The 110,413-nt window shown below is 67.3% G+C and carries 112 protein-coding genes and 1 other RNA gene (1 of these 113 cut by a window edge); 56 read left to right on the top strand and 57 right to left on the bottom strand.

Annotated elements, in window-relative coordinates; genetic code table 11:
* Positions 1 to 295: 295 nt before the first annotated feature.
* The 8 genes from KB874_RS19175 (at position 296) to KB874_RS19140 (ending at position 10,337) form a co-directional block, all read left to right on the top strand.
* The gene (locus KB874_RS19175; RefSeq protein ID WP_212538169.1) at positions 296 to 793 is read left to right on the top strand and encodes an SRPBCC family protein; all 498 of its coding nucleotides are present in this window, start codon (positions 296 to 298) and stop codon (positions 791 to 793) included.
* Positions 794 to 962: 169 nt separating this feature from the next.
* On the top strand, positions 963 to 2,372 hold the full coding sequence (gene xdhA, locus KB874_RS19170) for a xanthine dehydrogenase small subunit (protein ID WP_212538168.1): 1,410 nt from the start codon (positions 963 to 965) through the stop codon (positions 2,370 to 2,372).
* Positions 2,369 to 4,708 carry a xanthine dehydrogenase molybdopterin binding subunit gene (gene xdhB / locus KB874_RS19165; protein WP_212538167.1) on the top strand — a complete coding sequence of 780 codons (2,340 nt, stop codon included), beginning with the start codon at positions 2,369 to 2,371 and terminating at the stop codon, positions 4,706 to 4,708. Before xdhA ends, xdhB begins: the two co-directional genes overlap by 4 nt.
* On the top strand, positions 4,705 to 5,649 hold the full coding sequence (xdhC, locus tag KB874_RS19160; RefSeq protein WP_212538166.1) for a xanthine dehydrogenase accessory protein XdhC: 945 nt from the start codon (positions 4,705 to 4,707) through the stop codon (positions 5,647 to 5,649). Before xdhB ends, xdhC begins: the two co-directional genes overlap by 4 nt.
* Entirely contained in the window at positions 5,616 to 7,139 is a 1,524-nt protein-coding gene (locus tag KB874_RS19155; protein ID WP_212538165.1) for an ABC transporter ATP-binding protein, read from the top strand. Before xdhC ends, KB874_RS19155 begins: the two co-directional genes overlap by 34 nt.
* Positions 7,140 to 7,217: 78 nt before the next feature.
* Positions 7,218 to 8,303, top strand: a complete 1,086-nt coding sequence (locus KB874_RS19150) for an ABC transporter permease (protein ID WP_212538164.1) — start codon at positions 7,218 to 7,220, stop codon at positions 8,301 to 8,303.
* Complete coding sequence (locus tag KB874_RS19145; protein WP_212538163.1) at positions 8,303 to 9,226, top strand: ABC transporter permease; 924 nt, start codon at positions 8,303 to 8,305, stop codon at positions 9,224 to 9,226. The genes KB874_RS19150 and KB874_RS19145 overlap by 1 nt, the downstream gene beginning before the upstream one ends.
* Positions 9,227 to 9,257: 31 nt before the next feature.
* Complete coding sequence (locus tag KB874_RS19140) at positions 9,258 to 10,337, top strand: BMP family ABC transporter substrate-binding protein (RefSeq protein WP_212538162.1); 1,080 nt, start codon at positions 9,258 to 9,260, stop codon at positions 10,335 to 10,337.
* A gap of 57 nt (positions 10,338 to 10,394) precedes the next feature.
* On the opposite strand, the gene KB874_RS19135 is transcribed toward KB874_RS19140, so the two are convergent.
* Complete coding sequence (locus KB874_RS19135) at positions 10,395 to 10,625, bottom strand: hypothetical protein (protein ID WP_212538161.1); 231 nt, start codon at positions 10,623 to 10,625, stop codon at positions 10,395 to 10,397.
* 204 nt (positions 10,626 to 10,829) lie between these two features.
* On the opposite strand from KB874_RS19135, the gene KB874_RS19130 reads away from it, so the two are divergent.
* Complete coding sequence (locus KB874_RS19130) at positions 10,830 to 11,657, top strand: helix-turn-helix domain-containing protein (protein WP_212538160.1); 828 nt, start codon at positions 10,830 to 10,832, stop codon at positions 11,655 to 11,657.
* Positions 11,658 to 11,680: 23 nt separating this feature from the next.
* Here the strand turns inward: KB874_RS19130 and KB874_RS19125 are convergent, their stop codons facing one another.
* Genes KB874_RS19125 through mnmC2 form a run of 4 tightly spaced genes read right to left on the bottom strand, consistent with a single transcriptional unit; the run spans position 11,681 to position 15,381 of the window.
* Positions 11,681 to 12,454, bottom strand: coding sequence for a 3'(2'),5'-bisphosphate nucleotidase CysQ (locus KB874_RS19125; RefSeq protein ID WP_212538159.1), 774 nt, complete (start codon positions 12,452 to 12,454; stop codon positions 11,681 to 11,683).
* Complete coding sequence (locus tag KB874_RS19120; protein WP_212538158.1) at positions 12,441 to 13,784, bottom strand: TldD/PmbA family protein; 1,344 nt, start codon at positions 13,782 to 13,784, stop codon at positions 12,441 to 12,443. The genes KB874_RS19125 and KB874_RS19120 overlap by 14 nt, the downstream gene beginning before the upstream one ends.
* A 60-nt stretch (positions 13,785 to 13,844) precedes the next feature.
* Positions 13,845 to 14,711 (bottom strand): DMT family transporter, encoded by an 867-nt coding sequence (locus KB874_RS19115; RefSeq protein WP_212538157.1) that lies wholly within the window; start codon positions 14,709 to 14,711, stop codon positions 13,845 to 13,847.
* A gap of 1 nt (position 14,712) precedes the next feature.
* A complete protein-coding gene (gene mnmC2, locus KB874_RS19110) occupies positions 14,713 to 15,381 on the bottom strand; it encodes a tRNA (5-methylaminomethyl-2-thiouridine)(34)-methyltransferase MnmC2 (protein ID WP_212538156.1) in 669 nt (222 codons plus the stop codon).
* Positions 15,382 to 15,428: 47 nt separating this feature from the next.
* Here mnmC2 and KB874_RS19105 point away from each other — a divergent pair, with 47 nt between their 5' ends.
* Both KB874_RS19105 and KB874_RS19100 read left to right on the top strand, forming a co-directional pair.
* Positions 15,429 to 16,469 carry an NAD(P)/FAD-dependent oxidoreductase gene (locus KB874_RS19105; protein ID WP_212538155.1) on the top strand — a complete coding sequence of 347 codons (1,041 nt, stop codon included), beginning with the start codon at positions 15,429 to 15,431 and terminating at the stop codon, positions 16,467 to 16,469.
* Positions 16,470 to 16,585: 116 nt separating this feature from the next.
* Positions 16,586 to 17,476 carry a dihydrodipicolinate synthase family protein gene (locus tag KB874_RS19100; protein ID WP_212538154.1) on the top strand — a complete coding sequence of 297 codons (891 nt, stop codon included), beginning with the start codon at positions 16,586 to 16,588 and terminating at the stop codon, positions 17,474 to 17,476.
* A gap of 91 nt (positions 17,477 to 17,567) precedes the next feature.
* Here the strand turns inward: KB874_RS19100 and KB874_RS19095 are convergent, their stop codons facing one another.
* The 6 genes from KB874_RS19095 to KB874_RS19070 form a co-directional block, all read right to left on the bottom strand.
* The gene (locus KB874_RS19095) at positions 17,568 to 18,011 is read right to left on the bottom strand and encodes a MaoC family dehydratase (RefSeq protein WP_212538153.1); all 444 of its coding nucleotides are present in this window, start codon (positions 18,009 to 18,011) and stop codon (positions 17,568 to 17,570) included.
* 103 nt (positions 18,012 to 18,114) lie between these two features.
* Positions 18,115 to 18,987 carry a TIGR01459 family HAD-type hydrolase gene (locus tag KB874_RS19090; RefSeq protein WP_212538152.1) on the bottom strand — a complete coding sequence of 291 codons (873 nt, stop codon included), beginning with the start codon at positions 18,985 to 18,987 and terminating at the stop codon, positions 18,115 to 18,117.
* Between the two features lie 133 nt (positions 18,988 to 19,120).
* Complete coding sequence (locus tag KB874_RS19085) at positions 19,121 to 20,041, bottom strand: manganese-dependent inorganic pyrophosphatase (RefSeq protein ID WP_212538151.1); 921 nt, start codon at positions 20,039 to 20,041, stop codon at positions 19,121 to 19,123.
* A gap of 142 nt (positions 20,042 to 20,183) precedes the next feature.
* Positions 20,184 to 21,308: a CaiB/BaiF CoA transferase family protein gene (locus KB874_RS19080; RefSeq protein ID WP_212538150.1), complete on the bottom strand. Its 1,125-nt coding sequence runs from the start codon at positions 21,306 to 21,308 to the stop codon at positions 20,184 to 20,186.
* Entirely contained in the window at positions 21,305 to 21,976 is a 672-nt protein-coding gene (locus KB874_RS19075) for a DsbA family protein (protein WP_212538149.1), read from the bottom strand. Before KB874_RS19075 ends, KB874_RS19080 begins: the two co-directional genes overlap by 4 nt.
* A gap of 45 nt (positions 21,977 to 22,021) precedes the next feature.
* Positions 22,022 to 22,531, bottom strand: a complete 510-nt coding sequence (locus KB874_RS19070; protein ID WP_212538148.1) for a DUF721 domain-containing protein — start codon at positions 22,529 to 22,531, stop codon at positions 22,022 to 22,024.
* 95 nt (positions 22,532 to 22,626) lie between these two features.
* On the opposite strand from KB874_RS19070, the gene mutY reads away from it, so the two are divergent.
* Both mutY and KB874_RS19060 read left to right on the top strand, forming a co-directional pair.
* Positions 22,627 to 23,694: an A/G-specific adenine glycosylase gene (mutY, locus tag KB874_RS19065; protein WP_212538147.1), complete on the top strand. Its 1,068-nt coding sequence runs from the start codon at positions 22,627 to 22,629 to the stop codon at positions 23,692 to 23,694.
* Positions 23,695 to 23,725: 31 nt separating this feature from the next.
* The gene (locus KB874_RS19060) at positions 23,726 to 24,871 is read left to right on the top strand and encodes an alkane 1-monooxygenase (protein ID WP_212538146.1); all 1,146 of its coding nucleotides are present in this window, start codon (positions 23,726 to 23,728) and stop codon (positions 24,869 to 24,871) included.
* 165 nt (positions 24,872 to 25,036) lie between these two features.
* On the opposite strand, the gene KB874_RS19055 is transcribed toward KB874_RS19060, so the two are convergent.
* Entirely contained in the window at positions 25,037 to 25,690 is a 654-nt protein-coding gene (locus tag KB874_RS19055) for a peroxiredoxin (RefSeq protein ID WP_212538145.1), read from the bottom strand.
* A 193-nt stretch (positions 25,691 to 25,883) separates the two neighbouring features.
* Here KB874_RS19055 and KB874_RS19050 point away from each other — a divergent pair, with 193 nt between their 5' ends.
* The gene (locus KB874_RS19050) at positions 25,884 to 27,320 is read left to right on the top strand and encodes an aldehyde dehydrogenase family protein (protein ID WP_212538144.1); all 1,437 of its coding nucleotides are present in this window, start codon (positions 25,884 to 25,886) and stop codon (positions 27,318 to 27,320) included.
* 64 nt (positions 27,321 to 27,384) lie between these two features.
* On the opposite strand, the gene KB874_RS19045 is transcribed toward KB874_RS19050, so the two are convergent.
* From KB874_RS19045 to KB874_RS18980, 14 genes are all read right to left on the bottom strand, one after another.
* Positions 27,385 to 31,629, bottom strand: coding sequence for a translocation/assembly module TamB domain-containing protein (locus tag KB874_RS19045; protein WP_212538143.1), 4,245 nt, complete (start codon positions 31,627 to 31,629; stop codon positions 27,385 to 27,387).
* Entirely contained in the window at positions 31,629 to 33,437 is a 1,809-nt protein-coding gene (locus KB874_RS19040; protein WP_212538142.1) for an autotransporter assembly complex protein TamA, read from the bottom strand. Before KB874_RS19040 ends, KB874_RS19045 begins: the two co-directional genes overlap by 1 nt.
* A gap of 243 nt (positions 33,438 to 33,680) precedes the next feature.
* The gene (locus KB874_RS19035) at positions 33,681 to 33,887 is read right to left on the bottom strand and encodes a cold-shock protein (protein ID WP_212538141.1); all 207 of its coding nucleotides are present in this window, start codon (positions 33,885 to 33,887) and stop codon (positions 33,681 to 33,683) included.
* 187 nt (positions 33,888 to 34,074) lie between these two features.
* Positions 34,075 to 36,420, bottom strand: coding sequence for a putative bifunctional diguanylate cyclase/phosphodiesterase (locus tag KB874_RS19030; RefSeq protein WP_212538140.1), 2,346 nt, complete (start codon positions 36,418 to 36,420; stop codon positions 34,075 to 34,077).
* Positions 36,421 to 36,480: 60 nt separating this feature from the next.
* Positions 36,481 to 36,921, bottom strand: a complete 441-nt coding sequence (locus KB874_RS19025) for a MarR family winged helix-turn-helix transcriptional regulator (protein WP_212538139.1) — start codon at positions 36,919 to 36,921, stop codon at positions 36,481 to 36,483.
* Positions 36,922 to 37,126: 205 nt separating this feature from the next.
* Complete coding sequence (locus tag KB874_RS19020) at positions 37,127 to 39,328, bottom strand: 3-hydroxyacyl-CoA dehydrogenase NAD-binding domain-containing protein (protein ID WP_212538138.1); 2,202 nt, start codon at positions 39,326 to 39,328, stop codon at positions 37,127 to 37,129.
* 60 nt (positions 39,329 to 39,388) lie between these two features.
* Entirely contained in the window at positions 39,389 to 40,600 is a 1,212-nt protein-coding gene (locus KB874_RS19015) for an acetyl-CoA C-acetyltransferase (RefSeq protein WP_212538137.1), read from the bottom strand.
* Between the two features lie 102 nt (positions 40,601 to 40,702).
* Positions 40,703 to 41,341 (bottom strand): glutathione S-transferase family protein, encoded by a 639-nt coding sequence (locus tag KB874_RS19010; protein WP_212538136.1) that lies wholly within the window; start codon positions 41,339 to 41,341, stop codon positions 40,703 to 40,705.
* A gap of 336 nt (positions 41,342 to 41,677) precedes the next feature.
* A complete protein-coding gene (locus KB874_RS19005) occupies positions 41,678 to 42,811 on the bottom strand; it encodes an acyl-CoA dehydrogenase family protein (RefSeq protein ID WP_212538135.1) in 1,134 nt (377 codons plus the stop codon).
* Between the two features lie 12 nt (positions 42,812 to 42,823).
* On the bottom strand, positions 42,824 to 43,036 hold the full coding sequence (locus KB874_RS19000; RefSeq protein ID WP_212538134.1) for a hypothetical protein: 213 nt from the start codon (positions 43,034 to 43,036) through the stop codon (positions 42,824 to 42,826).
* 202 nt (positions 43,037 to 43,238) lie between these two features.
* Positions 43,239 to 43,874: a Hint domain-containing protein gene (locus tag KB874_RS18995; protein ID WP_212538133.1), complete on the bottom strand. Its 636-nt coding sequence runs from the start codon at positions 43,872 to 43,874 to the stop codon at positions 43,239 to 43,241.
* 115 nt (positions 43,875 to 43,989) lie between these two features.
* Positions 43,990 to 45,768 (bottom strand): acyl-CoA dehydrogenase C-terminal domain-containing protein, encoded by a 1,779-nt coding sequence (locus KB874_RS18990; protein ID WP_212538132.1) that lies wholly within the window; start codon positions 45,766 to 45,768, stop codon positions 43,990 to 43,992.
* Positions 45,769 to 45,799: 31 nt separating this feature from the next.
* Positions 45,800 to 46,204, bottom strand: coding sequence for a MerR family transcriptional regulator (locus tag KB874_RS18985; RefSeq protein WP_212538131.1), 405 nt, complete (start codon positions 46,202 to 46,204; stop codon positions 45,800 to 45,802).
* 213 nt (positions 46,205 to 46,417) lie between these two features.
* The gene (locus KB874_RS18980) at positions 46,418 to 46,789 is read right to left on the bottom strand and encodes a MerR family transcriptional regulator (RefSeq protein WP_212538130.1); all 372 of its coding nucleotides are present in this window, start codon (positions 46,787 to 46,789) and stop codon (positions 46,418 to 46,420) included.
* A gap of 130 nt (positions 46,790 to 46,919) precedes the next feature.
* Here KB874_RS18980 and KB874_RS18975 point away from each other — a divergent pair, with 130 nt between their 5' ends.
* From KB874_RS18975 to KB874_RS18965, 3 genes are all read left to right on the top strand, one after another.
* Entirely contained in the window at positions 46,920 to 47,342 is a 423-nt protein-coding gene (locus tag KB874_RS18975; protein WP_212538239.1) for a PaaI family thioesterase, read from the top strand.
* Complete coding sequence (locus KB874_RS18970) at positions 47,339 to 47,854, top strand: PaaI family thioesterase (protein WP_212538129.1); 516 nt, start codon at positions 47,339 to 47,341, stop codon at positions 47,852 to 47,854. The genes KB874_RS18975 and KB874_RS18970 overlap by 4 nt, the downstream gene beginning before the upstream one ends.
* A 97-nt stretch (positions 47,855 to 47,951) precedes the next feature.
* Positions 47,952 to 49,271, top strand: coding sequence for an MATE family efflux transporter (locus KB874_RS18965; RefSeq protein WP_212538128.1), 1,320 nt, complete (start codon positions 47,952 to 47,954; stop codon positions 49,269 to 49,271).
* Here KB874_RS18965 and KB874_RS18960 read toward each other — a convergent pair.
* Complete coding sequence (locus KB874_RS18960; RefSeq protein WP_212538127.1) at positions 49,235 to 49,591, bottom strand: lipid-A-disaccharide synthase N-terminal domain-containing protein; 357 nt, start codon at positions 49,589 to 49,591, stop codon at positions 49,235 to 49,237. The genes KB874_RS18965 and KB874_RS18960 overlap by 37 nt on opposite strands.
* A 4-nt stretch (positions 49,592 to 49,595) precedes the next feature.
* On the bottom strand, positions 49,596 to 50,393 hold the full coding sequence (locus tag KB874_RS18955; protein WP_212538126.1) for a glycosyltransferase family 2 protein: 798 nt from the start codon (positions 50,391 to 50,393) through the stop codon (positions 49,596 to 49,598).
* Between the two features lie 155 nt (positions 50,394 to 50,548).
* Here KB874_RS18955 and KB874_RS18950 point away from each other — a divergent pair, with 155 nt between their 5' ends.
* The 6 genes from KB874_RS18950 to KB874_RS18925 all read left to right on the top strand — a co-directional run bounded on the left by KB874_RS18950 (position 50,549) and on the right by KB874_RS18925 (position 56,262).
* A complete protein-coding gene (locus KB874_RS18950) occupies positions 50,549 to 52,213 on the top strand; it encodes an ArnT family glycosyltransferase (RefSeq protein ID WP_212538125.1) in 1,665 nt (554 codons plus the stop codon).
* 367 nt (positions 52,214 to 52,580) lie between these two features.
* The gene (trpB, locus tag KB874_RS18945) at positions 52,581 to 53,828 is read left to right on the top strand and encodes a tryptophan synthase subunit beta (RefSeq protein WP_212538238.1); all 1,248 of its coding nucleotides are present in this window, start codon (positions 52,581 to 52,583) and stop codon (positions 53,826 to 53,828) included.
* 140 nt (positions 53,829 to 53,968) lie between these two features.
* A complete protein-coding gene (locus tag KB874_RS18940; protein WP_212538124.1) occupies positions 53,969 to 54,418 on the top strand; it encodes a hypothetical protein in 450 nt (149 codons plus the stop codon).
* 224 nt (positions 54,419 to 54,642) lie between these two features.
* Positions 54,643 to 55,176 (top strand): PepSY domain-containing protein, encoded by a 534-nt coding sequence (locus KB874_RS18935; RefSeq protein WP_249200630.1) that lies wholly within the window; start codon positions 54,643 to 54,645, stop codon positions 55,174 to 55,176.
* A gap of 66 nt (positions 55,177 to 55,242) precedes the next feature.
* Positions 55,243 to 55,671 carry a hypothetical protein gene (locus KB874_RS18930; protein WP_212538123.1) on the top strand — a complete coding sequence of 143 codons (429 nt, stop codon included), beginning with the start codon at positions 55,243 to 55,245 and terminating at the stop codon, positions 55,669 to 55,671.
* 12 nt (positions 55,672 to 55,683) lie between these two features.
* Positions 55,684 to 56,262 (top strand): helix-turn-helix transcriptional regulator, encoded by a 579-nt coding sequence (locus tag KB874_RS18925; RefSeq protein WP_346346574.1) that lies wholly within the window; start codon positions 55,684 to 55,686, stop codon positions 56,260 to 56,262.
* Here KB874_RS18925 and KB874_RS18920 read toward each other — a convergent pair.
* The 4 genes from KB874_RS18920 to pth are packed head-to-tail and all read right to left on the bottom strand — an operon-like array spanning position 56,190 to position 59,501.
* On the bottom strand, positions 56,190 to 56,579 hold the full coding sequence (locus KB874_RS18920; protein ID WP_212538122.1) for a DUF2237 family protein: 390 nt from the start codon (positions 56,577 to 56,579) through the stop codon (positions 56,190 to 56,192). The genes KB874_RS18925 and KB874_RS18920 overlap by 73 nt on opposite strands.
* Positions 56,576 to 57,742: a serine hydrolase domain-containing protein gene (locus KB874_RS18915; protein WP_212538121.1), complete on the bottom strand. Its 1,167-nt coding sequence runs from the start codon at positions 57,740 to 57,742 to the stop codon at positions 56,576 to 56,578. Before KB874_RS18915 ends, KB874_RS18920 begins: the two co-directional genes overlap by 4 nt.
* 35 nt (positions 57,743 to 57,777) lie before the next feature.
* Positions 57,778 to 58,818: a DUF2332 domain-containing protein gene (locus KB874_RS18910; RefSeq protein ID WP_212538120.1), complete on the bottom strand. Its 1,041-nt coding sequence runs from the start codon at positions 58,816 to 58,818 to the stop codon at positions 57,778 to 57,780.
* Entirely contained in the window at positions 58,815 to 59,501 is a 687-nt protein-coding gene (pth, locus tag KB874_RS18905; RefSeq protein ID WP_212538119.1) for an aminoacyl-tRNA hydrolase, read from the bottom strand. The genes KB874_RS18910 and pth overlap by 4 nt, the downstream gene beginning before the upstream one ends.
* Before the next feature lie 71 nt (positions 59,502 to 59,572).
* Here pth and hmuQ point away from each other — a divergent pair, with 71 nt between their 5' ends.
* From hmuQ to KB874_RS18890, 3 genes are all read left to right on the top strand, one after another.
* Positions 59,573 to 59,887 carry a heme-degrading protein HmuQ gene (hmuQ, locus tag KB874_RS18900; protein ID WP_212538118.1) on the top strand — a complete coding sequence of 105 codons (315 nt, stop codon included), beginning with the start codon at positions 59,573 to 59,575 and terminating at the stop codon, positions 59,885 to 59,887.
* Positions 59,888 to 60,437: 550 nt separating this feature from the next.
* Positions 60,438 to 60,746, top strand: a complete 309-nt coding sequence (locus KB874_RS18895; protein WP_212538117.1) for a hypothetical protein — start codon at positions 60,438 to 60,440, stop codon at positions 60,744 to 60,746.
* Positions 60,747 to 60,810: 64 nt separating this feature from the next.
* Entirely contained in the window at positions 60,811 to 61,968 is a 1,158-nt protein-coding gene (locus KB874_RS18890) for a Gfo/Idh/MocA family protein (RefSeq protein ID WP_212538116.1), read from the top strand.
* Between the two features lie 3 nt (positions 61,969 to 61,971).
* On the opposite strand, the gene KB874_RS18885 is transcribed toward KB874_RS18890, so the two are convergent.
* From KB874_RS18885 to KB874_RS18865, 5 genes are all read right to left on the bottom strand, one after another.
* Positions 61,972 to 62,709 (bottom strand): proteasome-type protease, encoded by a 738-nt coding sequence (locus KB874_RS18885; protein ID WP_212538115.1) that lies wholly within the window; start codon positions 62,707 to 62,709, stop codon positions 61,972 to 61,974.
* A gap of 15 nt (positions 62,710 to 62,724) precedes the next feature.
* A complete protein-coding gene (locus KB874_RS18880; protein WP_249200628.1) occupies positions 62,725 to 63,534 on the bottom strand; it encodes a transglutaminase family protein in 810 nt (269 codons plus the stop codon).
* Positions 63,527 to 64,468: an alpha-E domain-containing protein gene (locus KB874_RS18875; protein ID WP_212538114.1), complete on the bottom strand. Its 942-nt coding sequence runs from the start codon at positions 64,466 to 64,468 to the stop codon at positions 63,527 to 63,529. Before KB874_RS18875 ends, KB874_RS18880 begins: the two co-directional genes overlap by 8 nt.
* Positions 64,469 to 64,472: 4 nt before the next feature.
* Positions 64,473 to 65,897, bottom strand: coding sequence for a circularly permuted type 2 ATP-grasp protein (locus KB874_RS18870; RefSeq protein ID WP_212538113.1), 1,425 nt, complete (start codon positions 65,895 to 65,897; stop codon positions 64,473 to 64,475).
* Between the two features lie 128 nt (positions 65,898 to 66,025).
* Positions 66,026 to 67,279, bottom strand: a complete 1,254-nt coding sequence (locus KB874_RS18865; RefSeq protein ID WP_212538112.1) for an NAD(P)/FAD-dependent oxidoreductase — start codon at positions 67,277 to 67,279, stop codon at positions 66,026 to 66,028.
* A gap of 130 nt (positions 67,280 to 67,409) precedes the next feature.
* Between KB874_RS18865 and rpiA the strand changes: the two genes are divergently transcribed.
* Positions 67,410 to 68,192, top strand: coding sequence for a ribose-5-phosphate isomerase RpiA (rpiA, locus tag KB874_RS18860; RefSeq protein WP_212538111.1), 783 nt, complete (start codon positions 67,410 to 67,412; stop codon positions 68,190 to 68,192).
* Between the two features lie 276 nt (positions 68,193 to 68,468).
* Positions 68,469 to 69,335: an FkbM family methyltransferase gene (locus KB874_RS18855; protein ID WP_212538110.1), complete on the top strand. Its 867-nt coding sequence runs from the start codon at positions 68,469 to 68,471 to the stop codon at positions 69,333 to 69,335.
* A 13-nt stretch (positions 69,336 to 69,348) separates the two neighbouring features.
* Here the strand turns inward: KB874_RS18855 and KB874_RS18850 are convergent, their stop codons facing one another.
* Positions 69,349 to 69,963 carry a DUF2238 domain-containing protein gene (locus tag KB874_RS18850; RefSeq protein WP_212538109.1) on the bottom strand — a complete coding sequence of 205 codons (615 nt, stop codon included), beginning with the start codon at positions 69,961 to 69,963 and terminating at the stop codon, positions 69,349 to 69,351.
* A gap of 129 nt (positions 69,964 to 70,092) precedes the next feature.
* Here KB874_RS18850 and KB874_RS18845 point away from each other — a divergent pair, with 129 nt between their 5' ends.
* The 5 genes from KB874_RS18845 to KB874_RS18825 all read left to right on the top strand — a co-directional run bounded on the left by KB874_RS18845 (position 70,093) and on the right by KB874_RS18825 (position 75,553).
* Positions 70,093 to 71,529: an FAD-dependent oxidoreductase gene (locus tag KB874_RS18845; RefSeq protein ID WP_212538108.1), complete on the top strand. Its 1,437-nt coding sequence runs from the start codon at positions 70,093 to 70,095 to the stop codon at positions 71,527 to 71,529.
* Between the two features lie 62 nt (positions 71,530 to 71,591).
* Positions 71,592 to 72,737 carry an FtsH protease activity modulator HflK gene (hflK, locus tag KB874_RS18840; protein WP_212538107.1) on the top strand — a complete coding sequence of 382 codons (1,146 nt, stop codon included), beginning with the start codon at positions 71,592 to 71,594 and terminating at the stop codon, positions 72,735 to 72,737.
* Positions 72,738 to 72,739: 2 nt separating this feature from the next.
* On the top strand, positions 72,740 to 73,762 hold the full coding sequence (hflC, locus tag KB874_RS18835; RefSeq protein WP_212538234.1) for a protease modulator HflC: 1,023 nt from the start codon (positions 72,740 to 72,742) through the stop codon (positions 73,760 to 73,762).
* Complete coding sequence (locus tag KB874_RS18830; RefSeq protein ID WP_212538106.1) at positions 73,759 to 73,950, top strand: DUF2065 domain-containing protein; 192 nt, start codon at positions 73,759 to 73,761, stop codon at positions 73,948 to 73,950. The genes hflC and KB874_RS18830 overlap by 4 nt, the downstream gene beginning before the upstream one ends.
* A gap of 208 nt (positions 73,951 to 74,158) precedes the next feature.
* The gene (locus KB874_RS18825; RefSeq protein WP_249200649.1) at positions 74,159 to 75,553 is read left to right on the top strand and encodes a DegQ family serine endoprotease; all 1,395 of its coding nucleotides are present in this window, start codon (positions 74,159 to 74,161) and stop codon (positions 75,551 to 75,553) included.
* A gap of 81 nt (positions 75,554 to 75,634) precedes the next feature.
* On the opposite strand, the gene KB874_RS18820 is transcribed toward KB874_RS18825, so the two are convergent.
* Both KB874_RS18820 and KB874_RS18815 read right to left on the bottom strand, forming a co-directional pair.
* A complete protein-coding gene (locus KB874_RS18820; protein ID WP_212538104.1) occupies positions 75,635 to 76,180 on the bottom strand; it encodes a peptidoglycan-binding domain-containing protein in 546 nt (181 codons plus the stop codon).
* 38 nt (positions 76,181 to 76,218) lie between these two features.
* Positions 76,219 to 76,578: an OB-fold nucleic acid binding domain-containing protein gene (locus tag KB874_RS18815; RefSeq protein ID WP_212538103.1), complete on the bottom strand. Its 360-nt coding sequence runs from the start codon at positions 76,576 to 76,578 to the stop codon at positions 76,219 to 76,221.
* 123 nt (positions 76,579 to 76,701) lie between these two features.
* Here KB874_RS18815 and KB874_RS18810 point away from each other — a divergent pair, with 123 nt between their 5' ends.
* The 6 genes from KB874_RS18810 to KB874_RS18785 all read left to right on the top strand — a co-directional run bounded on the left by KB874_RS18810 (position 76,702) and on the right by KB874_RS18785 (position 82,876).
* Positions 76,702 to 77,025, top strand: a complete 324-nt coding sequence (locus KB874_RS18810) for a 2Fe-2S iron-sulfur cluster-binding protein (protein WP_212538102.1) — start codon at positions 76,702 to 76,704, stop codon at positions 77,023 to 77,025.
* Entirely contained in the window at positions 77,025 to 77,771 is a 747-nt protein-coding gene (locus tag KB874_RS18805) for an FG-GAP repeat domain-containing protein (RefSeq protein WP_249200627.1), read from the top strand. Before KB874_RS18810 ends, KB874_RS18805 begins: the two co-directional genes overlap by 1 nt.
* A gap of 303 nt (positions 77,772 to 78,074) precedes the next feature.
* A complete protein-coding gene (locus tag KB874_RS18800; protein WP_212538101.1) occupies positions 78,075 to 78,881 on the top strand; it encodes a TIGR00282 family metallophosphoesterase in 807 nt (268 codons plus the stop codon).
* Entirely contained in the window at positions 78,878 to 79,798 is a 921-nt protein-coding gene (locus KB874_RS18795) for a DMT family transporter (RefSeq protein WP_212538100.1), read from the top strand. Before KB874_RS18800 ends, KB874_RS18795 begins: the two co-directional genes overlap by 4 nt.
* A gap of 20 nt (positions 79,799 to 79,818) precedes the next feature.
* Positions 79,819 to 81,600: an SLC13 family permease gene (locus tag KB874_RS18790; protein ID WP_212538099.1), complete on the top strand. Its 1,782-nt coding sequence runs from the start codon at positions 79,819 to 79,821 to the stop codon at positions 81,598 to 81,600.
* 163 nt (positions 81,601 to 81,763) lie between these two features.
* Positions 81,764 to 82,876, top strand: coding sequence for a Gfo/Idh/MocA family protein (locus KB874_RS18785; protein WP_212538098.1), 1,113 nt, complete (start codon positions 81,764 to 81,766; stop codon positions 82,874 to 82,876).
* Here the strand turns inward: KB874_RS18785 and thpR are convergent.
* The 5 genes from thpR to bhcA all read right to left on the bottom strand — a co-directional run bounded on the left by thpR (position 82,855) and on the right by bhcA (position 88,083).
* Positions 82,855 to 83,391 (bottom strand): RNA 2',3'-cyclic phosphodiesterase, encoded by a 537-nt coding sequence (gene thpR / locus KB874_RS18780; protein WP_212538097.1) that lies wholly within the window; start codon positions 83,389 to 83,391, stop codon positions 82,855 to 82,857. The genes KB874_RS18785 and thpR overlap by 22 nt on opposite strands.
* A 74-nt stretch (positions 83,392 to 83,465) precedes the next feature.
* The gene (gene bhcD, locus KB874_RS18775; RefSeq protein WP_212538096.1) at positions 83,466 to 84,470 is read right to left on the bottom strand and encodes an iminosuccinate reductase BhcD; all 1,005 of its coding nucleotides are present in this window, start codon (positions 84,468 to 84,470) and stop codon (positions 83,466 to 83,468) included.
* Between the two features lie 155 nt (positions 84,471 to 84,625).
* Positions 84,626 to 85,789, bottom strand: coding sequence for a 3-hydroxy-D-aspartate aldolase BhcC (gene bhcC / locus KB874_RS18770; RefSeq protein WP_212538095.1), 1,164 nt, complete (start codon positions 85,787 to 85,789; stop codon positions 84,626 to 84,628).
* 138 nt (positions 85,790 to 85,927) lie between these two features.
* Entirely contained in the window at positions 85,928 to 86,896 is a 969-nt protein-coding gene (gene bhcB, locus KB874_RS18765; protein ID WP_212538094.1) for a beta-hydroxyaspartate dehydratase BhcB, read from the bottom strand.
* Positions 86,893 to 88,083, bottom strand: a complete 1,191-nt coding sequence (gene bhcA, locus KB874_RS18760) for an L-aspartate--glyoxylate aminotransferase BhcA (RefSeq protein WP_212538093.1) — start codon at positions 88,081 to 88,083, stop codon at positions 86,893 to 86,895. Before bhcA ends, bhcB begins: the two co-directional genes overlap by 4 nt.
* Positions 88,084 to 88,243: 160 nt before the next feature.
* Here bhcA and bhcR point away from each other — a divergent pair, with 160 nt between their 5' ends.
* Positions 88,244 to 89,080 carry an HTH-type transcriptional regulator BhcR gene (bhcR, locus tag KB874_RS18755; RefSeq protein ID WP_212538092.1) on the top strand — a complete coding sequence of 279 codons (837 nt, stop codon included), beginning with the start codon at positions 88,244 to 88,246 and terminating at the stop codon, positions 89,078 to 89,080.
* A 30-nt stretch (positions 89,081 to 89,110) separates the two neighbouring features.
* Here the strand turns inward: bhcR and metF are convergent, their stop codons facing one another.
* The gene (metF, locus tag KB874_RS18750; protein ID WP_212538091.1) at positions 89,111 to 89,977 is read right to left on the bottom strand and encodes a methylenetetrahydrofolate reductase [NAD(P)H]; all 867 of its coding nucleotides are present in this window, start codon (positions 89,975 to 89,977) and stop codon (positions 89,111 to 89,113) included.
* An 88-nt stretch (positions 89,978 to 90,065) separates the two neighbouring features.
* Here metF and KB874_RS18745 point away from each other — a divergent pair, with 88 nt between their 5' ends.
* A complete protein-coding gene (locus KB874_RS18745; RefSeq protein WP_212538090.1) occupies positions 90,066 to 90,971 on the top strand; it encodes a LysR family transcriptional regulator in 906 nt (301 codons plus the stop codon).
* A 10-nt stretch (positions 90,972 to 90,981) separates the two neighbouring features.
* Here KB874_RS18745 and KB874_RS18740 read toward each other — a convergent pair whose 3' ends face one another.
* A complete protein-coding gene (locus KB874_RS18740) occupies positions 90,982 to 91,293 on the bottom strand; it encodes a hypothetical protein (RefSeq protein WP_212538089.1) in 312 nt (103 codons plus the stop codon).
* Between the two features lie 126 nt (positions 91,294 to 91,419).
* Positions 91,420 to 91,626: a cold-shock protein gene (locus KB874_RS18735; protein WP_212538088.1), complete on the bottom strand. Its 207-nt coding sequence runs from the start codon at positions 91,624 to 91,626 to the stop codon at positions 91,420 to 91,422.
* A 220-nt stretch (positions 91,627 to 91,846) separates the two neighbouring features.
* Here KB874_RS18735 and KB874_RS18730 point away from each other — a divergent pair, with 220 nt between their 5' ends.
* Both KB874_RS18730 and KB874_RS18725 read left to right on the top strand, forming a co-directional pair.
* Positions 91,847 to 92,164: an arsenate reductase family protein gene (locus tag KB874_RS18730; protein ID WP_212538087.1), complete on the top strand. Its 318-nt coding sequence runs from the start codon at positions 91,847 to 91,849 to the stop codon at positions 92,162 to 92,164.
* Positions 92,164 to 92,532, top strand: a complete 369-nt coding sequence (locus KB874_RS18725; protein ID WP_212538086.1) for a hypothetical protein — start codon at positions 92,164 to 92,166, stop codon at positions 92,530 to 92,532. Before KB874_RS18730 ends, KB874_RS18725 begins: the two co-directional genes overlap by 1 nt.
* A 51-nt stretch (positions 92,533 to 92,583) precedes the next feature.
* Here the strand turns inward: KB874_RS18725 and KB874_RS18720 are convergent, their stop codons facing one another.
* The 5 genes from KB874_RS18720 to thrS all read right to left on the bottom strand — a co-directional run bounded on the left by KB874_RS18720 (position 92,584) and on the right by thrS (position 97,339).
* Positions 92,584 to 93,156: a DoxX family protein gene (locus KB874_RS18720; protein WP_212538085.1), complete on the bottom strand. Its 573-nt coding sequence runs from the start codon at positions 93,154 to 93,156 to the stop codon at positions 92,584 to 92,586.
* The gene (locus tag KB874_RS18715) at positions 93,131 to 93,910 is read right to left on the bottom strand and encodes an HvfC/BufC N-terminal domain-containing protein (RefSeq protein ID WP_212538084.1); all 780 of its coding nucleotides are present in this window, start codon (positions 93,908 to 93,910) and stop codon (positions 93,131 to 93,133) included. The genes KB874_RS18720 and KB874_RS18715 overlap by 26 nt, the downstream gene beginning before the upstream one ends.
* Positions 93,911 to 93,961: 51 nt before the next feature.
* Positions 93,962 to 94,813, bottom strand: coding sequence for an MNIO family bufferin maturase (bufB, locus tag KB874_RS18710; RefSeq protein ID WP_212538083.1), 852 nt, complete (start codon positions 94,811 to 94,813; stop codon positions 93,962 to 93,964).
* A 54-nt stretch (positions 94,814 to 94,867) separates the two neighbouring features.
* The gene (locus tag KB874_RS18705; protein ID WP_212538082.1) at positions 94,868 to 95,152 is read right to left on the bottom strand and encodes a BufA1 family periplasmic bufferin-type metallophore; all 285 of its coding nucleotides are present in this window, start codon (positions 95,150 to 95,152) and stop codon (positions 94,868 to 94,870) included.
* A 240-nt stretch (positions 95,153 to 95,392) separates the two neighbouring features.
* On the bottom strand, positions 95,393 to 97,339 hold the full coding sequence (gene thrS / locus KB874_RS18700; RefSeq protein ID WP_212538081.1) for a threonine--tRNA ligase: 1,947 nt from the start codon (positions 97,337 to 97,339) through the stop codon (positions 95,393 to 95,395).
* Positions 97,340 to 97,498: 159 nt separating this feature from the next.
* On the opposite strand from thrS, the gene KB874_RS18695 reads away from it, so the two are divergent.
* The 11 genes from KB874_RS18695 (at position 97,499) to KB874_RS18645 (ending at position 105,275) form a co-directional block, all read left to right on the top strand.
* Positions 97,499 to 98,746 carry an MFS transporter gene (locus tag KB874_RS18695; RefSeq protein WP_212538080.1) on the top strand — a complete coding sequence of 416 codons (1,248 nt, stop codon included), beginning with the start codon at positions 97,499 to 97,501 and terminating at the stop codon, positions 98,744 to 98,746.
* A 63-nt stretch (positions 98,747 to 98,809) separates the two neighbouring features.
* A complete protein-coding gene (locus tag KB874_RS18690) occupies positions 98,810 to 99,544 on the top strand; it encodes an alpha/beta hydrolase (RefSeq protein WP_212538079.1) in 735 nt (244 codons plus the stop codon).
* Positions 99,541 to 100,131 (top strand): histidine phosphatase family protein, encoded by a 591-nt coding sequence (locus KB874_RS18685; RefSeq protein WP_212538078.1) that lies wholly within the window; start codon positions 99,541 to 99,543, stop codon positions 100,129 to 100,131. Before KB874_RS18690 ends, KB874_RS18685 begins: the two co-directional genes overlap by 4 nt.
* Entirely contained in the window at positions 100,128 to 101,093 is a 966-nt protein-coding gene (locus KB874_RS18680) for an alpha/beta hydrolase (RefSeq protein ID WP_249200625.1), read from the top strand. The genes KB874_RS18685 and KB874_RS18680 overlap by 4 nt, the downstream gene beginning before the upstream one ends.
* Before the next feature lie 16 nt (positions 101,094 to 101,109).
* On the top strand, positions 101,110 to 101,538 hold the full coding sequence (locus tag KB874_RS18675; RefSeq protein ID WP_212538077.1) for a VOC family protein: 429 nt from the start codon (positions 101,110 to 101,112) through the stop codon (positions 101,536 to 101,538).
* A gap of 45 nt (positions 101,539 to 101,583) precedes the next feature.
* Positions 101,584 to 102,192, top strand: coding sequence for a hypothetical protein (locus KB874_RS18670; RefSeq protein ID WP_212538231.1), 609 nt, complete (start codon positions 101,584 to 101,586; stop codon positions 102,190 to 102,192).
* Positions 102,193 to 102,226: 34 nt separating this feature from the next.
* Positions 102,227 to 102,985: a hypothetical protein gene (locus KB874_RS18665; RefSeq protein WP_212538076.1), complete on the top strand. Its 759-nt coding sequence runs from the start codon at positions 102,227 to 102,229 to the stop codon at positions 102,983 to 102,985.
* A 135-nt stretch (positions 102,986 to 103,120) separates the two neighbouring features.
* Complete coding sequence (locus tag KB874_RS18660; RefSeq protein ID WP_212538075.1) at positions 103,121 to 103,831, top strand: alpha/beta fold hydrolase; 711 nt, start codon at positions 103,121 to 103,123, stop codon at positions 103,829 to 103,831.
* A 139-nt stretch (positions 103,832 to 103,970) separates the two neighbouring features.
* Positions 103,971 to 104,388: RNase P RNA component class A (rnpB, locus tag KB874_RS18655), an RNA gene on the top strand.
* Between the two features lie 109 nt (positions 104,389 to 104,497).
* Entirely contained in the window at positions 104,498 to 104,665 is a 168-nt protein-coding gene (gene rpmG / locus KB874_RS18650; RefSeq protein WP_089276079.1) for a 50S ribosomal protein L33, read from the top strand.
* Positions 104,666 to 104,768: 103 nt separating this feature from the next.
* Entirely contained in the window at positions 104,769 to 105,275 is a 507-nt protein-coding gene (locus KB874_RS18645) for a GNAT family N-acetyltransferase (protein ID WP_212538074.1), read from the top strand.
* Between the two features lie 68 nt (positions 105,276 to 105,343).
* On the opposite strand, the gene KB874_RS18640 is transcribed toward KB874_RS18645, so the two are convergent.
* Both KB874_RS18640 and KB874_RS18635 read right to left on the bottom strand, forming a co-directional pair.
* Positions 105,344 to 106,129, bottom strand: coding sequence for a Bax inhibitor-1/YccA family protein (locus KB874_RS18640; protein WP_212538073.1), 786 nt, complete (start codon positions 106,127 to 106,129; stop codon positions 105,344 to 105,346).
* 134 nt (positions 106,130 to 106,263) lie between these two features.
* A complete protein-coding gene (locus KB874_RS18635) occupies positions 106,264 to 106,470 on the bottom strand; it encodes a DUF1127 domain-containing protein (RefSeq protein WP_212538072.1) in 207 nt (68 codons plus the stop codon).
* A gap of 121 nt (positions 106,471 to 106,591) precedes the next feature.
* On the opposite strand from KB874_RS18635, the gene KB874_RS18630 reads away from it, so the two are divergent.
* A complete protein-coding gene (locus tag KB874_RS18630) occupies positions 106,592 to 107,449 on the top strand; it encodes a LysR family transcriptional regulator (RefSeq protein ID WP_212538071.1) in 858 nt (285 codons plus the stop codon).
* Between the two features lie 7 nt (positions 107,450 to 107,456).
* Here the strand turns inward: KB874_RS18630 and KB874_RS18625 are convergent, their stop codons facing one another.
* A complete protein-coding gene (locus tag KB874_RS18625; RefSeq protein ID WP_212538070.1) occupies positions 107,457 to 107,855 on the bottom strand; it encodes a hypothetical protein in 399 nt (132 codons plus the stop codon).
* 45 nt (positions 107,856 to 107,900) lie between these two features.
* On the bottom strand, positions 107,901 to 108,917 hold the full coding sequence (locus KB874_RS18620) for an alkane 1-monooxygenase (protein ID WP_212538069.1): 1,017 nt from the start codon (positions 108,915 to 108,917) through the stop codon (positions 107,901 to 107,903).
* Between the two features lie 167 nt (positions 108,918 to 109,084).
* On the opposite strand from KB874_RS18620, the gene KB874_RS18615 reads away from it, so the two are divergent.
* Positions 109,085 to 110,413: the 5' portion of an NAD(P)H-dependent oxidoreductase subunit E gene (locus tag KB874_RS18615; protein ID WP_212538068.1), read on the top strand. The gene runs 363 nt beyond the window's last position; 1,329 of the gene's 1,692 nt are visible here — the first part of the coding sequence; the start codon lies at positions 109,085 to 109,087; its stop codon lies beyond the right edge, outside the window.

Raw genomic sequence — 110,413 nt, 5'->3', positions numbered from 1 at the left:
TCTTGGTTCTCGACTGCGACGGCGACCAACCGCTGCTGGCGGTGAAAAGCTGCACGCTCGACGACGGTTTCCCGCCTTCTGAGGTCTGGACGAGCGACCGGCAGTGCAACGCGCCGGTCGTATCTGTTAACAAACCATTGATTATAATTTCAAAAACTCTGACTCAATGTTTCGCGTGCGAAACATTGAGTCACTCTTGCTGACCTTTCTCCAGGCCGTCTCTCGCCACCGAATCCTTTGACTTCTGACGCGGCGCGGCCTGTCCTGTCGGTATCGCCTGGATAGGACAGCCAGCATGCGCGCCCCCGAACCGGATTCCGACCTCGACCTCAATCTCGACCGTGTCATGACAGCCAGCGCCGCCGCGCTCTGGCGCTGCTGGACAGAGCCGGAGTTGCTGAAACGATGGTTCTGCCCGCTACCCTGGAAAGTCACCCATGCCGAGATCGATCCGCGACCGGGCGGCCGGTTCAACACCCGCATGGAGGGTCCGAACGGCGAGGCGCCGGCCAACGACGTCTGCCAGATGGACTCGAAGGGTTGTTTCCTGGACATCGATCCGGGCCGCCGGCTGGTGTTTACCGACGCACTGCGCGAGGGCTGGCGGCCGAACGCCACGCCTTTCATGACCGGCATCGTGACGTTTGCACCTGACCCCGACGGCGGCACACGCTACCGCGCTTTGGTCCTGCACCACGACCGCGAGACGCGGATCCGGCACGAAACGATGGGCTTCGAAGAGGGCTGGGGCACCGCCACCGACCAGCTCGAGGCGCTGGCCCGCAGCCTCTGAAACCGTCGATCGGGCCGTCGCCCCGGTGGCCGGGCCTTTTTTCTCTTGCCAATCCTGAAACCCCGCGCCTAGCGTTGAGACACAGGGAACCGCGCGGGCTCTACGCCGCATCGAGGACGCGCACCCGGCCAAGGGCACGGGCCAAGGCAGTAAGGCGGCAGGTTTTCACATGGAGATCACCTTTCTTCTGAACGGAGAGAGCGTGCACCTGGCCGGGGTCTCGCCCACGGTCACGCTGCTCGACTGGCTACGCGAGGACCGCGGCCTCACCGGCACCAAGGAGGGCTGCAACGAGGGCGATTGCGGCGCCTGCACCGTGATGGTGCGCGACGCCGAAGGCGCCAGGGCGCTGAACGCCTGCATCCTCTTCCTGCCGCAACTGCACGGCAAGTCCGTCACCACGGTCGAGGGGCTCGCCGCCCCGGACGGCACGCTGCATCCCGTCCAGCAGGCGATGATCGATTGTCACGGCTCGCAATGCGGCTTCTGCACGCCGGGCTTCGTCATGTCGATGGCGGTGGCGCACCTGAACGGCGATCAGCACCACGACGACGCGCTGGCGGGCAATCTCTGCCGCTGCACGGGTTACGCGCCGATCATCCGCGCCGCCCGTTCCGCGGCGAAACAGCCGGTGCCGGAACACCTCGCTCGCCCCTTCATCTTGCCCGAAAAACTCTCGGGGGGGCTCGCCGCAGGCGAGCGGGGGGCAGACAGCCCCCCTCACGACCATCACGCCCCGGAGACCGCCGACGAGCTCGCCGAACTCTACGCCCGCCACCCGAACGCCACGCTCGTTGCAGGGGCGACCGACGTGGGGCTGTGGGTGACGAAACAGCTGCGCGACCTGCCCGAGGTGATCTTCCTGAACCGCTGCCGCGACCTGCAGACCTTCGAGGAAACCGACCTGGGCCTGCGCATCGGCGCGGGCGTGACGATGGACCGGGTGCTCGACCTCTTGCGCGACAGGCACCCGAGCTATGCCGAGATGATCCGGCGCTACGGCTCTGTCCAGGTGCGGGCGGCGGCGACCATCGGCGGCAACATCGCCAATGGCTCGCCGATTGGCGACAACCCGCCCGCGCTGATCGCGCTGGGCGCGACACTGCACTTGCGCTACCGCGACACCCGGCGCGAGATGCCCATCGAGGATTTCTACCTCGACTATGGCAGGCAGGACCGCCATCCCGGCGAATTCGTCGAGGCGGTGACGATCCCCGCCCAGCCGGACCGGCTGCGGGTCTACAAGCTGTCGAAACGCTTCGACCAGGACATCTCGGCGGTCTGCGGCGCATTCAGCATCACGGTCGAGGATGGTCGCCTGGCGCGGGCCCGCATCGCCTTCGGCGGCATGGCCGGCATCCCGAAACGCGCCAGTGCCGTCGAGGCCGCGATCACCGGCAAGCCCTGGAGCGAAGAAACCCTCGTCGCCGCTTGGGACGCCTGGCAGGAAGACTTCACGCCGCTGTCCGACATGCGCGCCAGCGCGGAATACCGGCTGGAAGCCGCGCGCAACATGCTGACGCGCTGTCTGCTCGAGGATCTGGGCGCCCCGGTCAACGTCCTGGAGGTGCGGGCATGAGCGTCTCGAAATCCCTGCCACATGACGCCGCCCGCCTGCATGTCACAGGTGCGGCGCGGTATGTCGATGACATCCCCACTCCGCGCGGCACGCTGCACCTGGCCTTCGGCCTCGCACAGATCGCCTGCGGGCGGATCGCCGGGATCGACCTGGAGGCGGTGCGCGCCGCCCCCGGCGTGGTCGGCGTCTGGGAGGCAAAGGACCTGCCATCGGATTGCGACTGCTCGCCTTCGGCGCATGACGAACCGATGCTGTCAGGCCACACGGTGAATTACCTGGGACAGCCGGTCTTTCTTGTCGCAGCCGACAGTCACCTGGCAGCACGGCGCGCGGCGCGTCTGGCCAGGGTCGACTACCAGAAGCGCGACGCGATCCTGACGGTCGACGAGGCGCTGGCCGCTGAGAGCCGCTTCGAGGATGGGCCGCGCATCTGGGCGCGCGGCGACGCCGGAGAGGCGATCGACGCCGCGCCGAATGTGGTCGAGGGCGCGATCGAGATGGGCGGGCAGGAGCATTTCTACCTCGAGGGCCAGGCCGCCCTCGCCCTGCCGCAAGAGAACGGGGACATGGTGATCCATGCCTCGACCCAGCACCCGACCGAGATCCAGCACAAGGTCGCCCATGCGCTGCACCTGCCGATGCATGGCGTCCGGGTCGAGACGCGGCGGATGGGCGGCGGTTTCGGTGGCAAGGAAAGCCAGGGCAACGCGCTGGCCATCGCCTGCGCGGTGGTGGCGGCGGCCACCGGGCGGCCCGTCAAGATGCGCTACGACCGCGACGACGATTTCATGATCACCGGCAAGCGCCACGATTTCCGCATCGATTACCGCGTGGGCTTCGACGACGAGGGTCGGATTTCGGGGATCGAGTTCGTCCAGATGACCCGCTGCGGCTGGGCGCAGGACCTGTCGCTGCCGGTGGCGGACCGCGCGATGCTGCATGCGGACAACGCCTATCACCTGCCCAACGTGCGGATCGAGTCGCACCGGCTCAAGACCAACACGCAGAGCGCCACGGCCTTTCGCGGTTTCGGCGGGCCGCAGGGGATGCTGGGGATCGAGCGGGTGATGGATCACGTGGCCCATGCCCTGGGCCGCGATCCGCTGGCGGTGCGGCGGGCGAATTACTATGCGGAGATGGCGCGGGGGGGCTCTGCCCCCGCGCCTTCGGCGCCCCCCCGGAGTTTGTCGGGCAAGATGAAGGAGGATCAGGTCACGCCTTACGGCCAGCCGGTCGAGGATTTCATCCTGCATGCGCTGACCGACTCGCTGGCCGAGACTTGCGAATACGCTTCGCGGCGAAAGGCGGTGGCGGCGTGGAATGCCGCGAACGCGGTTCTGAAGAAAGGGATCGCGCTGACGTCGGTGAAGTTCGGGATTTCCTTTACGCTGACGCATCTGAACCAGGCGGGGGCCTTGGTGCACGTGTACCAGGACGGGTCCGTCCAGATGAACCACGGCGGGACGGAGATGGGACAGGGCCTGTTCCAGAAGGTCGCGCAGGTTGCGGCGAGCCGGTTCGGCCTGCCGCTGGAGGCGGTGAAGATCACGGCGACGGATACGGGGAAGGTGCCGAATACTTCGGCCACGGCGGCCTCCAGCGGGTCTGACCTGAACGGGATGGCTGTCATGGCCGCCTGCGACACGATCCGGGACCGGATGGCGGAGCATCTGGCTGCGCTGCACCAGGCCGAGGCGCGTTCGGTGCGTTTCGCGGATGGCAGGGTTTTCGTGGGCGAGGCGGAGATGTCTTTCGCGGAGGCCGCGAAGCTTTGCTACGAGGGGCGGGTGAGCCTGTCGGCGACGGGCTTCTACAAGACGCCCAAGGTTTCGTGGGACCGGATCAAGGGAGAGGGGCGGCCGTTCTTCTACTTTGCCTACGGGGCGAGTTGTTCCGAGGTCGTGGTCGACACGCTGACCGGGGAATACCGCATCCTGCGCACCGACATCCTGCACGATTGCGGGCGCTCGCTGAACCCGTCGCTGGATATCGGCCAGATCGAGGGCGGCTTTGTTCAGGGGGCCGGTTGGCTGACGACCGAGGAGCTGGTCTGGGACGGCGAGGGGCTGCTGCGGACGCATGCGCCATCGACCTACAAGATCCCGGCCTGTTCCGACCGGCCGGAGGTGTTCAATGTCGCGCTCTGGGAGGGCGAAAACCGCGAGGAGACGATCTATCGGTCGAAGGCGGTTGGCGAGCCGCCCTTCATGCACGGAATCTCGGTGCTGATGGCCTTGTCCGACGCGGTGGCGTCCTGCGGGTCGGCCTACCCGGCGCTGGACGCGCCCGCCACGCCGGAACGGGTGCTGGCGGCGGTGCGGCGCGTGCGCGGATGAGTTTCGACCTCGATACGCTGCGCGAGGCGGTTGCCTTGCACGGGCGGGTTGCCCGGGTCGTCGTGGCCGAGGTCCGGGGTAGCGCGCCGCGCGAGGTGGGCGCGGCGATGCTGGTATGGGCCGAGAAAGACGGCTTCGGGCAAATTGGGACAATCGGCGGCGGGGCGCTGGAGTTCGAGGCGGCGTCCCGTGCCTTCGAGCGCCGCGGCGCGACACGCCATGCGCTGGGGCCGGAGCTGGGCCAGTGCTGCGGCGGGGCGGTGACGCTGTGGACCGAGGTCTGGGATGCCGGGGCGCTGGCGCGGCTCTCGGGCGCCGTGGTGGCGCGCGGGCCGGGTGAGCGGCCGCTGGCGGTGCAGCGCCTGCTGGACCGGGCGCGGGCGCGGGGCGAGGCGCCGGCCCCGCAGCTGGTGCAGGGCTGGATGGTGGAACCGCTGAGCAGGCCGCGCTGGCCGCTGTGGATCTGGGGGGCGGGGCATGTGGGGCGCGCGCTGATGGATGTGCTGGTGCCGCTCGATTGCGCGATCACCTGGGTCGATACCGGGCTGGCGCGGTTTCCCAATCGCGTGCCTTGGCGGGTGACGGTTCTGCCGGCGGCAGAGCCTGCGCTTGTCATGCGCCTTGCGCCACGGGAGGCCGCACACCTGGTCCTGACCTACAGCCACGAGCTGGACTTGGCCCTGTGCCACGCGGCGCTAGGGCATGGTTTCGGCTTTTGCGGGCTGATCGGGTCGGAAACGAAATGGGCGCGATTCCGGTCACGGCTGCGCAACTTGGGCCATGCGGATGCCGAAATCGGGCGCATCTGCTGTCCGATTGGGCAGAAATCGCTGGGCAAGGCGCCCGCCGCCATTGCCATCGGCGTCGCGGCGCAGATACTGGCTTGGAAAACGGGGGACAGAAGAGAGTGGCCGAAACACTCCTCAGCATCCGGGGACTGACCAAGGCCTATCCCGGTGTCGTGGCGAACGACGACGTGTCCTTCGACATCGGTCGGGGCGAGATTCACGCGCTGTTGGGCGAGAATGGCGCGGGCAAGTCGACGCTGGTCAAGATGATCTACGGGCTGGTGCAACCGGATCGCGGGTCGATGACGATGAACGGGTCAGGGTTCGCGCCCGCCAGGCCCTCCGAGGCGCGGCGCGCGGGCGTGGCGATGGTGTTCCAGCATTTCAGCCTGTTCGACGCGCTGGACGTGGCCGAGAACGTTGCGCTGGGGATGGAGACCCCGCCGCCGATGCGTGATCTCGCCCGGCAGATCCGCGAGGTCTCCGAGACCTACGGGTTGCCACTGGACCCGGGACGCACCGTGGGGACGTTGTCGGCGGGCGAACGTCAGCGGGTCGAGATCATCCGCTGCCTGTTGCAGGACCCGCGCCTGCTGATCATGGACGAGCCGACCAGCGTGCTGACGCCACAGGAGGTGGGCATCCTTTTCGAGACGCTGCGCAAGCTGAAGGGCGAGGGCGTGTCGATCCTGTATATCAGCCACAAGCTGGAAGAGATCCGCGCGCTGTGCGACACGGCGACGATCCTGCGGCTGGGCAAGAAGGTGGCCACCTGCACCCCGGCCGAGACCACCGCGCGGCAACTGGCCGAGATGATGGTGGGTTCAAGTTTCGCGGCGCCCAGCGCCAGGGACCATGCCAAGGGCGCGGTGATGCTGAAGGTCGACGGGCTGTCGCTGCCCGCGCCGGGGGCATTCGGGACGCCGCTGCGCGGGATCGGCTTCGAGGTGCGGGCAGGCGAGGTGCTGGGCATCGGGGGCGTCGCGGGGAATGGGCAGGACGAGTTGCTGGCGGCGCTCTCGGGCGAGCGGCTGTCGCCGGCGAGTTCCGTCCTGCTGATGGGCGCGGATGTCAGCCGGCAGGGGCCTGTGGCACGGCGGGCCTCGGGGCTGCTGGCGGCACCCGAGGAACGGCTGGGCCATGCGGCCGCACCGAACATGAGCCTGATCGAGAACGGCGTGCTGACGGCGGCGCGGCGGCGGGGGCTGGTGTCGGGCGGCATGATCTCGTGGGGCCGGGCGCGCGACTTTGCCGAGGAGGTGATCAAGGCCTTCGACGTGCGCACGCCGGGGCCGCATGTGGCCGCCCGGGCGCTGTCCGGGGGAAATCTGCAGAAATTCGTCGTCGGGCGAGAGATCCTGCAGAAGCCGCAGGTGCTGGTCATCAACCAGCCCACCTGGGGAGTCGATGCGGCGGCGGCGGCGGCGATCCGGCAGGCGCTGCTGGACCTGGCGGGCGAGGGCGCGGCGATCGTCGTGATCAGCCAGGACCTCGACGAACTGATGGAGATTTCCGACCGGTTCGGCGCGCTGAACGAGGGGCGCCTGTCGGCGATCCGGCCCGTGGCCGACCTCGATATCGAGCAGATCGGCCTGATGATGGGTGGCGCGCATGACATGGAGGTGGCGCATGTGGACGCGTGACGCCAACGGGGGCTCTGCCCCCGCGCCTTCGGCGCTCCCCCGGAGTTTGCAGGGCAAGATGAAGATGGGGACAGCGCGATGATCCGGCTGGAAAAGCGGCCGACGCCGTCGCGGCTCTGGACGGCGGTGACGCCGGTCTTTGCGGTGCTGGCGACGATGCTGGTGGGCGGCGCGCTGTTCGGGTTTCTTGGCGCGGATCCCTTCGAGGCGATCCGGACGATCTTCTGGGATCCGCTGTTTCATCCGCAATTCGCCGCCTACTCGCGGCCGCAACTGCTGGTCAAGGCAGGGCCGCTGATCCTGATCGCGATCGGCTTGTCGATCGGCTTTCGCGCCGGCATCTGGAACATCGGCGCCGAGGGGCAATACATCATGGGCGCGGTCGTGGGCGCCGCGGCAGGGCTGGCGCTGTATCCGTCGGACAGCGTGCTGGTCTTTCCGCTGATGATCCTGGCCGGGGCGCTCGGTGGCTGGGCCTGGGCGATGATTCCGGCGGTGCTGAAAACGCGTTTCGGGACGAACGAGATCCTCGTGTCCCTGATGCTGGTCTACGTGGCACAGACAATCCTGGCCTCGGTGTCCTCGGGGCTGTTGCGCAATCCCGAGGGCATGGGGTTTCCGGGCTCGCGCAACTTCAAGCAGTGGGACGCGGCGCATAACGCCGAGATCATTGCCGGGACGGGGATGCATTGGGGCGTGGCCGCTGCGTTGATTGCCGTGATCGCGGCCTATGTTCTGATGGCCCGCCACATCCAGGGGTTCAACATCCGCCTGACGGGCGAGGCGCCGCGGGCGGCGCGGTTCGCAGGCGTCTCGCCAACACGCATCGTCGTCCTGTGCCTTGGGATTTCGGGAGCGCTGGCGGGGCTGGCGGGCCTGTTCGAGGTGACGGGGCCGGCGGGGCAGATCACCATCGACTTCAACTCCAACTACGGGTTCACGGCGATCATCGTGGCCTTCCTGGGGAGGCTGCATCCCATCGGCATCCTGCTGGCGGGGTTGCTGATGGCGCTGACCTATATCGGCGGCGAGTTGGCGCAGCTGATGCTGGGGGTGCCGGGTGCGTCGATCCAGCTGTTCCAGGGGATGCTGCTGTTCTTCCTGCTGGCGACGGATGTGTTCACCAATTACCGCGTTCGCATCGGTGCAAAGGGGGTGGCGTGATGGACCTGAGTGCGATCAACCCGATCCTGCTGGTGGCGTCGATCATGGTCAGCGCCACTCCGATCCTGCTGGCGGCGCTGGGCGAGATGGTGGTGGAGAAATCCGGCGTGCTGAACCTGGGCGTCGAGGGGATGATGATCACCGGCGCGGTTGTGGGCTTCGTCGTGGCGGTGGCCAGCGGTTTGCCGGTCCTGGGGTTCGTGGCGGGTGCACTGGCGGCGGCGGTGCTGTCGCTGAGCTTTGGCGTGCTGACACAATACCTGCTGTCCAACCAGGTGGCGACGGGGCTGGGGCTGACCATGGTCGGACTGGGCCTGTCGGCGCTGATCGGCAAGCCCTACGAGGGCGTCAAGGCACCGACCCTGCCCAAGCTCGACCTTGGCCCGCTGAGTGACCTGCCGGTGGTGGGGCGGATGCTGTTTTCGCATGACGTCATGGTCTACCTGAGCCTGCTGCTGGTGGTGGCGGTCTGGGCTTTCCTGAAATTCACCCGCGCGGGGCTGATCCTGCGCGCCGTGGGCGAGAGCCACGACAGCGCGCATGCGCTGGGCTACAAGGTGGTGCGCGTGCGGATGGCCGCGATCTTTTTCGGCGGGGCCTGCGCGGGGCTGGGCGGCGCCTATCTGAGCCTCGTCCGCGTGCCGCAATGGACCGAGGGGCTGACGGCGGGCGCGGGCTGGATCGCGTTGGCGATCGTCGTCTTCGCCTCGTGGCGGGCGGGGCGCGTGCTGGTCGGCGCCTACCTTTTCGGCGGCATAACGGTGTTGCAGCTGAACCTGCAAGCGGCGGGCGCACAGGTGCCTGTCGCGCTCTTGTCGATGTCGCCCTATCTGATAACGATCCTCGTGCTCGTTCTGATCTCGGCCCGCGGGGTGCATGGCGCACCGGCCTCGCTGGGCCGGTCCTTCCATGCCTCGCATTGAGGCCAATCGAACCTAACAGGGAGAAACACTGATGAACCGTAGAACACTACTGGCCAGCGCGGCCCTTGCAATGTCGCTGGGCGGCGCGGCGCTGGCGCAGGACACGACGAAGGCCTGCTTCGTCTATGTCGGACCGATCGGCGATGGCGGCTGGACCTACCAGCACCACCAGGGCGCGCTGGCGGTCCAGGAAGCCTATGGCGACAAGGTCGAGATCGCGTGGCAGGAATCGGTGCCGGAGGGCGCGGATGCCGAGCGCGTGCTGACGCAGATGGCGCTGTCGGGCTGCAACATCATCTTCACCACCTCCTTCGGCTACATGGATGCGACCAATGCCGTCGCCGCCAAGTTCCCCGACATCAAGTTCGAGCATGCCACCGGCTACAAGCGCGAGCATCCGAACGTCGCGACCTATGACGCGCGTTTCTACGAAGGCCGCGCCGTGCTCGGCCACATCGCGGGCAAGATGACCAAGAGCAACAAGATCGGCTACATCGCGTCGTTCCCTATCCCCGAGGTGATCCAGGGCATCAACAGCTATTACCTGCACGCCAAGAAGGTGAACCCGGATGTCGAGTTGGTCGTGACCTGGGCCTACACCTGGTTTGACCCGTCGAAAGAGGCCGACGCCGCCCGCGCCATGATCGACCAGGGCGTCGACGTGATCGCGGCGCACACCGACTCGACCGCGCCGCTGGGCGAGGCCGCCAAGGAAAACGGCGCCGTGATCGGCTTTGGCCAGGCCTCCGACATGGCCGCGTTCAAGCCCAGCCCGCGCGTCGCCTCGATCATCGACAACTGGGCGCCCTACTACGTCAAGCGCGTCGGCGCGGTGATGGATGGCACCTGGGAGCAGGGCGCGTCCTGGGCCGGGATGCCCGAGGGCGAGGTGGTGATCGGCGAGATTACCGAGGCGGTTCCCGCGGACGTCAAGGCCGAGGCCGAGGCGATGATCGCCGCCATCACGGCGGGCGAGTATCACCCGTTCACCGGCCCGATCAACAAGGCGGACGGATCGGCCTGGCTGGCCGAGGGCGAGGTTGCCGATGACGGCACGCTGGCCGGCATGAACTTCTACGTCGAAGGCATCACGGCCGAGATCCCGAACTGACCCGAGAATGGCGAAGGGCCCCGTTTGCGGACGGGGCCCTTACCGAGTGGTGGCTTGTCAGAGGTCGTCAGTCTTTGGTATCCGGGCTGCTATCCGATTGACCGTGTGCGACGCCAGCATCAGGTGGCTGACATCGTCGCCACCGATCCGGCCTGCCAGGTCAAAGGCCGCCTCTTGCAGGATATCGGCCGCCTGTCTCAGGCGGCGGGACAAATCCGCAAGCGCAATCTCCTCTTCCGGTTCGCCTGAAAATAAGGCATTCACCGGAACCTGGCCTTCGACGGACAATCGTCATCCCCTTCGCAACCTTTGAAGGCATCATAGCGTAAGGGTTCGATTTTTCTCTGGAAAAGGCTGAACCGAAAGACTCCTTTTCCACCAATCCGGTGGGCTTTCCAAGCAATGAGTGATACGGTTTGATGGGAAATCGAGACAGGAAGCCGGTCATCTGTCTCGTATTTGACTCATGGCGACACGAATTTGAGACGATGCATGCCGACACGCAAGACCGAGACCCCGATCTCGCAACGATTCAGCGCGAATCTGCGCAAGTTGATTCAACTTACGGATGGTGTGACGGCCACGGCACGCGACCTGGAGATCAGTCGCGCGCAGTTCAACCGCTACCTCGCCGGGGAGTCCTATCCCAAGCCCGCGGTGCTGAAGCGGATCTGTGACCATTTTGGGGTGGATGCCCGTATCCTGACGACAGAGCTGCCGGATGCCTACCTGGCGATGTTGCCGCCGCCGGGCACCGCGCGGATGCCGCAACTGCTCAATTTCGGGCTTGAAAACGCCGTGCATTCTTTGCCGATCAGCCCGAACCATTACGTGACGCCCAAGGCTCTTCCTGACGGGCTTTACCTGTTCTGGCGCCATTCCATGTCGCGCGAGGGGCAGTTCGTCTGCACGCCCGTGCAGGTCCAGACGCTGCCGGGCGCGCGCATCTTCCGCTCGTTCATCCAGCGGATCCCCGAGCTGATGACGGAACAGCTGAGCAAGCAGGAACGCGAGCTGCGGGGGATCATCTTGGGGGTCAAGGACGGCTATGCCTGGCTGTTCCTGCATTCACCGGTCTGGAACAACGTGGCGCTGGTCTTTGCCTCGCATCCCACGCACGAACTGTCGGCCTTCATGCCCGGTTATTACGCGCTGGCCCGGGACGAGGCCCCGGGCCAGAACCGGTTGGCGCGTTGCGCGATGGAGCGGCTGCCGGCAAAGCGCGCGTCGATCGTGCGGGCGGCGCACATGACGCGGTTCTTCACCACGGCGGAACTTCCGCGCGGGGTGCGCCACCTGATCGATGCGCCGATGCACTAGACGCCACGTCGCCGCGCGCGGGGCTAGAGCATGCGTTTCAGCAGCGCCGCGTGCAGCGTGGGATTGGCGGCCAGAACGCCCGGCGTTTGCGGGTGGCGGTTGTTGAAGTGCAGCGACCGTCCCTGCGGGTCTGTCACCGTCGCCCCCGCCTCGGCCATGATGAGCGCGCCCGCGGCGATGTCCCATTCCCAGGCCGGCCGGAACGTCACCATCGCGTCATAGCGTCCCTCGGCCACCAGGCACAGGCGATAGGCCAGCGAGGGGCGATGGCTGCGGTGCATGTCGGGCACGCCGCCGGGCCAGTGCTGGGTGTCCAAGCTGTGCCGCGTGGCCAGCAGGCTGGCGCCGTCGGGCTCGGCGGTCTGCGCTGCGCGCAGCGGCACGCCGTTCAGGCGCGCCCCGCCGCCGCGCGTGGCGATGTACATCCGGTCCTTCATCGGCAGGTAGACCACCGCCGTGCGCGGGCGCCCGGCCTCGACCACGGCGATGGAATGCGCCCAGGTGTCCGACCCGTCGGCGTAGGACCGCGTGCCGTCGATCGGATCGAGGACAAAGACCCGCTCGGCCGACAGACGGTCGTCGGTGTCGGGGCTTTCCTCGGACAGCCAGCCATAGTCGGGCCGTGCCGCCCGCAGGAAGCTCTCCAGCGCCACGTTCACCGCCAGATCGGCCTTGGTCACGGGGCTGTTGTCATGCGCCTTCATCCGCACGTCCAGCGGCCCGCCGTGATGGGCGGTGGCGATCTCTCCGGCGCGGCGGGCGGCCTCGATCAGGAGTGTCAGGTCACTCCCCGGCAAGGGTCAGCCCCTCGACCAGCAGCGATGGCACGACGCGCGACAGCCAGAGCCGGGCATCGTTGGCGGGTGTCATGCGGCGCAGGAAATCGCGCAGGTTGCCGGCGATGGTGACACCCGAGACCGGGTAGGCGACCTGGCCGTTCTCGACCCACAGCCCCGCCGCCCCGCGCGAATAGTCGCCGGTGGTGGCGCTGATGGTGCTGCCGATCATCGAGGTCACGATCAGCCCGGTGCCCATCTGCGCGATCAGGTCGTCGCGGCTGTGCGGACCTTGGGTCAGTTCCAGGTTCCAGGCGCTGGGCGACACCCCGCCCGAGACGCTGCGCGCGGCGTTGGCGGTGCTGTCGAGCCCCAGCTTGCGCGCGCTGGCAAGGTCCAGCACCCAGCCTTGCAGCATGCCGTCCTGCATGATGGCGCGGCGGCGGGTTTCCAGCCCCTCGGCGTCGAACGGGCGCGAGCCCGAGATGCGCGGGCGCAGCGGATCCTCGACCAGGTTCATGGCTTTCGGCAGCACCTGTTCGCCCATCGCGTCGCGCAGCCATGACGCGCCGCGCGCGATGGCCGCGCCGTTGATCGCCGACACCAGGTGGCCCACCAGCGAGCTTGCGATGCGTTCGTCGAACAGCACCGGGTAGGCGCCGGTTTTCGGCTTGCGCGGGTTCAGCCGGGCGATGGCCCGTTCCGCGGCGCTGTGGCCGATCTCTTCGGGACTGCGAAGGTCGGCCTGGTAGGTGCGGCTGTCGCCGTCGTAGTCGCGCTCCATCTTCAGGCCCTCGCCGGCGATAGCGACGCAGGAGGTGTGGCGCGAGGTGCGCGCGTAACCGCCGGAAAACCCGTTGCTGGCGGCAAGATGCACCTGTTGCGCCGAATAGCCCGCGCTGGCGGATTGCACCTGCGAGACGCCCTTGACCGCCAGGGCCGCGGCCTCGGCTCGCGCGGCGTCGTCCTGGAGCGTGGCGGGAGCGGGTTCCGGCGACGGGTCGGCCAGGTCCAGCCCGGTCGCGTCGGTCAGCGCGGTGATCTGCGACGGGTCGGCCAGGCCCGCATGGGGATCCTCGGGCGCCTCGCGGGCCATGGCGACGGCACGCTCGGCCATCGCCTGCATCGTCTCGGGCCGGGTGTCGGACGAGGACACGACAGCGCTGCGCCGCCCGACAAAGACCCGCAGGCCGATATCGCTGCCCTCGGCGCGCTGCGCCTCTTCCAGCTTGCCGCCCCGCACGTCGATCGAGACCGAGGTGCCGAGGATGGCGATAGCGTCGGCGGCATCGGCGCCTGCCGCGCGGGCGGCGCCGAGCAGGGCATGGGCGAGGGTCTTGGGATCGGACATGGGGCCTCCGTCTGTCTGTCCTGACAGGTAGGCCGGGCAGCGGGCAGGTGCAAGCGCCGCTCAGCCGCGCAGGCGCGCCCGCCACAGGGTGAACAGGCCCGCCGCCACGATCAGCGTCGCGCCGAAAGCCACGTTGGGGCGGATCGTCTCGCCGAAGATCAGCACGCCCATGGCGCTGGCGAAGACCAGTTGCAGGTAGGCGAAGGGCTGGACCGCGCTGGCCTCGGCCACCTCGTAGGCGCGGATCAGCAGGTAATGCCCCAGCGCCCCGGTGACGCAGAGCGCGGCCATCCAGCCCCAGTCGGGGGTGGTCATCGGCTCCCAGAACCACATCCCGATGGCGGTGGCCACGACCGCGCCCGTGGTGCCGGTCCAGAAGAACGAGGTCGCCGCGCTGTCCTGACGCCCGACATAGCGGGTGAGCAGCCCGTAGAGGGCGAACATGAAGGCCGCCACCAGCGGGATCGCGGCGTAGGGAGAGAACACGCCGCCCGAGGGTTGCAGGATGATGATGACGCCGATGAACCCGATGCCGATCGCGCTCCAGCGCCGCCAGCCCACCTTTTCGCCCAGCACCGGGCCGGACAGCGCTGCGACCAGCAGCGGGTAACAGGCAAAGACCGCGTGGCTTTCCACCAGCCCCAGCAGGACGAAGCCCACCACCATCACGTTGATCTCGGTCGCCAGCAGAACGCCGCGGAACGTCTGGATCAGCGGCAGGCGCGTGGCGGCGGCAGCGCGCAGGCCGCCGGCCTTGCGGCTGGCCACCGCCATGACGAAGGCGGCGAAGAACCAGTAGCGGACCATCACCACCATCATCACGTTGTATTCGGATGCCAGGTGGCGCGAGATTCCGTCCTGCGTGGCAAAGACGAAGGTCGTCGCCACCATCAGGATGATTCCCGTTCGGGTGTTCTGTTCAACCATCTCAGGCCTTCCGCGCGACGGTCATTTGCCGCTTTCGCCCGTATCCCGGCGCGCGGGTCACGTCCAGCCCCGCCGACGCCAGCCCGCGCCGGACGTGACCGGCTGCCGAATAAGTGGCCACTGTCGCGCCCGGTGCCATGTGCGCGGCCACCTGCGCCAGCAGGTCGGGCGACCAGAGCTCGGGGTTCTTGGCAGGCGAAAACCCGTCGAGGAACCAGGCATCGGCCATGCCCGTCCAGGCCGGCAGCGTCTCTCGCGCGTCGCCTGCGACCATCTCGAACGCCAGGTCGTGCAGGGCAAAGACATGCGCGCCCGCCTGCCAGTGCGGGGCCAATTCCTGCGCCAGTGAAGCGACTTCGGGAAAGGCGGCCTGCGCGCGGATCATGTCGGTGGCCTCCAACGGATAGGCCTCGAAGGTGGTGAAGCGCAGTGTGCCCTGCTGCCCCGTCGCGCGCCACAGGTGGAGCAGGGCCAGCAGGTTCAGCCCGGTGCCGAAGCCCAGTTCGGCGACGTGGAACCCGTCGCGGAACCGTGCGGGCAGGCCATTGCCGTCGAGGAACACGTGCCGTGTCTCGGAGAGGCCGTCATCGAGCGAATAATACGGGTCGTCGAACCGCGTCGACACGGGAACCGTGCCGCGCCAGTCCAGCCCGCCGGACTGGTCTGCCATGAGAGAAACCGTTAGGAACAGGGCCGTTGTGGCGTCGGAGGCGGGCGATGGCAAGGGTGGATGTGACAGTGCGCGGCGCAGGGGTCTTTGGCCTGTCTGTAGCCTGGGCCTGTGTCCGGCGCGGGGCGCGGGTGCGGGTGGCCGACCCGTTCAGGCCGGGCGCGGGATCGTCGGGCGGCCTGGTCGGCGCGCTGGCGCCGCATGTGCCGGAGAATTGGAACCCCAAGAAGGCGTTCCAGCTGGACAGCCTGCTGATGGCCGAAGGCTTCTGGGCCGCGGTCGAGGCGGCGGGCGGCGTGTCTGCCGGATACGGGCGCACCGGGCGGTTGCAGCCGGTGGCGGACAACGCGGCGCTGGCGCTGGCGCGGGCGCGCGCCGACAGCGCCGCCGCATTGTGGCAGGGGCGGGCCGTTTGGGCGGTGATCCCGACGGCCCAAGCGGGGGGATTCGCGCCCGTGTCGCCGAGCGGCTGGCTGATCCGAGACACGCTGAGCGCCCGGATGCATCCCCGCCGCGCTTGCGCCGCGCTGTCCGCGGCGCTGCGCGTCTCGGGGGCCGAAATCGTGACCGAGGCCGGGGACGAAGGCGCGGTAGTCTGGGCGACGGGATGGCAGGGGTTGCAGGCGCTGTCCGAGGCGCTGGGCCGCAAGGTCGGCGACGGGGTCAAGGGGCAGGCGGCGCTGCTGCGCTTCGACGCGCGCCAGGCGCCGCAACTGTTCGTCGATGGGCTGCACATCGTGCCGCATGCGGACGGGACGGTGGCCATCGGCTCGACCTCGGAGCGAGAGTTCGACGTACCGGATACGGTGGACGCGCAATGCGACGCGCTGGTGGGCCGCGCGCAGGCGGCGCTGCCGCTGCTGCATGGCGCTTCGGTGCTGGAACGCTGGGCGGGCGTGCGGCCCCGCGCCCGGTCGCGCGCGCCGATGCTGGGGGCATGGCCGGAGCGCGCCGGGCATTTCATCGCCAATGGCGGGTTCAAGATCGGCTTCGGCATGGCGCCGAAGGTGGCCGAGGTGATGGCGGACCTGGTGCTGGAGGGGCGCGATGCCATTCCCGAGGGATTCCGGGTGGAGGATTGCCTTTAGGCCGGCAGACGGCGCTGTTCCGGCTGCGCCGAAATGCGCCCCGCCCGCCGTCCCATGCTTGACCGCGACCCCGCGGGGCTGGTTTGGTCGGCGAAGGGGTGATGGAGGAAAGACCGATGATCGACATTCGTGATTTGCACGGCGTGGTGCCCTACCTGCCCACGCCGCTGACGGCGGATGGCCATGTCGACGAGGCCGCGCTGGCGCGGCTCTGCCGCCACCTGGTTGCCGAGGGTGTGCACGGGCTGACGCCGCTGGGATCGACCGGGGAATTCGCCTATCTCGACTTCGCCGCCAAGGAGCGTGTCGTCGCCACCACGGTCGAGGCGTCGAATGGCCATGTTCCGGTGATCGCGGGCGTTGCCGCCACCACCACGCGCGACGCGGTGGCGCAGGCGAAACGCTGGGCCTCGCTGGGGGCCGACGGCATCCTGGCCGTTCTCGAGGCCTATTTCCCGATCTCCGAGCAGGGGGTGATCGACTATTTCACCGCCATCGCCGACGCGACCGCCGCGCCCGTGACGCTCTATACCAACCCGAATTTCCAGCGTTCGGACCTGTCGCTCGAGGCGATCGATGCGCTGTCGCACCACCCGAACATCTTGTTCCTCAAGGACGCCTCGACCAACACCGGCCGCCTGCTGACGATCCTGAACCGGACCGAGGGGCGGATCGGCGTCTTTGCCGCCTCGTCGCACATCACCGTGGCAGTGATGATGATCGGCGGGCGGGGTTGGCTGGCCGGGCCGTCCTGCCTGGTGCCGCGGCAGAGCGTGCGGCTGTTCGACCTGTGCAGGACCGCGCACTGGGACCAGGCGATGGCGCTTCAACGCGACCTCTGGGCGGTGAACCAGGTCTTTGCCCGCTACAACCTGGCGGGCGCGGTCAAGGCGGGGCTGAAGCTGCAAGGCTTCGCCTGCGGCGACCCGGCGCCGCCGCAGGCACGGCTGACGGATGAGCAGGTGGAGGCGGTTCGGCGGGCGCTGGAACAGGTGGGCGCGCTTTAGGGCGCCAGGAATGGAGAGCGAGTGGGCTGTCACGTTCGCTACGCGAACATGTTCTTGCCCGCCGGCGTTCGTGCGCCTTCGCGCAGAATGCTCAGTCGAACTTGCGTGAGGGAGCGAGCACCTTGGCCTCGCCGATCAGCACCTTCTTGCCGCCGACTAGACAGCGGCAATCCAGCGTCACGCGGCGCTTGGCGATGTCGATGTCGATGACCTCGACCTCGGCCCGCACCATGTCGCCCGGGCGCACCGGCGCGAGGAATTTCAGCGTCTGGCCCAGGTAGACCGTGCCATGCCCCGGCAGCTGCTCGCCGATCACCGCCGAGATCAGCCCGGCGGTCAGCATCCCGTGTGCGATCCGACCCTCGAAGATCGTGTCCTGCGCATAGTCGTCGTCCAGGTGCACCGGGTTCCTGTCGGTCGAGATCTGGGCGAACATCTCGATATCCTGGTCGGTCACAACCTTCTGTACATGGCGCACCATGCCCATCTCGATATCCTCGATGCAGATCGTGCCGCGCGGCAGGTTGTCCAGCATGTCGCCCTCCATCAGCCCCGTCCGGTAACTTTCAGGCGTCACATGGCGCCTACATTGAAATTTTATTACTTTGCGGCTGCAGAAAAATCAAGCCGGAATCGCCTTAGCGCAGGTAGCCGATGGCAAAGGCAGGCGCGACCTTTTCGCGCGTAAGGTAAGTCTCCAGCAGGGCAAGGTCGGGCTGGTCCCCGGTCCCGGTATCCTCGCGCGCCAGCCCGCCCGAGATGAAGAGCGAATCGATGTCCTCGCCCATCGCGCCCAGGATGTCGGTCTGCGGCCCGTCCCCGATGGCGAGAATGGCGCTATCAGGGACGTCAGCGCGGTGCTGCGCCAGCCGTCGCCGCGCCAGGTCGTAGATCGGCGGATGCGGCTTGCCGAAATAGAGACTTTCGCCCCCCATCTCGGTGTAAAGCCGCGCCAGAGCCCCGGCGCACCATTCGCGCTGCTCGCCGCGATCCACCACGATGTCTGGATTGGCGCAAAGCAGCTTCATCCCCTTCTGCTTGGCATAAAGGAACTGCGGCCGGTTCACCGCCGGGTCGGCATGTGGATCGAAGGGACCGCAGCAGACGATGCCCTCGGCCTGCTCCAGCGGCACCCGCTCGATTGTCACCGGGTCGGAAAGCAGCTTCATCGGCTCGAAGAAGGTCAGGTCGAAATCCAGCCCCATGAACCAGACCTTGCGCCCCACCGCGCCCTGGAACATCGCCACGCGGGCGCTGTCGCCGCTGGTGGCGATGTCGTCATACGCGTCTTCCGGCACGTCGAAGCGCAGCAACTGCTTTGCCACCTCCTGGCGCGAGCGCGGCGCATTGGTCACAAGGATCACGCAGCCGCCCCGCGCCCGATAGGCCTGCAACGCCGCCACGGCCTCGGGAAAGGCGGTGACGCCATTGTGCACGCAGCCCCAGAGATCGACGAAAAGCGCATCGTAGCGGTCGGAGATATCGGAAAGGGATTGGATGATCTGCGTCATGGGCGCCTCGCTTGTCCTGCTGTGCCCTACATGCCGCATTCCCCGCCAAAGAAAAAGGGCGGCCCGAAACGCGCCGCCCCTGTCTTCATCTTGCCCATAAACTCCGGGTCCGGGGCAGAGCCCCGGTCCGCCCTCAGAGCTTGAGGTTCGGGATGATCTGCTTCTTGCGGCTCATGATGCCGGGCAGGACCACGGTGTCGCCGGTCACGGTCGCGCCAAAGCTCTTCTCGGCCACGGTCTTGACCAGGTCGTTTGGCACCAGAAGCGTGGCTTCCTCGTTCAGGATATCCACGACGAACAGCAGCACTTGGTCCGCGCCGTCCTCCTTCGCCACGTCAACCATCGAGGCCATCAGGCTGTCCTTGCGGTCCAGCACGGTCTTGGGAGCGGTCGTTTCGAGCACGGAGACGCGGAACTCCTTGCCGTCGACGGTGTATTCCTTCGAGTCCATCCGCAACAGTTCGGCATCCGAGAAGGCCGAGACATCGGATTTCGCGGCGAACATCTGGGCCGCATAGTCGGGGATCGAGACGCCCAGCTCGGCGGCCAGCGCCTCGGCCACGGCGCGGTCATGCGGCGTCGTGGTGGGGCTGCGGAATTCCAACGTGTCGGACAGGATGCAGGTCAGCGCGGCGCCCTTGATCTCGCGCGGCATCTTCGCGGCGTCGGCGCCCATCAGGTCGACCATGATCGTCGCTGTGCAGGCCATCGGGCGCACGGTGATGTCGATCGGGCCCTTGGTTTCCAGCCCGCCCACCAACTTGTGGTGGTCGATGATGGCGCGGATGTCGGCCTTGTTGATGGAACCGGGCAGTTCGGCGGGGTTGTTCGTATCGACGATGACCACTGGCGCGCCCTCGGCCACGTCCGAGATGATCTCGGGCTTTGTCAGGCCCCAGTGGGCCAGCATGAAGGCGGCCTCGGTGTTGGGCTCGCCCAGCAGGACGGGGCGGGCGGCCTCGCCCTTCACCTCGTTCAGATACCAGGCCCAGACGATGGGGCTGCCGGTGGAATCGGTGTCGGGCGACTTGTGGCCGAAAACCTGGATGGTCATGGGAATCCTCGTTCAATGCAGGTCGATTTGCGCGGGCTTTTAGCGGCCGTCCGGGGGATTGTCACCCCGGGGTCGTGGGGTGCGTCCGAATGGGTAAGAAGGGGACGGCCCTGCGGGCGATTGCTCCACGCCCGAGTTCCGCTCAGCCCGCCCCGCCCAGCTTCGGCGCGGGACGGTCCAGCACCAGGTCGGCGTCCGAGAAACGGAACGGTGCGCGCACGCCAGGGATGCCCTCGGGGGCTATTTGCAACCCGCGCGCGACGACTTGCGGATCGGCAAAGACCGCCGCCATGTCGTTGATCGGCCCGGCGGGTATGCCGCGTTCTTCGCAGCCCGACAGCAGGTCGGCGGCGGTGCGCTTGCGCGTCTCGCCCATCAGGCGGTCGATCATCGCCTCGCGGTTCCTCACCCGGTCGGCGTTTGTCAGGTAGTCCGGATGCTCGGCCATCTCGTCCAGCCCCAGCAGCGCGCAAAGCCTGCGATACTGGCCGTCATTGCCCGTGGCGATGATGATATGCCCGTCGGCACAGTCGAAGACCTGGTAGGGCGTCAGGTTCGGGTGATAGTTCCCCGTCCGCCCCGGCGGCGTTCCGGTGGAGAGAAAGTTCAGCGCCTGGTTGGCCATCGCCGACACCGCGCAGTCGAGCAAGGCCATGTCCACATGCTGCCCTCGCCCGGTGCGCTCGCGCTGGTGCAGGGCGGCAAGGATGCCCGAGACGGAATAGAGCCCGGTGAACAGGTCCGTGACCGCGACGCCCGCGCGCTGCGGCTGGCCGTCCGGGTCGCCGGTGATCGACATGAAACCCGACATGCCCTGGATGATGTAGTCATAGCCCGCGCGGTGGGCATAGGGCCCGTCCTGCCCGAAGCCGGTGATCGAACAATAGATCAGGCGCGGATTGACCTGCGAAAGGCTGGCATAGTCCATGCCGTATTTCGCAAGGCCGCCGACCTTGAAGTTCTCGATCAGGATATCCGCCCCGCGCACGAGATCGCGCATCCGCTCCTGCCCCTCGGGTGTGGTCAGGTCAACCACGACCGATGTCTTTCCCCGATTGCAGGAGTGGAAATAGGCGGCCGAGCGATCGCCCTCGCGCTCGATGAAAGGGGGGCCCCATTGGCGCGTGTCGTCGCCTGCGGGGCTTTCGACCTTGATCACCTCGGCGCCAAGGTCGGCCAGCACCTGCCCGGCCCAGGGCCCGGCAAGGATGCGCGCCAGTTCGATGACGCGCACGCCCTCCAGCGGTCCGCGCGGGGCCGAAGTCATTGGTTCAGACGCTTGTCCAGCTCGGCCGAGAAATCGGCATAGCTCATGTTCGACACGGTCTGGCCGTCGATGACGAAGGACGGGGTCGAGCGGATGCCGTCCTTGGTCGCGTTCTCCTGGTACCACGTCACCAGCGCGCGCAGCTTGTCGCCGTCACTCAGGCACTGGTCCAGCTGTTCCGCGCCAAGGCCCGCCAGCAGGCCGATCTTGCGCAACTCATCCGCGATGGCGGCGTCGGAACCGGCGCGCGCCCAGTCTGCCTGGCCCTTGTAGATCAGGTCGGTGATGCCGAAGAACTTGCTCTCGTCGCAGCGCGCGATCAGCGAGGCCCACATGCCATACTTGTCGAAGTAGACCTCGCGGTAGGTGAAACGCACCTTGCCGGTGTCAATGTAGTTGTCCTTGATCTGCTTGAACACGTTCTGGTGGAAAGACGCGCAATGCGGGCAGGTGTAAGACGCGTATTCCACCACCTCGACCGGCGCATCCACCGCGCCCATGGTCATCTCGACGACCTGGGACATGTCGACCTCGGCCGAGCCTTCGGACGCTGCCTGCACGATCTGGTTCAGCTGAATCGTCGATGCGTCGGGCTGGGATTTCGTGAACCACCAGCCACCGCCTGCGACGATCGCCGCCAGCGCGGCTGCGGGAAGGATCATGTTCATGGAGCTGCCTCTTTTCATCTGTTCTGCTGTGTCGGGTCTGGGGGATCAGCCCCGGCGTTCGGTCTTGGATATGACGTTTGCCGCCAGACGTTCAAGCGCTGCCCGCAACCCCTCGTCCGCCACGCCGTCGGCCACGGCGCGGGCCTGCGGGGTGATGACGGGCTCGGGCGGCGGGGCGTCGGCCTTGCGATGGACGAAATCGACCCGCCCGTCGGCAAAGCCGGTGGCGGCGGTCTGGGTCACGCGGATGCGGGCGATGGCGTTGTAGCCATAGGCGCCATTGATGCGCTGTCGCAACTCCTCGCGGCGCATGGTCAGGATCGGGGCATTGGCGCCGGTGGTCAGCACCGTCAGCGTGGCACCCAGCCCCTCGCGTCCGTATTTCACGTCGACCGGCCGCGCGATGGCGGCCAGGTCGGGGCCGACGATCTCTTCCCAATGGGTCAGAACGCGCGATTCGGCAAAGCCGCGGGACCCCGACGCCTTGCGGATGCGGTCCTGCAGGAGCGAGGCGGTGCGGGTAAAGCCATAGGTCGTGGTGTTGCGGCGGGTCATGCCTTGAATCCCTGTTGCGGGGGCTATTCTAGTGTCCCCGCCGGGCCGCGTCAGCCCGGATTCGTCGCACAAGCCGCAGGAGTTCGATCACCGTCATGTCAGCGCCGCGTGAAAGGCCCCGGGCCGGAGACCTGCTGGACTGGTATGACCGCCACGCGCGCGACCTGCCGTGGCGGGTCGGGCCGCGGGCGCGGGCAGAGGGCGTGCGGCCCGATCCCTATCGCGTCTGGTTGTCCGAGGTGATGCTGCAACAGACCACCGTGGCTGCGGTGAAATCCTATTACGAGACTTTCACGACGCGCTGGCCCACGGTGCAGGCGCTGGCCGCTGCCGAGGATGGCGATGTCATGGCCGCCTGGGCAGGGCTGGGATATTACGCCCGCGCGCGCAACCTTCTGAAATGCGCCCGCGCCGTGGCCGGGGATCATGGCGGGATATTTCCCGACGATCACGCGACGTTGCTGACCCTGCCGGGGATCGGGCGCTATACCGCCGCCGCCGTGTCGGCGATCGCCTTCGACCGGCCAGAGGTGGTGGTCGATGGCAACGTGGAACGGGTCATGGCGCGCCTGCATGACGAACACACGCCCCTGCCCCAGGCCAAGCCGCTGCTGACCGACTTCGCCGCGCGCCTGACGCCCGACACCCGCCCCGGCTGCTACGCGCAGGCGGTCATGGACCTGGGCGCCACGATCTGCACGCCGCGCAACCCGGCCTGCGGGCTGTGTCCGTGGCGGCGATCCTGCGCCGCGTGGCAGGCCGGGACGGCGACGGAACTGCCGAGGAAGGCGCCCAAGAAACGCAAGCCCACGCGGCTGGGCATCGCCTATCTCGCCCGCCGCGTCGATGGCGCCTGGCTGCTGGAGAGGCGCCCCGACAGCGGCCTGCTGGGCGGGATGCTGGGCTGGCCCGGCAGCGACTGGGGCGACGACCCCCAAGAGGCGCCGCCGATCCGCGCCGAGTGGAAGACGCTGACCGAGGAGGCGCGTCACACCTTCACCCATTTCCACCTGCGCCTGACGGTCAGGACCGCCCTGTTACCGATGGACCGCCGCCCGGATCGCGGAGAATTCATCGAATTGCCCGACTTCCGCCCATCCGACCTGCCAACGGTGATGCGCAAGGCGTTTGATCTGGCGCATGCGGGTATGCGCAAGTCGTGATAGGATCATGTGAAAACCCCGGAGAGGATGCATGAGCAGCACCGATTACAGCCCCCCGGCCATCGCGCGCCTGTCGGCGGCGCTGCCCTTCTGGATGTCGCTGGGGCTGATCCCGCTGGTCTGGACGGGTGCGCTTTGGGGCGGCTGGTGGGTGCTGCTGCCGATCCTGTCGACATGGTACCTGTTCTCTGCGCTGGATGCGGCGCTGGGGCTGAACCTGGAAAACCCCGACCCGATGACCGCCGAGCAGCACCTGTTCTGGTATCGCTTCGGCGTCATGGCCTGGGTGCCGTTGCAGGTGCTCAGCCTCTACGGGTTGATCTGGTATGTCACCGGTGCCGGGCACCTGTCGGGGCTGGAGAAATTCGGCGTGTTCTTCGGCGTCGGCGTGATGACGGGAACGGTGGGGATCAACTACAGCCACGAACTCATGCACCAGAAGAACCGTCTGGAGCGTTGGCTGGGCGACCTGTTGCTGGCGATGGTGCTCTATTCGCATTTCCGCTCGGAACACCTGCTGGTGCATCACCTCTATGTCGGCACGCGGCGCGATCCGGTGACGGCGCGCTATAACGAGGGGTTCCACCGCTTCTATCCGCGCGTGCTGCGCGAGAGCCTGCAATCGAGTTTCGCCGCAGAACGCGCGATGCTGGCGCGCAAGGGCCTGCCCTGGACGCATCGCAGCAACCCGTTCTGGCGCTATTGGGCCTTGCAGGCGCTGGCGCTGGGCCTTGCGGCGCTGATCGGCGGCTGGGGTGGCCTTGCGCTGTTCCTGGTGCAGGCCGGCGTCGCGATCTGGCAGCTGGAACTGGTGAATTACGTCGAACATTACGGGCTGACGCGGAAACATCTGGGCGAGGGCAAGTATGAACACGTCAAGCCGCGCCACAGCTGGAACGCGGCCTGCAAGGCGTCGAACTGGCTGCTGATCAACCTCCAGCGCCATTCCGACCACCATTACAAGCCCGACCGCCGCTTTCCCCTGCTGCAGACCTACACCGAGGACGAGGCGCCGCAGCTGCCCTTCGGCTATCCGGTGATGACGATGGCCGCAATGGTGCCGCCACTCTGGCGCCGGGTGATGAACAAGCGGGTCAAGGCCTGGCGGCAACGCTTCTATCCCGAAATCGAGGACTGGACGCCCTATAACAAGGGCACGCTGCCCCCGCCGCGCTAGGCCGGTCAGGGCCTGACACGGGGTATCGGTGCCTTGCAGGCGCCGACCCGCTGGGGGCTTTGCCCCCGGACCCCCAGGATAACTTCAGCCAGAAGAAGGCAGGCCCGGTTTCCGGGGGCTGTGCTTGGCGAGAGGCGGGGGCAGCGCCCCCGCTCAGGCCCGGTTTCAGGCTGGCATCTTCGTCTTGCGCAGGTAGGGCAGGACCATCTCGATCTCGCCGAATTTCTCCTTCGCCTGCGCGTCGTTCAGCGACAGAGCCACGATCACGTCCTGGCCGTATTCCCAATTGGCGGGCGTCGCGATCGGCGTCTTCCAGGTGGCCTGCAGCGCGTCCAGCGCCCGCAGCACCTCGGCGAAGTTGCGGCCCACCGACATCGGGTAGGTCATCATCAGCTGCACCTTCTTGTCCGGCGAGATGATGAAAACGGACCGCACCGAGGCGCTGTCCGCCGCCGTCCGGCCATCGGGCAGGTAGGCATCTGCGGGCAGCATGTCGAGCGCCTTGGACACGTTCAGATTCTCGTCCGCGATGATCGGGAACCCGGCCTTGGCCTGCGCCGTCTTTTCGATATCGGCCTTCCACTGGACGTGTTCGGCCACGCCATCGACCGAGATGCCCATCACCTTGGTGCCGCGCTTGGCCCATTCGTCGGCCAACTGTGCCACGGCGCCGAATTCGGTGGTGCAGACGGGGGTGAAATCCTTGGGATGCGAGAACAGGATCGCCCAGCTGTCGCCGATCCAGTCATGCAGGTCATACTCGCCCAGGTCGGTCGTGACGTGAAGGTTCGGGATCGTGTCGTTGATGCGAAGGGCCATGTGGCGCTCCTTTCCATTTTCCGGGTTTCGAACTCTGTTGTGAGGGTTCACATATATTCTGAATTCAATATGTAAAGCCCCGCCTTGCACCTTCAGATAGGGGGTGACAGAGTGCCGCGAAACCCCCCGGATGCCGATAGGGACACGGTTCTTCGCAGGTCGCGGGGGATGGAATTAAGCGCGGGAGAAAGCGATGATCGAGAGACGCCAATTCTACATCAACGGCACCTGGGTGGACCCGGTTCAGGGCCGCGACTATGCCGTGATCGACCCTTCTACCGAAGAGCCTTGCGCCATCATCAGCCTGGGCGGACAGGCCGATACGGACGCCGCCGTGGCCGCGGCCAAGGCCGCCCTGCCGGGCTGGATGGCCACCCCGGTCGAACAGCGCATCGCCGCGCTGGAGCGGGTCCTGGCCGCCTACCGCGAGCGCGAGGAGGATCTCGCCCAGGCGATGAGCATGGCGATGGGAGCACCCATCGACATGTCGCGCCGCGACCAGGTTGGCGCGGGCAGCTGGCACCTGAAGAACTTCATCACCGCCGCCAAGGCGTTTCGCTGGGAACACCCGCTGGGCGATCATGCGCCCAATGACCGGATCATTCACGAGGCGGTGGGCGTCTGCGCGCTGATCACGCCGTGGAACTGGCCGATGAACCAGATCACGCTCAAGGTCGGCGCGGCGCTGGTCGCGGGCAACACGATGGTGCTGAAACCCTCCGAGGAAAGCCCGATCGACGCGATTGTCTTTGCCGAGATCATGCATGCGGCGGGCCTGCCGGCGGGCGTTTTCAACCTGGTGAACGGGGATGGTGTGGGTGTGGGCTCGCAACTCTCCAGTCACACGGACGTGGACATGGTCAGCTTCACCGGCTCTACCCGGGCCGGGCGGCTGATCTCGATCGCCGCCGCCGACACGCTCAAGCGTGTGCACCTGGAACTGGGCGGCAAGGGCGCCAACCTGATCTTCGCCGATGCGGATGAAAAGGCGGTCAAGCGCGGCGTGCTGCACATGATGGAAAACACGGGCCAATCCTGCAACGCGCCCTCGCGCATGCTGGTCGAGGCCTCGGTCTATGATCGCGTCGTCGAAGAGGCCGCAGGCATCGCGCAAAAGCTCGAGGTCGGCCCCGCCAGCAAGGCAGGCCGCCATATCGGTCCGGTGGTGAACGCCAGCCAGTGGGAGAAGATCCAGGGTCTGATCCAGAAGGGCATCGACGAGGGCGCACGGCTGGTCGCGGGCGGCCCTGGTCTGCCCGAGGGCTTCAACAAGGGGTTCTTCGTGCGCCCGACGGTCTTTGCCGATGTGACCCCCGACATGACCATCGCGCGCGAGGAGATCTTTGGCCCGGTCCTGTCTATCATGAAGTTCGAGACTGAGGACGAGGCGGTGCGCATTGCCAACGACACACCTTATGGCCTGACCAACTACGTTCAGAGCCAGGACGGCGCGCGGCGCAACCGGCTGGCGCGGGTGCTGCGCTCTGGCATGGTGCAAATGAACGGGCAGGGCCGCGGTGCCGGTTCGCCCTTTGGCGGGATGAAGATGTCGGGCAATGGCCGCGAGGGCGGCAGCTGGGGCATCCACGATTTCGTCGAGGTCAAGGCCGTGACCGGCTGGGCGCTGTAAAGCCCCGGCAGCACAGGCAAACGACGGCAAGGGCGGGGCTGGACCCCGCCCTTTTTCGTGCCGATCAGTAGTCCTTTTCGTAGAACACGCCGATGCCGGTATCGCCATCCGAACCCAACCGACCGCGCAGCGTCAGAGCCGGGGTGATGTCGAGATTGAGGTTGATCTCGCTCTCGCCATCGGCGCTCACCGTCACGTTGGTATAGACATTTTCCGAGATGTAGGCGCCGATGCGGGCCTGCGCCACGCCGTCCGCCGTGGTGCCGATATCGAGGTCGTCCAGCTTCAGACCCGAACGGATCTTGTCCAGCACGCCGCCATCGCCGCGTCCGGACAGGGTGCGCACCGCCTGCGCCAGCTGCACCGCCTGGAGCGGCGAGATCTCGGTCACCGAGCGGCCGAACAGCAGCAGCGACAGAACCTCGTCCTCGGGCAGTTGTGGCGCCGAGGCGATGGACAGGTCGGGGTCGGACGCGGCCCCGGCGATGGCGATGGTGATCGCCGTGCCATCGACATCGGTTGTCGCCGCAAGTCGGATCACCGGGTCAAAACTGCCGCGCAGGCCGATGCTGCCCTCGGTCAGTTCAAGCCGCTTGCCCAGCAGGTCCAGCCGGCCGCGGATCAGGTCGAACTGGCCCTGCGGCACGACATCGGCGGTGGTGCCGGTCAACCGCAGCGAGCCGCCCAGCTCAGCATCGAGGCCGCGGCCGCGGACAAAGATCCGGCTTGGCGCGTCGATGGTCAGGTCCAGCGGAAAGGCCGGGCCGCCGCCGCCGGCATCATCGGCCGGGGCGCCGTTCAGCGACAGGCCGGCGAATTGCAGCGTCCGCACCACGTCGGCGGGCGGGTTCACGTGACGCAGCCCGTCCAGCACCTTGTAGGAGGGGCCGACAGTGGGGATGCGCGCCTCGACCTGTTCCAGCCCGATCCGCCCGCCGATCCGGGCGCCGCCCTGCAATGGGCCGGCGACGGTGACAGTGCCGTTGGCGGTGGTCTCGAACAGGCCGGGTTCGCGCAGCTCGATGTTGCGCAGGATCGCCTGAAGGTCGGCGACGAAGGGGGCTGTCAGCGTGACGGGGCCGCGCACGGTCAGGTCGCCGCCGGTGGCCAGCCGCCCCGTCGCATCGATCGTGGCGCGGCTGGCGCCCAGTTGGACCCGCACGGCGAGGTCGGTGATCGCGTTGCGCAGCGCGGGCAGGGACAGGCGTGCGTCCTCGGTCGCCAGCGTGCCGCTGACCGAGGACAGGGCAGGCGGGCCGTCCACCGCCAGGTCAAACCGCACGAGACCGTTGATCGCGCGCGGGCGCAGCGTCTCGTTGGCCAGGGCCAGGGGCGCCACGCCGTTCAGGTCCAGCGCCATGCGGCTGGCATCCGGGGCGACGCTGCCGCGCGCCGCCAACGTGATGCCGCCCGGACCGGTGCCTGACAGGTCAACGCGCCAGTCGCCGCCGCTGCTGGCAGCGGTGCCGCTCAGCCGGGCGGGGCCGGGCAGGTCGGGCACGAGAAGGCCCAGGTCGCGCAGGCTGGCGGCGATCTGCAGCGCGCTGTCGCGTGGCGACACCTGCCCGGACAGCGTGCCATTCAGTCCGGTCGCGTCGACGGCCAGCCGCTCGATGGTCAGGACATCGCCGGTCCGCGCCGCTCGCAGGTCGACGCGCGAGGCGCCGCGGAGCAGGGTGTCGACCTGGCCGATACCGCTGCGCAGGCTGGTGCCGTCCAGCGCGGCGGTGACGTCGAATTCCTGTGTCAGCACGTCGCCGCTGCCCTGCGCGGTGAGGTTCAGCGCGCCGCCCAGCGGACGGCCGACCAGTTGCGACAGCGCCGAGAGCTGGCCGATGGCGGCGCGCAGCCGCCCGTCCAGCGCCAGCCGTTCCGTGCCGTCGCCGGTCACCGTGCCGTCATAGCTGATCGTCGCCTCACCCGGCGCGGTGCCGATGGCCGAGACCGTCCAGACCTCGCCCGCCTGGGTCGCGGTGGCATTCAGCGTGGTACGTCCGTCGAGACCGGGCAGGATGTCGCCGGTGCGGTCGAGCGCGGCGTCCAGCGTCAGGTTGCTGGCGCCGTCGACCAGGCTACCGCGCGCCTGGAGACGTGCCGTGGGGGTTTGCAGCCGCAGCGGTTCCACCCGCAGGCCGGCCGCGTCGCGCACCGCCGTTACTTCCAGCCGCGAGGCGCCGCGCAGCAGCGGATCCAGTTGGGCGATCCCAGCGGCCAAGTCGGTGCCGTCCAGCGTCGCGGTCACGTCGAAAAGCTGGCTGACAACGTCGCCGCGGCCTTCGGCTTCGAGCCGCAGCGCGCCGGACAGGGGCCGGCCGGCAAGCTCCGAATAGGCGGACAGGCGGCCCACCGAGGCACGCAGGCGCCCGTCCGGCACCAGCCGGTCGCTGCCATTGCCGGTCACCGTACCGTCGAACCCAAGCGAAGCGTTGCCCGGCGCCGTGCCGGTGGCCGAGATGGTCCAGACGTCTCCCGCCTGCCGCGCCGTCGCGGTCACGGTGGACGGCCCGTCGAGACCCGGCTGCACATCGGCGGTCTGGGTCAGCGCGGCCTCGATCCGAAGGTCGCTGGCGCCGGTGGCGAGGCTGCCGCGCGCCTCGACCCGCGCCGCCTGCGTTTCCAGCCGCAGCGGATCGACGCGGGTGCCGGTCTCGTCGCGGATCAGCGACAGGACAAGCTGCCCGGCGCCGCGCAACAGCGGGTCGACGCGGTCGATGCCGGTGCGCAGGTCGGTCGTGCCGCCCGTCAGGCGCAGATCGATCAGGCCGGTCACGGGTTCTGCGGTGCCGGTGATGGCCAGCTCTGCCGCGCCGCCCACGTCCAGCCCCGCCAGCGCGGCAAAGCGCGACAGGTCGGCGGCGGCGAGGGTCAGGTCGGGGGTCAGCACCGGGTTGAGATTGTCGGTGATGCCGTCGATGTTCAGCGCGCCTGTCACGCCGTAATCCGCCCCGCCGAGGTCCATCGCGCTGAGGCGCAGCGGCGCGTTGCGCGCCCAGTCGAAGTCGAACGCCCCGCGCATCGCGTCTCCCAGCGCCTGTGCCAGCCCGGCATCGGTGGGAGAAAGGCCGGTGCCGTCCATCCGCAGGCGGCCGGTCACGCGTTCCTCTGCGCGCAGGATCTGGCCGGTGGCGTCCAGCGCCACACGGTCGGCGGCTAGGTCGGCGCGGTCAAGACCCGTCATCAGCGCCTGCACCGTCCAGGCGTCGCCTTCGGCCGCGTCAAATCGGGCATTCAGCGTGGCGCCGTCGATCCGGGTTTGCGGCCCGCTGATCGGCAGCAGCACCGGCCCGCCCTGCGGCGCGGCGATCCGGCCCGACAGGTCGAACCGCTGTGGCCAGCCATCGGCGCCGATCCGGGCCGCGCCGTCCAGCGTCAGCGCAGCGGCGCTGAGGCGGAATATCTCGAGGTTCAGGCTGCCATCCGGGGCGCGTTGCCCCTCGGTCAGCAGGGCGATCCGCGGGCCGAGGAAGGCGCGGTAGTCCGGTGCCAGCAGCGGCGCCAGGTCGCCGCCCAGATCCATCGCGAAGGTCTGCGCACCCTCGGCATTGCTGCTGAGCGTGACCTTGCCTGCCAGCCGGTCGGTATCGTCGGTCTTGAGCTGGATGTTTGCCGTGTAGTCGGTCAGCGGCGCTTCACCCTGCACGTCGAGTTCGACCGACGGCAGGCCGTGCAGGCCCAGCTTGCGCGCGACCAGCCCGCCTGCCGGCTCCTGCAAGGCGATGTTGAGGCCCAGGACGCGGCTGACATTGTCAAAGGCGCCTTGCAGCACCAGTTCGCCACCCTTGTCGAGGCGGCGGATGTCGAGGCTGGCATCGCCCGCGCCCCCGGCCAGCGCGGCACTGCCCGAGACCGAAAGCTCCGCCGCCTCTCCCAGCAGACCCGGGCCCAGCGTCACACTGGCCACGGACAACTGGTCCAGTCGCAGCGAGACCGGCAGTTCCGGCAGGCTGAACGGGGTGCCGGATGCCTCGGGCGAGGGGCGTTCGTCCGGCGGGGCGATGGGCAGGCGGGGCAGGTCGATGCGGGCGGCGATGAGTTCGTCGATCTCGACCCGTCCGGACAGCAGTGCGGTGCGCGTCCAGATCATCGCCACGTCCTCGATCGATAGCCAGATGCCCTCGGGGTCCGAGACGGTGATGCGTTCGATCGTTGCGCGGCTGGACAGCGCCCCGGCAAAGCCCTCGACCCGCACGGTGCGGCCGGGGCCGGACAGTGCATCCTCGAGCTTGGCCTGGATGAAGCCGCGGTCGTCCTGCTGTGCCACGAGCGGCAGGGGCAGGAGCATCAGGAGGCAGACAAGAAAAACGCGCATCAGAAAGCCTGTCCGATCCCGATGTAGAGTTGCACGCCATCGCCTGTGGTGCCGGCGACGGGCCCGGCCAGATCCACGCGGATCGGCCCGATGGTGGTGTCATAGCGCAGGCCGATGCCGGCGCCCGCGTGCCAGTCGCCAGAGGCGAAGCTGCTGTCGGCGCTGATATAGCCCGCGTCGGCGAAGCCGACGACGCTGATCTTGTCGGTGATCCCGGCGCGCAGCTCCAGCGACGTGCCGGCAAAGCCGCGCCCACCCAGCCGCGTGCCGTTGTAATCGGCGTCGAGCGACTGGAAGGGCTGGCCGCGGACGGTGCCGCCGCCACCGGAATAGAACAGGTAGTCGGGCGGTGCGTCGGCGGCGTCGGGCCCGACCAGCGCGCCCAGCTGCAGCCGCCCGGCCAGCACCAGCCGGTCGCTGGAACCCAGCCCGCGATAGCCGCGTGCGTCCAGCGCCAGCCGCGCGCCGCCATTGCCGGTGCCCAGAAGATAGGCAAAGGGCTCGACCTCGGCGCGGATGTAGAATCCTTTGGTCGCGTCCAGCGTGTTGTCGCGCCGATCCCAGGTCAGCGCGGTGGGCAGCCCGAACAGCAGCAGTTCCCGGTTCGGGTAATTGCCATCCGCGTCGCGGCCGAGGTAGCGGTCGGTGATGTTGCTGTAGGCCAGCGAGATGCCGATATCGGCGCTCAGCGTGTCCGAGAATTCGCGCGTGACGCCCAGGCCGATCTTGCCGCCCTCGTCGAGGTAGTCGGGCTCGTCGGTGTAATGCGCCTCGGCCAGGGCGAAGAACAGCGTATCGGGCCCGTAGACGGCGGGTTTCTCGAACCGGGCGCCCAGCGTCAGGTCGGGCCCGCCCGAACCGCCGCCGATCTGGGTGATCTCGCCACGCAGTAAAAGCCGCTCTGCGCCGCCCAGGATGTTGCGGTGCAGCCAGTCGGCCGAAAGGGTCAGGCCCTCGAGGCTGGAAAGCTCGACACCACCCGAAATCCGGCGCGGCGGGCGGTCGACCACGGTGATTTCCATGTCGAGCGTGCCGTCCGGGGCGATCGTCTCGGCCTCGGCGATGGTAACGGAGCGGAAGGTGCCGGTCTTGCGCAGGCGTTCGGCCGCCTTGGTGACGGCCTCGGGGTCAAAGCGGTCGCCGCGCGGGATGCCGGCGATCTGGCGGACTCGGGGCTCACGCACGGCGGTCTCGCCCTGCACGCCGACCTCACCAAAGGTTGCCTGGCGGCCCGGGTCGATGGCGACATTCACGTCCAGCGTGTCGGCGTCATGGCGGGCCGTGATGGCCTGGTCGGCAATGCGCGCCTTGGCATGGCCGTATTGCCGCCAGTCGGTTACCGCGCCCTGCGCCGCGCCGCGCACGATATCGGCCCGGGCCGGTGCGCCTGGGGCGAACCCCTCAGGCAGCGTCGACCCCGGTGCCAGCGGCGCGACGCGGGTCTGGGCCAGCGCGTAGACCGGGCCCGGATCGATGCTGATGACAGCATCACGGATGGCCGAGGGCGGATTCAGCGGCGGTATCAGCGCGGCCTCGCGACCGTCCAGCTTGATGCTGATGGCCGCGCCGTAATGGCCCTCGGCATACAACACCTCGAGCAGGCGGGCGTAGTCGGCCTGGGCCGCGGCCAGAGCGTCGGCCGCATCACCATCACCGTCGTCGCGCAGGGCGCGCAGCAGCGACGCGCCCTTCAGCGCGGTGGAAAGGTCCTCGTCGTCCTGGGAAAGGCGCAGATCGACCCGATCCAGCGCCGTCGCGGGCGTGGCAAGTGCCAGAAGGAGTGCCGCCGCCCATGCGCGTTTCGTCATTCCGTTGTGTCCCCCGTCAGCAGTTGCCCCAACCATAGGGCAATGTCGCCAAAGGCTCCATCGCCGATCCGTAGAACTGGCGGAATTATGATCCCGCCGGTTCCGGGGGGCGGCGAGAGGTGTCGGGTGATGGCGAAGCAGAAAGGGGTGGCGCACCCGCGGCTGTCGCGTCGGGCCCGCCGAAGGTGCGGTGTCCGCCTGCCATGGAGAGGGGCGCGCCGCCTCGGCGCGCCCGGAGCGATCTCAGACCAGCTCGAGGTTGATGGCGCTTTCGCGGCCGTCACGGCCGGACTGGAGCTCGAAGGACACTTTCTGGTTGTCCTTCAGCCCCTTGAGGCCCGAGCGTTCGACCGCCGAGATGTGAACGAAGATGTCCTTGCCGCCGGAGTCCGGCGCAATGAAACCATAACCTTTGGTGGTATTGAACCATTTCACGGTGCCAGTGGCCATTCCGTGCGTCTCCTGTCGTCTTTCCGTTCGCGGTATTGCAACGGGTCGGCGTAGTCAGAGCAGTATCGTTGCTCTGTCGCCGAGGGCAGACAGGTAGGCGATAGTGATAACGTCAGCGCATCCTTTTATGCCAGAATCGCCGAAACCGTTCAAGGGGTGGGCAAGGTCGCGATGCCCGCGATCGGGCTCAGGCCGAGGCCCTTCGACCGCCCCGGTCAAGGCAGAACGCGCGCAGGTCTTCGAGCGGCATCGGGCGCGAGAACAGGTAGCCCTGCAACCGGTCGCACCCGCGTTCGGCGAGGATCCTGGCCTTTTCCTCGGTGTCAACGCCCTCGGCCACCACGCCCACGTTGATGGCCCGCGCCATGTCGATGATCGCCCCGACCATCTGCGCCGAGCGCGCCCCGTCGCCCAGCGACTGGATGATCCGCCGGTCGATCTTGAGCGCGTTGGGCCGGATGTCGAGCAGGCTGTTGATCGAGGCGTGATCGGAGCCGAAATCGTCAAGCTCGATCCGGAAACCGGCCTCCTTGAGGGCGTCGATGGCAAAGCGCACGACATCGTCCATTGTCTCGACCGAGACGGTCTCGAGGATCTCGAAGGCGTAGCGGTGCGACTGGCCGGGGATCAGGGCGCTGGCCTGGGTGACGAATTCGGGATCGGCGAAGCGCGCGGCGCTGACGTTGAAGGCGGCGGTGCCGACATCGATCCCGTCGGCGCGCAGCCTCTCGAGCGCGGTAACGGCCGAACGGAAGATCGCGGCATCCAGGTCTCCCTCCATCCCCAGTTGACGGGCCAGTGGCAGGAAGTCCGCGGGCGGCAGCACCCCCTCGACCGGGTGGCGCCAACGAGCCAGGATCTCGACCCCGGTGAGGGTGCGGCTGCGGGCGTCGTGCTGGGTCTGGAAGAAGGGTTCGATCTGGTTGCGCCCCAGCGCCTCGACGAAGTCGTCGGCCAGCTTGCGGTCACGATTGGCGACGCGGCGCATCTCGTCCGAGAACACCTCGATCCGGCCCCGGCCGCCGGTCTTGGCGCGGTAGAGCGCGAAATCGGCGTCGCGCAGCAGCATTGTCGCGTCGGTCTGGCCGCGCTGCGGCGCGGCGATCCCGAAACTGGCACCGTAGACGCAGCGCTTGTTGCCGAAGCGGACCGGTTTCAGGATGTCCTTGAGCAGCCGGTCCGCCATGTTTTCGGCCTGTTCCATCGTGGTGCCGCTGGCGCAGGCCACAACGAATTCGTCGCCCCCGATGCGCGCGGGCAGGTCGCCGGGTCTTGTGTGCCGGCGCAGGATGTCGGCCACGGTGCAGAGAACGAAATCCCCTGCCTCGTGCCCGAGCACGTCGTTGATCTGCTTGAACCGGTCGAGGTCGATCCGGATCAGCGGCGCGCCGCTGTGTTCGTGTCCCGAGTTCAATTCCTGGTCGAGGCGTCGGCGGTTGCCTAGGCCGGTCAGCGCGTCGGTCAGCGAGTGTCGCTCGATCTCGCGGCCGACTTCCTCGAGGTGGCGGGCGTGTTCCGCCTGGCGTTGCGTGTTGCGGACATAGTCGGTGACGTCCGTCCGGGTGATCAGCGTATCGCCCAGCGTGGTGGTGGACAGCTTTTCGACCACGTGACGGTTGCCGGTCAGTGCCAGCGGAACGCCGTTTTCCTGGCCGCGCAGGCGCGTCATGTGATCCTTGACCCGCTGGTCGCGGTTGCGGCCTGTCGTAGGGCTGTTGGGGTAGAAACCGTGGGCGAGCGCGCCGAGCATGATCTGCTCGGCGGTCAGGCCGGGCCGGATGGCGTCCGGCCGGACATGCGAGAGCTCGCGATAACGCTGGTTGCATGTCACCAGCCTGCCCCGCCCGTCGAACAGCGCGATTCCCTCTCCCGAGGCTTTGAGCGCCAGCGAGAAACGCTGCGAAAGGCGCACGAGGTCGTCCTTCTGCGCGGCCTCCAGCCGCCATGCCTGCACCAGAAGGCGCGACAGCACCAGGAAGACGATCCCGAGGCCCAGGCTGGTCAGCGTGGTCCCGACCGTGACCAGCTGCCAGGTCCGCTGCTCGATGGTGTCGATATAGGGCTGGAAGGCGCGGCTGTGGTCGCGCATCTCCTCGATCACGGGGGCAAGGCGCAGGCGCAGGGCAAAGGGTGACCCGGGCCCCATCCGCAGGCCCGGGTCGACCTGCTCGACATGATCCAGAAGCGCCAACGCGCGATTTGCCGAAAGGATATCGGCCTCGCAGATTGCCAGTGCATCGTTGGCCCCGAGGCCGCGAAAGGCCATCGACTCAAGCCAGTTGAGGTTCTCGATGCACCAGAGGGCCTGCGCACTGGCAAGATCGACGAAGTCGCGCACCTGCTCGGCATCCGCTTTCCACAGCACGGTGCGGGCCCGCACCACGTCGAGAGCGTCCTGCGTCGCTTGCAGGTGCATGAAGGTGCGATGCCTGTATTCGCTGGCCAGCGCGAGATAGCGATAGCCCAGGAAGGCGGTCGCGGTGGCGATCCCCAGCAGGAAGGCAAACAAGGACAGGATGCGCAAAAGCTGCAAGTCAGGCTCCACCCCCAGACGAGGCGGAGGATGCCGCCAATTTGTGAAGATGCGGCTAACTCACGGGCCAGAGATCAACCGGGGCACCGGTGCATCCGGATCGTCCTGAAGTTTCATGCGCATGCGACGCAGGGCGGCGCAGAGCAGCGCCGTATCCGCGGCGCCAAGGCAGTCCGTGACCGCAGAGTCGATCATGGCGACCTCGTCGCCGATCTCGTCCAGCAGTTCGCGTCCGCCGCGCGACAGGCGCAGCTGGATCCGGCGGGCATCGTCGGGATCGCGCCGGGCGCGGACAAGGTCGCGCGCCTCGAGCCCGGCAAGGATATGCGTCAGCGACGATGGCAGAAGGACGGCATGACGGGCGAGCCGGGTCGCGTCCTGCGGACCGCGACGGTTGAGCGTGTCGAGCACCCGCCATTGCGCCTCGCTGATTGCGTGGCGCGACAGGCAACCGCGATACCGTCCCTTGAGGGCGTCACGGCAGGCGACGAGCTCCAGCATCAGGGAGGGGCCGCGCAAAGGCGGCGGGCTCGGTTCGTTGAGGGCAAACGGCGAATTCATGTTGGCACGGCTTCCGGCATGCGTTCGGGGCTGCAAGAAAATCGCATGCGCCGCACCGGATGCACAACCGGGCCAGTCGTGTCAGCACGGGCCCAGCCTGTGCGAGGAGTGACGCTGATTGGCGTCACCCCGTGCAGGTCCAGTGTCAGGCAGCGGCCGGCTGGGCGCCGAACCGTCCGTAGAAGCTCTGGTCGTCGTCGGCCATCTCGCGCAACAGCGCGGGGCAGGCAAAGCGCGGCCCGTGCTTTGCCGCCAGCTCGTCGCAGCGCTCGGCGGCATAGGGTGCGCCGATCATGTCCAGCCAGGACAGCGGGCCGCCCGACCAGGGCGCAAAGCCCCAGCCCAGGATCGCGCCCACGTCGCCCTCGCGGATGTCCATCAGCACGCCATCCTCGAGCGCGCGGACCGCCTCCAGCGACTGCACGAAGAGCAGGCGGTGCTGCACCTCGATCAGGTCGGGTTGTTCGGCGGCCGCCGGATACTTGGCCTTGACAGCGGCACTGAGGCCGGTCCGCTTGCCCGCCTCGTCGTAGTCGTAGAACCCGGCCTTGGCCTTGCGGCCCAGGCGGCCTTCGCCTTCCATCCAGAAGATGACCTCGTCCACGGCGCTGTCGGGATAGGCGTCGCCCATCGCCGCCTTGGTCGCGCGGGCGATCTTGGCGCCGAGGTCGATCGAGGTCTCGTCCACCAGTTGCAGCGGGCCCAGCGGCATGCCGACCATCTTGGCGGCATTCTCGATCAGCGCGGGCTCGATGCCCTCGGCGACCATGCGGATGCCCTCGTTGATGTAGGGAATGATGCAGCGGTTGGCGTAGAAGAAGCGCGCGTCGTTGACCACGATGGGCGTCTTGCGAATCTGGCGCACGAAATCCAGCGCCTTGGCCACGGCGCGGTCGCCCGTGCCCTTGCCCCGGATGATCTCGACCAGCAGCATCTTCTCGACGGGCGAGAAGAAGTGGATGCCGATGAAGTTCGTCGCGTTCTTCGACGCCTTGGCCAGCTCGCCGATCGGCAGGGTCGAGGTGTTGGTGGCGAAGATGCAGTCCTCATCCGTCACGGCGTCGACGGCCTTCGTCACCTCGGCCTTGATGCGCGGGTCCTCGAACACCGCCTCGATGATCAGGTCGCAGCCTTTCAGATCGTCGTAGGAAGTGGTCGGCGTGATCAGCGCCAGCATGGCGTCGGCCTTGTCCTGCGTGATCTTCTTCCGCTGCACGCCCTTGGCGGCGAAATCGGCGCTATAGGCCTTGCCCTTCTCGGCAGCGGCCTGGTCGCGGTCCAGCAGGACCACCTCGATGCCCGCCTGCGCCGACACCAGCGCGATGCCCGCGCCCATCATGCCCGCGCCCAGCACGCCCAGCTTTTTCACTTTCTGGTCGGGCACATCGGCGGGCCGCACCGCGCCCTTCTCCAGCGCCTCCTTGTTGATGAAAAGCGAGCGGATCATCGCCCCGGAGGACGGGTTCATCAGCACGTTGGTGAACCAGCGCGCCTCGATCTTGAGCGCCGTGTCGAAGGGCACCAGCGCGCCTTCGTAGACCGCGGACAGAAGCGCCTTGGCGGCCGGGTAGACGCCCTTGGTCTTGCCGTTCACCATCGCGGATGCACCGACGAAGGTCATGAAGCCCGAGGGGCTATAGGGCGCGCCGCCGGGCATCTTGTAGCCCTTGGCGTCCCACGGCTTGACCATGTCGGCATCCTTTGCCGACAGCACCCATTCCTTAGCAGCAGCGAGCGGATCGTCCACCACCTCGTCGATCAGGCCGGCGGCCCTGGCCTTCTTCGGGTCGCTCAGCTTGCCTTCCAGCAGGAAGGGGCTGGCGGCCATGGCGCCCATCTTGCGGACAAGGCGGGTGGTGCCACCCATGCCCGGGAAGATGCCGACCATGATCTCGGGCAGGCCGATCTTTGCTTTGGGGTTGTCGGCGCAGAAGATGCGGTGGCAGGCCAGCGGGATTTCCAGGCCGATGCCAAGTGCCGTGCCGGGCAGGGCGCAGGCGATGGGCTTGCCGCCCTTCAGCGTCTTGGGGTCCATGCCCGCGCGCTCGATCTTGCGCAGGATGCCATGTGCGCCCATCAGCCCGTCGAACAGGCCCTGCGCCGGGTTGTCGCCGGCGCTTTTCTTCATCTTCGCGATGACGTTCAGGTCCATCCCGCCGGCAAAGCTGTCGGGCTTGCCAGAGGTGATGACGATGCCCTTGACGGCAGCGTCGGCCAGCGCGTCGTCGACCAGCGCGTCGAGTTCCGGCCACGCCTCCATCGACATGACGTTCATCGACTTGCCGGGCACGTTCCAGGTGATAACGGCGACGCCGTCGTCGCCCTTGTGCATGGTGAAATCGGTCATTTCATGACTCCCGTCGGAATTTTGTTCTGGGTGGGGCGGCCGCGCGTGGCGGCCCGGCCCTCAGACCCGTTCGATGATCGTGGCCGCGCCCATGCCCGACGCGATGCAGAGCGTGGCGAGGCCGGTGCCCTTGCCGGTGCGCTCGAGCTCGTCCAGCAAGGTGCCGATGATGATCGCGCCGGTCGCGCCCAGCGGGTGGCCCATGGCGATCGAGCCGCCGTTGACGTTGACCCGGTCCGAGTCCACGTCGAACGCCTGCATGAAGCGCAGCACGACGCTGGCGAAGGCCTCGTTCACCTCGAACAAGTCGATGTCCGAGATGCTCATGCCCGAATCCTTGAGGATCTTCTCGGTGACGGGAACCGGACCGGTCAGCATGATGGTGGGATCGGTGCCGATCTTGGCCGTGGCACGGATGCGCGCGCGCGGCTTCAGCCCGTATTTCTTGCCGAACTCGGCGTTGCCGATAAGGACACCCGCCGCGCCGTCGACGATGCCCGAGGAATTGCCGGCGTGGTGGATGTGGTTGATCCGCTCGAGGTGCGGATACTTCATCAGCGCGATGGCGTCAAAGCCCGGCATGACCTCGCCCATATCCTTGAAGCTGGGCTTGAGCGCGCCGAGGCTCTGCATGTCGGTGCCGGGGCGCATGTATTCGTCGCGATCGAGGATGGTCAGGCCGTTCTGGTCGGTCACGGGGACGACGGATTTGGCAAAGCGGTTGTCGGCCCAAGCGGCTGCCGCGCGCCGCTGGCTTTCCACCGCCAGCCCGTCGGCGTCGTCGCGGGTAAAGCCGTATTCGGTGGCGATGATGTCGGCGCTGATCCCCTGCGGCACGAAATAGCTGTTCATGGCCAGGCTCGGGTCCACGGCGATGGCGGCACCGTCGCTGCCCATCGCCACGCGGCCCATCATCTCGACCCCGCCCGCGATATAGGCGTCACCCGCGCCACCCTTGACCTGGTTGGCGGCGAGGTTGACCGCCTCCATGCCCGAGGCACAGAAGCGGTTGATGGCAAGGCCCGGGATCGACTGGTCGAGGTCCGAGGCCAGCACCGCCGAGCGCGCGAGGCAGCCGCCTTGTTCGCCGACCTGCGTGACGTTGCCCCAGATCACGTCCTCGACCGCGTGCCCGTCCAGCGCATTGCGCTCCTTCAGGCTGTTGAGGACATGTGCCGAAAGCCGCAGCGAGGTGACCTCGTGCAGGCTGCCGTCCGGGCGGCCCTTGCCGCGCGGCGTGCGGATGGCGTCGTAGATATAGGCTTCGGTCATGGTCGGGTCCTTTGTCGGAGCGTCGGGTTGGCCTAGAGGTGGGGCATCGGGTGTGCCCCTTGCAAGGGTGACGTGGCGGCGCTTTACGTAAACGTCGTGACGTCACGCCCGATCGGCCGGAGAGCCCGGCATCAGGTCGTAGGGGTGCTTCCAGCCGTCGAGTTCCTCGATGTTGCCGAGCCAGCGGTCGATATTGGACCACTCGGTGCGGTCAAAGCCAAAGGGTTCGGGGTAGAAGAGGTATCCGCAGCAGGAGAAATCCGCGTTGGTCGGCCCGTTGCCCACGACCCAGTCGCGCCCGGCAAGATGCGCATCGAGCACCTGGTAGGCGGATTTCAGGCGCCCCTGCGTAAAGGCGATGACCTCGGCCGGGCGCTTGTCCGCAGGCAGGAAGTTCATCAGGAAGCGGGTCATGCCCGCCTGGCTGGACAGCTTGTGGTTGTCCCAGAAGACCCAGCGCAGCACCTCACGCGCCTCGTCCGGCGTGGCGCCACCGAACTTGCCCGACTTCTCTGCGATGTACATCTGGATCACGCCGGATTGCGTCAGTCGCGTGTTGCCGTCGACCAGCACCGGCGCCTCGCCCATCTCGTTGACATTGGAACGGTATTCCGTGGTTCGAGTCTCGCCGCCGAAGAAGTCGACCTTCAGCGGCTCCCAGTCGAGGCCGCTCAGATGCAGGGGCAGGGCGGCCTTGTAGGCGTTTCCGCTTTCGCCGAAGCAGTAAAGTTTCATGGTCATGGCGTCGTGTCTCCCGTTGCGCTGGTGGATTGGTTGGAAAGCGGGGGCCAGCCCCCGCACCCCCGGAGTTTAGGGGCAAGATGAAGATCATGCCGGTTTTCACCGATCATTAACCGGAATCGCGCAGGGTGAAACCGCGTCGCAGACTGGAGAGTTGAACGGCGTGCAAGGTGAAGCCCCGTCCCTTTCCGGATGCCAGCAGGCCAGTGTCTGGGACGGGGTGGACCGATTGCTGCCCGCGCTGCCATTTTGGGCCCGATATGCGGACTGACCTTCATCTTGCCCTTAAACTCCATGGGGGTCCGGGGGTGTGAAACCCCCGGCCTTCGCCCGGGGTCAGAGCGACCGTGCGATCAGTTCCTTCATGATCTCGTTGGTGCCACCATAAATCCGCTGCACGCGCGCGTCGGCCCACATCTCGGCCACGGCGTATTCCTGCATGTATCCGTAGCCGCCATGCAGCTGCACGCAATCATCCAGCACTTCGCCCTGGGTGTCGGTCAGCCAGTATTTCGCCATCGCAGCCTTCTCGACCGACAGCCGCCCTTCCAGGTGCTCCTCCATGCACTCGTCGAGGAAGGCGCGGGCCACCGCGGTCTTAGTCTTGCACTCGGCCAGCTTGAAGCGGGTGTTCTGGAACTGGGTGAGCGGGCCGCCGAAGGCCTCGCGGGTCTTGCAGTACTCGATGGTGCGCTCGACCGCGCCTTCCATTGCGCCCACGGCGCCGCAAGCGATGATGAGGCGTTCCTGGGGCAGTTGCTGCATCATCTGGTAGAAGCCCTGGCCCTCCTGTTGGCCGAGGATGTTCTCGGGCGGAATTTCCACGTTGTCGAAGAACAGTTCGGACGTGTCCGCCGCGTGGCAGCCGATCTTGTCCAGATTGCGGCCGCGCTGGAAGCCCGCCGCGCCGTCGGTCTCGACCACCACGAGGCTGACGCCCCTGGCGCCCTCGGCCGGGTCGGTCTTGGCCGCGACCACGATCAGGTTGGCATGCTGGCCGTTGGTGATGAAGGTCTTCTGCCCGGACAGGCGATAGGCGTTGCCCTCGCGGATGGCCTTCGTCTTGATGCGCTGCACGTCAGACCCGGTGGAAGGTTCGGTCATCGCCAGAGCCCCCACCAACTCGCCGCTGATCATCTTCGGCAGCCAGCGCTTCTTCTGGTCCTCGGTGCCATAGGCCAGAATGTAATGAGCGACGATGCCGGAATGGATGCCATGGCCCCAACTGGCGAGATTGGCTCGCGCGGCTTCGGTCAGGATCACCGCCTCGTGGCCAAAATCGCCGCCCGCGCCGCCGTATTCCTCGGGGACCGAGGGGCAGAGCAGGCCCAACTCGCCCGCCTCGGTCCAGGTCTTGCGGTCCATCATGCCCTGCTTGCGCCACTTGTCGTAGCGCGGCTGCCATTCGGTTTCGATGAACTTGCGCGTCATCTCGCCCAGCATGGCGTGTTCGTCGGTCATCCAGCCCATCGGGCCCTCCCATCAGCGTTTGCGGTCGTCGAGCTCTGCGTTGAACAGGCGCAGTCGGTGGGCGAGCGCGTCGCCGTCGGTGACGCTGTCGAAATGTTCGAACAGGAAGGACAGCGCCTCGCCCTCGTCCAGCCCGGCCTCTTGCGCGAACCGTCTGAGGCCACGATAGCCGTCCTCGGTCATGGCGACAGGGAAACGTCGCGTCAGACGAAAGCGTTTGGGCATGGTTCACCACGCTGGCGGGTTGCAGACATGGGTCAACCATTTCAGGTCGTCGTTCAGGCGTCCAGCCCGCCGATCGCGGCAAGTGGTTGTTCAAGCTGCCGCGACGAAGGATTCAGTATGCCTGATCCGCCAGGCTGCAGGCCGTCTTGGCGCCCAGAAACGGTCGCGCAGCGCGTGCGGTGGTCGTTTCGGGAAGGTCAGGTTAGAGCTGAAAAAGTGCCCGCTGAAAGCGCGCAGGTGCATTGGCGATGGATAAGGCACTGGGATAGAAGCGTTCTGTCCAGCAGTTTTCCGCGCGGAGGACCTCGTGCCGGTCGAAGACGAGTTGCAAGTGAGTGATCTGGCGACAGCCTGCCATCACGCGGACACCGGCAAGATCGATCAATCCCTTCGCTGCGACCAGCCGCTCTGCGCCCCGGGCATCGCGCACCAGCAACCGGTGTTGCGGCGAGACGCGCAAGAGCCGGTCGGGCTGTTCCGGGGCGATACTGTGAGGTCTGATCGCGATGGGTTCGTGGCTGGACACTGTGCCGGTACGGAAATCGAGATTCCGTTTCATGACGATTCTGTCCGGTCGGGGGCAATGATCCAGCGTTTCGACCAGATCGCCCGGTCGCAGGGTTTCGACGGCCTGCCGTCCGCCCGGAACCGCGATCGCTGTTCCCGCAGCAAAGCAGGTCACGGCGACCGCCTGATTCTGGTCGCTGTCGGTGCAGCTGTCATATCGGTGAGAGAAGCCGGCGTTCTGATCTTCGACTCTGCTGTCCTGTGCGGCAACCCTGCTTCCGATTGACGGAATGAACTCAGGTTTGGTCGTCTGAAGATCCGATTGATCCACGCCTTCCGCGTCAGTGCCGCAGTGGGCGCGTTTCGTCCGGAACGAGAACGGCGAGGGCTCTCGCCCCCGCCGCCACATTCGCAACAAACCGTAGGGGGGAAACCCGCCCGCTTTATCAGAAATTCGCCGCGTCCAGCGCCATGACCGGTTCCGCGCCCGACTGGATGCGGGCCAGGTGCGTCGCGGTCATCGGCAGTTGGCGGGCCATGTAGTAGCGCCCGGTGGCGATCTTGGTCTCGTAGAAGGCGGCGTCGCCCGCGCCCTCGGCCAGTTTCGCCCGGGCGGCCTGTGCCATGCGGGCCCACATCAGGCCCAGGCAGACATGGCCGAACAGATGCATGAAGTCATACGAACCCGACAGCGCGTTGTTGGGGTTCTTCATGCCGTTCTGCATGAAATACATCCCCGCCGCCTGGAGATCCTTCGACGCCGCCTTCAGGGGTTCGAGGAACTGGGCGTCGAACTCGGCATCGCCCTTGTTCTCGGAGACGAAGCTCTTGACCATCTCGAAGAAGGCCATGACGTGCTTGCCGCCGTCCTGGCCCAGCTTGCGCCCCACGAGGTCCAGCGACTGGATGCCGTTGGTGCCCTCGTAGATCATGGTGATGCGCGCGTCGCGGACGAACTGTTCCAGTCCCCATTCGCGGGTGAAGCCCGAGCCGCCCAACGTCTGCTGCGCCAGCACGGTGGTCTCGAACCCCTTGTCGGTCAGAAAACCCTTGAGGACCGGCGTCATCAACGAGATCAGCCCCTCGGCGGCGGCGTCCTCGTTGCGATGCGCCCGGTCGATCAGCGAGGCACCCCAGAAGGTGAAGGCGCGCGCGCCTTCGACAAAGGCCTTCTGGTCCATCAGGTTGCGGCGCACGTCGGGGTGCACGATGATCGGATCGGCGGCGCCGCCGGGGTTCTTGACGCCGGTCACGTCGCGGCCCTGCAGACGGTCGCGGGCAAAGCCAAGCGCGTTCTGGTACGCGACCTCGCCTTGCGCATAACCTTGCAGACCGACGCCCAGACGCGCCTCGTTCATCATGGTGAACATGGCGCGCATGCCCTTGTGCGCCTCGCCTACCAGGAAGCCGGTGGCGCCGTCGTAGTTCATCACGCAGGTGGCGTTGCCGTGGATGCCCATCTTCTTTTCCAGCCCGCCGCAGGACAGGCTGTTGCGCGCGCCCAGGCTGCCGTCCTCGTTCACCAGGAACTTGGGCACGATGAACAGGCTGATCCCCTTCACGCCCTCGGGCGCGTCCGGCAGCTTGGCCAGCACCAGGTGGATGATGTTGTCGCACATGTCGTGCTCGCCGGCCGAGATCCAGATCTTCTGGCCGCTGATGGCATAGCTGCCGTCGCCGTTCGGCACGGCCTTTGTACGGATCAGACCCAGGTCGGTGCCGCAATGCGGCTCCGTCAGGTTCATGGTGCCGCCCCACTCGCAGGTTACCATCTTGGGCAGGTAGGTCCGCTTCTGGTCGTCAGAGCCATGGGCGTGGATGGCGTTGTAGGCGCCGTGGGTCAGGCCCTGGTACATGTTGAAGGCCATGTTGGCCGCCGAAAACATCTCGCCCACGGCGGTCGAGATCAGGTAGGGCAGGCCCTGGCCGCCGTACTCCGGATCGCAGTCCAGCGCGGTCCAGCCGCCGTCGCGCACCTGGTCGAACGCCGCCCTGAAGCCGGTCGGCGTGCGCACCACGCCGTTCTCCAGCGTGCAGCCCTCGTGATCGCCCACCGGGTTCAGCGGCGCCAGCACGTCCTGCGCCAGTTTCGCCGCCTCGCCGAGGATCGCCTCGGTCGTCTCGCGGTCCAGTTCGTCGTAACCCGGAACGTCCTGTTCCGCGATCTTCAGCACGTCATGCAGGACAAACATCTGGTCCTTGACGGGTGCGGTATAGCTGGGCATGCCCTTCTCCCTCTGTGTGGCCGCGCGGTCGTCAGCCTGCCGCGCGCTCTTGTTGCGACATCGAGGCGATCATCTTCTCGCCCCAGGTCATCTGTTCCTCGAGTTCGGCGATGGCCTCGTTCAGCTCGTCGCGCTGGCGGATCATGTCGTTCAGCCGCTGCTGGGCGATCTCGTAGGTCTGCTGCAACTGGGTCAGCTGCTGGTCGCCCACGTGATACAGGTCCAGCAGCTGGCGGATCTCCTCCAGGCTGAAGCCAAAGCGCTTGCCGCGCAGGATCAGCTTCAGCCGTGCCCGGTCGCGCCGGGTGAACAGCCGCTTCTGGCCTTCGCGGATCGGGAACAGCAGCTCCTTCTGTTCGTAGAAGCGCAGCGTGCGCGGCGTCACGTCGAACGCATCGCACATTTCCCGGATGGTCATCGTCTTTTCGTCGCTCATCTTTTTTCTCTCTCGCATTACGGCGCGTCATGCGCCGGAGATGCGGGGTTCGGCGCCTTCTTACAATGGGAATTTCCGTTGACGTAACTCATACGCCACGTCACTTTTTAGGTGACGTGGGATAAGGAAAGGTAAACGGGGATTTCAAGCCGGAAAACGCACATGACCGGGTCGGGAATACCCGACCGGGTCATCCGGTGCGAAAAAGGGGAATCAGCCGTTCAGCGAGGCGGCGGTGTCGTCGCGCAGCTTGCGCAGGGCGTCCATCGCCTCGTCCAGCTGGCGGCGTTGCTCGGCCAGTTCGCCCAGTTGGCGGTCGGCCAGCGCGATCCACGCTTTCATCTGCGCCTCGGTGCCTTCCTTCTCGTAGATCAGAAGCCACTGGCGGATATCCTCCAGCTGGAAACCGAACTTGCGGCCGCGCAGGATCAGCTTCATCCGCGCCACCTCGCGCGGGCCATAGAACCGCGAGCGCCCCTCACGGTCGGGCGTCAGAAGCTCGATATACTCGTAATAGCGCAGGGTCCGCGGCGTCACGTCGAACTTCGCACACATCTCCTTGAAGCTCAGCCGTTGGTCCGCCATCGTCGTCTCCTCTCCCCCGCGTCAGGCTAGTCCGGTCCCGCACGCTCTGCAACAGTCAGCCGCAGGGCGCTTGCAGGCGGCTGCGCCGGGTTCCATAAACATGCTGACGCGCATCACGAAAGGCATCGCCATGACCGCCGACAAGGCCCGCATCGCCCGGCAGTTCATCGAGACGATCCCGCATTCTCGGGCGCTGGGCATGGAAATCACCGAGATCGGCGACGGCGTCGCCGAGATCCGCATGCCCTATGACGACCGCTTCATCGGCGATCCCGAGACCGGGGTGATCCATGGCGGCGCGGTCTCGGCGCTGATGGATACCTGCGGCGGAGCGGCGGTGATGAGCCATCCGCGCAGCCCGGCGGGCACCGCCACCATCAACCTGCGCATCGACTACATGCGTGGCGCGACGCCCGGCCAGGCGATCACCGCGCGCGCCACCTGCTACCACGTCACCCGCTCGGTCGCCTTCGTCCGCGCCACGGCCCATGACAACGATCCCGACAACCCCGTGGCCACCGCCACCGGCGCCTTCACCGTGGAGGGCGCATGATGGCCCCGCGCAAGCCTCCCGAACCCATCCAGCTGGTCAAGCAGCGCCGTGACGCCGGCCTGCGCGCGCTGGCCGGCGGCGTGCCCTACATCCAGTATCTCGGCATCCAGTTCGACCGCCGCGGCGATGAACTCACGGCGATCCTCCCCTTCGACGACAAGCTGATCGGCAACCCGATCCTGCCGGCGATCCACGGTGGTGTGACCGCGGCCTTCCTGGAAATCACGGCGCTGATCTCGCTCAGCTGGTCCTGGCTATGGGAGGACATCGAATCGGGAGCGATCGACCTTGCTGCGCTGCAGGCGGGCAACTTGCCGCGCCTGCCCAAGACGATCGACTTCACCGTGGATTACCTGCGCTCGGGCCTGCCACGCGACGCCTATGCCCGCGCCCGCGTCAACCGCTCGGGGCGGCGCTATGCCAGCGTGCATGTCGAGGCCTGGCAGGACAACCGCGACCGGCCCTTCGCCCAGGCCAACGCCCATTTCCTGATGCCACGGGACAAGGACTGACCCGCAGCTTCATCTTGCCCGAAAAACTCCGGGGGAGGCGCCCGCAAGGGCGACGGGGGCAGAGCCCCCTCCGTTCCCGGCCAGCCAGCGGACCGGCATGACCGAAGACAGGCCCATCACCCACCGGCGCGTGCTGAAGATCGCGATTCCGATCCTGCTCGCCAACGTCACCGTGCCGATCCTCGGCACGGTCGATACCGCCGTGGTGGGCCAGATCCCCGCGCCCGAACCGATCGCCGCGGTGGGCGTGGGCGCCATCGTGCTGACGGCGATCTACTGGGTCTTCGGTTTCCTGCGCATGGGCACCACGGGGTTGACCGCCCAGGCGGCGGGGCAGGGCGACCGGGCCGAGGTTGCGGCGCTGCTGACCCGCGCGCTGCTGATCGGGCTGGCCGGGGGCGCGGCGCTGATACTGCTGAACGGCGCGGTCTTTTCCGCCGCCTTCCGCCTGTCGCCCGCCAGTCCCGAGGTCGAGGATCTCGCCCGCGCCTACATGCAGATCCGAATCTGGTCGGCACCCGCCGCCATCGCGCTTTACGGCATCACCGGCTGGCTGATCGCGCAGGAGCGCACCCGCGACGTCTTTGCGCTGCAGCTCTGGATGAACGGCGTGAACGTGGTGCTGGACCTGCTCTTCGTGCTGCAGTTCGGCTGGGGTGTCGACGGCGTGGCCTTTGCCACCTTCCTCGCCGAATGGTCGGGTCTGATCCTGGGCCTGTGGCTGTGCCGCGAGGCGTTCCGCGTCCGGGCCTGGCGCGAGTGGTTCCGCGTCTTCGATCGCGAGCGGCTGACCCACATGGCAGTGGTGAACACTGACATCCTGATCCGCTCGCTGCTGTTGCAGGCGATCTTCGTCTCGTTCCTGCTGCTGGGCGGGCGGTTCGGCACGGTGACGCTGGCTGCCAACCAGGTGCTGCTGCAATTCCTGCATATCTGCGGCTATGCGCTCGACGGCTTTGCCTTTGCCGCCGAGGCGCTGGTGGGCAGCGCCTTTGGCGCGCGGGCAATGGCGCGGGTGCGGCAGGCGGCGCGGATGACGACGCTCTGGGCCACGGTCTTTGCCGTGCTGCTGGCGGCCGGTTTTGCCATTCTCGGGCCGTTGCTGATCGACCTCATCGCCAAGGACCCCGAGGTGCGCGCCGCCGCGCGGCTCTACCTGCCCTGGATGGTGCTGGCGCCGCTGTTGCAGATCGGGCTGGTGATGCTGGACGGCATCTTCATCGGTGCGACCCGCACCGCCGACATGCGCAACATGATGGCGCTGTCCGCGGCGGTCTACGCGCTGGCGGCGTGGCTGCTGATCGGGCCGCTTGGCAATCACGGCCTGTGGCTGGCGATGTCGATTTCCTTCGTCGCCCGCGGCATCACGCTGGGCCTGCGCTACCCGGCGTTGGAACGCGCGGCGGGCGGCGCCTGAGCGCTGGACTCTTCTCGGGCGCGTTTCGCCTCGCCGCGGATCAGCAGGATGTTGCGGGTGTAGATGAACACGCCCATCGACTGCCCAAGGACAAAGACCGGGTCCTTCCGGTAGATCGCGTAGGCCAGAAGGATCAGCCCGCCGCTGATCGAGAAATACCAGAAGGCCATCGGGATGATCGAGCGTTTTGCCCGCTCGGACGAGATCCACTGCACCAGAAAGCGCCCTGTGAACAGCAACTGGCCGAACAGGCCGACCGTGACCCAGGCCGCCTCGGTGGGGCTGTCGACATGCAGGATGTTCAGAAGGGTCTCGATCACGGGTTCATACCTCTTCGGGGGCGACCTTCTTGGCGCGGCGCAGCAGCCAGACGACGCCCAGCAGGTCCCACGCGCCGGCGATGGCGCGTTGCAGGTTGGTGTATTTCGAGCGGCCGGAAATGCGCGCCTTGTGCGACACGTCGACCAGCGCGACCTCCCAGCCCTGCGCCTTGAACAGCGCGGGCAGGTAACGGTGCATGTGGTCGAAATAGGGCAGCGCCAGAAAGGCGTCGCGGCGGAACCCCTTGAGCCCGCAGCCCGTGTCGCGGGTGCCATCGCGCAGCACGCGCGCCCGCAGCCCGTTGGCGAATTTCGAGGCAAGCCGTTTCGACAGTGTGTCCTTGCGCCCGACGCGCTGGCCCGCCACGAGCCCTACGCGCCCCGTCTTGTCCGCCGACAGGGGGGCGAACAGGCCGGGCAGTTCCTCGGGCGGGTTCTGACCGTCGCCGTCCAGCGTCAGGCAGAACGGCGCCCGTGCCGCGCGCACGCCGGAATGCACCGCCGCGCTCTGTCCGCCCGCCCTGGCGTGGCGCAGGATGCGCAGCTGCGGATGACGCGTCCGCGCCTCGGCCAGACGGTCCGCGGTGCGGTCGGTGGAGCCGTCGTCGACCGCGATGATCTCGAAGGAGGGCAGTGACCGGCCCGCCTCGGCAATGCCCTCGACCAGCGACAGGACGGCGTCTTCCTCGTTGTGCATCGGAACGATGATCGCCACGACGGGCGCGGTTCCGCCGGTGCTGTCGCGGCCCTGTGCCGCGGCTTCGGTCTGATCGTTGGAAATGAAGGACTCGGTAATCGTCATGCGCGCCCTTTAGTCCTGACGCCGATTTGCGTCAATGCGGTGGAAGGACCGCACCGCGCCGACCGTGCCGGTCTTGCGATGGCGCGGTCCAGGGTGCAGACAGGCGCGGGATGGCCCGCCAGCGGCGCGGGCGCTGCAAGGGGCTGCAGGGCGCCATGACGGAAGAGGACAAGGCCCCGGGCGGGCTGGCTCTGGCCGGGCTAATCGGCCTTTTCGTTCTGCTGGCGCTGCCGGCGCTGATCTGGCCGATCGACCCGCACCTGGACGAGCGGCGCTATTCCATCGCCGCGGCGCACATGATGGCGACGGGCGACTACCTGGTGCCGATCTCTGAAACCGGCGAATTGCGGCTGACCAAGCCACCGCTGACCTACTACCATGTCGTCGCGGGCTTCGTGCTGTTCGGGCAGGGCCTGTTCGGTGCCAAGGTGGCGTTTCTCGCCAGCGCCGCGGCGATTCTGGGCGTGACCTATGCGCTGGCGCGGGCGCTGGGCGCGGTGCGCCCGGCGGCGCTGCTGGCGGTGGCGATGCTGGCGGGGCACCGGGTGTTCTTTGCCACCGCACCGCAATACATCCCCGACATGCCGCTGGTGCTGGGCACGAGCCTTGCTGCGCTGGGCTTTGTCCACGTCCTGCGTGGCACGGCGCGGCCCCTGCACATGTATCTGGCATGGCTCGGCCTGGCCTGGGCAGTTCTGGCCAAGGGCTTTCTCGCGCCACTGATGCTGCTGCCCTATCTTGCGCTGCGGCCGGGCGCGCCCTCCGGACCGCAGCTGCGGTGGCACGAGGCGGTCGCGGCGCTGCTTGCGCTGGTCCTGGCGTCGGGCTGGTTCGGTCTGATGGCCGTGCTGCATCCCGACACGCTGATGACGCAATTTTTCGGCGACCAGGTGACGGACAAGGTTGGCAAGGACGCGCTGGACGTGCTGGCCGGACTGGGCAAGACCACCGCCGACCTGCTGCTCTCGGCCCTGCCGGGACTGCTGGTGGTGGCCCTGGCACGGATGGCAGGCGGACGGCGCGGGGCGGACGCGCCACCGATCGCCAGCCGCGCCGCGGGGTTCCTGCTGGCCTGGGTGGTGCTGAACCTGGTGGTCTTTGCCTTTTCCACCAAGCTTTACGAACGCTACACCCTGCCTGCGGCCCCTGCGCTGGCTGCGTTGCTCGCGCTTTATGCCAGCGGGCTGACGCGCGCCGCGCTGGAAACCGGCCTGCGCCGCGCGATGCGGCTGCTGCTGCCGCTGCTGGCGCTGGCGATGCTGCTGGGCGGTATCGTGGCGCTGCGCCATGGCGCGCCGGGCTGGGGCGTGGCGGCGCTGGCGGTGGCGCTGGCGGGCGTGCCGCTGCTGTGGCGGGCGCTGGGGCGGACGCCACTTGCCGCGGGTCTTGCGTCGGTCCTGCTGGTCTTTCCGGGCATCGCGCTGTCCCGCCTGCCCATCGACCAGGCGCTTTTCCTGCCCTCGGCGGGGCAGATCGCGGCGGCGTGGGTGCAAGACCTGTCCGATGGCCAGCGCGCCATGGTCATCGCAAGGACGGCCGAACTGGTCGACCAGATCGGCGTCCAGACCGGCGACATCCTGGCGCTGGGCTATGCCATTGATTTCGACCCTGCGCGCGACGCGGATGCCGCGCTTGTCGTCTTCACCGATCCCGGGTTCCGGAGCCCCATCGAGGCGGCGGGATACATGGTTGCGGTCGTTCCGGTGCTGAACGACCTCGCGCTGCGCCTCGACCAGATCGGCGCGACCCTTGCGCTGCCCGACGCGCAGGCGGTGCGCGACCGGTACGGCACGCCGCTGTTCCTCGCCACGCGGGGCTGAGCGGCGCGCGCATCCGGTCGCATTGTTCCTATCCGGCACGGGTCGGGTAGCGCGGCCTTAACCGGCCTCGGGCTATGCCGGGCACATGTTCCAGACCGCTCCCTGCCACCTGACCGCCAGTCGCTGGCTCGACCAGATCGCCGAGGCGCTGGATACGCGCCCCGTCTTGCGCCGTCACCGGCGCGAGGTGGCGCGCATCATCGACCCCGACGCGCTGTGCCGGGCCGCCGCCGCGCGCGGTCTGACGGTGGTAGAGGACGGCGCGCATATCCTGATCCAAAACGGCAGCCATCGATTTCCCGCCGCTTCCCCTTGCTCCTCGCCGCGCACCCCGTTAACCCGTGAGGGTCCAGGATGGGAGGGCGCGATGGCCAACGATCTGTTCAATTCGTTCATGACCGGACCCGACGAAAAGGGCCGTTTCGGCATCTTCGGCGGGCGCTTCGTGTCAGAGACGCTGATGCCGCTGATCCTCGAACTCGAGGAGCAGTACGAGAACGCCAAGACCGACCAGTCCTTCTGGGACGAGATGGAGTTTCTCTGGAAGCATTACGTCGGCCGTCCCTCGCCGCTCTACCATGCCGAACGCCTGTCCGAACGGCTGGGCGGCGCCAGGATCTACATGAAGCGGGACGAGCTGAACCATACCGGCGCGCACAAGATCAACAACGTGCTGGGCCAGATCATCCTTGCCCGCCGCATGGGCAAGACCCGGATCATCGCGGAAACCGGCGCCGGCCAGCACGGCGTGGCCACCGCCACCGTCTGCGCCAAGTTCGGCCTGAAATGCGTGGTCTACATGGGTGCGCATGATGTCCAGCGCCAGGCGCCGAATGTCTTCCGGATGAAACTGCTGGGGGCCGAGGTGATCCCGGTGACGAGCGGCAGGGGCACGCTCAAGGACGCGATGAACGATGCGCTTCGCGACTGGGTGACCAACGTGCGCGACACGTTCTATTGCATCGGTACCGTGGCCGGGCCGCATCCTTATCCAGCGATGGTGCGCGACTTCCAGTCGATCATCGGCAAGGAAACGAAAGAGCAGATGATGGAGGCCGAGGGCCGCCTGCCCGATACGATCATCGCCGCCATCGGCGGCGGGTCGAACGCGATGGGCCTGTTCTATCCCTTTCTCGACGACAAGAGCGTCCGCATCATCGGGGTCGAGGCCGGCGGCAAGGGCGTGAACGAGAAGATGGAGCATTGCGCCAGCCTGACCGGTGGGCGCCCGGGCGTGTTGCACGGCAACCGCACCTACCTGCTCCAGGACGAGGACGGGCAGATCCTCGAAGGGTTCTCGATCTCGGCCGGGCTCGACTATCCCGGCATCGGGCCGGAACATGCCTGGCTGCACGAGGTCGGGCGCGCCGAATATGTCGCCATCACCGACAAGGAGGCGCTCGAGGCCTTCCAGCTCTGCTGCGAGACCGAGGGGATCATACCCGCGCTCGAACCCAGCCACGCGCTGGCCCACGTGATGAAGATCGCGCCGGACCTGCCCAAGGACCACATCATCTGCATGAACATGTGCGGCCGTGGCGACAAGGACATCTTCACCGTCGCACGTCACCTCGGCTTCGACATGTCGGCGACCGAGGGTCGCAAGGCGGACTGATCCCGTCGGTCTTGATCTGGCTCAAACGCGCCCTCTGCGGCGCGTTTGACATGCCTCAAGGTTCCAGTGGGTGGAATATTCCATAAAGCGCATGTGAAGGGCGCGCGATCTAGCGCCGCCCGGTCAGAGGGAGATCCCACATGCGAATTTCGAGAATTGTCGCCGTTTCCGCCGCTGTCGCGATGATGGCCGGTATCGCCATGGGGGGCGAAGGCGTGGACCACGCCAAGGCCTCCATGCACGCCGAGGGCTTTGGCAAGCTGTCCATCGCCGAGGGCGACGACGCCACGGTGATCTTCGGCCGTAAGGGCAAGATGCTGGGCGTGGTCGTGCTCGACCCTGACAGCGAAGAGGTGATCGCCCAGGGCAAGTTCCAGAACGGCAAGATGGTCGGCGACGACATCGTGCCGGCTCGCCATCACAAGGATGACGGCGTCAAATATGGCGACCGCGACCAGGCACGCAACGCGGGCAAGGGCAAGGGCGGCGAGGAAAGCCCGGCAGCGGGCGAATCCGGCGGCACGGCCACGCACAAGCGCGGCGACGGCGCGGGTGGCGGCATCAACCCTGGCACCGGCAACGGCGGCTGAACACCTGTCCGGCGCGACAGGCATGGAGTGGCGGGCGGCGCTGTGGCGACGCCCGCCATATGCGTTTCCAGGGCGCATAAACTGCGGTTTATGCCGGTCGGTCGGGCGTTTATGGCCCCGGATGTAAACCCCGTGGCAATATCCCTGTGTCGGAAAACGGGTCACCTCGGTCCTCGTTGACGCAACCCCGGGCACCCGTCCCGGCCAACGAAGGAGACAGACCCATGACCTTTATCAGGAAAATCGTTCTCACCGGCGCTACCCTCGCGCTGATCGGCGGCAGCGCCTATGCCGACGCCCTGACCGACCAGATCATTGCCGATCTCGGCGCGCAGGGCTATGAGCGGATCGAGATCCGCAAGGGCCTGAGCCAGACCAAGGTCGAGGCCATTCGCGGCACCGAAAAGCTGGAGCAGGTCTATGACCGGTCCACCGGGGCGCTTCTGAAGCAGGAGATGGAGCGGGTCGAGGCAGGCGACGACACCGCGCCTGGCTTGTCGGTGCGCGAGCGCAACCGCAACTTCGTCGAGGCGCGCAATGGGCGTGACGACGATGACGATGACGATCACGGTCGCGGCCGTGACGACGACGATGACGACAATGATGACCGGGATGATGACAAGTCCGGTCGGGGTGGCCATGATGACCACGACGACGATCATGATGACCACGACGATGATCACGACGATGATCACGACGATGATGACGGCGATCATGACGATGACGACGACAGCGATGACGACGGCGACGACGACTGATCCGTCCGCCATCGCACAGACCAACCGATCCTCGCGCCGCGTGCGCGGGGATTTTCGGAGGAACGGATGAACCGCAGACGATTTCTGCTTGCCGGAACGGCGTTGCTGGCGACGCTGCCTGTCGCAGGCCAGGCGCAGACGGCCACCGACCAGGTGATCTCCCAGCTTCGGCGCGAGGGCTACCGCAGGATCTCTGTCTCGCGGACCTTTCTGGGACGTGTGCGCATCACCGCCCGCGGCCCGGCGGGCAGTCGCGAGGTGATCCTGAATCCCGGCACGGGCGCCGTGCTGCGCGACTACCTGCGCCGAAACGACGACGATCGCGACGACGACGACCGGGACGACCGGGACGACAAGGATGACGACCGGGACGACAGTGACGACAAGGATGACGACCGGGACGACAGCGACGACAAGGACGACGGCGGTGACGATGACGGCGGCGACGACGATGACGATGGCGGCGACGACGACGGCGGCGACGATGATGACTGAGAGGGCGGCGTCGTGAAGGGGCAAGCAGGCTTCGGCCTGCTGATGGCCGTGCAGATGGCCTGCGGCCTTTTCCTGTCATGGGACATGGCAACCAGCCTGCTGGGCATCCAGACGGCGCCCATCGCCTGGGTGTGGTATGAGCTGGTGCAGCTGGGCGCGGTGGTGGGCCTGATCCTGGGCACCGCCGTCTCGGCCATGCTGTTGGTGCGCTCTGTCCGCGGCCGGCGCGAGGCCGAGCGCAGCCTTCGCCTTGCCTCGGGCGCCTTTATGGAGGTGCTGGCCGAACGGTTCGACGACTGGGCGCTGACGCCGGCGGAACGCGATGTGGCGCTGTTCGCCATCAAGGGTCTGTCGACGGCCGAGATCGCCGCCCTGCGCAGCACCTCCGAAGGCACGGTCAAGGCGCAGACCGCAGCGATCTACCGCAAGGCGGGCGTCTCGGGGCGGCCGCAGCTGCTGAGCCTGTTCATCGACGAATTGATGGGCGACGGGCTGGCCCTGCCGACCGAAACCCCACCTCAGTCGTCGTCCGAGGACTTGGCCGCGCAGGCCTCCAGAACCGAAAGCGGCACGATCTCCAGCGCGCGCTGATGCGTCGCCGCCAGCGAGACCCGGGGTGCGCAGCCCTCGTCATAGGCTTGCAGGAAGCGCGCCGCGCACAGGCACCAGCCGTCCCCCGGCTTAAGCCCCGGAAAGCGGAACTCGGGGCGTGGCGTCGACAGGTCGTTGCCCACGTATTTCGAATAAGCCAGGAATTCCTCGGTCATCACGGCGCAGACCGTGTGGCTGCCGGTATCCTCGGCGCAGGTGTTGCAATGCCCGTCGCGAAAGAACCCGGTCAGCGGGTCGGTCGAGCAGGGCTGCAACGCGCCGCCCATGACGTTCAGTTCCGGTGCCTTGCGGATCATCCCCGTTCCCCCAGAGTGTCGGCGATGCGGCGGAACATCGTCAGCGCGTCGTCATCCGCACCCGCCTCGCGAAAGGCGCGGTCGGCGGCGTTTACCGCGATCACCACCCCCCTCTGCCGATCGATGTAGGTGTATTGGCCATAAACGCCACGGGCCATGACCTCGCCCTCTCGGGCGTCGCCGGGGATCCACCATTGATAGCCGTATTGCCAATCGGCTCCGGGGGCAGTGGGTGCGCTGGCTGCGGTGCTTTCGGCGATCCAGGCCTCGGGCGCGATGCGGCGGCCGTCGAAGACGCCGCCAAGGCGCGTCATCTCGCCCATGCGCGCATAATCGCGCGTCGTCAGGTTCAACCCGCCCAACGCAAAGGCCACGCCGTAGCCATCGGTGACGTAATAGGGCCGCCCCTCGGTGCCCAGCGGGTCCAGCACGTATTCGCCCAGCAGGTCGGGCAGGCTGCGACCCGTCGCGCCACGCAGCACCATCGACAGCACATGCGTGTCGATCGAGACATATTGCCAGTGCTCGCCCGGCGTGGCCTCGGTTTCGGTCAACCCGGCGGCAAAGCCGTCCATCGAGCCGCCCAGCGCCAGGACGCGGCCCATCTTGTTGATGTCGCTCCAGAAATCGAGGTAATCCTCGTCGAAGGTCACGCCCGATGCCATGTGCAGCACGTTGCGGATCGTCGCGCCGTCATAGGCCGAGCCCGCCAGAAGCGGCGCGTGGCGTGTCACCGGGTCGTCGAGGCTCTGGATGGCGCCCTGTTCGACCAGGATGCCGAACAGGATCGAGAGATAGGATTTCGCCATGCTCCACGAGATGCGCAGATCCTCGGGCCCGGTGCCAAGGCGGTATTGCTCATGCACCAGCGCGCCGTCATGCATCACGACGATACCCGTCACCGCGCGGCGGTCGAGCCAGTTGTCGAACCCCTCTGGCGGCGTCATCGGCGCGCCTTGCGGCAACTGGGTGGGCGCGCGACTGACCGGGATGGGCGCGGTCTCGAACAACGTGTCCATGTGGCTGAAATTCGCCACGATGCGATCCTCGGCAAAGAGCGTATTCACCGCCTGAAGCCGGATCAGCGCCTCGCGGTTCGCGACACCCATGACCAGCACCGCCGCCAGCGCGGCAACCCCGATCCGGATGATCCATCTGCGCATCGCGTCCTCCCTTCTTGTCCAAGAATGCCCGGACGTCAGTGCTGTGCAAGTGGTATCGTGGCGGCCCAACGCACCCAGCGGCCGTGAAAATCGGCGCGGCCCATGTCGAAGGCAAGATCGCCGGGCCAGAGCCGCAGGGTCAGCGCCGCGCCTTCGGTGCGGCTATCGGCCTCCATCCCGAACCACGCAAGCGGGGCGTCAGGCGTGGCGCGCGCGCCCGCCGCCGCGAGGATCGCAGCACCACGGTCCCGCGCCGCCGATGGCAGATATTGCCAGGCCACGGTCGAATAGACCAGGTGCAGGTGGCCGGGCCGGGGTTCGGCGCGGGTCGCCAGCCAGTCGACCGCATCGGCGCGGTCCACCGGGTCGCCCGCGGCCGCGATGGCGGCGCGGGTCAGGTCCAGCCGCGCGGGCTGGTCTGCCCAGAGATAGGCCATCAGGCGCAGCCGGTCCTCGGCGCGGGCGGGGTCGAGCGGGTTCAGGTCGACCCCGCGCCGTTCCACCACGTGTGGCCGCGTCTCGGGCGGCAGGGGGCCGGACCAGTCGGGACGCAGCACCAGCGCGGGGTCGGCCGCGCCCCAGCGCCGGCCGTCGATCTCCAGCGCGTAGGCATCCCAGCGCAGGTTCAGTCCGCCCGATGCGCCCAATTCCGACGTGACCATAGGCAGGCCGTATCGCGCCGCCAGCCAATGCCCCAGCGCGATCAATGGGGCCGAGCGGCGCACCTCGTTGGTCTGCGGCGGGCTGTCGATCCAGTCGTTCAGGAATTGCGCCTCGGTCGTCAGCGCCCCGTCGACCGCCTGCCACAGGGTTTCGTCATCGGCGGCGTTCGGCGGATAAACGGCGGCCAGACCCGCCCGGCCCTGCAGGCGCAGCGCGTGCAGCCCGCCACACAGGCGCAAGGGCAGGCTGTCGACCTTGGGACCGACATCGCCGGGCCAGCCGAACAGACGGTCGGTCAGGGCCGTTCCCGGCTGCAGCCGGTCGGCCAGCATCCGGCAGAGCCGATCCATGAACGGGCTGTCCATCGCCGCGCAATGGCCCGCCTGGTCGCGGAAGGCCCCGCGCAGGCTCACTTGAACCGATCCGCGAGACGCTGCAACGCGTTGCGCGTGTCGGGTTCCGGTTCGGGTTCCGGTGTCGGCGCGACCGCGGGCTTTGGCGCTGCCGCCTTGCCGCCGCCCGACCGCGGCGGGTTCACCCGCAGCGCCACCGCGTTCTGGAACCCAGCCGCGTCGCCCGCCGCCAGCGCCGCCGCGCCGTCGGAGATCCCGCGCAGCAGGTCGTCCAGCCAATCCTCGTCGGCCTTGGCGAAATCGTGCAGGACATAGCCCGCCACGGCCTCTTTCCGGCCCGGATGGCCGATGCCCAGCCGCACCCGGCCGTAAGCCTCACCCACATGGGCATGGATCGAGCGCAGGCCATTGTGCCCGGCATGGCCTCCGCCCTGCTTGACCCGGCACTTGCCGGGGGCCAGGTCGAGTTCGTCGTGGAACACGGTCAGCGCGTCGGGGCCCAGCTTGTAGAAGCGCAGCGCCTCGCCCACCGACTGGCCCGAAAGATTCATGTAGGTCTCGGGTTTCAGCAACAGCACCTTGGCGCTGCCCAGCCGGCCCTCGGCCACCTGCCCCTGGAACCGCGCCTTCCACGGGCCGAAACCGTGATCCTCGGCAATCCGGTCCAGCGCCATGAAGCCGATGTTATGCCGGTTGCGGGCATATTTCGGGCCGGGGTTGCCCAATCCTGCGAAAATCTGCACCGTCAGCCTCCAACCATCACCCGTCGCGGCATAGATAGTCGGGACCGGGGACAAATCACAAGGGAAGGCCCATGTATCTGACGATGAACCGCTTCAAGGTCGCCGCCGCACATGCCGAGGAATTCGAGGCGATGTGGAAGAGCCGCGACAGCCATCTGAAGACCGTTCCGGGCTTCCGGTCCTTTGCGCTTCTCAAGGGGCCGCAGAACGGCGACACGATCCTCTATGCCTCGCACACGATCTGGGCGGACGAACACAGCTTTCGCGACTGGACCCGGTCCGAGGCGTTCCGCGCCGCGCATGGCGGGGCCAAGTCGTCGGAACACATGTATCAGGGTGCGCCAGAGTTGGAGCTGTTCGAGGCCGTTCAGGTGCTGGAGGCCTGAGCACGGCGCCCAACGCCCGGTGGGTCGTCCTCGGGCGGCCAGCAGGCCGATCCCGGCCAGACGGGTTAGCAGCCCCTCGCAATAGGCGGTGACCGGTGCGGCCGGACGCCCCGCACCGACAACAGGCCCAGCGACCGCTGTCTGCAATATCGCGCGCATCACACGGTCCGACAGCGTGTCTCGACCGAGATCCGGGCCAGCGCCGCCGGCAACGGACGCGGGTTGGGGCGATTGCATTGGCCGACTCCCACGCTCTGCCCGTTCGGGCGCGGGGCGCGCGGGGCGTCGTCGAAAAGGACGAGGTCGCGCATTACCCGGTGCAGGTGCCAGTCCGGCGGGTCGTCGTGACGCCCATGAACCAGACCGCTGTCGCCCGGCGCGTCGCGGGAGCAGGTCTTGATTCCCGGGGCGACAGCTTGGCGAACAAGGTAGGGTCATGCCCCGGCCTCGGCGGGGCCCTTTTTCCCAAGGCCGCCCTGCCGGATTTCGATTTTGGTCAGGCCCGCCGGCTTTCGATGACCTGGCAGCGGCCAAGCCGGACAAGAGTATCGTGCAAGCCGTCGCCCGCCAGGAAACGGGCGACACCTTTCTCAAGAACGGCGAAGCCTCGTCCGATGTGCCATCGATATCAGACTGTGAAGGCTGGTTTCCGGTGTTGCAGCAAAGGCTGCCTGTCGAAAGCGATGTGGGTCTTCATTCAAGGCGATCCGCTTCGACATGCAATAGAGCACATCCAGAGGCGCGGCCGGACCCGGATGCTTGCGACCCGGCCGTCCTGCTGGGCGATCCGGGTCTTGAGGCCTTTGACGGCATTGTGCCGGACGCCGGCATTTGCGCGGATCTCGGGCTGCTGGCCTGATTCCCTCTCGTCAAGCCGCCGGGGCCTCTGCATAGTTCACGAAAACCGGACGGGGAGGGACGGCATGGCGCGGCTTTCATGGGGGATGATCGGCGGCGGCGACGGCAGCCAGATCGGTCCGGCGCACCGTCTGGCTGCGGCGGTGGACGGGGCGTTCGAATTTACGGCCGGGGCGCTGGATCACCGCCCCGATGCGGGCCGGGCCTTTGGCCGGGCGCTGGGCCTGCGACCGGACCGCGCCTATGGCTCGTGGCAGGAGATGCTGGAGGGCGAGACGCACCGTCCCGACCGCTGCGACCTGGTCACGGTGGCCACGCCCAACGCCACGCATTTCCCCATCGCCCGCGCCTTCCTCAAGGCCGGATTCCACGTGCTCTGCGAAAAGCCCATGACCATGTCGGTCGAAGAAGGCGAGGAGATCGTCCGGCTGGCGCGCGAGACCGGCCGCATCTGCGCGGTCAACTACGGCTACACCGGCTACGCGCTGGTGCGGCAGATGCGGGCGATGGTGACGCGGGGCGACCTGGGCCGCATCCGGCTGGTGGTGGCCGAGTTCGCGCATGGCCATCATGCCGACGCCGCCGACGCCGACAACCCGCGTGTCCGCTGGCGCTACGATCCGGCACAGGCGGGCGTGTCGGCGCAATTCGCCGATTGCGGCATCCATGCGCTGCACATGGCGTCCTTCGTCACCGGGCAGGAGGTCGAAAGCCTGTCGGCCGACATCGTCTCCTGCATCGAAAGCCGCGTGCTCGAGGATGACGCGCAGGTGAATTTCCGCATGACCGGTGGCACGGTCGGGCGGCTCTGGACCTCGTCGGTGGCGATCGGGCGGCAGCACGGGCTGACGATCCAGGTCTTCGGTGAAAAGGGCGGGCTGCGCTGGGCGCAGGAACAGCCGAACCAGCTTTACTGGATGCCGCTGGGCCGGCGGCTGGAAGTGATCGAGCGCGGCGAGGCGGGGCTCTACCCCGAGGCGGCGCGCGCCAGCCGCGTCACCGTTGGCCATGCCGAGGGGATGCCCCTGGCCTTCGCCAACATCTATCGCGATCTGGCAGAGGCGATCCGCGCCCGCTCTGAGGATCGTGCGCCCGATCCCGCCGCCGACCTGTTCCCGCGCGCCGAGGATGGGCTGCGCAGCATGGCGGCTGTCTATGCGGTGGCCGAAAGCGGGCGGGACGCCGGGCGCTGGGTCGATGCCCGGCCTCCGATGTTCCGCTAGAACTCAGCCGTCGAAGGAGAAGTCCGGCAACTGATCCAGCGCCGATTTCAGCGCCTCGCCCCAACTGGTCGAGACGGTCTGGAAATAGGGGTCGTCCCCGGCGATCCGGCGCGACGGGCCCAGGCACAGCGCGTCGCGCTCAATCACCTGCAGGTCGAAAGGCGCGGCGACCGACAGGTTCGCCTTGAGCGTGGAATCGAAGCTGACCAGCAGCAGCTTGACCGCATCCTCGAACCCCATGCCGCGATCATAGCCGCGCACGAGGATCGGGCGGCCGTATTTCGTCTCGCCGATCTGGAAGAAGGGCGTGTCCTCGCCAGCCTCGATGAAATTGCCCTCGGGGTAGATCAGGAACAGGCGCGGCGGTCCGCCCGCCACCTGCCCGCCCAGCAGGATCGTGGCGTTGAAGGTGGTGTCGGCCCGCTGTCCGGTATCGGCGTGGCGGTCGATTACCTCGCGCAGTGTCTCGGCAACCAGGCGCGCGGCCTGGAACATCGACGGCACCGCCAGGATCGAGGGGTCGCGCTGGTTGGCGGCCTTTGTGCGTTCGTCCAGCAGCGAGACGACGGATTGCGTCGTCGCCAGGTTGCCGGCGGTCATAAGGCACATCACCCGTTCGCCGGGCTTTTCCCAGGTGAACATCTTGCGGAAGGTCGAGATGTTGTCGACGCCCGCGTTGGTGCGCGTGTCGGACATGAAAACAAGGCCGCGGTCCAGCGCCACGCCCACGCAGTAGGTCATGTGACGACCCCTCGCTTACTGTTGTGCGACGGCGATCTCGACGCTCATGGATTCGCCGCCGCCGCCGGTCTTGAGGCCAGTTACAGGCGCGGCATCGGCATAGTCCAGCCCTGTCGCGACGCGCACGTAACGCTTGTCGGGGGAAATGCCGTTCGCCGGGTCGAACCCGACCCATCCCAGCCCTTCGACATGGGCCTCGGCCCAGGCGTGCATGGCGTCCTGTTCCACCCGGTCGTCCATCATCAGGTAGCCCGAGACATAGCGCGCGGGATAGCCCAGTTCGCGGGCGCAGGCGATGAATACATGGGCGTGGTCCTGGCAGACGCCACGCCCCTCGGTCGCCGCCTCCTCGGCGGTCCCGCCGGACAGGCTGGAGCCGACCTCGTAGACGATCTCTTCCTTGATCAGGTCCTTGAGCCCGTGCAGACGGTCGAGGTCCGACTCGCCCTCGATCATGCGCACCAGCTTGCGCACGGCCGGTCCGACCTTTGTGCGCGGGGTGGGGCGTTCGTACAGCCAGAGCGGCGCGGGGCCGCGATGGCGGCCGATCACGCCATGCGTCTCGGTCACGGAAACCGTGCCCTCGCTGATGACCGACAGCTCGGACACGTCGCGCTCGAAGCTGATGAGCTCGACGACATTCAGGTGCTGGTCCTCGAAGGCCAGTTCCTTCTTGCCGCCCTCGACCCGGGTTTCCCAGGTCAGGATGCTCTGGCCGGCATTGGTCTTGGGCGTCTTGCGCAACTGCTGCAGCCCGTAGCTGCCCGGCCCGTCGAACCGGTAGCGCGTGACGTGGCGGATCGAGAGTTTCAGCGGCTCACTCATAGAAGCGGTAATCCTTCTCGATCTGGGCGCCCAACTGCCCGAGGGCGATCAGGACTTCCTCGATGTATTCGTGCAGGCCGAACTCGAACACCGCCTCGATGTCATGTGTCATGAAGCGCCGGATCAGCGCTTCGGCCATGGCGCAGGCGTCCGTCTTCTTGCCATAGCTCGATGCGAGATAGCCGAGGTTGTCCTTCAGCTTGGACGCGCAGAACGCAAGGCTGCGGGGGAAGCGCTTGTCCAGGATCAGGAAATGCGCGATGTCGCGCGGGCTGTAGACGTTGCCGTATTCCATGCGGAAGCCGCCATGCGCCGACACCGACCGCAGGATCGTCTCCCACTGCACATTGTCGATGGACGACCCCACGGCCAGAGCCGAGGGCAGCAGCACGTAGTATTTCACGTCCAGGATGCGCGCCGTGTTGTCGGCCCTTTCCAGGAAGGTGCCCAGCCGCGCGAAATCGTACATGTCGTTGCGCAGCATCGTGCCATGCGTGGTGCCGCGCACCAGCGCGGTGCGCTGGCGGATCATGCCCAGGACGCTTGGCAAGTCGCGTTCGGACACCTTGCGGCCCAGCTTTTCCTGGGCGGTCATGTAGCAGCCGTTTGTCGCCTCCCAGACCTCGTGGGTCAGGGCTGTGCGCACCATGCGCGCGTTCTGCCGCGCCCCCGCGATCGAGGTCAGCACCGAGGACCCGTTCTCCTTGGAGCGCAGCATCCAGTCGATCGCGCCGTCCTTGGTCAGTTCGTCATGCGTCGCCTTGTACCCCTCGGCCACGCCGGCGGTCTGCATCACCGGCAGCCAGTCGTCGTCGCCGCTGCCCAGACGGGTCAGCGCGATGCGCTGGCCGGTTTCCACCAGCCGCGAGGTGTTTTCTGCCCGTTCCAGGTAGCGATACATCCAGAACAGGCCATTCGCCGTCTTGCCCAGCATCGCGTCAGTCCTCCAGCACCCAGGTGTCCTTGGTGCCGCCGCCCTGCGACGAGTTCACCACCAGCGACCCCTTCTTCAACGCGACCCGCGTCAGCCCGCCGGGCGTGATGTTGATGCGGTCGGGGCTGACCAAAACGTAGGGCCGCAGGTCGACATGGCGTGGCGCAAGCCCCGCCTTGGTGAAGATCGGCACGGTCGACAGCGACAGGGTCGGCTGCGCGATGTAGTTGCCGGGGCGCGATTCCAGCTTCTTGCGGAAGTCGCGCAACTCCTTCTTCGTTGCGGTGGGGCCGATCAGCATGCCGTAGCCGCCCGATCCGTGCACCTCCTTGACCACCAGCTCGTCGAGATTGTCGAGCACGTATTTCAGCGAGGACGGGTCGGAACAACGCCAGGTCGGGACGTTCTGCAACAGCGGCCGTTCGCCGGTATAGAATTCGACGATCTCGGGCATGTAGCTGTAGATCGCCTTGTCGTCGGAAATGCCGGTGCCGGGCGCGTTGGCGATGGTGATGCCACCCGCGCGGTAGACATCCATGATGCCGGGAATGCCCAGCGACGAGTTCGGGTTGAAGTTCAGCGGGTCGAGGAAATCGTCATCGACCCGGCGGTACAGCACGTCGATGGGCTTGTAGCCCTCGGTCGTGCGCATCGCCACGCGGCCATCGACCACGCGCAGGTCGTGCCCCTCGACCAGTTCGACGCCCATCTGGTCGGCGAGAAAGGCGTGCTCGAAATAGGCCGAGTTGTAGATGCCAGGCGTCAGCACCGCCACGGTCGGGTTGCCGTCGCAGCCCGAGGGCGCGCAGGCCGCCAGCGAGTTGCGCAGGTCGCGCGGGTAGGTTTCCACCGGCTGCACGCGGTTGCGGCTGAACAGTTCGGGGAACATCTGCAGCATCGTCTCGCGGTTCTCCAGCATGTAGGAGACACCCGAGGGCGTGCGCGCATTGTCCTCGAGGACAAAGAAATCGTCGTCGCCGGTGCGCACCAGGTCGATGCCCACGATATGGGTATAGACCCCGCCGGGCGGATCCACGCCGATCATCTGGGGCAGGAAGGCCTCGTTCCGGGCGATCATCTCGGCCGGCAGGCGGCCCGCCTTGATGATCTCCTGCCGGTGGTAGATGTCGTAGAGGAAGGCGTTGATCGCGCGCACCCGCTGGTCGATGCCGCGGGACAGTTTCTGCCATTCGCGGTTCGAAATGATCCGCGGAATGATGTCGAAGGGGATCAGCCGTTCCTCGGCCTCGGCCCGTCCATAGACGTTGAAGGTGATGCCCGTGAGGCGGAACAGGTCCTCTGCCTCGCGCTGCTTGGCGCGCAGGCGGGCGGCGTCCTCGCCGTCGAACCACGTCTGGAATGCCTCGTAAGGCGCGCGCAGGGTCTCGTCTCGGCCCCACATCTCGTCGAAAATCGATGTCTCGCTCATGCCCCCACCTTACGCCGCGCGCTGCGGCCTGCAATCGCATCCCCGGCCGGGGTCGAAAGCGCGTCGAATTTTCGCAGCTTTTTCCTACTTTTCCGCTCAAATATTGATCTGGTCAAGCCCGGCAGGGCTCAGGCGCGGGCAAAGCGGGCGGGCGCATAGGGCGCCATGTCGATATTGGGCGCGCGCCCCGCGATCATCTGCGCCAGCAGCCGGCCGGTTTTCGGCCCACCGGTCAGCCCGACATGGTGGTGGCCAAAGCCAAGCCAGGCGCCTTGCACGCCCGGCACCGGGCCGATGGCGGGCAGGCTGTCGGGCAGGGCGGGGCGGTGGCCCATCCACTCGGTCTCGCGCGCCCAGGTCAGCGCGGGCATGGCCTCGCGCAGCTTGCGGCGCAGCAGGTCGAAGGGGGCGCGCGACGGTCCGGCCTCGAGCCCTCCGAATTCCAGCATGCCCGCCAGCCGCAGCCGTCCCTCCATGGGCGTCGCGACGAAGGCGCCGGACGTCACCATCAGCGGCGCGCGCGGCATGGCGGACGGTTCCCACAGTTCCAGGTGATAGCCGCGTTCGCTTTCCAGTGGCACGCGCAGGCCAAGGGCCTTGCACAGAGGGCCGGAAAAGGCGCCCGCGGTGATCGCGACGGCGTCGCAGGCGATGCTTTCGCCGCCCGCACGCAGGCCGGTGACGCGGCCATTGTCGCGGATCACCTCCGTCACCTCGGCCCGGATCATCCGCGCGCCCAGCCGTTCCGCCTCCGCGGCCAGCGCCGCGACATAGGCGCCCGGGTCGGTGATATGGCCATGCCCGCCCATGCGCGCGGCAAAGCCGACGGCGCCGCCCACCAGCGGTTCGTAGGCGCGGACCTCCACCGCTTCCATCTCCTGCGGGGTAAAGCCCGCGGCTCGCTTGAGCCCCCAGGAATAGCCGTCGCCCTCGAAAGCCGCGCGGTCCTTGTAGAGGTAGACGTAATCGCTGGGCACCAGCCAGCGTTCGGCGGGCGTGCCGGCAGCCAGCGCCTGGTGGTCGTTCAGGCTGTCGCCCACGATGGGAAAAAGCGCCTGCGCGATGCGACGCGCCTCGGCATCCGTCGCGTGGCTCATGTAGCGCATGAGCCAGGGTATCAGGCGCGGCAGGTAGGTCTTGCGCAGGAAAAGCGGCGCGTCGCGGTCCAGCAGCATGCGCGGGATCTGCCGCCACAGGCCCGGTTCCGTCACCGGCACCACGGCGCAGGAGGCCAGCACGCCTGCGTTCCCCGAACTGGCCCCGGCGCCCGGCCCCGCCTTGTCGATCAGCACCACGCGGTGCCCGTCGCGCGCCAGCCACAGCGCCGTCGCCACGCCCACGATGCCCGCGCCCACCACCGCGACCGTCCCGACCCGATCCATCCGACACCCCCGCCTTTTCCGGCGAAACTGCCGTGCGCGCGGGCCGCTGGCAAGACGCGCCGTTTCGCCTCTTTCGGCGCGGGCGACCTGCGCCTATAAGGCCCGCGACCGCCAGACAAAGGATCGCCCCATGACCGGAGAGCTCTCGCCCATCGACAAGGCCAAGTTCGTCGCCGCCCGCCGCGCTGCCGATTTCGTCGAGGACGGCATGAAGGTGGGGCTTGGCACCGGGTCCACCGCCGCCTGGCTGGTGCGCTGCCTGGGCGAGATGGTGCGCGAGGACGGACTGCGCTTTCGTGGTGTGCCGACCTCGACCCGCACGGCGGAACTGGCCCGCGAGGTGGGGATCGAGGTGATCTCGCTCGACGAGGCCAAGTGGCTGGACCTGACCATTGACGGGGCCGACGAATTCGACGCCGAGCTGAACCTGATCAAGGGCGGCGGCGGCGCGCTGTTGCAGGAAAAGATCGTCGCCACCGCCTCGGACCAGATGATCGTGATCGCCGACGCGGCCAAGGAGGTCGCCCGTCTGGGCGCCTTCCCGCTGCCGGTCGAGGTGATCCCCTTCGGCTGGCAGACCAGCCAGGCGCTGATCGAGGAACTGCTGATCTCGATGGACGTGATGGGCCGAAATTCGTCGCTGCGGATGAACGGCGACGCGCCCTTTGTCACGGACGAGGGCAACCACATCCTCGACCTGCACCTGGGCCGGATCGGCGATGCGCGCCAGCTGGCGATGATCCTGAACCAGGTGCCCGGCGTGGTCGAGAACGGGCTCTTCGTCGACATCTGCGACAAGGTCGTGATCGGCTATGCCGACGGTCGGGTCGAGACGCGCGACATCAACGAGGGCACCGTGACCGAGGACCGGCTCGACTTTGTCGAGAGCGAGAACCTGTTCCGCGATCTCTAGGACTGTTCGCGCGACCTGTTAGGGTCACGGGGCGCGTTCTGGTACCGGTCAAGCGCAGGCGATGAGCCGCAAGCTTTTTGCATGGCTTGGCTCCGGGATCGCTGGAAAAAGCATCGGACACTCGTTGTGCCGGTGCGGTATCGGTAAGGGGCGCGAAATGCGGAGCCGGAATTGCTGTCTGCAAAGGGCTTGTCAGGGCTTATCGCCAATGGCGGTTGCGCGAAACAAGGTTCAGGCTTGTTTCCACGATGGCGGGCAGGTTCTGCAGGCGACGGGATGGCCTTCTTCGTCGCCTTGTCTGGTGGGGGCGGTCACATGAGGGACCTGATAAGACGGGTGTTGCGCCGGTTGAAACGATACCTGTTGCCCAGGGAAGCAGACCTTGGCGACGATCGGATCAATACCGTCACCTTTTCGAACGGGACGCTTGAAAGCGCTGTGAACGAAACGGGAATTTTTGCGGTGGATAGCCGGCAGGCCGACCGTCCGATCATGCGCAAGGCGCTCCTGGGCGAAGTGAGCGAACCGCGCGCCCTGACTTTCATCGTGAATCGCTGTGGTTCCGGAGACGTTGTGCAGGCGGGGGCCTACTATGGGGATTTTCTCCCGGCGCTTTCGAAAGCTGTGGTGCCTGGCGCGATCGTCTGGACATTTGAACCCAACCCCGGCAGCCACGAACTTGCCCGGCGCACGATCTCTCTCAATCGCCTGCGGAATGTGCGCCTTTTTCCCTATGCGCTGGCATCGGAAGCAGGTGAACTCAACCTTGCGACGGAAAAAGATGGTCTCGCCCTCGGAGGTCTTTCCCGGATTGTCGAAGACAATCACAAGTTCACTCCGGGTGAGGGAAACTACACGGCTTCCGCAGTTGAATCGGTCCGGCTGGACGACCTGATCCCAATTGAACGGGAAGTATCCATAATCCAGCTTGATCTCGAGGGATACGAAGTACCGGCACTCAAGGGAGCGGTTTCAATCTTGCGCAAGAACCGGCCCATCCTTGTCCTGGAAATGTTGCCAAGGCGTGCCGAACTTGCTCTCAGGGAAATCGTCCCGGAGTTGGGCTATATTCCGGTCGGCAGGTTCGGGCAAAACTCGGTTCTCGTATCTCCGGACGAAGACTTCGTGTCCGAGCCTGTTTGACGACTTTTCCGGGTTACGCCCGCGTTCGCTTCCGGGTCTGGAAGACCGCAGTCGCGACCATCGCCAGAACTGCCCCCAGGGCGTTGAAACACAGGTCGAGCGCCGTGTTGATGTAGCCGCCCACGTTGGTGTCGGGCACCATCAGCACGGCGGTGAACTCGATCATCTCGTTTGTCGCGCCCAGCCCCATCGAGGCCAGCGCGGGATAGACCAGCGCGGTCGCGGTGCCGCGCGTGGCCGGGAAATGGCGCAGGACCAGGTGGCGCAACAGCAGCGCGGTCACGCCGAACCCGAAGGCATGCACGACCTGGTCGTATTTCAGGATCACGCTGTCCCCGACCGTCGCCATCGGCCAGAGCACCAGATTATACAGGACCGACCCGTCCACCGGCACGCCGCCCCCCGCCATGTGCATTAGCCCCCAGGCGGACAGCGCCCAGAGGATCGCGGGCGGGTATTCCGCCTTGCGCAGCGAAAAGCCCACCAGCGCCATCAGTACAAGCATGGTGACGACATAGACGATGAACTCGAGGTTTCCGATGGACAGGAACCAGGCGGTGAAGCCAACGACATAGGCAGTCGTGAACAGGGCGATGCGCAACTCGGCGCGGGTGGGATGCTGGGTCATGCGCCGACCCTGCACCATCCCGCGTCGTCGCGGATTGATGCGGGTCAAGTGCGCCCGGCCTTCGCCCTCTGGTCAACCCGCCGCCCGTGTGAAATACCACGCGCGGGGGCCACAACCGCAGGAGGCGTCATGGCTGACTTCGACTACGATCTTTTCGTCATCGGCGGCGGCTCGGGCGGTGTGCGCGCGGCGCGCGTGGCGGCCGGAGAGACCGGCGCAAGGGTCGCACTGGCCGAGGAAGACCGCTATGGCGGCACCTGCGTCATCCGCGGCTGCGTGCCGAAAAAGCTGATGGTCTTCGCCAGCGAATACGCCCACATGCCCGAAACCGCCCGCGCCTATGGCTGGGACATCGCGGACGGCGCATTGGACTGGGACACGTTCCACGGGCACCTGGTCAAGGAACTGGACCGGCTCGAAGGCGTCTATCGCAACCTGCTGAAGGGCTCTGGCGTCGAGACCTTCGATCAGCGCGCCCGCATCGCCGATCCGCATACGGTCGAATTGGCCGACGGCACGCGCAAGACCGCAAAACACATCCTGATCGCCACGGGCGGTCGGCCCGTCCGGCCCGACATGCCGGGGGCAGAGTGCGGCATCGTCTCGGACGACATCTTTCACCTGCCCAAGCTGCCCGAAAGCGTGCTGATTGTCGGCGGCGGCTATATCGCCTGCGAATTCGCCTGCATCCTGCACGGGCTGGGCGTGAAGGTGACGCAGTATTACCGCGGCGCGCAGATCCTGCGCGGCTTCGACGAAGAGGCGCGCGGCCTGATCGCCGAGGCCATGCGCGAGCGTGGCATCGACCTGCATACCGGCACCAACATCGTCGAGGCGCGCCCGGCATCCGAGGCCGAGGAGGGCGACATGACCGCCCCCGTGGAGGCGGCGCAATACGGTCGGCCCCATGCGGTCACGCCCGATGGCCCGGTCTGGGTCAAGGCCACCAACGGCAATACCCGCGTCTTCGACACCGTGCTGTTCGCCACCGGGCGCAGACCCAATACCGACGATCTGTTCCTCGAGGACCTCGGCGTAAAGCTGGGCCGCAACGGACAGATCGTGGTCGATGACTACAGCCAGACCGACGTGCCCTCGATCTATGCCATTGGCGACGTCACCGACCGGGTGAACCTGACGCCGGTTGCGATCCGCGAGGGCATGGCCTTTGTCGAGACAGTGTTCAAGGGCAACCCGACCAAGGTGGATCATGCTCTGATCCCCTCGGCGGTGTTCACCCAGCCGGAACTGGGCACCATCGGCCTGACCGAGGAGCAGGCGCGCGAGCAGGAACCCTGCGACGTTTACTGCACCTCGTTCCGGCCGATGCAGACGGCATTCGCCGGGCGGCCCGACCGGGTGCTGATGAAACTCGTCGTGTCGAAGGAAACCGACAAGATCCTGGGCTGTCACATTGTCGCGCCCAATGCCGGCGAGATGATCCAATTGGCGGGCATCGCGGTCAAGATGGGCGCGACCAAGGTGGATTTCGACCGCACCGTTGCGGTGCACCCGACGATGAGCGAAGAAATCGTGACAATGCGCAAACCTATGCGGACGGCTTGAATTCCCGAGAAGAACGCACAGGTTCACAGGCAAGGCGCAAGACGACCAAGAAGGAAGAGTTCATGGCAGGAAACAGCGGCGGCCCCTGGGGAGGCGGCGGTGGATCTGGAAACCGGGGCGGCAACGGCGACGACCGCCGTCCCCCTGGTGGCGGAGGCGGCGGCGGACGCCGTCCCGAAGACAGCCAGATCCCCGAGATCGACGAACTGATGAAGAAGGGGCAAGAACGGCTGCGTGTCCTGATGGGCGGTCGCGGCGGCGGTGGCGGAGGCGGCGCTTCGGGCGGCGGCTCTGGCGGTCCGGCCTTTACCCGCGGCACGGTGGCGCTGGGCGCCCTCGGCCTGATCGCGCTCTGGGCCTTTGCCAGTGTCTACACGGTCCGGCCCGAAGAACAGTCGGTCGAACTTTTCCTGGGCGAGTATTCCAGCACCGGCAATCCGGGTCTGAACTTTGCCCCCTGGCCGGTCGTGACCTACGAGGTGGTGAATGTCACCTCTGAACGGACCGAGAATATCGGCACCGGCCGTGGCACGGGTGACGGGCTCATGCTGACCACGGATGCCAATATCGTGGACATCAACTTCCAGGTTGTCTGGAACGTCAACGATCCGGCGGCGCTCCTGTTCAACATCCGCGATCCGCAACTGACCGTGCAGGCGGTTTCGGAATCCGTGATGCGCGAGATCATCGCCGCGTCGAACCTGGCGCCGATCCTGAACCGCGACCGCGGGCTGATCGCCGACACCGCACGCGAAAGCATCCAGGCGACGCTTGACGAATATGCGAGTGGCATCAGCGTCGTGCGGGTCAACCTCGACACTGCCGATCCGCCGCGCGAGGTGATCGACGCCTTCCGCGAGGTGCAGGCCGCCGAACAGGAACGCGACCGCCTCGAACGCCAGGCCGACGCCTATGCAAACCGAGTCGTGGCAGAGGCCCGCGGTCAGGCCGCGCAGATCCGCGAAGAGGCCGAAGGCTATCGCGCCCGCGTCGTCAACGAGGCGCTTGGTGAGGCCAGCCGCTTTACCAGCGTGCAGCAGGAATATGCCCTGGCCCCCGAGGTCACGCGCCGCCGTCTGTATCTAGAGACGATGGAAAAGGTGCTGGGCGATGTCGACAAGATGATCCTCGACCAGTCGGTCGCCGGCGGAGAGGGCGGAGTCGTGCCCTACCTGCCGCTCAACGAACTGCGCCGGGGAGGGAACTGATGATGAGAAAGACAACCTATCTTCTTCCGATCCTCGTCGTCGCGATTGTCGGGGCGTTGTCCTCGATCTTTGTCGTCGACGAACGGGAAAAGGCACTGGTGCTGCAATTCGGCCAGATCAAGGCCGTCAAGGAAGAGCCCGGCCTCGCCTTCAAGATCCCGATCATCCAGGAGGTCGTGCGCTATGACGACCGGATCCTGTCGCTTGACACCGAGACGATCGAAGTCACGCCCTCGGACGACCGCCGCCTGGTGGTCGACGCCTTCGCGCGCTACCGCATCGCCGACGCGGTGCAGTTCCGGCAGGCCGTTGGCGTCGGTGGCATCCGTGCCGCCGAGGACCGGCTGTCGTCGATCCTGAACGCGCAGATCCGCGAGGTTCTGGGCGCTGACCAGGTCACGTCCGACACGATCCTGTCCGAAGACCGTCGCCTGCTGATGACCCGGATCCGCGACCAGGCCCGCGCCCAGGCGCGCTCGCTTGGCCTGGACGTGGTCGACGTGCGGCTGAAGCAGACCAACCTGCCGGCGCAGAACCTCGAGGCGACCTTTGCCCGGATGCGGGCCGAGCGTGAACGCGAGGCCGCCGACGAGATCGCCCGCGGTAACGAAGCCGCGCAGCGCATCCGCGCCCTGGCCGACCGGACCGTGACCGAGACGCTTTCGGATGCCGACCGCGAGGCCAACGTGACCCGAGGCGAGGCCGATGCCGAACGGAACAGCATCTTTGCCGGAGCCTTTGGCGCCGACCCGGAGTTCTTTGCCTTTTACCGCTCGCTTCAGGCCTATGAGCGCGCGTTGCAGGGTCAGAACTCGACCATGGTCATGACACCGGACAGCCAGTTCTTCGAATATTTCAAGAGCGAGTCCGCCGGTGGCACTTTCTTTGACCGGCCCGCCGCACTGCCGGTCGCGCCGGCCACGGACGAAGATCAGGCCGAGGCCACGCCCGACCCGGCCGCGCCCGAGGTCGAGACCGTGGACGCCCCGGTCACGGCCACAACCACGGCCCCGGCGTCGAATTGACGGGAACGGACATCCTGACGGGGATCGCCCTCGTCCTGCTGATCGAGGGGCTGGTGTACGCACTGGCCCCTTCCCTTGTCGAGCGCGTGCTCGAGGCGCTGGCGACCATGCCGGTCGAGACGCGCCGCACCCTGGGCCTCGTCACCGCGGCGACCGGTGTCCTGCTGTTGTGGATTGCCCGTGGATGACACGGCGCTGTCACAGTTGGGTGAGCCGTTGAATTAATCTCTTTGGTGTTGCCGCTGGACGCTTATGTCTGTCACACTTGACACAGATGGCAGGCAGCGCGGGGCGCTGACTGGCAGAGACAAGGAGATTCAAGTGACATCCCAATCCCTCGCTCTGACACGGGATCGTGCGACACCGTTGCGCCTGTTCTGGCTGGCGACCCTTTCGATGATCCTGATCGTATCGCAGTCGCTGATGGCGCAGGCACGCGGCGTGCCCGAGAGCTTTGCCGACCTCGCGGAACGGATCAGCCCATCGGTGGTGAACATCACCACCTCGACCACTGTGGAAAGCCGCACCGGCCCGCAGGGCATCGTGCCCGAAGGTTCTCCGTTCGAGGATTTCTTCCGCGAGTTCCAGGACCGTAACGGACGGCCCGACCGCCCGCGTCGCTCGTCCGCTCTGGGCTCGGGCTTCGTGATTTCCGAAGATGGCTACATCGTGACGAACAACCACGTGATCGAAGGCGCCGACGAGATCACGATCGAGTTTTTCGAAGGGTTCGAACTGCCGGCCAAGCTGGTCGGAACCGACCCCAACACCGACATCGCCCTGCTGAAGGTCGAGGCGGACTTGCCGCTGAAATATGTCAACTTCGGCAATTCCGACACTGCCCGTGTCGGCGACTGGGTCATGGCCATGGGCAACCCGCTGGGCCAGGGCTTCTCGGTGTCGGCGGGCATCGTCTCGGCCCGGAACCGGGCACTGAGCGGCACCTACGACGACTACATCCAGACCGACGCCGCGATCAACCGCGGCAACTCGGGCGGCCCGCTGTTCAACATGGACGGTGACGTGATCGGCGTGAACACAGCGATCCTGTCGCCCAATGGCGGGTCCATCGGCATCGGCTTCTCGATGGCGTCCAACGTGGTCACCAAGGTCGTCGACCAGCTGAAGGAATATGGCGAGACCCGCCGTGGCTGGCTGGGTGTGCGCATCCAGGACGTGACCGAGGACATGGCCGAGGCGCTGGGCCTGGCCGAGGCCAAGGGCGCGCTGGTCTCCGACGTGCCGGAAGGCCCGGCCAAGGAAGGCGGCATGCTGGCCGGTGACGTGATCCTCAGCTTCGACGGCGTCGACGTTGAAGACACCCGTCAGCTGGTACGCGTGGTGGCCAACACGCAGGTCGGCAAGACCGTGCGCGTGGTGGTGAACCGCGAGGGCAAGACCGAGACGCTGCGCATCACGCTGGGCCGCCGCGAAGAGGCCGAGGGCGCCGTGCCCGCCTCGCAGACCGTCGAACCCGAAGCGCCGGCCACGATGGAGATGATGGGCCTGACGCTGGCGCCGCTGGACGACGAGCTGCGCGCCCAGCTGCAGCTGGACGAGGGCGCCGAGGGTCTGGCCGTCACCGCGGTGGACGAGACCTCCGAGGCCTTCGAGAAGGGCCTGCGCGAGGGCGACCTGATCACCGAGGCCGGCCAGAGCGCGGTGACGACGCTGTCCGATTTCGAGGACCGGATCGAGACCGCCCGCGAAGCCGGTCGCAAGTCGATCCTGCTGCTGGTGCGCCGCGGTGGCGATCCGCGCTTTGTCGCGCTCAGCCTCGACGAGGAATGATCGTGGTCGCCTGGCCGCTGGTCCGAATAAGGAAAGGGCGCCGCTTGCGGCGCCCTTTTCGCGTGACGGGCCGGCGCGGTCTCAGCCTGCCTGCGCCAGGTCCTCGCGCGCCACGGCGATCAGGCCCAGGGCGCGCGCCGTCTCGAGCGACAGCTGCGCGCTGTCCAGCCCGCGTTCCGCCTGGTAGCGCCGGATCGCCGCTGCGGTCGGCGCATCCAGCGTGCCGGTGACATTGCCCGCGAAATAGCCCCGTGCCGCCAGCGCCCGCTGCACAGAGGCGATGAAGTCGGGCGTCATGGTGGCGGGGCAGGGCGCCTCGAAGACCAGATCGGCGCGCGGGCGGACGATACGCGGCACCGGTGCCTTGCGGTAGATCGCCGGGCGGATCACTGTGCCATCCGGTGCGATCTCGGCCTGCACGACTTGCACTTCTCCCATCACCTGCTCGTAGATGGCGGGCGTCACCTCGCGCGCGATGCAATGGCCGTTGCCGGCGGGTTCGGCCAGAGGTGGCGGCCCGACGGGCGCATCGGCCCGGCTGACGGCATCAGGCCCACGGCCCGGCACGGGACCTTGGGTGCAGGCGCCAAGCGCCAGCGCCATCCAGAGCGCATTCCTGCGGATCATCTGCCCGGCCTCTTGCGACCTGTTTTTCTGGTGCGACCCTAGCGGTTTTCCGGGGCGCTGGAAAGCGCGGGGTCCAGCAGCCGGTCGAGCAGGGACGAAATGTCCTCGATCGTGTCGGCCAGGACATGGGTTACGCCGCTGTCGCGCTGGATGCGGCCCGTGACGCGCAGCATCCGCCCGGCGATCACCGCCCGGCGAAAGCGTTCATACATCGCCCGCCAGACGATCACGTTGACCACGCCTGTCTCGTCCTCGAGCGTGATGAAGATCACGCCCTTGGCGGTGCCGGGCCGCTGCCGCAGGATGACCAGCCCCGCCACCGTGATCCGCGCGCCGTTGGGCGGCAGGTCGAGCTGCGCGGCGGTCAGGGCGGACGGGGGGCGGGGCCAGTCAGTCATGCGAGCGAATGTAGAACATTCGCGGGCCGAGGCAAAGCGTCTCGGCCTTGAAGGCAAAAGGGACTGGCGGGCGGCCCGGAGCGCCACTAGGTATGTCGCCGGATCAAGGAACGGAGCGGTGCAATGGCGAAGATCACCTATATCGAGCACAACGGAACCGAACACGTAGTGGACGTGCCCAATGGCCTGACGGTCATGGAAGGTGCGCGCGACAACAACATTCCCGGCATCGAGGCGGATTGCGGCGGCGCCTGCGCCTGCTCGACCTGCCATGTCTATGTCCATCCCGACTGGGTGGCGAAACTGCCCGCCAAGGAGGACATGGAAGAGGACATGCTCGATTTCGCCTATCAGCCCGACCCCAAGCGCTCGCGCCTGACCTGCCAGCTGCGGGTCAGCGACGCGCTGGACGGGCTGGTGGTGCAGATGCCGGAAAAGCAGATCTGATGCTTTTGCCCGCCGCCGGCAGGGCGCCGCGACGACCCACGCGCCTCTGGAGCCGCCTTGCCCGCGGCGCGGGTCTGGCGTTGGTGCTTGTGGCGGGCGGGGCATCGGCGCAGGCGGTGACCGGCGCGCGCTATGACGAGCCCACCACACGCTATGCGCATGGCGTGCTGGGCGACGCGGTGGAATGGGGCGCGTTGGTTCTTACTCTGGGCGACGGCTCGGCCCGCCGGATCGTGCTGCCCGAGACCCGGGTCTTCGAGGATCTCGAGCCGCGGCTGTGGGACGTGACCGGCGACGGGCTGCCCGAGGTTGTGACGGTGGAAAGCGACCTGCGCCTCGGCGCCCGGCTGGCCATATGGGGAGCGGAGGGGCTGATCGCCGCAACGCCCTTCATCGGGCAGACGAACCGCTGGCTGGCGCCGGTGGGCGCCGCCGACCTCGATGGCGACGGCCGCATCGAGATCGCCTATGTCGACCGCCCGCACCTCGCCAAGACCCTTCGTGTGTGGCGGCTGGAGGGCGATGCACTGCGCGAGGTCGCCTCTGCCACCGGCCTCAGCAACCATCGCATCGGCTGGGATTTCATCATCGGTGGGATCAGGGACTGCGGCGCGGGAGCGGAGATGTTGGTTGCGTCGGGCGACTGGGCCTCTGTCATGGCGGTGCGGTTCGACGGCGTGCTCCGGGCGCGGTCGCTTGTGCCCTATTCCGAAACGGCGGTTGCGGCGGCGTTGGCCTGCCAATAGGGGGCTCTGTCCCCGGATACTTCCTGCCAGAAGAAACGATGCGTCAAGCTTGACGGGCTGGACCGGCGACACCGAAAAGGCGGGGACGCCGATGACCGTGCCAGGAGAAGCGTGGCTTCTTGACCGCCTGCGCATTTCCGGGGCGGGCGTTTCTTGTCTTGCCAGCTCGGGTGTTTCTTCTGGCTTCAGATTTCCCGGGGGAGTCCCGGATGAAATTCGGGACGGGCCAGCGCCCCCTCCGCCGCCGGCCACATCGCGAAAGGGGGTTTGCCTTTTTCGTGGCGCCGCTCTAACCCGTAGCCCATGAAGCTGCTTTTCCTCGGAGATGTGATGGGCCGCGCCGGGCGTGCGGCCATCACGGAACGCCTGCCCGCGCTGCGCGAGCGCTGGGGGCTGGATTTCGTCGTGGTCAATGGCGAAAACGCCTCGAACGGGGCGGGTCTGACGGGCGAACACGCGCGCCTGCTGCTGGCGGCCGGAGCGGACGTGGTGACGCTGGGCGATCATGCCTTTGACCAGAAGGACATGCTGTCCTTCATCGAGGGCGAGACGCGGATCCTGCGGCCGATCAACTTCGCCCGGCAGGCGCCGGGACGGGGCGCCGCGCTTTATTCCGACCGGCGTGGGCGCAAGGTGCTGGTGGCGCAGGTGCTGGGCCAGGTCTTCATGAAGCGGCCCTTCGACGATCCGTTCTCGGCCATGGACGACACGCTGCGGCGGCTGGCTGGTCAAGCGCAGGCGGTGCTGGTCGACATGCACTGCGAGGCCACGTCCGAGAAGATGGCGATGGGCCATTTCTGCGACGGCAAGGTGAGCCTGGTGGTAGGCACGCACACCCATGTGCCCACGGGCGATGCGCAGATCCTGCCCGGCGGCACCGCTTACCTGACCGATGCGGGCATGTGCGGGGACTACGATTCCGTCATCGGCATGGACAAGGTCGAGCCGATGCGCCGCTTCGTCACCGGCATGGCCAAGGCGCGGTTCCAGCCCGCGCTCGGCGAGGCCACCCTGTCGGGCGTCTATGTCGAGACCGATGATCGCACTGGCAAGGCCACCCGTATCGTCATGGTCCGGCATGGCGGGCGGCTGCAACAGGCGGGCCCTTGACGCGTCTTGCGCCTTTTCTGGCCCTTGCCGTGATCGGCGCGGCCTGGGGCGCGACGCAGCCCCTGGCGAAGGTGGCCGTGTCGACTGGCCATGCGGCGCTGGGACTGCTGTTCTGGCAATTGCTGATCGGCGCCGTGGTGCTGGGCGGGATCACGCTGGCGCGGGGACGGGCGTTGTCGCTGACGCCGGCGCATCTGCGGCTTTACCTGGTGATCGCGCTGGTCGGGTCGGTCCTGCCGGGCATCACCTCTTACAACGCGGCGCGGCACCTGCCGGCGGGCGTGCTGTCGATCCTGCTGAGTTCGGTGCCGATGTGGGCCTTTCCCATCGCGCTGGCCCTTGGCAACGACCGGTTCCATGTCCGGCGTCTGCTGGGCTTGGCGCTGGGCCTTGCGGGCGTGTCGCTGATCGTGCTGCCGACCGAGGGGTTGCCGCCCGCGGTGCCGGCGCTGTGGGTGGGGATCGCGCTGCTGTCCTCGGTTCTCTACGCGATCGAGGGCAACGTGGTGCAGCGCTGGGGCACATACGGGCTGGACCCGATGCAGGTCCTCGCGGGCGCCTCGGCCGTGGGAGCGGTGCTGTGCCTGCCCCTGGCGCTGGCAGGCGGCGTGATGGTCGATCCGCGGAGCGGGATCGGTGCGCCCGAGATCGCGCTGATCGCCTCGGCGCTGCTGCATGCGGCGGCCTATTCCGGCTATGTCTGGCTGGTGGGTGTGGCGGGGTCGGTCTTTGCCGTGCAGGTGAGTTACTTCGTGACGCTGTTCGGCGTCATCTGGGCCATGGCCTTTCTGTCCGAGGGCTATTCCGGCTGGATCTGGGCGGCGCTGGCGCTGATGTTGGCGGGGCTCGCCCTGGTGCAGCCGCAGCCCAAACGCCTTGTGCCTGATGGTGCGCTCGGCCAGAATGCGACGGGTTGAGAGCGGGGCACCTGACCAACATGCAGTTCATCGAATTGTCCCAGATGGGCGAGGCCTATGCCGCGATGGCTGTCGTCGTGGTGATGTTCACGTTGTTCATTCGCGAGACCTATCCGACCGAGGTCGTGGCCATTGGCGGCGTCGCGGCGCTGCTGCTGCTGGGCGTGCTGCCTTATGACGAGGCGCTGCGCGTGCTGTCGAACCCGGCGCCCTGGACCATCGCGGCGATGTTCCTGGTGGTGGGGGCGCTGGTGCGCACCGGGGCGCTGGAACGGTTCATCAGCGTGGCGCAGGCGGGCGTGCAGAAGAACCCGCGCGTTGCGATGGCGGGGATCATCGCCACGGTGGTCGTGGCCTCGGCCTTCATGAACAACACGCCGGTGGTGGTGGTCATGCTTCCGATCTTCGTGCAGCTGGCGAAATCGCTGGATGTCGCGCCGTCCAAGCTGCTGATCCCGCTGTCCTACGCGGCGATCCTGGGCGGCACGACGACGCTGATCGGCACCTCGACCAACCTGCTGGTGGACGGCGTGGCGCGCAGCAAGGGGTTGGAGCCTTTCACAATCTTCGAGGTGACGCCGCTGGCGCTGGTGCTGGTGGCCTGGGGGTTGCTCTACCTGCTGGCGACCGGCCGCTGGCTGCTGCCCGACCGGACCTCGATGGCCAGCATGCTGTCCTCGGACCGGTCTCGGATGAAGTTCTTTACCGAGGCGGTCATCCCGCCCGACAGCAACTTGATCGGGCGCGAGGTGCTGGGCGTGCAGCTGTTCAAGCGCGAGGGTGTGCGGTTGATCGACGTGATCCGGGGCGACGAGTCGCTGCGCCGCAACCTGACGGATGTCCGGCTGGAGGTCGGCGACCGCGTGGTGCTGCGCACCCAGATGACCGAGTTGATGTCGCTCCAGACCAACAAGGAATTGCGGCGGGTGGACCAGGTCTCGGCCAAGGAGACGTCGACGGTCGAGGTGCTGATCACGCCGGGCTGCAAGATGGTGGGCCGCAGCCTGGGGGCGTTGCGCCTGCGGCGGCGTTTCGGCGTCTATCCGCTGGCGGTTCATCGCCGGAACCAGAATATCGGCCGCCAGCTGGACGAGCTGGTTGTGCGGGTGGGCGACACGCTGCTGCTGGAGGGCGCGCCGGACGACATCAAGCGGCTGGCGGACGAGATGAACATGGTCGACGTGGCGCAGCCCACGGTCCGTGCGTTCCGCCGCAGCCATGCGCCGATCGCGCTGGCCGCGCTGGCGGGGATCGTGATCCTGGCGGCGCTGGGCGTGGCGCCGATCCTGGCGCTGTCGGTGGTGGCTGTGGCGGTCGTTCTGCTGACCCGCTGCATCGATTCCGACGAGGCGTTTTCCTTTGTCGAGGGGCAGTTGCTGGCGCTAATCTTTGCCATGCTGGCGGTGGGCGCAGCGCTGGAATCCTCGGGCGCGGTGCGCCTGATCGCCGAGGCCGTGGCACCACTGATGGCGAACCTGCCGCCGGTGCTGCTGATCTGGTGCGTCTTCCTGCTGACCTCGGTTCTGACCGAGGCCATCAGCAACAACGCCGTCGCGGTGGTGGTGACGCCGATTGCCATCGGGCTGGCCGAGGTGATCGGCGTCGATCCGCGCCCGCTGGTGGTGGCGGTCATGGTTGCGGCCTCGTGCAGTTTCGCCACGCCCATCGGGTACCAGACCAACACGCTGGTCTATGGACCGGGAGGTTACAAGTTTTCCGATTTCGTCAAGGTGGGCCTGCCGCTGAATATCAGCGTCGGGTTGATTTCGGCTCTGCTGATCCCGCTGCTCTGGCCGCTCTAGGGCGGGCCGCCAGACGCCGCTCGGCCCGGATTGTGTCCGGACCATCGCCCCGCCCGCCGTCCCGTACGCGCTGGCCTCGCGCAATCTGGCCTCGCGCTGCCCGGGCTTGCCAGATGGGTCCTGCCGCGACACTGTCCATGGGCGACTGGGCAGGAGGCGGATCATGCGCGAGATCGGGATCGGGGTGGTCGGCGGCGGCTACATGGGCAAGGCGCATTCGGTGGCCTTCGCCGCCGTGGCATCTGTATTCGAACTGCCGATCCGGCCAAGGCTGGCGGCGATCTGTGGCTCTACCCCTGACAGCAGCGTACGCTACGCCGCAGCCTACGGCTTTGCCCGCGCGGCCTCGGACTGGCGCGCGCTGGTCGCCGATGACAGCGTCGAGGCCGTGGTCATCGCCTCGCCCCAGTCCACCCATCGCGAGATCGCGCTGGAGGCGCTGGCGCGCGGCAAGCCGGTGCTTTGCGAAAAGCCGATGGGCCTGACCGTGGCCGAGGCGCAGGACATGGTCGACGCCGCGCGCGGGGCCAAAGTGGCCAACATGGTCGCCTACAATTACAGCCGCACCCCCGCGACGCAATTCGCCCGCCGCCTGATCGCCGAGGGCCGTCTGGGCCGGCTGATCCATGCCCGGATCGAGCATACAGAAGATTTCCACATCGACGGCATCCTGCCGCCGTGGCGCTGCCAGGGGGCGGCGAATGGCTGTCTCGGCGACCTTGCCCCGCATCCGATCAACGCCGCCCTGGCGCTGATGGGTCCGATCGAGGCGGTCAGTGCCCGGATCGAGACCGTCTTTCCCGAGCGGAACGGCCATCCGGTGACGAATGACGACCAGGTGCAGATGATGCTGCGCTTTGCCGGGGGCGTGTCGGGCAGCCTGTTCGCCAGCCGCGTCGCGACCGGACGCAAGATGGGTTTTACCTACGAGATTACCGGAGAACTGGGTGCGCTGCGCTTCGACCAGGAGGATCAGAACGCGCTTTGGTTCTACGAGACCGCCGCGCCCCCGGCAGAACGCGGGTTCCGCAAGATCCTGACCGGGCCGGATCATCCCGACTACAAGCCCTTCTGCCTGGGGCCGGGGCATGGCACCGGCTACCAGGACCAGATCATCATCGAGGCCAAGGACTTCCTGACCGCGATCCACGAGGGGCGCGCGATCTGGCCGACCTTCGAGGACGGGCTGGCGGTGCATCGGGTGATCGCGGCGGCGCGGCAATCGCACGCCAAGGGCGGCTGGGTCGCCGTCGATCAGGTCGGTATCAGCGGGTAGACCGCCAGCGCCTCGTATTCCGCGCCGGAGGGCCGAAGGATCGATTCATAAAGCGCAAAGGCGGTCAGCGGGGCGGTTTCGTGGTGAAATCCGGCAAGCCCGGCAAGGGCTGGCGACCGGGCCGTACTGTCACCTCGTCCCAGGCGCGTCAGCGTCACATGCGGACGAAAGCGGCGCGCGGGCAGCACCAGCCCTGCCCGCCGCGCAGCCCCTGTGACCGCCTTGTGCAGCGCCACCAGCGGCGGGCTCGCGTCTGCCTCGGCGGCCAGGATGCGTGGCGGGTCGCCGCCCATCGTGCTCAGCCCGCGCAGCGTCACCGGAAAGGCCGGCACGCGCAAGCGCAGCAATTCGCCATGCAACGCCTCCAGCGCCTCGTCACTCTGCTCGTCGAGAAAGACGAGGGTCAGGTGCAGGTTCTCGGGTGGCACGGGGCGGCCGACGCGCAACTGCCGTTGCAGTGGCACCAGCGCCGGCAGGCTGGAATCGGGCAGCGGCAGGGCGATGAAGGCACGCATCAGGAAGGCTCCGGTCTCGGTTTCCCGCCTGATAGCGCAATCCGCGGCCGGGCGCACCGTCCGCGGAGCCGGGATCAGAAAGCGACGCGTTGGGCGATGCCCTTTTCGAGCGCGAGGTCGACGACCTTGGCCGCCACGGCAAGGTCCTGGAGGCCGACACCCGTGCCGTCGAACAGCGTAATCTCGTTTTCCGAGGAGCGGCCCGGATGGGTGCCGTTGATCGCGGCGCCAATCTGGGTGATCGCGTCTTCGGCGATCAGGCCCGCCGCAACCGCGTGCTGCGCCTCGCCGATGCTGATGCTCTGCGCCACTTCATCGGTAAAGACCGTCGCGCGCGCCAGCAGCGCCGCCTCGACCTCCTGCTTGCCCTTGGTGTCGGTGCCCATGCAGGCCAGGTGCGTGCCGGGCTTCACATGTGCGTCCATCAGCGACGGGGCAAAGGCCGAGGTGATGGTGATGATGACATCCGCCTGCGCGCCCAGGTCCTCGAGCGAGACGGACTCGAAGGGCAGGCCGATCGCGGCTGCGGTCTCGGCCAGTTTCGGCAGCATGTCGGGGTGGTAGTTCCAGGCCACGACCTTTTCGAAATCGCGCTGTTTCGCGGCTGCACGCAGCTGGAAATGCGACTGGTGGCCGGCGCCGACGATACCCAGGACCTTGGAATCGGGGCGCGACAGGTGGCGGATCGAGACCGATGACGCGGCCGCGGTCCGCAGCGCGGTCAGCAGGTTGCCGCCTACCATCGCCCGCATCCGTCCGCTGTCGGGGTCGAAGAGGAAGACCGTCGACTGGTGGTTGATCAGGTTGCGCCGTTCGAGGTTGTGCGGCCAGTAGCCGCCCGCCTTGAGGCCCAGCGTCAATCCTGCCTGGTCGAACCCGCCCTTGAAACCATACAGCGCGTCCTCGTGCCCAATGGCTTCGCGCACGACGGGAAAGTTGTAGGCGTCGCCTGCGGCCATCGCGGCGAACACCGCCTCGACCGCCTCGAACGCGGCCTCTGCCGTCATCAGCCCGGCGATCTCGCTTTCGGGGACGATGATGACCTCGTTGCCTGCCACCTTGGTTGCTCCGTCAGCCATGACCTCTCCTTCCCGGGGCGCATCGCCCCTGCTTCATCTTGCCAGTAAACTCCGGGGGAATCCGCGCATGGCGCGGATGGGGGCAGAGCCCCCTTGCGCGCGCCCCGCCGGGGCGCGCGCGGGTCGGACCGGCGCACGCCGGTCCGAAACCTGTCTCAGTAGGCCTTGCCGCGGGCCGACACTGGCCACACGGTCTCGACCTTGCCGCCGCGCACGCCGACATACCAGTCGTGCACGTTGCAGGTCGGGTCGCAATGGCCCGGGACCAGCCGCAGCTTGTCGTTGACCTTGAGCACGCCGCCCTCGTCCATGACCACGCCATGCTCGTCCGAACACTTGACGTATTTCACGTCGTCCCGTCCGAAGATCACCGGCAGGCCGCTGTCGACCGACTGCGCCTTGAGGCCGGCATCCACGATGGCCTTGTCGGCCTTCGCGTGGGACATGACGCTCGTCAGGATGAACAGCGCGTTCTCCCACTCGCCCTGGTCGATGCGCTTGCCGTCCTTGTCGAGGATACGGCCGTAATCCGCGTCCATGAAGGCGTAGGAGCCGCACTGAAGCTCGTTGTAGACGCCCGAGGTGCTCTCGAAATAGTAGGAGCCGGTGCCGCCGCCGCCGACGATGTCGCACTCGATGCCTTCGGCTTTCAGCCCGTCCACCGCGTCCTTCACCATGGCGACGGCGACGGCGATCTTGGCCTTGCGCTCGTCATAGGAGTCGAGGTGCTGCATGGCGCCCTGGTAGGCCTGGATGCCGGCGAATTTCAGACCCGGCGCGGCCTCGATCGCCTTGGCGATCTCGATCACGGCGGGGGTCGTGGTCACGCCGCAGCGTCCGGCGCCGCAATCGATCTCGACCAGGCATTCGATCTGCGTGCCATGCTTCTGCGCGGCAGCCGACAGGTCGGCCACGTTGGCCACGTCGTCGACGCAGCAGATGGTGCGTGCGCCGAGCTTCGGCATGCGGGCCAGGCGGTCGATCTTGGCGGGTTCGCGGACCTGGTTCGACACCAGCACGTCCTTGATGCCGCCACGGGCGAACACCTCGGCCTCGGACACTTTCTGGCAGCAGACGCCGCAGGCGCCGCCCAGTTCGACCTGCAGCTTGGCCACGTCCACCGACTTGTGCATCTTGCCGTGGACGCGGTGACGCATGCCATGTGCCTTGGCATAGTCGCCCATCTTCTTGATGTTGCGCTCCAGCGCGTCCAGATCGAGGATCAGGCAGGGCGTCTGGATCTCGTCCTCGGGCATGCCGGGCAGGGCGGGGATATCATAGCCGACTTCGAACTCGTCGAGATTGGTGATGTCTTTCATCGTCTCACTCCCATGCTTGGGGTTGGGCGGGCAGGGCGCCGGGGCGCCGCCTGCCGCGCGATAGGGGGTCTCTAGCAGAGTCGTTTCCGATAGGAAACAGGCGGGCGGCATCGGAACGGCGCCGCCCGCGCAAAATGCTCAGGAATTCATCCAGGGCAGCTTGTCGAGATCGACATTGCCACCGGTGATGATGACGCCCACGCGCTTGCCGCGGAAGACCTCGGGATTCTTGAGGATCGTCGCCAATGGCACGGCGCAGCTGGCTTCCATCACGATCTTCATCCGCTGCCAGGTCAGCTTCATCGCGTCGATGATCTCCTGCTCGGACGCGGTCAGGATGTCGGTGACGTGGTGGCTGACGAAATGCCAGGTGTTCTCCTTCAGCGGCACCTTCAGACCATCGGCGATGGTGTTCGGCGCGTCATCGGCGATGATGTGCCCGGCCTTGAAGCTGCGATAGGCATCGTCCGCCTGCTCGGGCTCGGCGGCGTAGATCTTCACCTCGGGGGCCAGCGTGGACAGCGTCAGGCAGCAGCCCGACACCATGCCGCCGCCGCCGATGGGCGCGATCACGGAATCGAGCCCGTCGACCTGCTCCATCAGTTCCTTGGAACACGTGCCCTGGCCCGCGATCACGCGCGGGTCGTTGTAGGGATGCACGAAATCCGCGCCGGTGCGCTCATGTACCTCGGCAAAGACAGCTTCGCGCGAGGTGGTCGATGGTTCGCATTCGGTGATGATGCCGCCGTAGCCGCGCACGGCGTCCTTCTTGGCCTGCGGTGCGGTGCGTGGCATGACCACGTGGCAGGGGATGCCCCGGCGGCCGGCGGCATAGGACAGCGACAGCGCGTGGTTGCCCGAGCTGTGCGTCGCGACGCCCTTGGCCGCCACTTCGTCCGACAGGCCGAAGACCGCGTTCGACGCGCCGCGCACCTTGAAGGCGCCGGCCTTCTGGAAGTTCTCGCACTTGAAGAACAGCTGCGCGCCGGTCAGTTCGTTGAAATAGGACGAGGTCAACACCGGGGTCCGGTGGATGTAAGGCTTGATCCGCTCATGCGCGGCCAGCATGTCCTCGTAGGTCGGGAGGTTCGTGGTGACGTCCTTCATTCCGCTGCCATCCTTTTTTCCGTGACGCCCTTGCGATAGACGGCCTGTGCCGCCGCGACGCCAGAGCCAAGGGTAATGTCGAGGCCGAGATCGGCCATGACCATTTCGACCGTGGCGATGCCGGACAGCGCCATCGAGTCCGTCATCATGCCCAGGTGCCCGATGCGGAAGACCTTGCCCGCGACGTCACCCAGGCCAGCGCCAAAGGCCATTGCGTAATCCTTGTGCGCGTGGGCGACGACGCGGCCCGCGTCAAAGCCTTCGGGCGTGCGGATCGCCGTCACCGTGTTCGAGTAGAGTTCCGGCCGCACGGCGCAGAGTTTCATGCCCCAGGCGTTGACGGCGGCGCGGATGCCTCCGGCGATACGGGCATGGCGGGCGAACACGTTGTCCAGACCCTCGGCCAGCAGCATTTCCGTCGACAGCTTCAGCCCGTTGAACAGGCCGACGGGCGGCGTGTAGGGATAGCCGTTCGCGGCATAACCCTTGCGCATGTCGTCGATCGAGAAATAGGTGCGCGGCAGGCGGGCTGTTTTCGACGCCGCCACGGCCTTGTCCGAGAAACCGATGATCGCGAGGCCGGCAGGCAACATGAAGCCTTTCTGCGAGCCGGTCACGGCGACGTCGACACGCCATTCATCGAACTCGAAGGGCATCGACCCGATCGAGCTGACGCCGTCGACCAGCAGCAGCGCGCCGTGGCCCGCCGCGTCCAGCGCCTTGCGGACGCCGGCGATGTCGGAAACGACGCCCGTCGCGGTCTCGTTATGGGTGGCGAGGACGGCCTTGATCTTGCCGTCCTTGTCGGCGCGCAGGATTTCTTCATAGCGGGCGACCGGCAGGCCCTCGCCCCAGGTCACGTCGATCTGCGTGACGTCGAGGCCGAAACGCTTGCACATGTCGATCCACTTGTGGCTGAACATGCCGTTACGCGCGGCGAGGATGCCGTCGCCCGGGCTGAGCGTGTTGGCGATGGCGGTTTCCCAGCCGCCGGTGCCGGTGCCGGGGATCATGTAGGTTTCGCCGTTGGACTGCTTCAGGACCTTGCGGACACCGTCGATCGCCGGGTGCAGCACCGACGCGAAAAAGGGCGACCGGTGGTCGATGGTCGGCAGATCGCAGGCGCGCCGGATCACCTCGGGGATGTTGGTGGGTCCGGGAATGAAGACCGGGTTTTGGGCAATCATGAGTGTCTCCTTCCGATTTTTGTGCACAATACGGATCGGTTGACGCCACGTCCATTTTTTTGAAAAAATATTTCAGAATGATGGGTGGTTGTAAAAACCTCTTGAATCAGCGGCTTGAATTTTTCACATTGTGAAAGGATTTTTCGGAAATGGAAAACTGATGGCACAGATCGACGATGGATCGGCGGAACGGCGCGCCCGCGGGCGCCCTCGGGACTGGAACGACAAGACCGATCAGAACCGAATCAAGTCGCTGGACCGGGCGATGGAGGTGCTGGAAACCCTCTCGCGCCTGGGCGGCGCCACGCTGACGGACCTGTCGGCGGCCTGTGACCAGGCGCCCGCCTCGGTCTACCGGGTTCTGGTGACGCTGGAATCGCGGGGGATCGTCGATTTCGACGCGGGTTTTCAGACCTGGCATATCGGCGCGGGGGCGTTCCTGATCGGCTCGCGGTTTCTGCGGCGTACCTCGCTGCTGGAACGCGCACGCCCGGTGCTGCGCAGCCTGATGGCTGCGACCGGCGAGACGGCGAACCTGGGCGTGCGGCGCGACGGTCAGGTGCTGTTCCTCAGCCAGGTCGAGACGCATGAAAGCATCCGCGCCTTCTTTCCGCCGGGCACCATGTCGCCGATGCATGCCTCGGGGATCGGCAAGGCGCTGCTGGCGCAGATGCCGGTCGAAGAGGCCGCACGCGTGACGGCGGCCGAGGGGCTGACGCGGTTCACCCATCATACGCTGACCCGCCCCGATGCGCTGTCCGCCGACCTCGCGATGACGCGGCGGCGCGGCTATGCCATCGACAACGAGGAAAAGACGCTGGGCATGCGTTGCATCGCGGCGCCGATCTTCGACGTGCATGGCGAGGCGGTGGCGGGAATATCCGTTTCCGGCCCTTCGGCCCGCATCCCTGACGAGATCATCCCCGAGATCGGCGCCAAGGTGATCGAGGCAGCAAAGGAAGTCACGAAAGGCATCGGGGGCCAACCCGCAGGCTGACCCCCGTTTTCCTGTCCCGAAGGAGTGGTCTCAGGCGACCTTTTCCAGCCGCACCTTCGGTGTGACCCCCAGCGCGAAACAGACGTCGCGGGTCAGTTCCGGGCGGTTCAGCGTGTAGAAATGCAGCTTGTCCACGCCTTCGTCGATCAGGTCGCTGCACAGTTCGGTGCAGATCGCCGTGGCCAGCAGATCAGTGCGGCCATCACGCTCGGCCTTCTCGAAGGCGTCGGAAAGCCAGGCGGGGACCGGCGTGCCGCAATTCTCGGCAAAGCGGCGCACGCCCTTCCAGTTCTCGATCGGCAGGATGCCGGGAACCACGGCTTTTTCGATCCCGGCCTTGGCGCAGGCATCGCGGAACCGCAGGAAGGTCTCGGCCTCGAAGAAGAACTGGGTCAGTGCCTCGTCCGCGCCCGCATCCAGCTTGCGCTTGAGCCAGTCGATATCGGCCTGGGCGCTGGTGGCCTCGGGGTGCTTTTCGGGGTAGGCGCCGACACGGATGGTGAAATCGCCGGCTTCCTTCAGTGCCGCGATCAACTCGACCGAGTTGGCAAAGCCCTCGGGATGCGCCTCGAAACCCGCGCTGCCCTTGGGCGGGTCACCGCGCAGCGCGACGATATCCGACACACCCGACCCGGCAAAACCGCGCGCGATGCCCAGGGTTTCGTCGCGGGTGGCGTTTACGCAGGTCAGGTGTGCCGCGACCTTCAGGCCGGAATGCTTGTGCAGGGTCGCCACCACGTCGCGCGTCAGGTCGCGTGTGGTGCCGCCCGCGCCGTAGGTGACAGAGACGAAACGCGGCGACAGCGGCGCCAGGACCTGCACCGCATCCCAAAGGCGGAACGTGCCCTCGATATCGCGGGGCGGGAAGAACTCGAAGGAAACTGCGGGCTGCGCCATGGGGAACTCCATCAAACCGTTGTCCTCTTGTTGCATGTGCGGCATTGTGAGACAAACTCATAAATCTCAAGATCAACATGAGGCGCACATGCATATCGAGTTTCGCCACCTGCGCACGATCAAGGCCATTCACGACCATGGCGGCGTCGCCCGCGCGGCCGACATGCTGAACATCACCCAGTCGGCGCTGAGCCACCAGATCAAGGGTCTGGAGGACCAGGCGGGGGTCGAACTGTTCGTCCGGCGGTCCAAGCCCATGCGCCTGTCCGCCGCCGGAATGCGGCTGTTGCGGTTGGCCGAGCAGGTCTTGCCGCAGGTCGAGGCGCTGACCTCGGAATTCGCCGCCCTGCGCGACGGCAAGTCGGGCCGGCTGCACATCGCCATCGAGTGCCACGCCTGTTTCGAGTGGCTCTTTCCGGTGCTCGAGGCCTTTCGCAAGAGCTTTCCGGACGTGGACGTGGATATCCGCCCCGGCCTCGCCTTCGACGCGCTGCCCGCGCTGATGAAAGAGGATGTCGACGTGGTGATCTCGTCCGACCCGGAGGACCTCGCCGGCGTCACCTTCACCCCGCTGTTCGATTACAGTCCTGTCTTCGTCGCGGCGTCCGCGCATCCGCTGGCGGAAAAGCGTTTTGTCGAGGCCGAGGATTTCCGTGGCGAGACGTTGATCACCTATCCGGTGGAACGGTCGCGGCTGGACATCTTCAGCCAGTTGCTGACGCCCGCCAAGGTCGAACCGGCAGCGATCCGACAGGTCGAACTGACGGCGGTGATCCTGCTGCTGGTGGCGTCGAACCGCGGCGTGGCGGTGCTGCCCGACTGGGTGGTGCGCGAGGTCAAGTATTCCTCGGATTACGTAACGCGACCCATTACAGCCAAGGGGCTGACCCGGCGGCTCTATGCGGCGACGCGGACCGAGGACCTGGACAAGCCCTACATGCAGCGCCTGATCTCGCTGGCCGGGCAGGAGGCGCGGCGGCTGCAACAGGCGTGACACGGCGCGGTCAGGAGCATTCCTCGGTGGCCTGGGCGCGGGCCAGGTCCCAGCGGTCGGCATACTCCCAGCCCGCGGCGCGGGGTGCGCCGCCATTCAGGACCTCGCCGGCTGTGCGCGCGAAACAGGCGCAATCGGCGTCCGGCAGCGTCTCGCGGCAATAGCCCAAGCCGTTGTCTTGCACCACTTGCTGCGGCGCGTCGCGCCCCGGGCCGGTCCTCTCGGGCGGCGTCCAGGCGGTGAGCGGAGGAAAGAGGCTGATCACCGCGACCGCGACGGCGCCGCCCAGAACGATCTTGATCGCCAGCCCAGCATCCGTCATCGCCCGCTCCATTCCATGGGAAAGCGGACCAACATAGCGCATCGCAACCGGCAATGCGCGCCCTCGATGTCAACGATTGGACTCGAATTGAAGGCGATCCGCCCCGCACCACGCCCGGGGCAGGTGTCAGAGCACCTTGATGTCCGAGGCCATGGTGCGCCCGTCGCGCCCCTCGCGCATTTCGAAGCTCACCTTCTGATTGTCCGCCAACCCGGTCAGGCCCGAGCGTTCGACGGCCGAGATGTGAACGAATACGTCCTTTCCGCCGCCTTCAGGTTCAATGAAACCATAGCCTTTCGTGGTGTTGAACCACTTCACGGTGCCGTTCGGCATAATCCCCGTGCTCCTTCTGAAACGTCGATACTTCACCCCGGCAAGCCGGGGCCATCCCGTCACAATCGCCTTGCAGGGGAGATGCAAAATGCGCGCTTCCCGGGCCTGAGCGACGACTGTCACGAAAACAAGATCGTGCCGCTCCCTTAAAAAGCAAGCGAAACGCCCTCGTATTTCACCGCGCCGTTCATTATGTGAACCAACCGATGAAGGAGACGGCATGATACTTTACGGTCTGGCCACGTGCGACACCTGCCGCAAGGCGCGCAAGGCGCTGCCGCAGGCGGAATTCGTCGATCTTCGCGAGCAGGGCATGCCGCCCGAGGTGCTGGCGGCGGCGCTCGAGCGGTTCGGCGAGCGGTTGGTGAACAGCCGGTCGACCACCTGGCGCGGCCTGTCCGAGGCTGAGCGTGCGCGCCCGCCTCGCGACCTGCTGGCGGCACATCCGACGCTGATGAAACGCCCGCTGGTCGTCGATGGCGACCGCATGGTTCTGGGCTGGGACAAGGCCGCGCAGGCCGACCTGGGGGTCATCTGATGCGAAATGCGGCGCTGACACTGGGCATCATCGCGGGGTTGATCGGGATGCTGGTCGGCTTTTTCGGCTACGGCTATACCGAGCTGGCACGCAACTATTCCGAGGTCCAGGAGGTCTTTGGCATGTTCGACGATCCGCAGATGGTGCGGGCGGTGTCGATCCTGTCGCCCCTGATGGCGATCGCCGGTGGCGCGATGGCCAAGGTGCGCGCGCTCTGGGGCGGGATCCTGCTGATCTTCTCGGCACTGGGAATGTATGCGGGCTTCGGCTTCAACGTCTTCACCATGTTCCCGATCGCCTTCGCGGGACTGGGTGGGGTTCTGGCCCTGGCCGCAGGCAAGCCGGACGAGCCCAAGGCGCATTTCTGAGCCATGCAGCGGCGGGACGGACCCGCCCTGTCGGCAGAGAGCGTACGGTGCTCAGGCGGCAAGCCCCTGTCGGCCCGTCCGCGCCCGCAACACGGCGTCCAGGCTTACGACGCCGGCCCCCTTGACCACCACGATCACCAGCAGCAGGCACCACAGGGCACGCTGGTCGAGGATCGCGGCATCCGGCACCCGGTCGAACCAGGCGCCCAGCGTTTCGGCATGGGCGATGCCGCCATGACCGAACAGGTCGGTCAGCGACTGCACCACGACGAACCCGATCATCCCCAGCGCCGCCAGCCGCGTCGCCAGCCCGATCACGATCAGCAGGGGCAGCAGGAACTCGGCCCAGGTCCCGGCCACGACGATCGCCCAATGCCCCCAGCCCAGCTGCGAGACATCATAGGTTACTGCCTCCATCGCCTTGGGAAAGATCTGCGCATAGGCGCCGGTCGAGGGCCGCAGCAGGCCGAATAGCCCGTCCCCCAGCTTGGTCATGGCGGAGGCCCAGAAATAGACCAACAGCGTGCCGGCAAAGACCAGCCGCGCCAGCAGCGGCAGTACCCCGTCGCCGAGCCGCTCGACGGTGGCGAACAGACGGTCATGCAGGGCGAACAGCGGTGCCATCCGGGCTCTCCTTCACATCGATGGCGCAGAGCGCGCCGGTTTGCAGCAACAGGGTCAGCGTGGCGGGCAGGTCGAAATCCGCCCCGGCGCGCTCCAGCGCCGCGTCGAAGCGCGATCCATTTAGGACCGCCGCCAGGAACGCCCCGCCCCCCTTCGGCAGCAGGTGCGGCTCCGGGTCGAATCCCGGCCGGGCGACCAGGACATCCTCGGCCCGCGCCACGGGTTTCGGCGCATCTGTCGCCAAGGCATGGCTCCAGATCGACAGCACCGGCCAGGCCGAGCGCAGCAGGATCGCCGAGGGCGCAAGCCGCAGCCGCGCAGCGCCCAGTGCCGCCTCGTCCAGACCTTGCAGCACTGCCGGGTCGATCGGTGTGCTGTCGGCGGCGTGGTAGGACCGGCGCAGCGCCAGCTCCAGCCGCGCCACATCCGGCAGGAACTTCATATGGGCCAAGGGGGGCAGGCCGGCCAGGAACGCGGGAAACCCCGCGCCATAGCCCGCCATCAGGGGCGAGGCAGGCGGCTCCTGCCGCAGGTAAAGTCCTGCGACGCGGCCGAAATTCTCTGCTCCGATCAGCCTTTCGAGCGCCGGAAACCCGACTGCCAGCGCCTCGCGCAGCGACACCGCCACGTTGTTGCGATAGACGGCATAGCGTCGTCCCGCCGGGCGGCCCGCGCCGTCGGTCAGCCCCTCGGGCACTGGCTGCGCCGCATCCAGCAGCGCCTGTCCGAACAGGTCCTCGCTCACCGTCTGCATGGTACGGTCCTCGCTTCTCTGGTTCTAAAACACGGTAGGGGCAGAGCCCCCTCAGCCCGGGGTCACAAGCGCCAGCGCGCGCTCGGCGCGGCAGGCCTCGTCCCGCAAGACAGGCCATTCGGGCACGTCGGTATCCCATTCGATCAGCACCGGCATCGGGCCGGTGCGCGCCAGAACCACGTCCAGCAGCGACCAGACCGGATCGGCGACGGCGCGGCCATGGCTGTCGATCAGCAGCGGCAGACCATGATCGTCCTCGTCCGCGTCATGCCCGCCGAGATGGATCTCGCCCACCGCTTCCAGCGGAAAGGCATCGAGATAGCCCACCGGCGAGAACCCGAGATTCGTCGCCGAGACAAAGACGTTGTTGACGTCCAGCAGCAGGCCGCACCCCGTCCGCGCCACGACCTCGCGCAGGAATTCCGGCTCCGGCCAGGTGCTTTCGGCGAAACCCAGGTAGGAAGAGGGGTTTTCCAGCAGCATCTGCCGGCCAAGCCGTTGCTGCACCGTATCGATGTGGGCGCAGACGCGCCCCAGCGTGGTGTCGGTATAGGGCAGCGGTAGCAGATCGTTCAGAAAGGCCCCGTCATGGGTCGACCAGGCCAGGTGTTCGGAAAACCGCGCCGGGTTCAGCCAGCCGACCAGGCGGGCCAGCCGGTCGAGATGTGCGGGGTCCAGCGGCCCGGCGCCGCCGATCGACAGGCCGACGCCATGCACCGAGATCGCGAAACGGTCCGACAGCGCGCGCAGCTGCGCGACGGGACGGCCGCCATCGCCCATGTAGTTCTCGGCGTGCACCTCCAGCCAGCCTATGGGTCCGGGGTCCGACATGACGTTGTCGAAATGCTGCGGCTTGAAGCCGACGCCCGGCCGGGGCGGAAGGGAGTGGATCGTGTCGAACATGGCACCTCTCCGGAAAGAAGGTAGGGCGGGGCTGAACCCCGCCCAGCCCTTGGGTCAGCCCTGGGGCAGGTCGCGCTCGAGCGGCTCGAGGCTGCCCATCCGGTCGTCCGGCAGGTCGAGGGTCATGCAGGTGCCGGCGTCGACCAGCGTCCAGGCATTGCCCTGATAGTCCACCTTGGATGTGCCGGCGCAGGTTGTGCCGGGGCCCGCGGCGCAGTCGTTCTGCCCGGCGAGGCTGACGCCATAGCACTTTTCCTTTTCCTGGGCATGGACGGCGGTTGCGGCGAAGGCGGCGGCGACGGCACCCACCAGGGCGGCGGTCTTGAGGGTCGTGGACATGAAACTTCCTTTCGTTATCAGACAGTTTGAAATCGCGCCGGTGACAGGCTGTCTGCCGGTGAGACAAGAGTGCCGCGACAATCCGTCCCGCGCCACTCACGCCCCCGTGTTTCACGCCCGTGTCAGGACACGTCATGGCGGCGTGACGTTTTGCCTGTGCAGAAACCCTTTGGAAACAGGGCAATGAAAAAGGGCCGCGTAACAATGCGCGGCCCTTTTCCGATGTTGCAGGTGCGGTTGTTACAGAAGATCGGGCGGCGTGGCGGCGCGCGCCATCTCGCTCACGATCTCCGTCAGCGATGTTACAGCGGTCTGCTTCTCGCCCAGCCGCCGCACGGTCACGGTGCGCTCCTCGACCTCGCGGTGACCGATGGCCAGGATCACCGGCACCTTGCCGAGGCTGTGCTCGCGGACCTTGTAGTTGATCTTTTCGTTGCGCGTGTCGGCTTCGGCCCGCACACCCGCCGTCTTCAGCGCCGCGACCACCTCGTGCACGTAATCATCCGCCTCGGAGACGATCGAGGCCACGACCACCTGGCGTGGCGCCAGCCAGAAGGGCAGCTTGCCCGCGTGTTCCTCGATCAGGATGCCGATGAAGCGCTCGAACGACCCCAGGCAGGCGCGGTGCAGCATGACGGGACGGTGTTTCCCGCCGTCCTGGCCGATATAGGTGGCGTCCAGCCGTTCCGGCAGGACGAAATCCACCTGGTGCGTGCCGCATTGCCACTTGCGCCCGATGGCATCGGTCAGGGTGAATTCCAGCTTGGGGCCATAGAAGGCACCTTCGCCCGGGTTCACCACGGGCTCAATGCCTGCCGCCCGTGTCGCGGCCAGCAGCGCCGCCTCGGCCTTGTCCCAGGTCTCGTCGCTGCCCGAGCGCACCTCGGGCCGGGTCGAGAACAGCACTTCGAATTCCGGAAAGCCCAGGTCGCGGTAGATGTTCGACAGGAAATCGATGAAGCGCGCGGTCTCGGCCTCGATCTGTTCCTCGGTGCAGAAGATATGCGCGTCGTCCTGGGTAAAGCCGCGCACCCGCATGATGCCGTGCAGCGCGCCCGAGGGCTCATACCGGTTGCATGACCCGAACTCGGCCATGCGCAGCGGCAGGTCGCGGTAGCTTTTCAGGCCGACGTTGAAGATCTGCACGTGGCAGGGGCAGTTCATCGGCTTGAGCGCGTTGATCGCCTTTTCGCGGGCGTGCTCCTCGTCGACTTCGACGATGAACATGTTCTCCTGGTATTTCTCCCAGTGGCCCGAGGCGACCCACAGCTTGCGGTCCACCACCTGCGGCGTGTTCACCTCGACATAGCCGCCGCGCGTCTGCTGGCGGCGCATGTAGTCCTGCAGCGTGGTGTAGATCGTCCAGCCGTTCGGATGCCAGAAGACCTGCCCCGGCGCCTCTTCCTGCATATGGAACAGGTCCATCTCGCGGCCGAGGCGGCGATGGTCGCGCTTGGCGGCTTCCTCGAGGAAGTTGAGGTAGTTCTTCAGCTCGTCGCGGTTGCGAAAGGCCACGCCCGAGACGCGTTGCAGCATCGGCCGGTCGGTCTGGCCGAACCAGTGCGCGCCCGACACGCCCATCAGCTTGAACGCATCCGCCGGAAGCTGGCCGATATTGCCCAGGTGCGGGCCGCGGCACAGGTCCTGCCAGTGGCCGTGCCAGTACATGCGGATCGGCGCGCCCTCGGGGATGCGGTCGACCAGCTCGACCTTGTAGGGCTCGTTGTTCGCCTCGTAGAATTTGCGCGCGCGGTCGCGCTCCCAGATCTCGGTCGTCACCGGGTCGCGCTTTTCGATGATCTGCTTCATCTTGGCCTCGATCTGGCCAAGATCCTCGGGCGTGAAGGGCTCGGCCCGGTCGAAGTCGTAGAACCAGCCGTATTCCGTCACTGGTCCGATCGTGACCTTGGTGTCGGGCCATATCTCCTGCACGGCGCGGGCCATGACATGCGCCATGTCGTGCCGGATCAGCTCCAGCGCCTGCGCCTCGTCCTGCATCGTGTGGATGGCGATGGTGGCGTCAGAGTCGATGGGCCATTGCAGGTCCCAGTGCGCGCCGTTCACGGTGGCGGAAATGGCCTTCTTCTCGAGAGATTTCGAGATCGACGCGGCCACTTCGGCCGGCGTTACGCCCGCCTCGAACTCACGCGCATTGCCATCGGGGAAGGTCAGGGAAATCAGGCTCATCGGCCATGCTCCTCGTCGGTTTGGCGCCCACGGAACGCCCGGTTGCGGGTTATGTGTGTGCCCGCCTTTTGGCGCTGCGCCACTGGCCTGTCAAGCGGCCCAGGGAACCCGGGGCTTTTCCGCGCATTGTCCAAGGGCATGACGACAAGGCAGGACCACATGAGCGAGGCATCGCACCAGATCTACGAAACCCTGACCGGCGCGGATCAGGCGCAGGCCAAAGAGGCGCGCAACGGGCTGCGCCACATGGCCAGCCTGAGCATGACCAAGGTGGCCGACGGGCTGATCGATCCCAAGCTGGTGCTGTCGTGGCTGTCAGGTGCGCTGGGGGCGCCGGCGGCGCTGACGGGCCTGCTGGTGCCGATCCGAGAGGCCGGCGCGCTGTTGCCGCAGATCGCGTTGGCGGGCGTCGTTCGGGCGCGGCGGCACCGCAAGTGGGTCTGGGCCGCGGGATCGCTCGGGCAAGGGGTCGCTGCGGCGCTTGCGGTGCTGGTCGCGCTGACGCTGGAGGGCTGGGCGGCGGGTGCGGACCTGTGCGCGGCGGTGGCGCTGCTGGCGCTCAGCCGGTCGGCGGCCTCGGTAAGCTACAAGGACATCCTCGGGAAATCGGTGCCCGCGACGCGCCGGGGCGCGGTGACAGGCGTCGCCGGGTCGGTCGCGTCGGCGGCAGTGGTGCTGTTTGCGCTGGCGATGCTGTCAGGCGCGCTGCGCGACACCGGGCCGGTGATCGCCGCCATCGCACTCACCTCTGTCCTGTGGCTGGGGGCGGCCGCGCTGTTCTCGCGCCTGGAGGAAGACCCGTCAGAGCCCGAACGCGGCGCCCGGCTCGACCTGTCGCCGTTGCGCGACGATCCGGGGTTCCGACGGTTCATCGCGGTGCGTGGGTTGCTGACCGCGACGGCTCTGGCGCCGCCGTGGTTCGTGCTGCTGGGCGGCGGGCAATCGGCCTTGCAGGGGCTTGGCGCGCTGCTGCTGGCCTCGTCCGCGGCCTCGTTCCTCAGTGCCTATGTCTGGGGTCGCCTGGCGGACCGGTCGTCGCGGCTGGTGCTGGTAGCATCGGGCGTGACGGCCGCGCTGTTCTCGGCGCTGGCTGTGATCGCCGAAATCGCCGGGCTTGCGGCGCTGCCGGGGGTCATTCCCGGGCTGCTGTTCCTGTTCATGCTGGCCTATCACGGCGTGCGGCAGGGACGCTCGACCTACCTCGTCGACATGGCGCCCGAGGCATCGCGCGCCAGCTATGCGGCCCTGGCCAATACGGCGATTGGTATCCTGCTGCTGGGGACCGGCGCGCTGGGCGGGTTGCTGGCGCTGGCCGGACCGGTCTGGGCGCTGGCGGGCTTCGCGGGCCTCAGCCTTGGCGGCGGACTGCTGGCGCTGCGCCTCGACGAGGTCGAGCACGACGCCTGAGCCTGCGGGTTTCCCAGGCCGCGCCGCCACGCTATCCCTGTGGCAAGAGTCGAGGAGGGGATCATGGCAGAGGTTCGATATCTGGAGGGGCCACGCGGCGAAAGGCTGGCTTATGCCCATACGCCGGGCGGGGGGCCGCTGGTGGTGTTCCTGTCGGGCTACCGGTCCGACATGGAGGGAACCAAGGCGGTTCACCTGGAATCCTGGGCACAGGCGCGCGGTCGGGCCTTCCTGCGGCTGGACTATGCGGGTCACGGCCTGTCGGGCGGCGTGTTCGAAAAGGGCTGCATCGGCGACTGGGCGGCGGATGCCGAGGCCGTGACCCGCCATGTCACGCAAAGGCCGGTGATCCTGGTCGGCTCCAGCATGGGCGGCTGGATCGCCTGCATCCTGTCGCAGCGCCTGCCGGTCGTCGGTTTGGTCGGTATCGCCGCCGCCCCCGATTTCACCGAGGACGGGTTCTGGGCCGGCTTCACCGAGGACGAACGGCGCAAGGTCATGGAAGAGGGCGGCATCCTCGTGCCGTCGGCCTACGAGGATCCCTATGTCGTCACCCGTCGCCTGATCGAGGACGGCCGCGAACAGCGCGTCCTGACCCGGCCGCTGCCGATGCCCTGGCCCGTGCGCCTGCTGCAAGGCACCGAGGACGAGGCCGTCAGCCGTGACACCGCCCTGCGCCTGCTCGACCATGTCGACGGGCCGGACGTGCGGCTGACCCTGGTGCGCGGGGCCGACCACCGCTTTTCTTCGCCCGAGTGCCTCGCGCTGATCGAGGCGGCCATCGCCGAGGTGTCTTGAGGCAGCTATTCTACATCACCCATGCGGACGTGGTGCAGGATCCCGCGATCCCCGTCACCGACTGGCCGCTGTCAGAGCGGGGAAAGGCCCGGCACCGGGCGCTGGCCGCGCGGATGCCGCCGCTGGGTGCGGTCTTTTCCAGCCTTGAACGCAAGGCGCAGGAAGGCGCGCAGATTCTCGCCGAGGCGCAGGGGCTCTGGCCGCGCGGCGTGCTGTTCCTGCACGAAAACGACCGGTCCGCCACCGGCTACCTGCCGCCCGAGGAATTCGAAGCAGTGGCAGACGCCTTCTTTGCCCGCCCACGCGACAGCGTGCGCGGCTGGGAGCGCGCCATCGACGCGCAATACCGCATTACGACCACGCTCAAGCGTATCGTGCCGGAAAGCCGCGAGGGCGACGTCGCCGTGGTGGCGCATGGCGGGGTCGGCGCGCTGCTGCGGGCACATCTGCTGGACGCGCCGATCGACCGCAGCCACGACCAGCCCCTGGGCAAAGGGGGCGGGCATGTGCTGACCATCGCCCTGCCGGACTGGACGCTGGTGCAGGACTGGACGCCAATCGAGTCTTTTCGGGACGGGCCGCGATGATGGATGTCCTGATCCTGTTGGCGGGCGTGGCTCTTGCGGGGGGTGCGCTGTGGCGGTTTGCCCCGCGCGAAAGGGTCGAGACGGCTATCGATTTCGAACCCGGCAAGCTGGCTGGCGGCGTCGACGCCTGGCTGGCGCAGGCCGAGGCGGCGGTTCCCGGTATCACGCCGGGCACGCAGAAACGGATCGTCTGGGCCGGGACGTCAGAGACGCAGACGCCGCTTTCGATCCTCTATATCCACGGCTTTTCTGCGACGGCGCAGGAAATCCGGCCGCTGCCCGACCGCGTGGCGCAGGCGCTGGGCGCGAACCTGGTCTTCACCCGGCTGGCCGGGCATGGGCAGGACGGCGCGGCGCTGGCGCGGGTCACGGCGGGCGACTGGATGGCCGACATGGCCGAGGCGCTGGCCGTGGCGCGCGCCGCTGGCCGCCGGGTCATCGTGATCGCCACCTCGACCGGCGCCTCGCTGAGCGTCCTGGCGCTGCGCGAGGCGATGGGGCAGGGGGTTGCCGGGCTTGTGATGATCTCACCCAATTTCCGTGTCAGGAACCCGATGGCGGCCATGCTGACCTGGCCATTCGCACGCAGTTGGCTACCCCGGCTCGCGCCGCACGAGCAGGCCTACGAGACGGTGAACCCGGATCACGCACGCTATTGGACGACCCGCTATCCCAGCGTGGCGACCTTTCCGATGGGCGCGGTGGTGCAGGCTGCCCGGCACGCCCCGCATGCCGAGATCCGCATCCCTGCCCTCATCGTCTTCGACACCAACGACAAGGTGATCGACCATCGCGCCACGCGCGCGGTCGCCGCGCGCTGGGGCGGGCCAGTGACGCTGCACCCGGTCTCGGTCGGGTCGGGCGACGACGCGAACCGCCACGTGATCGCAGGCGATATCCTGTCGCCGGGGATGACAGGCCCGCTGACCGATGCCATCCTCGACTGGGCGCGCGGATTGTAACCGCCGGGAGAGTCGCATGGAGCAACGGGTCAGCCTGATCACTCTCGGATGCCGCGACATGGTGCGGGCCGAGGCCTTTTATCGGTCGCTGGGTTGGCGGCCGGTGGACAGCCCCGAGGGGATCGTCGCCTTCGACCTGATCGGGCAGGCCCTGGCGCTCTATCCGCTGGCGGACCTCGCCCGCGACATGGGGCTGGACGAGGCCGCGCTTGGTCATGGCGCGGCGACGCTGGCGCATAACCTCGACACGCGCGAGGCCGTCGACGCCCTGACCGCCCGCGCCGAGGCGGCGGGGGCGGCTGTCCTGCGCGCGCCGCACGCGGTCTTCTGGGGTGGCTACATCGCCTATGTCGCTGATCCCGAGGGGCATGTCTGGGAATTCGCCTGCAATCCCTTTTCAAAACTGGGTCCCAACTGCGAATTCCGCTGGAACGGATATGACTGACCTGCGCGGCACATCATCGGGTGCCGGATGAGACGCCCGGCGTCCATGCGCGGGCTGGAAACCCTTGGTCGTGAGCGGCTGTCGCGGCATTTCTGGATGCGCGAGTTCCTGTGTTCCGAAATCGGCAACATCCAGGGCATCCTGAACATACCCGACGACCCCGACCTTGCCCTGGAGCGCGGGCGGGCGCTGTGCACCACGCTGCTCGACCCGCTGGAAGAGACGTTCGGCCGGATCTTCGTGCGGTCGGGCTATCGGTCGGCGGCGCTGAACGCCTATGGCAACACGCACAGGCTGAACTGCGCGCGCAACGAGCATCCGCTGGAATGCCATGTCTGGGACTGGCCCGGTCGCGCCATCGCCGGGGCCTCGATCGTGATCCCCTGGTTCGCGGATCGATACGCGCAGGGACGCGATTGGCGTGACCTGGCATGGTGGATCCACGATCACCTGCCCTATTCCGAACTCTGGTTCTTTCCGAAACTCTGCGCGTTCAACATCGCCTGGAGGCCGGTTCCTCTGCGGCGGATCGACAGCTATGTTGCGCCCAGGGGCTGCCTGTTGCGTCCCGGTGCGGAACCGGCAGAGGATTTGTCGGCGCGGCGGGCGCGGTATACGGATTTTCCACCTTTTCGCGGCATCCCCCTGCCATGAAGCGGACGGGGGCGGAATGAGACAGGAGACGGTCATGCAGGACACCGGCGCGCTGACCCTGCCGCAGCGCCGCATCCTGGTCGAGGCGGCGGATTACCTGTCGGCGGCGCTGTGTGCCGACCTGACCGAACTCGCGGACGGGGCGCTTTACGCGTCGGGTCTTGCGGCACAAGACCTCGCCTGTCTCGCGCTCGAGGGGCTGGGCCTGTTCAATCCCGCCGGACGGCGGCGGACCTGGGTCGTGGCGCTGACCGGCGAGGCGGCGCGCGCCCATCTGGACGCCCGGCTGGACCTGACGCCGGGCCAGTTCTCGGAGGTGCTTCAGGCCTTTGTCGAGCACGCGATCGGCCATGTGCGCAGCCTGCCCGATGACCGGACGCCGTTCACGGTCCCGCCCATGCACGCCCGGATCGGCGCCGCGCTGCTGGCGGGTGGCTACCTGCGCCGCGCCGAGGGCGGGCGGGTGCGATGGACCGACCGAATCCACCCCTACATGCAGGAGGCGCTGCTGTGGGATTCCGAGGGGCGGTGCCTGTCGGCGGTCTATGCCGCCCAGGAAGAGGCCGAGGCGCGGCTGTTCCTGTCGCGCCTGCCCGATCACCTGCGCCGCAGCCTGACGCGCACAGTCCGCGAAGAGGGCGGGATGGCCGGGCTGGGCCTGCTGCGCAGGCACTGGACCGGAAGCGGCTGGAGCGACCTGCCCCTTGTCACCGGGCAGCGCCAGGCCGGGAAGGACCTGCAACTGACACTCTACATGACCGTGGCTGAGCTGATTCTCGACGGCCGGATCTGACCGCACAGCCTTGCCCGGTTGGCGGCATCCCGCCAGCCGCCGCTTTCCATCCCCGGTCAGTTCGGCGATAACCGAGCGCGAGGCAGGCAGGGCCCCCTGCCGTGACAGGGGGCAAGACGGGGCAGTGCGTGGTGTATGCTTGAAACGGTGGTCTTTCTTCCCGGGCTGATGTGCGATGCGCGGCTGTTCGGGCCGCAGATCGCCGACCTGTCGCGCGAGCGCGGCGTCCTGGTCGCGCCCACCTCCGAGGGGGAACGGATCGAGGAGATTGCCTCGGGACTGCTGGATGCGATGCCGCGCCGGTTTGCCTTGGCCGGACATGGCCTGGGCGGCGCGGTCGCGATGGAGATCCTGCGCCGCGCGCCCGAACGGGTCAGCCGGCTGGCACTGCTCAGCACGCATCCGCTGGCCGAGACGCCGCAGCAGGCTGCCGAACGCGATCCGCGCATCATCCGCGCCCGGACCGGCCGGCTGGCCGAGGCGCTGGCGCAGGACATCCCGCCGCATGCCGTGGCCGAGAGCGGCTGGCGGGGCGAGATCATGGCTCTGCTCAAGGACATGGCGCAGGGGCTGGGACCCGAAGCCTATGTCCGCCAGAGCCGCGCCTTGCAGCGGCGGCGCGACCAGCAGGCCACGCTGCGCCGGGTGGCGGTGCCGACACTGGTGCTGTGCGGCGAGGCCGACCCGGTGTCGCCGGTCAAGCGGCACAGTTTCATGGCCGACCTGATTCCCGGCGCCGTGCTGCGCGTCCTGCCGGGGGTAGGCCACTATCCCAGCCTCGAGGCGCCCGACGAGACCGCGCAGGCGTTGCGGGACTGGCTGGCAGAGCCGCTCGTCCTGCGTTGAGCCGGGTTTTTCAAAAAGGGGCGCGTTCCGCGCGCAGGAAATCTCGGCGCGCGGCCTTGCGGCCTTCGCCTCGGGCGGGCGCCGGTGGCGGCGGTGCGCCCATTGACCTGCGACGCGCGGGTTTCTATGTCAGGCAGGCGTGGAAGGCCGGACGGCCGCGCGGGGGCGACCCTGCGAGGAAAGTCCGGACTCGCTGAAGCGCCGGTGCCGGGTAACTCCCGGGCAGGGCAACCTGACGGAAAGCGCCACAGAGAACAGACCGCCCCGGGCTTGTCCCGGGGTCAGGGTGAAACGGTGGGGTAAGAGCCCACCACGGCCTTGGCAACAAGGGCGGTGATGGCAAGCCCCACCGGGAGCAATGCCAAATAGGGACCCCGCGCCCGCCTGATCCCGCCCGGGTTTCCCGGGCATCGGGATATCGGGGCAGGGCCGCTTCAGCCCGAGGGGTCCGGGTTGGCAGCACGAGCCGGCGGGCAACCGTCGGCCCAGAGGAATGGTCGTCGAGCCGGGGCGCGAGCCCCGGGGAACAGAATCCGGCTTACAGGCCTTCCACGCGCGAAATTCCGCCCCGCGCCCCGTTGACTCGGGGGCGCGGATGGGTAAAAGGCGGGTTTCAAGGATTTTCCGGGATGCGCCGCGGGCGTGGCCCGTTGCAGGAGACGAACCATGGCCAAACCGACGACCATCAAGATCCGCCTGAACTCGACCGCGGGCACGGGCCACTTCTACGTGACCAAGAAGAACGCCCGCACGATGACGGAAAAGATGAGCATCAAGAAATACGATCCCGTCGTGCGCAAGCATGTCGAATACAAGGAAGGCAAGATCAAGTAATCTTGCGGCCTTTTCGGGAATGGCAGGGCCGCGCCGTCTGGTGCGGCCTTTTGCGTTGGCCCGGGCCCGCGGCGCGCTATCTGGCGCGTCGACGGAGGACGCCATGACCGAGACCCTGACGCTGCGCCGCGCGACCGAGGCCGATATCGGCGCACTCGACCGGTTGTTCCAGCGCAGCTACAGGATGCTGCTGGAGCCCGACTATTCGCCCGTGGTGCTGGTCATGGCGCTGCCGGTGATGGCCCGGGCGCAGCCGGCGCTGATCCGATCGGGCTTGTTCCATGTGGTCGAAACGTCCGACGGGCGGCTGGCCGGTGCCGGGGGCTGGTCGTTGCAGGCGCCCGGAGGGCGGCCCGGACAACGCGGCGTGGGCCATGTACGCCATGTCGCCACCGATCCGGCGTTCAGCAGACGCGGCGTGGGGCGGATGCTGATGGCGCATGTGCTGCTCGAGGCGCGGGCCAGTGGCATGACTTCCCTGCATTGCCAGAGCACCCTGACCGCGGTGCCGTTCTACGAGGCACTGGGCTTTGTCCGGCGGGGTCCGGTTGCGGTCACGCTGGCGGGCGGCATCGAGTTCCCAACGGAGTTCATGGTGGCGCAACTCTGACCCGAGCGTGAGCAATGAAAAAGGGCCGGTCCCTGCGGACCGGCCCCGTTTCTTCCGGCGCGGCCGGATTATTCCCGATTGCCCAGCAGCTGGAGCAGCATCATGAACATGTTGATGAAGTCCAGGTAGAGGCTCAGCGCGCCCATGATGGCGGCCTTGGCCAGCCATTCCTGGTCGCTATGCGCGGCATGCTCGATATACTCGGACTTGATGCGCTGCGTGTCATAGGCGGTCAGGCCGGCGAAGATCAGCACGCCCAGGATGGACACGGCAAAGGCAATGGCCGGCGAGCCGAGGAAGATGTTGATCAGCGAGGCGGCGATCAGCCCGATCACACCCATGATCAGGAACGAACCCCAGCCCGAGATGTCCTTCTTGGTCGTGTAGCCATAGAGCGACAGGCCCGCGAAGGCGATCGAAGTCACCAGGAACACCTGTGCGATCGAGTAGCCGGTGAAGGTGATGAAGATCGAGCTGATCGACAGGCCCATCAGGACCGCAAAGCCGTAGAACATGGTCTGAACGCCGGCCGCGGACAGGCGATTCACCGCCGCACCGAAGCCGAGGAAGATGAAGGCCAGCGGCGCCAGCATGATGACCCACTTGAGCGGCGACATGTAGATCGCCTGGCCCAGTGCGGTCAGGTAACGGTCGGCACCGATCTGCACCGCGGCCTGCGCCGGGTCCGTCGTCGTCGCCAGCCCGGCAATCGCCCAGGCGGCGGCGAAGGTGATCAGCGTGCCCACGGACATCGTGCCGTAGACCTTGTTCATGTGGGCGCGCAGGCCCTCGTCAATCTGGGCGGCGCGTGCGCCGGAGACGCCAGCCGCCCGGATCGTATTGTATTCAGCCATTGAAGCCTCCGAATAGACCCTGTTGAACTCCGCGCCACGCGCGGACCCGACGCGCGCATGCGCGACGACCCTGCATGGAATATTGGCAAGGTGGAGGCCTTTTTCAAGGACTTCCGGTCAGGAAAAGCTGTGTTTCAGAAACGCCAATTGTCCGGAGCGTCCCAGATGGGCCGGGATGCCTCGGCCATCGCCTCGTCGCGGGTCAGGCCGATGTCGCGCAGGGCGGCCTCGTCCAGCCGGGCCAGGGCCTGGCGCTGGCGATAGATGGCCGACCAGCGATGCAGGCTATGCAGCAGGTTCAGGGGTTGCAGGGCGAAAAAGCCGGTTTCAGCACGGATCATGATGTGTTCCTTCGCGATTCTTGATGTTTGGGACGTGTTCCATTTTCTATGTTGATGTATATGCTGCGCTGCGTCATACTTGAAGCGAATGTTTTTGAACCATCTCATCACGGATGATGATATGAGGAACCTCGACATAACCGCGCTGCGCTCTTTCGTGGCGGTCGCCGAAGCGGGCGGCGTCACGCGGGCGGCGGGCTTTCTGAACCTGACGCAATCGGCGGTCTCAATGCAGATCAAGCGGCTGGAAGAGACGCTGGAGCTGAGCCTGCTGGAACGCTCGGGGCGCGGCGTGCGGCTGACACCCGCGGGCGCGCAGTTGCTGAACTATGCGCAAAAGATCATCGCCCTGAACGACGAGGCCTATCTGCGTCTCACCCACCAGTCCTGGGAGGGTGAGATCGTGCTGGGCGTGCCGACCGACATCGTCTATCCGGCGATCCCGCGCGTCCTGCAACAGCTGGGGCGCACGCATCCGCGCCTCAAGGTGCAGCTCATCAGTTCCTACACCCGCGAACTCAAGACGCAGTTCGCCCGCGGCGAGGTCGACATCATCCTGACCACCGAGGACGGCGTCGATCCGGGCGGCGAGACCCTGGCCGAGGTGCCGTTGCGCTGGGTCGGGGCACCGGACGGGCAGGTGTGGCGGGCGCGACCGCTACGGCTGGCCTTCTGCCGGCTCTGCGGCTTTCGCGAAGGGGCGCTGCGGCGGTTGGACGAGGCCGGCATCGACTGGGAGATGGCGGTGGATTCGGACAATGACCGCACGGTCGAGGCGACGGTCAGCGCCGACCTGGGCATCACCTCGAGCCTCGAGGGGCACGCGGCGCCACAACTGGCCTACCTGGACGATCCTGCCTTGCCCGACCTGGGCAAACAGAAGATCAACCTGTATGCGGGTACGGCGCGGCCCGCGCTGGTGGGGGCCGTGTGCGACGCCTTGAGGCAGAGTTTTGCGGCGGTGGCTGCGGCGGCCTGATCGCGCGTCAGACGCCCACGTCGGGGCCGTAGCACAGCATCGGTTTGCGGTCCTGGTTGGCCTCGTACAGGACGGTGCTGGCCGGATCGTCCTGGAAGACCGCGCGCAGCTTGTCGCCCTCGGCGTAGAAGGTCCAGCATTGCGGGTCGGGTGTGTCCTCGTAGACAAAGCAGATCTGCCCGGCTTCCTCGTACCAGAAGCCTTCCTTGCACTTGCCGTCTAGGAAGGACCAGCGCACCTGGCGGTCGGGCAGGTATTCTTCGACCCCGTAGGCCTGGCCGGACAGGCCGTAATACAGCGTCTTGCCCGTCACATAGCGTTCGAATTCCTTCGCGCTCATCGGTTCGGCGGCCTGGGCGGCAACGGCGACAAGGGCAAGGATGGCGGCGGCGAACATCTGTTTCATGCGCAGAGCCTGCCAGATTCCCCGGCAGGCTAGAAGGCCGCGCTTTCAGGCTTGGTTAACTTTGGCGTGATCTGCCCATTTCCGCGCGCGCCGGTCCATCAGCCGCCGCCAGAGCGGGGGCGCCAGGGCCAGAACCGCCATCACCGGCAGGGAATGTGGCAGGATCGGCATGACGCCGCGTTCCAGTTCGAGGCCCGGATAGGGGCGGGCGGGGCGCGCGTGGTGGTCCGAATGGCGCGGCGCGTTCAGCATCAGGGCCGAGGAAAAGCCGTGCGGCGCATTCCAGCTGTGCTGCGGGCCGACCGGTTCTATGCCGCGTGGCGTCTGACGCCGCCGCAGTCCGTAATGCTGGACATAATCCGACAGCAGCAGTTGCAACTGCGCATAGGCCGACAGAGCCAGCAGCCACAGCAGTCCGGCTGCGCCGCCGATCAACCCGGCCAGACCGACCGAGGCCAATGCCCCCGCGCCGTAGACCCAGTAGGGATGCAGCCCGCGCCCCTGCCGCAGCCGCGTCTCGGCCCGCCATCCCTCGACCAGGCCGCCGTGCCAGGCGCGCAGGGCAAATCGCCAGAACCCCTCGCCAAGCCGGGCCGAATTCGGGTCGCGGTCGGTCGCGGCGTGGACGTGATGCACCCGGACATGCGCGCTGGCGTGGTGCCCGAAAAGGATCGAGCAATAGACCGCCACGCCCAGCCGCCGCAGCCATCGGCTGGAGCGGTGGATCAACTCGTGCGCGTTGGAATTGCCGACCTGTCCCAGGAACAGCGACAAGGCGACAAAGATCAGAGCCTTGTCCAGCGGTGGCGCATCACCGGACAGCACCGCGATCCCCCCGTAGAGCAGCGGAAACTGCGCCAGCCACAACGCGACCGACAGCCCGTCGCCGGTCGGGAACTCCTGTCCCGGATGGTCGGGCGCGGCCAGTGCGGCGATCTTGTCCATGAAGAAGGTGAAGACGGTGATATAGGCCAGCGCCAGCGCAGCCCAGGCGCCGCCCAGGAGCAACCCTGCCGCCAGCAGCGCCACCATCGCCCCCGTCACCGCCGTGAACCGCAGCATCCTCGTGCCCCCTTTTGGCCGATACGCTATCCCTATCGGAACAATCCGTCACCCATCGGGCGAAAGCGCGGGCTTTTCGCGGCGCGGGCGTACGGATATGCGTCGTTTTCCGTCTCGCCCCCGGTCAGGTAACCGCTATCTTGGCGACAGCGATCAGGAGGCGGCGCATGGCATTGGATGAACGCAAGGGCGTGTGGAAAAAGGCGCCGGGCAAGGGGCGCAAGACACCCAAGGGCAGGCAACTCGATGATAATGCGCTGGCAGAGGTGCAGGCGCTGCTGGGCGACCGGCCGCGCCGCCGCGACCTGCTGATCGAGTTCCTGCACCTTGTGCAGGACGCCCATGGCCACCTCTCGGCCGCCCATCTGCGCGCGCTGGCCGAAGAGATGCGCCTGTCCATGGCCGAGGTGCAGGAAGTGGCCAGCTTCTACGCCCATTTCGACATCGTGAAGGAGGGTGAGGCTCCACCGCCCGCCCTGACCATCCGCGTCTGCGATTCGCTTTCCTGCGAACTGGCGGGTGCGGCGCAACTGCGGCAGGCGTTGGAGCAGGGGCTGGACCCGGCGCAGGTGCGTGTCCTGCGCGCGCCCTGCATGGGCCGCTGCGACACGGCGCCGGTTCTCGAACTGGGCCACAACCACATCGACCAAGCGACTCCCGAAAAGGTGCAGGCGGCCATCGCGGCGGGCGACACCCATGCCCATGTGCCGGATTACGAGGCGTTCGAGGCGTATCGCGCCGCGGGCGGATACGACCGGTTTCTGGCGCTGCGCGAGGGCGGCGACTGGGAGGCGGTGCAGGAAACGGTCCTGTCCTCGGGCTTGCGCGGCCTTGGCGGCGCGGGTTTCCCGTCAGGGAAGAAATGGGGTTTCGTGCGGTCGAACGCAGGGCCGCGCTACCTCGCGGTGAACGGCGACGAGGGTGAACCTGGAACCTTCAAAGATCGCTTCTACCTCGAGCGGCAACCTCATGTCTTTCTTGAAGGAATGCTCATCGCGGCCTGGGCAGTCGAGGCCGACGCAGCGTTCATCTACATGCGCGACGAATATCCAGCCGTGCTGGATATCCTGCGCCGCGAGATCGCCGCGCTCGAGGCTGCGGGGATCGTGCAGCCGGGCTATATCGACCTGCGCCGCGGCGCGGGCGCCTATATCTGCGGCGAGGAAAGCGCGATGATCGAGTCGATCGAGGGCAAGCGCGGCCTGCCGCGCCACCGTCCGCCCTATGTCGCGCAGGTCGGCCTGTTTGGCCGCCCGACGCTGGTCCACAATGTCGAAACGCTTTACTGGGTTGCGAGGGTTTGCCGGGAAGGCCCTGAAATCCTGAACGGGATCGAAAAGAACGGGCGTCGCGGCCTGCGCTCCTACTCGGTCTCGGGGCGGGTGCGAAAGCCGGGTGTTCACCTGCTGCCCGCCGGGTCGACCATCCGCGACGTGATCGAGGCGGCAGGCGGAATGCTCGACGGGCATGTGTTCAAGGCCTATCAGCCGGGCGGT

The sequence above is a fragment of the Thetidibacter halocola genome (assembly GCF_018224955.1).
Taxonomy (GTDB): Bacteria; Pseudomonadota; Alphaproteobacteria; order Rhodobacterales; family Rhodobacteraceae; genus Thetidibacter; species Thetidibacter halocola.
This window is presented reverse-complemented; position numbering and strand designations above follow the sequence as displayed.

Coding starts and splice junctions, on each gene's coding strand:
- KB874_RS19175 (WP_212538169.1), top strand. CDS start 296: ATGCGCGCCCCCGAACCGGATTCCGACCTCGACCTCAATCTCGACCGT.
- xdhA (WP_212538168.1), top strand. CDS start 963: ATGGAGATCACCTTTCTTCTGAACGGAGAGAGCGTGCACCTGGCCGGG.
- xdhB (WP_212538167.1), top strand. CDS start 2,369: ATGAGCGTCTCGAAATCCCTGCCACATGACGCCGCCCGCCTGCATGTC.
- xdhC (WP_212538166.1), top strand. CDS start 4,705: ATGAGTTTCGACCTCGATACGCTGCGCGAGGCGGTTGCCTTGCACGGG.
- KB874_RS19150 (WP_212538164.1), top strand. CDS start 7,218: ATGATCCGGCTGGAAAAGCGGCCGACGCCGTCGCGGCTCTGGACGGCG.
- KB874_RS19145 (WP_212538163.1), top strand. CDS start 8,303: ATGGACCTGAGTGCGATCAACCCGATCCTGCTGGTGGCGTCGATCATG.
- KB874_RS19140 (WP_212538162.1), top strand. CDS start 9,258: ATGAACCGTAGAACACTACTGGCCAGCGCGGCCCTTGCAATGTCGCTG.
- KB874_RS19130 (WP_212538160.1), top strand. CDS start 10,830: ATGCCGACACGCAAGACCGAGACCCCGATCTCGCAACGATTCAGCGCG.
- KB874_RS19120 (WP_212538158.1), bottom strand. CDS start 13,784: ATGTCCGATCCCAAGACCCTCGCCCATGCCCTGCTCGGCGCCGCCCGC.
- KB874_RS19115 (WP_212538157.1), bottom strand. CDS start 14,711: ATGGTTGAACAGAACACCCGAACGGGAATCATCCTGATGGTGGCGACG.
- mnmC2 (WP_212538156.1), bottom strand. CDS start 15,381: ATGGCAGACCAGTCCGGCGGGCTGGACTGGCGCGGCACGGTTCCCGTG.
- KB874_RS19105 (WP_212538155.1), top strand. CDS start 15,429: ATGGCAAGGGTGGATGTGACAGTGCGCGGCGCAGGGGTCTTTGGCCTG.
- KB874_RS19100 (WP_212538154.1), top strand. CDS start 16,586: ATGATCGACATTCGTGATTTGCACGGCGTGGTGCCCTACCTGCCCACG.
- KB874_RS19095 (WP_212538153.1), bottom strand. CDS start 18,011: ATGCTGGACAACCTGCCGCGCGGCACGATCTGCATCGAGGATATCGAG.
- KB874_RS19090 (WP_212538152.1), bottom strand. CDS start 18,987: ATGACGCAGATCATCCAATCCCTTTCCGATATCTCCGACCGCTACGAT.
- KB874_RS19085 (WP_212538151.1), bottom strand. CDS start 20,041: ATGACCATCCAGGTTTTCGGCCACAAGTCGCCCGACACCGATTCCACC.
- KB874_RS19080 (WP_212538150.1), bottom strand. CDS start 21,308: ATGACTTCGGCCCCGCGCGGACCGCTGGAGGGCGTGCGCGTCATCGAA.
- KB874_RS19075 (WP_212538149.1), bottom strand. CDS start 21,976: ATGAACATGATCCTTCCCGCAGCCGCGCTGGCGGCGATCGTCGCAGGC.
- KB874_RS19070 (WP_212538148.1), bottom strand. CDS start 22,531: ATGACCCGCCGCAACACCACGACCTATGGCTTTACCCGCACCGCCTCG.
- mutY (WP_212538147.1), top strand. CDS start 22,627: ATGTCAGCGCCGCGTGAAAGGCCCCGGGCCGGAGACCTGCTGGACTGG.
- KB874_RS19060 (WP_212538146.1), top strand. CDS start 23,726: ATGAGCAGCACCGATTACAGCCCCCCGGCCATCGCGCGCCTGTCGGCG.
- KB874_RS19055 (WP_212538145.1), bottom strand. CDS start 25,690: ATGGCCCTTCGCATCAACGACACGATCCCGAACCTTCACGTCACGACC.
- KB874_RS19050 (WP_212538144.1), top strand. CDS start 25,884: ATGATCGAGAGACGCCAATTCTACATCAACGGCACCTGGGTGGACCCG.
- KB874_RS19045 (WP_212538143.1), bottom strand. CDS start 31,629: ATGCGCGTTTTTCTTGTCTGCCTCCTGATGCTCCTGCCCCTGCCGCTC.
- KB874_RS19040 (WP_212538142.1), bottom strand. CDS start 33,437: ATGACGAAACGCGCATGGGCGGCGGCACTCCTTCTGGCACTTGCCACG.
- KB874_RS19035 (WP_212538141.1), bottom strand. CDS start 33,887: ATGGCCACTGGCACCGTGAAATGGTTCAATACCACCAAAGGTTATGGT.
- KB874_RS19025 (WP_212538139.1), bottom strand. CDS start 36,921: ATGCTGGAGCTCGTCGCCTGCCGTGACGCCCTCAAGGGACGGTATCGC.
- KB874_RS19020 (WP_212538138.1), bottom strand. CDS start 39,328: ATGACCGATTTCACCATGCACAAGGGCGACGACGGCGTCGCCGTTATC.
- KB874_RS19015 (WP_212538137.1), bottom strand. CDS start 40,600: ATGACCGAAGCCTATATCTACGACGCCATCCGCACGCCGCGCGGCAAG.
- KB874_RS19010 (WP_212538136.1), bottom strand. CDS start 41,341: ATGACCATGAAACTTTACTGCTTCGGCGAAAGCGGAAACGCCTACAAG.
- KB874_RS19005 (WP_212538135.1), bottom strand. CDS start 42,811: ATGGGCTGGATGACCGACGAACACGCCATGCTGGGCGAGATGACGCGC.
- KB874_RS19000 (WP_212538134.1), bottom strand. CDS start 43,036: ATGCCCAAACGCTTTCGTCTGACGCGACGTTTCCCTGTCGCCATGACC.
- KB874_RS18990 (WP_212538132.1), bottom strand. CDS start 45,768: ATGCCCAGCTATACCGCACCCGTCAAGGACCAGATGTTTGTCCTGCAT.
- KB874_RS18985 (WP_212538131.1), bottom strand. CDS start 46,204: ATGAGCGACGAAAAGACGATGACCATCCGGGAAATGTGCGATGCGTTC.
- KB874_RS18980 (WP_212538130.1), bottom strand. CDS start 46,789: ATGGCGGACCAACGGCTGAGCTTCAAGGAGATGTGTGCGAAGTTCGAC.
- KB874_RS18975 (WP_212538239.1), top strand. CDS start 46,920: ATGACCGCCGACAAGGCCCGCATCGCCCGGCAGTTCATCGAGACGATC.
- KB874_RS18970 (WP_212538129.1), top strand. CDS start 47,339: ATGATGGCCCCGCGCAAGCCTCCCGAACCCATCCAGCTGGTCAAGCAG.
- KB874_RS18965 (WP_212538128.1), top strand. CDS start 47,952: ATGACCGAAGACAGGCCCATCACCCACCGGCGCGTGCTGAAGATCGCG.
- KB874_RS18955 (WP_212538126.1), bottom strand. CDS start 50,393: ATGACGATTACCGAGTCCTTCATTTCCAACGATCAGACCGAAGCCGCG.
- KB874_RS18950 (WP_212538125.1), top strand. CDS start 50,549: ATGACGGAAGAGGACAAGGCCCCGGGCGGGCTGGCTCTGGCCGGGCTA.
- trpB (WP_212538238.1), top strand. CDS start 52,581: ATGGCCAACGATCTGTTCAATTCGTTCATGACCGGACCCGACGAAAAG.
- KB874_RS18940 (WP_212538124.1), top strand. CDS start 53,969: ATGCGAATTTCGAGAATTGTCGCCGTTTCCGCCGCTGTCGCGATGATG.
- KB874_RS18935 (WP_249200630.1), top strand. CDS start 54,643: ATGACCTTTATCAGGAAAATCGTTCTCACCGGCGCTACCCTCGCGCTG.
- KB874_RS18930 (WP_212538123.1), top strand. CDS start 55,243: ATGAACCGCAGACGATTTCTGCTTGCCGGAACGGCGTTGCTGGCGACG.
- KB874_RS18920 (WP_212538122.1), bottom strand. CDS start 56,579: ATGATCCGCAAGGCACCGGAACTGAACGTCATGGGCGGCGCGTTGCAG.
- KB874_RS18915 (WP_212538121.1), bottom strand. CDS start 57,742: ATGCGCAGATGGATCATCCGGATCGGGGTTGCCGCGCTGGCGGCGGTG.
- hmuQ (WP_212538118.1), top strand. CDS start 59,573: ATGTATCTGACGATGAACCGCTTCAAGGTCGCCGCCGCACATGCCGAG.
- KB874_RS18890 (WP_212538116.1), top strand. CDS start 60,811: ATGGCGCGGCTTTCATGGGGGATGATCGGCGGCGGCGACGGCAGCCAG.
- KB874_RS18885 (WP_212538115.1), bottom strand. CDS start 62,709: ATGACCTACTGCGTGGGCGTGGCGCTGGACCGCGGCCTTGTTTTCATG.
- KB874_RS18880 (WP_249200628.1), bottom strand. CDS start 63,534: ATGAGTGAGCCGCTGAAACTCTCGATCCGCCACGTCACGCGCTACCGG.
- KB874_RS18875 (WP_212538114.1), bottom strand. CDS start 64,468: ATGCTGGGCAAGACGGCGAATGGCCTGTTCTGGATGTATCGCTACCTG.
- KB874_RS18870 (WP_212538113.1), bottom strand. CDS start 65,897: ATGAGCGAGACATCGATTTTCGACGAGATGTGGGGCCGAGACGAGACC.
- KB874_RS18865 (WP_212538112.1), bottom strand. CDS start 67,279: ATGGATCGGGTCGGGACGGTCGCGGTGGTGGGCGCGGGCATCGTGGGC.
- rpiA (WP_212538111.1), top strand. CDS start 67,410: ATGACCGGAGAGCTCTCGCCCATCGACAAGGCCAAGTTCGTCGCCGCC.
- KB874_RS18855 (WP_212538110.1), top strand. CDS start 68,469: ATGGCCTTCTTCGTCGCCTTGTCTGGTGGGGGCGGTCACATGAGGGAC.
- KB874_RS18850 (WP_212538109.1), bottom strand. CDS start 69,963: ATGACCCAGCATCCCACCCGCGCCGAGTTGCGCATCGCCCTGTTCACG.
- KB874_RS18845 (WP_212538108.1), top strand. CDS start 70,093: ATGGCTGACTTCGACTACGATCTTTTCGTCATCGGCGGCGGCTCGGGC.
- hflK (WP_212538107.1), top strand. CDS start 71,592: ATGGCAGGAAACAGCGGCGGCCCCTGGGGAGGCGGCGGTGGATCTGGA.
- hflC (WP_212538234.1), top strand. CDS start 72,740: ATGAGAAAGACAACCTATCTTCTTCCGATCCTCGTCGTCGCGATTGTC.
- KB874_RS18825 (WP_249200649.1), top strand. CDS start 74,159: ATGATCCTGATCGTATCGCAGTCGCTGATGGCGCAGGCACGCGGCGTG.
- KB874_RS18820 (WP_212538104.1), bottom strand. CDS start 76,180: ATGATCCGCAGGAATGCGCTCTGGATGGCGCTGGCGCTTGGCGCCTGC.
- KB874_RS18815 (WP_212538103.1), bottom strand. CDS start 76,578: ATGACTGACTGGCCCCGCCCCCCGTCCGCCCTGACCGCCGCGCAGCTC.
- KB874_RS18810 (WP_212538102.1), top strand. CDS start 76,702: ATGGCGAAGATCACCTATATCGAGCACAACGGAACCGAACACGTAGTG.
- KB874_RS18805 (WP_249200627.1), top strand. CDS start 77,025: ATGCTTTTGCCCGCCGCCGGCAGGGCGCCGCGACGACCCACGCGCCTC.
- KB874_RS18800 (WP_212538101.1), top strand. CDS start 78,075: ATGAAGCTGCTTTTCCTCGGAGATGTGATGGGCCGCGCCGGGCGTGCG.
- KB874_RS18790 (WP_212538099.1), top strand. CDS start 79,819: ATGCAGTTCATCGAATTGTCCCAGATGGGCGAGGCCTATGCCGCGATG.
- KB874_RS18785 (WP_212538098.1), top strand. CDS start 81,764: ATGCGCGAGATCGGGATCGGGGTGGTCGGCGGCGGCTACATGGGCAAG.
- thpR (WP_212538097.1), bottom strand. CDS start 83,391: ATGCGTGCCTTCATCGCCCTGCCGCTGCCCGATTCCAGCCTGCCGGCG.
- bhcD (WP_212538096.1), bottom strand. CDS start 84,470: ATGGCTGACGGAGCAACCAAGGTGGCAGGCAACGAGGTCATCATCGTC.
- bhcC (WP_212538095.1), bottom strand. CDS start 85,789: ATGAAAGACATCACCAATCTCGACGAGTTCGAAGTCGGCTATGATATC.
- bhcB (WP_212538094.1), bottom strand. CDS start 86,896: ATGAAGGACGTCACCACGAACCTCCCGACCTACGAGGACATGCTGGCC.
- bhcA (WP_212538093.1), bottom strand. CDS start 88,083: ATGATTGCCCAAAACCCGGTCTTCATTCCCGGACCCACCAACATCCCC.
- bhcR (WP_212538092.1), top strand. CDS start 88,244: ATGGCACAGATCGACGATGGATCGGCGGAACGGCGCGCCCGCGGGCGC.
- metF (WP_212538091.1), bottom strand. CDS start 89,977: ATGGCGCAGCCCGCAGTTTCCTTCGAGTTCTTCCCGCCCCGCGATATC.
- KB874_RS18745 (WP_212538090.1), top strand. CDS start 90,066: ATGCATATCGAGTTTCGCCACCTGCGCACGATCAAGGCCATTCACGAC.
- KB874_RS18740 (WP_212538089.1), bottom strand. CDS start 91,293: ATGACGGATGCTGGGCTGGCGATCAAGATCGTTCTGGGCGGCGCCGTC.
- KB874_RS18735 (WP_212538088.1), bottom strand. CDS start 91,626: ATGCCGAACGGCACCGTGAAGTGGTTCAACACCACGAAAGGCTATGGT.
- KB874_RS18730 (WP_212538087.1), top strand. CDS start 91,847: ATGATACTTTACGGTCTGGCCACGTGCGACACCTGCCGCAAGGCGCGC.
- KB874_RS18725 (WP_212538086.1), top strand. CDS start 92,164: ATGCGAAATGCGGCGCTGACACTGGGCATCATCGCGGGGTTGATCGGG.
- KB874_RS18720 (WP_212538085.1), bottom strand. CDS start 93,156: ATGGCACCGCTGTTCGCCCTGCATGACCGTCTGTTCGCCACCGTCGAG.
- KB874_RS18715 (WP_212538084.1), bottom strand. CDS start 93,910: ATGCAGACGGTGAGCGAGGACCTGTTCGGACAGGCGCTGCTGGATGCG.
- bufB (WP_212538083.1), bottom strand. CDS start 94,813: ATGTTCGACACGATCCACTCCCTTCCGCCCCGGCCGGGCGTCGGCTTC.
- KB874_RS18705 (WP_212538082.1), bottom strand. CDS start 95,152: ATGTCCACGACCCTCAAGACCGCCGCCCTGGTGGGTGCCGTCGCCGCC.
- thrS (WP_212538081.1), bottom strand. CDS start 97,339: ATGAGCCTGATTTCCCTGACCTTCCCCGATGGCAATGCGCGTGAGTTC.
- KB874_RS18695 (WP_212538080.1), top strand. CDS start 97,499: ATGAGCGAGGCATCGCACCAGATCTACGAAACCCTGACCGGCGCGGAT.
- KB874_RS18690 (WP_212538079.1), top strand. CDS start 98,810: ATGGCAGAGGTTCGATATCTGGAGGGGCCACGCGGCGAAAGGCTGGCT.
- KB874_RS18680 (WP_249200625.1), top strand. CDS start 100,128: ATGATGGATGTCCTGATCCTGTTGGCGGGCGTGGCTCTTGCGGGGGGT.
- KB874_RS18675 (WP_212538077.1), top strand. CDS start 101,110: ATGGAGCAACGGGTCAGCCTGATCACTCTCGGATGCCGCGACATGGTG.
- KB874_RS18670 (WP_212538231.1), top strand. CDS start 101,584: ATGCGCGGGCTGGAAACCCTTGGTCGTGAGCGGCTGTCGCGGCATTTC.
- KB874_RS18665 (WP_212538076.1), top strand. CDS start 102,227: ATGCAGGACACCGGCGCGCTGACCCTGCCGCAGCGCCGCATCCTGGTC.
- KB874_RS18660 (WP_212538075.1), top strand. CDS start 103,121: ATGCTTGAAACGGTGGTCTTTCTTCCCGGGCTGATGTGCGATGCGCGG.
- rpmG (WP_089276079.1), top strand. CDS start 104,498: ATGGCCAAACCGACGACCATCAAGATCCGCCTGAACTCGACCGCGGGC.
- KB874_RS18645 (WP_212538074.1), top strand. CDS start 104,769: ATGACCGAGACCCTGACGCTGCGCCGCGCGACCGAGGCCGATATCGGC.
- KB874_RS18640 (WP_212538073.1), bottom strand. CDS start 106,129: ATGGCTGAATACAATACGATCCGGGCGGCTGGCGTCTCCGGCGCACGC.
- KB874_RS18635 (WP_212538072.1), bottom strand. CDS start 106,470: ATGATCCGTGCTGAAACCGGCTTTTTCGCCCTGCAACCCCTGAACCTG.
- KB874_RS18630 (WP_212538071.1), top strand. CDS start 106,592: ATGAGGAACCTCGACATAACCGCGCTGCGCTCTTTCGTGGCGGTCGCC.
- KB874_RS18625 (WP_212538070.1), bottom strand. CDS start 107,855: ATGAAACAGATGTTCGCCGCCGCCATCCTTGCCCTTGTCGCCGTTGCC.
- KB874_RS18620 (WP_212538069.1), bottom strand. CDS start 108,917: ATGCTGCGGTTCACGGCGGTGACGGGGGCGATGGTGGCGCTGCTGGCG.